Below are 111,748 nucleotides of genomic sequence, written 5' to 3' on the forward strand. Positions count from 1 at the left end.
GATCCGCACAGCCAGATGGCGGTTCCCGTTCTTGCCTGCCAGCGCCTCCTGGGCGTGCTGTATGTGGAAAGCGGCGAGGACCTGCGCTTTGGCTATGACGACGAAGACGTGCTGGCCTCGCTGGCAAGCCACCTGGGCGCAATGATCTTCCTGCTGCAGGGCGCGGCAGAGGAAGCGGCGGATACGCCGCTGCCCGCGCCGCCCGACGAACTGCCGCGCCAGGGCATGCCCCTGGTGGTGCGGCATTTCGCCAGCAACGACAGCATTTTTCTGGACGAGGACTACCTGATCAAGGGTGTTGCCGGCGCCATTCTCTGGAACATACTGCGCGACTACGCGGCCAGCCGCCGGGTTGCCTTCACCAATCGCGAACTGCGCCTGGACAGCCGTATCCGCCTGCCGGATCTGGCCGATAACCTGGAGGCGCGGCTGCTGCTGCTGTCGCGCCGCCTGCTGGAGCGCCAGGCGGCTGTCCAATTGCAGAAAACCGGTCGTGGCAAGTTCCAGCTGTGCGTGTCGCGGCCGGTCCAGCTTCTGGAGCAGGCCTGAACAAGCTCAGGCTGCCATCGGCTCCGGGGCCAGTGCCGCCGCCAGCCGGTTCCAGTCGTCCGCTGCCAGGCTGTCCCGGGCGAGGCCGAGCATCGCTTCGAATGCGGCAGGCGGCGCCTCGGCGCGCATGCCCGCCATCAGCTGCTCGCGTTCGCCCGGACTGGAACCGATCAGGATCCAGCGGGTAGACGTCGCCATTTCCAGCGGCGTCAGGGCTGCCAGGATGTCGTGGTGCAGCGCCACCAGTTCCTGGTCGCTGTAGCAGGCCTGCAGCACGGCATTATTGGCGTTTTCCTCGGTATCCATATGCAGCAGGTTCTCGCCGACGAAGACGGCCAGTTCCCGCTGCAGCCTGCTCCAGGCTGCCGGCCTGCCCTGCGGCGCGCCCTGTTCCAGCGCCTCGCCAGCCGCCCTGATCGAAGCCACCGCGCGGGCATGGTGGAGATGGTCTTCTGCCGTGCCAGCAGAAGAGCCGGGCTGACGCCGTTCCATGGCCGCATGCACGAAGCGGTCTTCGTGCACAATATGGTCGCTGCAGAATTCGAGCATATCCCGCAGCTGCTTCATGGCATCGGCGATTGCCTGCCTGTCTTCGATATCCAGCGTGGCGACGCGGGCAAGGGTATGACACAGGAAAGCGCGCACCGCTTTATGGATGCCCGCATAGATGTTGAATCGTTGCGCGGCTGCATTGCTTTCAATACTGGAATATTCGGTTGGCATTTCAGTCTCCATGGGTCCGGATGGTTGTCAAACCGTGTCATGCACGGATGAAGCCCATGGTAGGCGTCGAGCGAACGATCGTTTGCTAAAACTTCCTTCAGCAAATCTTAAAAAAATCCTAAAGCAAACCCCAGCATGCAATGACGTGGAATTTACCTTACTAATGGTTAAAAAAGCATGTGTCAGGAAAATGTCTGGCTCCCAATCGGTGTTAAATAAAAGCAACAATTCCATTCAAAAACCTTGGTTAAATGCACATATTTGGTGCTAAAAAACGGCAATTTCGTTGAATATCTTCAATATACATATGGAAACTGTTTTTTAAGGGAAACAGATAAACACATGTGTATACATAAGAAGCTTCTTTGATTAAATGAGATAAGCTATTGATTTTTATATTCTTTTTATTTTAAGCAGTTCTTGAGCGAAATCCGCTAAGTCCTTGACTTAATTGGAGAAAATGCACTGCCGTCGTCGGATATTCCTTGACCGCAAATAGAGCATCCTCTAAAGTGGGCGGCAGTGTGAAAAAGTGTATTTTTGTGGGTTATTTTTGATGTGCAGGGCCCGGGCATGAAGCATTGCGGCGCAAGCCAAAAACGAAAAAACAAAGGAATCCAGGGTGTTTCAAGGCGCGTCTGCACTAACTCTCGATGCGAAGGGCAGGATGACTATTCCTTCCAAGCATCGTGACGCGCTTGCAGTGCAATGCGAAGGCCGGGTCACGCTGACCAAGCATCCGCACGGCTGCCTGCTGTTCTTTCCGCGCCCGGTATGGGAAATCCACCGTGAGCAGATTGCAGCATGGCCAATGTCCGCACGAGCCTGGCAACGAATTTTTTTGGGCAACGCGTCGGATGTCGAAATGGATACCGCCGGACGCATATTGATTGCGCCGGAACTGCGCAGCGCGGTGGGGCTGTCGCGGGAGGTGATGATGCTCGGCATGGGCAGTCATTTCGAGATCTGGGATGCGGCCAAACTCGCCGAAAGCGAGGCGCAGGCGGTGGCGGACGGCATGCCCGATGTGTTGAACAATTTTTCCTTCTAGCCCGTGATGACTGAGAACACGGTGCCAGAGTTGCAGCACCGTACGGTGCTGCTGGAAGAGGCGGTCGATGCACTGGCGATCGAAGGCGCGCGCGCGGATGGCATCTTTGTGGACGGCACATTTGGCCGTGGCGGGCATAGCCGCCGGATACTTGAACGACTGGGCGCGAAGGGCCGCCTGATTGCATTCGACAAGGATCCGCAGGCGATTGCCGTGGCCCACGCGCTGATGCGGTCCGACAGCCGATTTGAGGTAGTGCATGACAGCTTTGCCACGATCAGCGAGGCGCTGCGGGAACGCGGCGTCGACCAGGTCGACGGCATCTTGCTGGACTTGGGAATTTCCTCGCCGCAGGTCGACGATGCGGCGCGGGGATTCAGTTTTCGGATGGACGGTCCGCTAGACATGCGCATGGACACGACCCGCGGCATCTCGGCGGCGCAGTGGCTGGCAACGGCGGAACAGCAATTGATTGAAAAGGTGATACGGGATTATGGGGAAGAACGGTTTGCTTTTCAGATTGCAAAGGCGATTGTTGCTGGCCGGTCAGTCGCGCCAATTTCAAGCACACGACAGCTTGCCGAGATCGTGGCACGCGCCGTCAAGACCCGCGAGAAAGGCAAGGACCCGGCAACTCGCACCTTTCAGGCTATCCGGATTTTCATCAATCGGGAGCTTGAAGAACTCGAAATAGGCTTGCTCGGCGCATTTGACCGGCTGGCTCCGAACGGAAGGATGGCTGTGATCAGCTTTCATTCGCTGGAAGACCGCATGGTCAAGCAATTCCTTGCCGCCCGTGCCAATGCGCCGCAACCCGACCGTCGCCTGCCTATCCGAGCCGTGGACCTGCCGCAGCCGGAAATGAAGCTGCTTGCCAAGATGAAGCCGTCCGCCACCGAAATCGCCGACAATCCACGCGCCCGTTCCGCAGTGATGCGCGTCGCCCTGCGTCTCGCCCAGCAATCCGCCGGGAGCCGCCAGTGAGCGCCCGGCTGTGCATCGTGCTGACCGCGCTGCTGGCTGGCAGCGCGCTGTCATTGGTCAACGCGCAATACCAGGCGCGCCGCCTGTTCATCGAGATCGAGCGGGCGCAGACCGTCGCCCGTCAGCTCGAAGTGGAATGGTCGCAGCTACAACTTGACCAGTCCACGCTGGGCAAGCATGCCCGCATTGAAGCCAACGCACGGCGCGATCTCAATATGGTGCCGCTGACTCCCGCACGCACGCAATACATTACCGGAGAGGCCAGATAATGCGCGCCGCTTCCCGCCCCAACTCGCGCCGCGCCACTGCACGCGGCGTTCCCTTTTCTGCCAGTCCTCTGCTTGCGGTGAAACTGCCGCCGTGGCGTTCGCGCCTGGTGCTGTTCATGATGTTCGCGGCATTCCTGGCGCTGGCCGGCCGCGCGCTGTGGCTGCAGGGACTGTCCACCGAATTCCTGCAAAAGCAGGGCGAGGCGCGTTACGCCCGCACGCTGGAACTGCCGGCAACGCGCGGCAGGATCACCGACCGCAATGGCGAAGTGCTCGCCTCCTCGGTGCCGGTCAAGGCGGTATGGGCCATACCCGATGACGTGCTGGAAGCGCCGGCAGACAAGCTGCATGCGCTGGCCGGCCTGCTGGAGATGCCCGAATCCGAACTGCGCAAGAAGCTCGACTCGGACCGCAACTTCGTCTATCTGAAGCGCCAGGTCGAGCAGGAAACCGTGGACAAGGTGCTCAAGTTGGGCATTGCCGGCATCGAGACCCGCAAGGAATACAAGCGCTTCTATCCGCAGGGCGAGGTCATGGCCCATGTGGTGGGCTTCACCAATGTGGAAGATGCCGGCCAGGACGGCATGGAGCTGGGCATGCAGAAAACCCTGGCCGGCGTCACCGGCAGCCGCCGCGTGATCAAGGACCGCCTGGGCCGCATCGTCGAGGACATTGCCGCCGTGCGCGAGCCGCATGACGGCCGCGACCTGGTGCTGTCGCTCGACAGCAAGCTGCAGTACATCGCCTTCACCCACCTGAAGGAGGCGGTCGAGAAGTTCAAGGCCAAGGCAGGCGGCGTGGTGGTGGTGGACGTCAAGACCGGCGAGGTGCTGGCGCTGGCCAACCTGCCGACCTATAACCCGAACAACCGCTCGATCCTGACCGGCGCCATGCTGCGCAACCGCGTCATCACCGACACCTATGAGCCAGGCTCGACGCTGAAGCCGTTCACCATCGCGCTGGCGCTCGACACCAAGCGGGTCACCCCGAACACCACCGTGCAGACCGCGCCCGGCAAGCTGACCATCGGCACGGCCACTATCGGCGACGCCCATGCGCATGGCCTGCTGACGGTGTCGCAGGTGATCCAGAAGTCGTCCAACGTCGGCACCGCGAAGATCGCGCTGCAGATGCAGCCGCAGGAAATGTGGGAAATGTTCACCACGGTGGGCTTCGGCCAGCAGCCCAAGCTGGGCTTCCCGGGCGCGGTGGCAGGAAGGGTGCGTCCCTACAAGGCCTGGCGGCCGATCGAGCAGGCCACCATGAGCTATGGCCACGGCATTTCGGTGTCGCTGCTGCAGATCGCCCATGCCTATACCATCTTTGCCCGTGACGGCGATTTGATTCCGCTGTCGTTCCAGAAGCTTAACGCGCCGCCGGTAGGCCAGCGCGTGATCACGGAGAAGACGGCGCGCGACATGCGCGCGATGCTGGAAATGGCCGCCGGTCCGGAAGGCACCGCGCCCAAGGCGCAGGTCCCTGGCTACCGGGTGGCCGGCAAGACCGGCACTGCCCACAAGCTGGTGGGCGGCCGCTATGCCAACAAGTATGTATCGTCCTTCGTCGGCTTTGCGCCCGCGTCCGATCCGCGCGTGATCATCGCCGTGATGATCGACGAGCCGACCGGCTCGCACTATGGCGGTGAAGTCGCCGCGCCGGTGTTTTCCAATATCGTCGGCAGCACGCTGCGGGCGATGAATGTCGGCCCCGACTCCACCGTCACCAGCATCATCGTGCCGGCCAACGCGCCCCAGGAGAGCATGTAATGGCGGACGGCACGGTCCGCATCGACGACATCGTTGCCTGGCTGCGATCGGCGGCGCCATCGGCGCAGCTGACGTCGGACTCGCGCCTGCTCAATGCAGGCGATGTGTTTTTCGCCTATCCCGGCGACAGCGCCGACGGCCGCAACTATATAACCGCGGCCCTGCAACGCGGCGCCGCCGCGGTGCTGTATGACGATGGCGACGCGTATGCATGGCCTGGCGCGGCCGATGTGCCGCATCGCGCCGTCACTGGCCTGAAGCAGCTGGCCGGCGAGATCGCCGGCGCATGGTACGGCCGTCCGGACAGCCAGATGCATGTGGTGGCGGTTACCGGCACGAATGGCAAGACTTCCTGCAGCCAGTGGCTCGGTCGCGTGCTGTCGAAGCAGGGCGAGCCGACGCTGGTGGTCGGCACGCTGGGGACCGGCGTCTACCGCAATGGCATGGCCGGCAGCTTCAGCAGCACCGGCTACACCACGCCCGACGCGGTGCTGCTGCAGCGCCGCCTGGCGCAGGCCCGCGCCAGCGGCGCCCGCGCGCTGGCGATCGAGGCTTCGTCCATCGGCCTGGACCAGGGCCGGCTCAATGGCCTGCACATCGACATCGCGCTGTTTACCAATTTCACCCGCGACCATCTGGACTATCACGGCGACATGCCGGCCTATGAAGCGGCCAAGCGTGGCCTGTTCGACTGGCCCGGCCTGCGCCACGCGGTGATCAACCTCGATGACGAGATGGGGCAGCGCCTGGTTGCGCATCTGCGCAGCCGCCCCGAAGTCAGCGTCATCGGCTATAGCCTGACCGGCGCCGAAGCAGGCGCCGCGCCGGTCCTGCGCGCCAGCGAGATTCGCTCCAGCCAGGGCGGCACCGTGTTTCAGATGAGCACGCCGCAAGGCGCAACCCAGGTTCGCACGCAACTTGTTGGCCAGTTCAATGTCAGTAACGTGCTTGGCATCGCTGGCGTGCTGATGGCCCGCGGCCTGGCGCTGCGCGCCGTGGTCGAGTTGCTGGAAGGATTGCAGCCGGTGCCGGGCCGCATGCAGCAGCTCGGCGGCGCCGAGGCGCCGCTGGTGGTCATCGACTATGCGCATACGCCCGATGCGCTGACAAAAACCCTCGCCACACTGCGCGAGGTCGCCCGGCAACGGCATGGCCGCCTGTGGTGTGTATTCGGTTGCGGCGGCGACCGTGATCCCGGCAAGCGGCCCCAGATGGGTGTGGCCGCCACGGCGGCGGATCACGTGATCGTCACCAGCGACAATCCGCGCGGCGAAAATCCTGCGGACATCATTGAACAGATTATTGAGGGCATGAAGATTTCCAATGCAATGCACAGCGCGCCGCACGTGATTGAAGACCGTGCGGCCGCCATCCTTTACGCAGTCAAGCATGCGTCGCGGGCCGACGTGGTGCTGCTGGCCGGCAAGGGCCATGAAACCTACCAGGAGATCAAGGGACGCAAGCTGCCGTTCCAGGATGCCGACCATGCCGCGCTGTCGCTGGCGGCGCGGGTCACCATGAAGGGCATGCTGTGATCCGGTCTTCCCTGACGCAACTGCAGTCGCGCCTGACGTCTGCGCGCCTGACGGCGGCCGCCGCCTTCCAGGGCATTTCCACCAACAGCCGGGAAATCAGGCCGGGCAGCCTGTTCGTCGCGCTGCGCGGCGAGCGTTTCGACGCGCATGACTTCCTCGCCGAGGTGGCGGCCAGCGGCGCGGCCGCGGTGCTGGCGGAGAAGGTGCCGCAAGACTATCCGCTGCCAGCGCTGCTGGTGCCCGATAGCCGCGTTGCCCTGGGCGAAGTGGCTGCCTACTGGCGCCGCCAGTTCGCCATTCCCGTGATCGGCGTCACCGGCAGCAATGGCAAGACCACGGTCAAGGAAATGATCGCGTCCATCCTCGCCGCCGAGTTTGGTTCCGACAACTACCTTGCCACCCGCGGCAACCTGAACAACGACATCGGCGTGCCGCTGACCCTGTTCCGCATGGATGACGAGCAGAAGGCCGCGGTGGTTGAGCTGGGCATGAACCATCCGGGCGAGATCGCGCAGCTGGCCGCCATTGCGCAGCCGACGGTGGCGCTGGTCAACAATGCCCAGCGCGAACACCAGGAATTCATGGCCAGCGTGGAAGCGGTGGCGCAGGAAAACGGCTCAGTGATCAGCGCGCTGCCAGCCGACGGGATCGCGGTGTTTCCGGCCGACGATCCGTACAGCCCGCTGTGGCGCAGCCTGGCCAAGGCCAGCGGCAAGCGCAAGATCCTCACCTTCGGCCTGTCGCTCGACGCCAATGTCAGCTGCACCTATGTGCCGCAGGCTTTCGGCAGCGCGATGACGGTGCGGGTCGGGCAGCGCGAGTTCTCGCTGCGCCTGGCCGCGGCCGGCGCCCACAATGTGCGCAATGCGCTGGCGGCCATCGCCTGCGCGCTTGCCATTGGCATCCACAGGCGCGCCATCGTGCAGGGGCTGGAAAGCTTCGTGCCGGTGAATGGCCGGCTGCAGCACAAGCGCGCACGCAACGGCGCCACCGTGGTCGACGACACCTACAATGCCAATCCCGATTCGGTGAAGGCCGCCATTGATGTGCTGGCGCTGGCGCCGGCGCCGCGTGTGCTGGTGCTGGGCGACATGGGCGAAGTCGGCAGCGAGGGCCGCAAGTTTCATGAGGAAATCGGCGCCTATGCCAGCGGCCGCGGCATCGATCACCTGCTGACCCTGGGCGAACTGGCGGCCAGCGCCGCCAACGCGTTCGGCGCACGCGCCCGCCACCACGACAGCGTGGACAAGCTCAACGAGGCGGTCTCTGCATTGGCGACGCCGCACACGACCGTGCTGGTCAAGGGCTCGCGCTTCATGCGCATGGAGCGCGTGGTGCAGCACCTGGCGGGTGAACCGGTGCGGGAGGCGCACTAGCATGCTGCTCTGGCTGGCGCAATTTTTCCAGGACGAATTCGGTCCGCTGCGGGTATTCAACTTCATCACGTTCCGCGCCGTGTTCGCCACGCTGACCGCGCTCGCCATCGGCCTGTTTTCCGGCCCGGCGGTGATCCGCATGCTGACCCGCATGAAGGTCGGGCAGGCGGTGCGCACCGATGGTCCACAGACCCATCTGATCAAGTCCGGCACGCCAACCATGGGCGGCGCGCTGATCCTGATTTCCATCGGCATCTCCACGCTGCTGTGGAGCGACTGGAGCAACCGCTTCATCTGGCCGGTGCTGGTGGTGACGCTCGGCTTCGGCGCGATCGGCTGGGTCGATGACTACCGCAAGGTGGTGTACAAGGACCCGAAGGGCATGGCATCGAAGGAGAAGTACTTCTGGCAGTCCCTGATCGGCCTGGGCGCGGCGCTGTACCTCGCCTTTTCGGTGTCGGGCATTTCCAACGCCAATGTGCTGCAGCTGTTCATGGACTGGGTGAAGTCGGGCTTCTCGATGGACCTGCCGCCCAAGGCCGACTTCATCGTGCCCTTCTTCAAGACCATCAGCTATCCGCTGGGCGTCTGGGGCTTCATCGCGCTGACCTATTTCGTCATCGTCGGCACCAGCAACGCGGTCAACCTGACCGACGGCCTGGACGGCCTGGCCATCATGCCGACCGTGATGGTCGGCACCGCGCTGGGGCTGTTCGCCTACCTGACCGGCAGCGCGACCTATTCCCGCTACCTGTTCATTCCGCACATTCCGGGCGCGGGCGAGCTGATCATCTTCTGCGGCGCCATGGCCGGCGCCGGCCTGGCCTTCCTCTGGTTCAACGCCCATCCGGCCCAGGTGTTCATGGGCGACGTCGGCGCACTGGCGCTGGGCGGCGCGCTGGGCACCATTGCCGTCATCGTGCGCCAGGAAATCGTGCTGTTCATCATGGGCGGCGTGTTCGTGGTGGAAACCCTGTCGGTGATGCTGCAGGTCGGCTATTTCAAGTACACCAAGGCCCGCTTCGGCACCGGCCGCCGGGTGCTGCTGATGGCGCCGCTGCATCATCACTATGAACAGAAGGGCTGGAAGGAAACCCAGGTCGTCGTGCGTTTCTGGATCATCACGATGATGCTGGTGCTGTTTGGTCTGTCGACATTGAAGCTGCGCTAATGAACTATCAAGGCAAACAGGTACTGGTGCTGGGGCTCGGTGAATCCGGGCTGGCGATGGCGCTCTGGCTAGGACGCTGCGGCGCCGCCGTGCGCGTGGCCGACACCCGCGAAGCGCCCGATCGCCTGCCGCAACTGCGGCAGGCCTTGCCTGCGGCCGGCTTCATCGGCGGCGCCTTCAGCGCCGATCTGCTGGACGGCATCGACATCGTCGCGGTCAGCCCGGGCCTGGCGCCGGGCCGCGAACTGGCACCGCTGATGACGCCGGCTGCCGAACGCGGCATCCCGGTCTGGGGCGAAATGGAATTGTTTGCGCAGGCGCTGGATGCGCTGCGCAAAGAGCAGGGCTATGCGCCCAAGATACTGGCCATCACCGGCACCAATGGCAAGACCACGGTCACCAGCCTGACCGGCCTCCTGGTGCAACGGGCCGGCCTGTCGGCGCAGGTGGCCGGCAATATCAGCCCGTCCGCGCTGGACATGCTGCGCGCACGGCTCGACGCTGGCGACCTGCCGCAGGTCTGGGTGCTCGAACTGTCGAGCTTCCAGCTGCACGGCTGCGCCAGCCTGCGGCCGGATGCGGCAACCGTGCTTAATATCACGCAGGATCACCTCGACTGGCATGGCGACATGGCGGCCTATGCCGCGGCCAAGGCAAGGATCTTCGGCGCCGGCACGGTGCGCGTGCTCAATCGCGACGATGCGCTCAGCATGAAGATGGCCGGCAAGGATGCGCCGCTGGTCACCTTTGGCGGCGACCAGCCCGATCAGCCGGACTGCCTTGGCCTGACCCAGGAAAACGGCATGCTGTGGCTGACCCTGGCGGTGGCGGCGGAGGAGGGCGAGCGCAAGCGCCGCAAGAAGGACGATGCCGCGCTGCCGGTGCTGCACAAGCAACTGATGCCGGCCGACGCGCTGCAGATCCGTGGCCGCCACAACGCGATGAACGCGCTGGCGGCGCTGGCGCTGTGCCGCGCCATCGGCCTGCCGCTGGCGCCGCTGCTGCATGGCCTGCGCGAATACCGCGGCGAGCCGCATCGCGTCGAACTGGTGGCCAACGTGGCCGGGGTGGATTATTACGACGACAGCAAGGGCACCAACGTGGGCGCGACCGTGGCTGCGCTCAACGGCCTCGGCGCCGGCCGCGCCGCACCGCACCTGCTGCTGATTGCCGGCGGCGACGGCAAGGGACAGGACTTCAGCCCGCTGGCCGGGCCGGTGGCGCGCCATGCCCGCACGGTGTTCCTGATCGGCCGCGATGCCGGCGCGATCCGGGCGGTGCTGGCCGACACCGGCGTTGAAATGATCGGCTGCGACACCCTGGAGCAGGCGGTGGAGCGTGCCGGCGCGCTGGCGCGGGCCGGCGAAGCCGTCCTGCTGTCGCCAGCCTGCGCCAGCATGGACATGTTCCGCAACTATGCGCACCGGGCCGAAGTCTTTGTCGATGCGGTGCGTGAACTGGCGCTGGCGCGGGGCGAGGTCATTGCATGAAATTCGCGCTGCCCTTCTTTTCCCGCGGCACACCCGCATCCGAGGCACTGGCCCAGCGCCAGCAGCTTGCCGCCTATGACCAGGTGCTGGTCTGGGTCACCGTGCTGCTGATGCTGTTCGGCATGGTCATGGTGTATTCCGCCTCGATCGCACTGCCCGATTCACCCAAGTACGCGTCCTACCAGAACACCCATTTCCTGGTGCGCCAGGCCAGTTTCATCACGGTTGCGCTGATATGCGGCGCACTTGCCTTCAGGGTGCCAATGAAGACCTGGCAGAAGCTGGCGCCGTATCTCTTCGTTTTTACCCTGGTGCTGCTGGTGCTGGTGCTGGTACCCGGCCTGGGCAAGGGCGTCAACGGCGCCAAGCGCTGGCTGTCGTTCAAGGTATTCAACCTTCAGCCTTCCGAACTGATGAAGCTGTTCATGGTGCTGTACGCGGCCGACTACACGGTGCGCAAGCAGCAGCACATGCACCGGTTCACCAAGGGTTTCATGCCAATGGCGATGGCGGTTGGCTGCGTCGGCCTGCTGCTGCTGCTGGAGCCCGACCTCGGCGCCTTCGGCGTAATCGTCTGCATCGCCATGGGCATCCTGTTCCTGGGCGGCATCAACGGCGTCTGGTTCGGGGGCATCGCTTCCATCCTGGTGGTGGTATTCGGCCTGGTGATCGGCTTGTCGCCCTGGCGGCGCGAGCGCATCTTTGCCTATCTCAATCCCTGGACCGAGGAAAATGCGCTGGGCAAGGCGTACCAGCTGTCGCATTCGCTGATTGCCTTCGGCCGCGGCGAGCTGTTCGGCGTCGGCCTGGGCGGCAGCGTGGAAAAACTGCATTACCTGCCGGAAGCCCATACCGACTTCCTGCTGGCCGTGATCGGCGAGGAGCTGGGCTTTGTCGGCGTGCTGGTGGTGGTGGTGATGTTCTACTGGATTATCAAGCGCGCCTTCGAGATCGGCCGCCAGGCTATCGCGATCGACCTGACCTTCGCCGGCCTGACGGCAAAGGGCATTGGCCTGTGGATCGGCGTGCAGACCTTCATCAACATGGGCGTGAACCTGGGCCTGTTGCCGACCAAGGGCCTGACGCTGCCGCTGATGAGCTATGGCGGCTCGGGCGTGCTGATCAACTGCGTCGGCCTGGCCATTCTCTTGCGCATCGATTACGAGAACCGCATCCGCATGCGCGGAGGCCGGCTATGAAGCGCATGAAGCTGATGGTGATGGCGGCGGGCACCGGCGGCCATATCTTCCCGGGCCTGGCGATCGCCGAGACCATGAAGGCGCGCGGCTGGGATGTGTCCTGGCTCGGCACCGCGCGCGGCATGGAGCAGGAACTGGTGCCCAAGCATGGCGTGGCGATGGACAGCATCGATTTCTCCGGCATGCGCGGCAAGGGCCTGATGCATACGCTCTCCGGCGCCTTTCGCTTAAGCGCCAGCTTCGTGTCCTGCCTGCGCATCCTGGCGCGGCGCAACCCCGACGTGGTGCTGGGCATGGGCGGCTATGTCACCGTGCCGGGCGGCCTGATGGCGCGCCTGCGCGGCGTGCCGCTGGTGCTGGTCAATGCCGACGCCGCGCTGCTGCTGTCGAACAAGACGCTGACGCCGGTGGCGCGGCGGGTGCTGTTCGGCTTCCCGGCCGATTTCGGTGCGGCCGCCGGCAAGGCTTCCGTGACCGGCAATCCGGTGCGCCGTGAAATCACTGATCTGCCGCCGCCGGCGCAACGCTATGCCGGCCGCAGCGGTCCGCTGCGCCTCCTGGTGGTGGGCGGCAGCCTGGGCGCGAAGGCGCTCAATGATGCGGTGCCCGCGGCGATGGCGCTGCTGCCGGAGGAAAAGCGGCCGGTGCTGGCGCACCAGTCCGGCAAGCAGCATATCGACGCGCTGCGCCGCGCCTATGCCGACGCCGGCATCGAGGCGGAAGTGGTGGCCTTCATCGACGACATGCCGGCACGCTATGCCGAAGCTGACCTGGTGCTGTGCCGCGCCGGCGCGATCACGGTGTCGGAACTGACCGCGGCCGGCGTGGCCAGCGTGCTGGTGCCCTTCGTCGCTTCCACCACCAGCCACCAGCGCGACAACGCGCAGTGGATGGACGGGCAGGGCGCGGCGCTCTATCTACCGCAGAATGAACTGACGCCGCAGCGGCTGGCCGCGCTGCTGGCGGAAATGCCGCGCGAGCGCTGCGCGGCAATGGCCGAGGCGGCATACCGCAACGGCAGGCGCGACGCCAATCAGGCGATTGCGGATATCTTGGAAAAACTGGCGGCAACGCCAACGACAGCATGAAACATAAAGTAAAGAACATCCATTTCGTCGGCATCGGCGGCAGCGGCATGAGCGGCATTGCCGAGGTGCTGCTCAACCTGGGCTATACCGTGTCCGGTTCCGACATCGGCAGCAATGCCGCCACCGAGCGCCTGGTCCAGCTGGGCGCCAAGGTCAGCCGCGGCCATGAAGCCGCCCATATCGAGGGCGCCGACGCGGTGGTGACATCGACCGCGGTGAAAGCCGACAACCCGGAAGTGCTGGCCGCCCGCGCACGCCGCATCCCCATCGTGCCGCGCGCAATGATGCTGGCCGAACTGATGCGCCTGAAGAATGGCATCGCCATTGCCGGCACCCACGGCAAGACCACCACCACCAGCCTGGTGGCCAGCGTGCTGGCCCAGGGCGGGCTGGACCCGACCTTCGTGATCGGCGGCCGCCTGACCAGCGCCGGCGCCAATGCCAAGCTCGGTTCGGGCGACTTCATCGTGGCCGAGGCCGACGAATCGGACGCGTCCTTCCTGAACCTGTCTCCAGTGATCGAGGTCATCACCAACATCGATGCCGACCACATGGAGACCTATGACCACAGCTTCGCCAAGCTGAAGCAGGCCTTCATCGAATTCACCAACCGGCTGCCGTTCTACGGCGTGGCCATCCTGTGCCTGGATGACGCCAACGTGCGCGAAATCATGCCCTTCATTTCCAAGCCGGTGCTGACCTATGGCTTCCACCCGGAAGCGCAGGTGCGCGCAGTCGATGCCCGCGCCAGCGATGGCCTGATGCAGTTCACCGTGATCCAGGAAGGCTATGCGCCGATGGACATCAGCCTGAACCAGCCGGGCATGCACAACGTCCAAAATGCCTGCGCCGCCATTGCGATCGCGCGCGAACTGGGCGTGGCAGACAGCGCCACGCAGAAGGCGCTGACCGAATTCAATGGCGTGGGCCGCCGTTTCACCCGCTATGGCGACATCACGCTGCCCAACGGCACCAGCTTCACCCTGGTGGATGACTATGGCCACCATCCGGTGGAAACCGCGGCCACGCTGGCGGCGGCGCGCGGCGCCTATCCGGGCCGGCGCCTGGTGCTGGCCTTCCAGCCGCATCGCTATACCCGCACCCGCGACCTGTTCGAGGACTTCGTGAAGGTGCTGTCTTCCACCGACGCGCTGGTGCTGGCCGAAGTGTATGCGGCCGGCGAGCAGCCCATCGTCGCCGCCGACGGCCGTTCGCTGGCGCATGCCTTGCGCGTGCTGGGCAAGGTCGAGCCGGTGTTCGTCGAGGACATCGCCGACATGCCCGCCACCATTGCCGATGTCGTGAAGGATGGCGATGTGGTCATCACCATGGGCGCCGGTTCCATTTCCGGCGTGCCGGCCCAGCTGGCGCAGCGTGCAAGGGAGGCGGCATGACAAGCTCCAACCTGGCGCAGGAACTGGGCAAGGTCGGCGTGCTGTATGGCGGCCGCTCGGCCGAACGCGAAGTCTCGCTGATGTCAGGCGCCGGCGTGCTGGCAGCGCTGCGCGCCAGGGGCGTCGATGCGCATGGCTTCGATCCGGCCGAACAGGACCTGGCGCAGCTGGCCGCGCAACGGTTCGACCGCGTCTTCATCGCGCTGCATGGCCGCTACGGCGAGGACGGCACGCTGCAGGGCGCGCTGGAACAGCTCGGCATTCCCTATACCGGCTCGGGCGTGATGGCATGCGCGATCTCGATGGACAAGATCATGACCAAGCGCATCTGGCTGTCGCATGGCCTGCCGACGCCGCGCTTCATGACGCTGGACAAGCATGCCAGCAGCGAACAGTTGCAGGGCGTGGCCAAGGAACTCGGACTGCCGCTGATGCTCAAAGCGCCGCATGAAGGTTCCACCATCGGTATTTCCAAGATCGAATCGCCGCAGGCCATGCAGGCCGGCTTCGACGACTGCGCCCGCTACGACGACACGGTGCTGGCCGAGGCATTCATCCGCGGCCGCGAACTGACCGTGCCGGTGATGGGCGCCGGCCGCGATGCCCGTGCGCTGCCCGTGGTGGAAATCCGCGCGCCGCAGGGCAACTATGACTACGAGCACAAGTATTTCAGCGACGACACCGAATATCTGTGTCCGGCGCCGCTGGACGACGCGCTGACGACGCGCATCCAGGCGCTGGCGGTACAGGCCTATAACGCGCTGGGCTGCACCGGCTGGGCGCGCGTGGATTTCATGCTGCGCGCCCCGGACGATGAGCCCTTCCTGCTGGAGATCAATGCATCGCCCGGCATGACCGGCCATTCGCTGGTGCCGATGTCGGCCCGCGCCAGCGGCGTCAGCTATGAAGACCTGTGTCTGGAGATCGTCAGATCGGCCAGCCTGGACCTGCAACCCGCGGCCGGCTGGACGCCGTCCATGACAACCAAGAGCGAGTGACGGCAGATATGTGGCAAGACATCCGACTGCTCAATGCGACGGCCAATGCGCTGCTTGGCCTGCTTGCGCTTGCGCTGCTCGGATCGGCGCTGTGGTGGCTGGTGCATCGTCCGCTGTTTACGCTGCGCGAGGTGAAGCTGGAAGGACCGGACCACGGCGCGCTGCAGCATGTGAGCCCTTCGACCGTGCGCGGCACCGCGCTGCCGCGCATCAAGGGCAACTTCTTCACCGCCAACCTGGAAGAAGTGCGGGTGGCGTTTGAATCGGTGCCCTGGGTGCGGCGCGCGGCGGTGCGGCGCGAATGGCCCAACAAGCTGGTGGTCGTGATCGACGAGCACAAGCCGCTCGGCACCTGGGGCGAGGACGGCAAGCTGATCTCGGTGGAAGGCGACATCTTCACCGCCAACCTGGCCGAAGCGGAGGAAGAGGGCGACCTGCCAGAGTTCAACGGGCCGGCCGGCTCAGAGCGCGAGGTGGTTGCCCGATACCGCGACCTGATGCAGTGGCTGGCGCCGGTCGAACTCAAGCCGGAGGCGGTGGAACTGTCGGGTCGCTATGCATGGACCGTGAAGCTGAGCAATGGCGTCACGGTGGAGCTGGGCAGGGAACAAAACAGGGAGACCCTGAAAAACAGGGTAGAGCGGCTGGTGCGGATCTATCCGCAACTGGTGGCACGGTTGCAGGACCGGATCGAAAGCGTGGACATGCGTTACCCGACCGGGCTGGCGCTGAAAGCGTCGGGTCTGACTCTTGCACCCGAAACAAAAAAGAAATAAGCGAAAGAACATGACTAAAGACGCGAAAAACCTGATCGTCGGCCTCGACATCGGCACCTCCAAGGTGGTGGCGGTGGTGGCCGAGGTCATGTCGAATGGACGGCATGAAGTGATCGGACTCGGGCAGCATGAATCGCGTGGCCTGAAGAAGGGTGTGGTCGTCAACATCGAGGCGACGGTCGAATCCATCCAGCGCGCGCTGGAGGAAGCCGAGCTGATGGCCGACTGCAAGATCCGCAATGTCTATACCGGCATCGCCGGCAGCCACATCCGCAGCTTCAATTCCAGCGGCATGGTTGCCATCAAGGACAAGGAAGTCACCGCGACCGACGTGGCGCGCGTGATCGAAACCGCGAAGGCGGTCAACATCGCCACCGACCAGCAGCTGCTGCACACGGTGCCGCAGGAATTCATCGTCGACAACCAGGAAGACGTGCGCGAGCCGATAGGCATGAGCGGCATCCGCCTGGAAGTGAAGGTGCATATCGTGACCGGCGCGGTGTCGGCGGTGCAGAACATCGTCAAGTGCGTGCGCCGCTGCGGCCTGGAAGTGTCGGACCTGATCCTGCAGCCGATGGCCTCGGCCGACGCCGTGCTCACGCCCGATGAAAAGGAACTGGGCGTGGTGCTGATCGACATCGGCGGCGGCACCACCGACGTGGCGATCTTCACCGAAGGCGCGATCCGGCACACCGCCGTGATCCCGATCGCCGGCGACCAGATCACCAACGACATCGCGATGGCGTTGCGCACGCCGACTGCGGAAGCCGAAGAGATCAAGCTGCGCTACGGCGTGGCAAAGCAGGTGCTGGCCGATCCTGGCCAGCAGCTGGAAGTGCCTGGGCTGGGTGACCGCGATCCGCGCACCCTGTCGCGCCAGGCGCTGGCCGCGGTGATCGAGCCGCGCGTGGAAGAATTGTTCGCACTGGTGCACCAGGTGGTGCGCGAGTCGGGCTACGAGGAAGTCCTGTCGTCAGGCCTGGTCCTGACCGGAGGCACCTCGATGATGCCGGGCATGGTCGAATTGGCTGAGGACATCTTCCTCAAGCCGGCCCGCCTGGGCATGCCGGAGTACACCGGCCAGCTGGCCGACGTGGTGCGCAGTCCGCGCTACGCCACCGTGCTGGGCCTGCTGCTCGAGGCAAAGAAGCAATATCTGCGAGGCCATATCGTGACCCGCCAGGAAGGTTCGGTGAAGGCGGTATGGCAGCGCATGAAGGAATGGTTTTTGGGGAATTTTTAATCGGGTTTGCTTTCAACATCAACGGCAGTAGGCAGTCGTTAGTCGTCACGGGCCGTGAGGCCTACTGACTGCACGCTGCAACATCTTAACGAGGAGTCATCATGGAAATCGATATTCTGGACAATACGTCTGACGGTACCGTCATCAAGGTTGTCGGCGTCGGTGGCGCCGGCGGCAATGCAGTGCAGCACATGATCAACAAGGGCGTGTCGGGCGTGGAATTCATCTGCGCTAATACCGACGCCCAGGCGCTGAAGGTATCGAAGGCGCATAACGTGATTCAGATCGGCGACACCGGCCTGGGCGCCGGCATGAAGCCCGCCATCGGCCGCCAGCTGGCCGAGGAATCCCGCGGCCGCATCGAGGATGCGCTGCGCGGCGCGCACATGGTCTTCATCGCCGCCGGCATGGGCGGCGGCACCGGCACGGGCGCCGCGCCCGTGGTGGCGCAGATCGCCAAGGAGCAGGGCGCGCTGACGGTGGCCGTGGTCTCCAAGCCGTTCTCGTACGAGGGCCAGAAGTGCATGGACATTGCCAACGAAGGTCTGGAGGCGCTGTCGCAGCATGTCGATTCGCTGATCATCATCCTGAATGAAAAGCTGGAAGAGATCTATGAAGATGACAGCATGATCGAGTGGCTGCAGCATGCCGACGACGTGCTCAACAACGCCGTGGCCGGCATTGCCGAGATCATCAACGTGCCGGGCCATATCAACGTCGACTTCAACGACGTCAAGACCATCATGGGCGAGCAGGGCAAGGCCATGATGGGTACCGCAGTGGCTTCCGGCGTAGACCGTGCCCGCCTTGCAGCCGAGCAGGCAGTTGCCTCGCCGCTCTTGGACGGCATCGACCTGTCCGGCGCGCGCGGCGTGCTGGTCAACGTCACGGCCAGCCGCAGCCTGAAGGGCAAGGAAATCAAGGAAGTCATGGCCACCGTGCGCGCATTCGCCGCGCCGGACGCCTCGATCGCGCAGGGCATCGCCTACGACGAGTCGATGGGCGACGACATCCGCGTGACCGTGGTCGCCACCGGCCTGGGCCGCACCCGCAAGACGGTGCAGCTGGTCCAGACCCAGGCGCTGCGCACCGGCACCCATGACGAAGTGATGATGGGCGGCATGGGTCATGCCCATGGCGGCAGCCACGGCGGCGCCGCGATGGATAGCCTGAAGGCGCCGGCGGTATGGCGCAACAAGACGGCATCGGAAACCGTGCGCGCCCTGGAAAAGAACGGCATGGAAACCTACGACATCCCGGCCTTCCTGCGCAAGCAGGCGGACTAAACGTATCGGATTTGCCCGTTCTGCAAGAAATTGCGGAACGAGGCATACTCCGTGCTGCGCGCCGAGCCCGATATCGGGCTCGGTTTTTTTTCGCACTTTTTCAGCACACCGAAAGGATCATCATGACCATCAAAGTTGGCGACCGCCTGCCTGACGCGACCCTCTCCGAGTTCATCGACGTTGAAACCGAAGGCTGCACCCTCGGCCCGAACACCTTCAAGGTCAGCGACCTGACCCGCGGCAAGAAGATCGCCATCTTCGGCCTGCCAGGCGCGTACACCCCGACCTGCTCGGCCAAGCATGTGCCTGGCTACATCGCCAACGCCGAAGCGCTGAAGGCCAAGGGCGTCGACGAGATCTGGTGCGTGTCGGTCAACGATGCCTTCGTGATGGGCGCCTGGGGCCGCGAGCAGAAGGCCACCGGCATCGTGCGCATGATGGGCGACGGCAGCGCCGAATTCACCAAGGCGATCGGCATGGAATTCGACCTGACTGCGCGCGGCATGGGCGTGCGCTCGCAGCGGTATTCGATGCTGGTCGAAGACGGCGTGGTCAAGCAGCTGAACCTGGAAGCGCCGGGTAAGTTCGAGGTGTCGAACGCGGAAACCCTGCTGGGCCAGCTGGGCTGATGAAACAGGCGCAATGCCTGTGCGCATTGCGCCACAGGGTCCGTGGTATTTGCCCCATCGCGACGTGAGGCCCGGACCCGATTGTTATAATCGCGCGATGTTAAAACAACGCACTATCAAGCAGTTAGTCAAGACCACCGGCGTGGGCCTGCACTCCGGCACCAAGGTCGAACTCACCCTGCGTCCGGCCGCCATCGATGCCGGCATCCTGTTTCGCCGCGTCGACTTCGACCCTCCGGTGCTATTGCCTGCCTCGGCGCTTGGCGTGGGCGACACCCGCATGGCGTCCACGCTGCAGCAGGACGGCGCCAAGGTCTCGACCGTCGAGCACCTGATGTCGGCCTGCGCGGGCCTGGGCATCGACAATCTCTGCATCGACCTCACCGCCGAAGAGATACCCATCATGGATGGCTCGGCCTCTTCCTTCGTCTTCCTGCTGCAGCAGGCCGGCCTGCAGGAGCAGGATGCGCCGAAGAAATTCATCCGGGTCAAGAAGCCTGTGGAAGTGCGCGAGGGCAGCGGCGCCCAGGAAAAATGGGCCAGGCTCGATCCCTACAATGGTTTCCGGCTGAAATTCTTCATCGAGTTCAATCATCCGGCGGTGGACCGCACAGGCCAGATTGCCGAGGTCGACTTCAATGTGGAATCCTATGTGCGCGAAGTGGCCCGTGCCCGCACCTTCGGCTTCATGCAGGATGTCGAGACCCTGCGCGGCCTGGGCCTGGCGCGCGGCGGCTCGCTGGAAAACGCCATCGTGATGGATGAATACCGCATCCTCAACCCTGATGGCTTGCGCTACGAGAATGAATTCGTGCGCCACAAGATACTGGATGCGATCGGCGACCTGTACCTGGTCGGCCATCCGCTGCTGGCCAGCTATACCGCCCACAAGTCGGGCCATGGCCTGAACAACCAGCTGCTGCGCGCGCTGCTGGCGCAACCCGATTCCTATGAGCTCGTCAGCTTTCCGAAGCTGGCCGACGCGCCGCCGGCCTATGCCGGGCAGGTCGGCGCGGAGTGGGCGCTGAACTAGGCTGACTTGCGATGGCGGCCGACCATGGCCGCGATCGCCGCCCGCAGCGCTTCGTTGCGCGGCGAATTTTCCAGGGTGTCATTGAGTTCCGCCAGGGCTGACACCGCCTGCTGCGGCAGGCGCAGCTGCTTGACCGGCACCGGCCTGGGCGGATTGCTGGGCCGTACCTGGACCTTCAGGCGTATCGCGCCGATCTGCCATCCCTGCGCCGCCAGGCTTTCCTGCAGTTTCGGCAACCTGTTCTTCAGCTTCGCGGCGACCGAGGCATTCGGCACGCCCAGAACCATCTGCTCGGCGCTGCACTGGAGCACTTCGCAATAGCCGAACATATCGGGCAGGATGGCTGCGCAGGCCTGCTGCAGCTTGGCCATGCGCCTGACGGCGGGCAACAGCAGCGCCATCTTTTCATTTGCGCCAAGGTAAGAAGCCGCGTCGTGCGCGGCAGGTGTTTTGATGCCGCGCACCAAGTTGCGCGGAAATCCTTGTGAACTAATCATCGGCTTAGCGTATCACATCGCACGGTTGAGTTTGATTGAGGAACAAGATGCAGATCATTCTGTTGCATCCAAGAATGACGCAGGCAAAGTCGCTGACGCTCAAGCCGCGTCATGTTGCGCTGTTTGCCGTGGCCTTTGCCTTGTGCGTGCTGACGGTGGCCGCCATGCTGTATTACCTCGCCGTCGCGACCGGACTGGCCGACAAACTGCCGTTCGCGCGGACGGTGCATGGCGCCGGCGCCGCGCCGCAGGCGCAGGCCCCGGACCCGCAAGTGAAAAAAAGCCTGGCGCAGATGGCCACGCGGGTGGGTGAACTGCAGGCGCAGCTGGTGCGCCTGGACGCGCTGGGCGAGCGGGTGCAAGGCCTGGCCGGGGTACGGCCCGAGGAATTCAATTTCCGCGAAAAGCCCGGTCGCGGCGGGGCCGAGCCGTCCAGCCATCCGCCCAGGGAACTGGGCGTGCAGGAATTCCAGCAGATGCTGGACAGCCTTGCGCAAGACGTCGAGCATCGCGCCGACTATTTCAATGTGGTGGAGAGCGCGCTGATGCGGGAACGGGTCCAGGCCAAGCTGTTGCCGACCAGCCAGCCGGTGGCGGTTGGCTATAACGCCTCCAGCTTTGGCTGGCGCTTTGATCCGTTCAATGGCCGCAGCACCTTTCATGAAGGCATCGACTTCGCCGCGCCGACCGGCACGCCGATCGCGGCCGCGGCCGGCGGCGTGGTGGTGACCTCGGAATACCATCACCAGTTCGGCAACATGCTGGAAGTCGACCACGGCAACGGCATCGTCACCCGTTATGCCCATGCGTCGCGGTTGCTGGTGCGGGTAGGCGACATCGTGCGTCGCGGCCAGCATGTGGCCGATGTCGGTTCCACCGGCCGCTCCACCGGCGCGCATCTGCATTTCGAAGTGCTGGTGATGGGCGTGCAGCAGGACCCGTCGAAATTCCTGGCGGCCGGCGCCGACCAGGTATTCAGGACGGCGCAGAAGGGCAAGTGACCGCAGTCGGGCGGGAAACGGGTAAAGTTTGACCAGACATTGTTTCCGGTAGGGTAGGCCCAATCTGTCCGGAGGTGCATGCTAAAATCCCCCGATTTGGCAACAATCCCTATTCTGCTCGACGCGATCATGGTGGTTTGCGCGAGGTTTTTTCCACGCCGCCCTTATTAGACTCCAAGCATGTCATTACTGACCCAGATTTTTGGCAGCCGCAACCAGCGACTGCTCAAGCAGTACCAGAAGACCGTACGCGAGATCAATGCGCTCGAGGCTGTCGTCGAGAAACTCTCCGACGCCGAACTGCAAGCCAAGACCCCTGCCTTCAAGGAGCGCATCGCCAAGGGCGAGTCGCTCGACGCACTGCTTCCGGAAGCCTTCGCGGTGTGCCGCGAGGCCAGCAAGCGGGTGCTGAAGATGCGCCATTTCGACGTGCAGCTGATCGGCGGCATGGTTCTGCACAACGGAAAGATCGCCGAGATGGGCACCGGCGAGGGCAAGACGCTGATGGCGACATTGCCGGCCTACCTGAACGCGCTGGCCGGCAAGGGCGTGCATATCGTCACCGTCAATGATTACCTGGCCCAGCGCGACGCCGAATGGATGGGCAAGCTCTACGGCTGGCTGGGCCTGACCACCGGCATCAACCTGTCGCAGATGGAGCACAGCGCCAAGCAGGCTGCCTACGCAGCCGACATCACCTACGGCACCAACAACGAGTTCGGCTTCGACTACCTGCGCGACAACATGGTGTACGACGCCGGCGACCGGGTGCAGCGCGCGCTGCATTACGGCATCGTCGACGAAGTGGACTCGATCCTGATCGACGAGGCGCGCACGCCGCTGATCATCTCCGGCCAGGCCGAAGACCATACCGACCTGTACCTGAAGATGAATGCGCTGCCGCCGCTCCTGACGCTGCAGATCGGCGAGGAAAAGCCGGACGGCAAGTCCACCGTGGAAGTGCCGGGCGACTACACCAAGGACGAAAAGGCGCACCAGGTATTGCTGACCGAGGCCGGCCATGAAAAGGCCGAGCAGATCCTGACCAGCATGGGCCTGCTGCCGGAAGGCGCATCGCTCTACGACGCCGCCAACATCACCCTGATCCACCACCTGTATGCGGCGCTGCGCGCCCATGTGCTGTATCACAAGGACCAGCACTACGTGGTGCAGAACGGCGAAGTGGTGATCGTCGATGAATTCACCGGACGCATGATGACCGGCCGCCGCTGGTCCGACGGTCTGCATCAGGCGGTCGAAGCCAAGGAAGGCGCGCGCATCCAGAACGAGAACCAGACGCTGGCCTCGATCACCTTCCAGAACTACTTCCGCATGTACAGCAAGCTGGCCGGCATGACCGGCACGGCCGACACCGAAGCCTACGAGTTCCAGGAGATCTACGGACTGGAAACCGTGGTGGTGCCGCAGAACCGGCCGAACCAGCGCAAGGATCGCCAGGACCAGGTCTACAAGAGCGCTGAGGAAAAATACAATGCAATGCTGAAGGACATTCAGGATTGCTACGAGCGCGGCCAGCCGGTGCTGGTGGGCACGACCTCGATCGAGAATTCCGAGCTGCTGTCGTCCATCCTGACCAAGGCCAAGCTCGAGCACAATGTGCTCAATGCCAAGCAGCATGCGCGCGAAGCGGAAATCGTTGCGCAGGCCGGCCGTCCGCGCATGATCACGATCGCCACCAACATGGCCGGCCGCGGCACCGACATCGTCCTGGGCGGCAATGTCGAGAAACAGGTGCAGCTGATCGAAGCCGATCCGTCGCTGTCGGACGCCGAGAAGGCCGAGCGGTCGCAGAAGCTGCGCGATGAATGGCAGTCGCTGCATGACCATGTGGTCAAGGCCGGCGGCCTGCACATCATCGGCACCGAGCGCCACGAGTCGCGCCGCGTCGACAACCAGCTGCGCGGCCGCGCGGCGCGCCAGGGCGACCCCGGCTCCTCGCGCTTCTACCTGTCGCTGGACGACCCCTTGCTGCGCATCTTCGCCGGCGACCGGGTGCGCGCCATCATGGAACGGCTGAAGATGCCGGAAGGCGAGCCGATCGAGGCCGGCATCGTGTCGCGCTCGATCGAGTCGGCGCAGCGCAAGGTCGAGGCCCGCAACTTCGACATCAGGAAGCAGCTGCTCGAATACGACGACGTCGCCAACGACCAGCGCAAGGTGATCTACCAGCAGCGCAACGAGCTGCTGGAAGCGCATGACGTGTCCGAGATGATCGGCTCGCTGCGCCAGGGCGTGTTCACCGACCTGTTCCGCGCCCGCGTGCCGGAAGAGTCGCTGGAAGAGCAGTGGGACCTGGCCGGCCTGGAACAGGAACTGGCCAATGAATGGCAGCTGCCGGTGCCGCTGACGGCCATGATGGCGGCCGAGCCCAACCTGACCGATGAAGACCTGCTGGAGCGCCTGCTGAAGGCGGCCGACGATGCCTATGACGCCAAGGTGACGGTGGTGGGCAAGGAAGCCTTCGCCGGCTTCGAGCGCAGCGTGATGCTGCAGAGCGTCGACAGCCACTGGCGCGAGCACCTGGCCGCGCTCGACCATCTGCGCCAGGGCATCCATCTGCGCGGCTATGCGCAGAAGAACCCGAAGCAGGAATACAAGCGCGAAGCCTTCGAGCTGTTCGGCCAGATGCTGGACCTGATCCGCAACGAAGTGGTGCGCATTGTGATGACGGTGCGCATCGAGTCGCGCGAGGAAATCGACGCGGCCGAGGAGCAGCTGGCGCACCAGCCGGTGGGCAACGTGCATTACCAGCATGCCGACTTCAACCCGGCGCTGGCGCCGGAAGAGCTGATGTCGCCCGACAGTTCGGCCGAGGGCGGCGCGATGCCGGACGTGACCGAGGTGCCCAAGGTCGGCCGCAACGATCCGTGCCCGTGCGGCAGCGGCAAGAAATACAAGCAGTGCCACGGACGCCTGTCCTGATCGCTGGTCATTACCGTTATCTGAAAGAAAAGAGCAAGCAGCCATGGCCGTCAATCTTCCCCTTCCCGTCGCCGCCAACTTAAAGCCGGTGCCCGGCATCGAACTCGGCCATGCCGAGGCCGGCGTGCGCAAGGCCAACCGCAAGGATGTGCTGGTGATGCGGCTGGCGCCCGGCGCCACTGTCGCCGGCGTATTCACCACCAACCGTTTCTGCGCGGCGCCGGTGCAGGTATGCCAGTCGCATCTTGCTGCCGGCAAGGGCATACGGGCGCTGGTGGTCAATACCGGCAATGCCAATGCCGGCACCGGTGAAACGGGCCTGGCGCATGCGAACCAGACCTGCGAGGCGCTGGCAAACCTGCTGGGCTGCGATGCGCAGCAGGTGCTGCCGTTCTCCACCGGCGTGATCCTGGAGCCGCTGCCGGTGGACCGCATCAAGGCCGGCCTGCCGCAGGCGATTTCAAACCTGAACGCCGACAACTGGTACAACGCCGCCGAAACCATCATGACCACCGACACCCAGCCCAAGGCGGCGTCGCGCACGGTGGAGATCGGCGGCAAGACCATCACGCTGACCGGCATCAGCAAGGGCGCCGGCATGATCAAACCCAACATGGCGACCATGCTGGGCTATGTCGCCACCGATGCCAAGGTGGCGCAGCCGGTGCTGAATGAACTGGTGAAGACGGCCGTCAACCAGTCCTTCAACTGCATCACCATCGACGGCGATACCTCGACCAACGATTCCTTCATGCTGATCGCCACCGGCGCCTCGGGCGTGGACGTGGGCGCGCCGGGCTCGGCCGACTATGCGCTGTTCGAGGAAGCCGTGGTGGCGCTGTCGCAGGAACTGGCGCAGATGATCATCCGCGACGGCGAGGGCGCGACCAAGTTCATCACGGTGACGGTGGAAGAGGGCGCAAGCATCGAGGAGTGCCGCAAGGTTGCCTATTCGATCGCGCATTCGCCGCTGGTCAAGACCGCCTTCTTCGCCTCCGACCCCAACCTCGGCCGCATCCTGGCCGCCATCGGCTATGCCGGCGTGGACGACCTCGATGTCAGCAAGCTCAACCTGTACCTGGACGATGTCTGGGTCGCCAAGAATGGCGGCCGCAATCCGGACTATCAGGAAGCCGATGGACAGCGCGTGATGAAGCAGAGCGAGATCACGGTGCGGGTAAAACTGGCGCGCGGCGCTTCCCAGGCCACGGTCTGGACCTGCGACCTGTCGCATGACTATGTCAGCATCAACGCCGACTACCGTTCCTGATCCATACAACCGATTCCGACCTCACGGCGGCGCCTGCGGGCGCCGCATTGCCATCATGACCCAACTCGATACCTTCCTGTCCCGTGCCGAAGCGCTGCTGGCGCGCATTGAAACCCTGTTGCCGCAGGCCGCGAATTCAGCGCCCGACTGGGACGCTGGCCATGCCTTCCGCTGGCGCAAGAGCAATGGCCACGGCAGGCTGCAGCCGGTGCGCCACATGGCGCCGATCGCGCTGGACGACCTGCAGCACATCGGCCCGCAAAAGGAGCAGATCGCGCAGAACACGCTGCAGTTCGTGGCTGGCCGGCCCGCCAACAACGTGCTGCTGACCGGCGCCCGCGGCACCGGCAAGTCCTCGCTGATCAAGGCCTGCCTGAATGAATATTCGGCGCAGGGCCTGCGCCTGATCGAGGTCGACAAGGATGACCTGGTGGACCTGCCCGACATCGTTGAGCTTGTGGCCGCCCGCCCCGAGCGCTTCGTCATTTTTTGCGACGACCTGTCCTTCGAGGAAGGCGAAAGCGGCTACAAGGCGCTGAAGACGGCGCTGGACGGCAGCATCGCCGCGCAGTCGGACAACGTGCTGATCTATGCCACGTCCAACCGCCGCCACCTGATGCCCGAGCGCATGTCCGACAATGCGACCTATACCCATGACGAGGACGGCGACCTGCATCCTGGCGAAACTGTGGAGGAAAAGATCTCGCTGTCCGAGCGCTTCGGCCTTTGGGTGACTTTCTACGCCTTCAAGCAGGGCGACTATCTCGATATCGTCGGCCACTGGCTGCGTCATTTCGGCTGCAATGACCAGCAGGTGGAAGCCGCCCGCGGCGATGCGCTGCGCTGGGCGCTGCAGCGCGGCTCGCGTTCCGGCCGTGTCGCCTGGCAATTTGCCCGCGACTATGCCGGGCGCGGCACGGTTTGATGACGACGCCGATCAATGTCGCGGTCGGCATCCTGATGCGCGACAACGGCGACGTGCTGCTGGGCCAGCGGCCGGAAGGCAAGCCGTACGCGGGCTACTGGGAATTCCCGGGCGGTAAGGTCGAAGAGTATGAGTCCATCGCAGATGCCTTGCGTCGCGAGTTCGTCGAGGAACTGGGCATCACGGTGGTGTCGGCCGAGCCGTGGTGTTGCGTCGAGCATGTGTATCCGCATGCCCATGTGCGGCTGCATTTCTACATCAGCCGGGAATGGCAGGGCGAGCCGCAAAGCCTGGAAGGGCAAGCCTTTTCCTGGCAGGGCAGCGTGGGTGTCGAGCCCTTGCTGCCGGCCACGATTCCTCTGATCGAATGGCTGGACCGGGTACGTTACCCGGGGCAGGCTGCCTGAAGCCCTTCTTCCGGAGGGCGTTCAGCCCGATTCTTTTGGCGCTGGAAGGCAAGCGCTTTCATGGCGAGGACGCAAATAGATTCATCCAGCATTCGTGGAATATCCCGAAGGGGAATTTCATCGGTCGTTAAGGATTGAAGGTAAGGGATATGCAGTCAGAGCTGGCTTCTGCTTCTGCTTCTGCTTCCGCTTCCGCTTCCGCTTCTGCTTCTGCAGTTGCCTTTGACATGGCCGTTGCCGTTGCCGTTGCCGTTGCCGTTGCAGTTGCAGTTAGGGTCCCCGTCTGTGTACCGCCGTGACGGCGATGCCCGGAGCGGGAAAAGGTGCGGCGTCTGTTTGAGCGCCGCGCAGCGGAGCGAGTTTAGCCGCGCCCCGCTCCGGGCATCGACGGCACGGGAACCCCGCGCAGCGGGGCGGCACAGTCGGGGTCGCCTTTTCTTGCCTACTTCTTTTGGCGAAGCAAAAGAAGTAGGTCGCCCGCCGGGGCGAACACCCGGCCTGGTCATGACGACAGTGCAGTCAGCTTGTTTCACCAGGCGTAAGGACGTCACTGCGAAGCAGCTTTGCTTTTGACGTTAAGCCATCTTCAACGAACACGTCAAAGACAACATCGACAGTGCTGCCCGTGCCTTGCCGGGTGACGCAACACGGTTGCACTGCCGTGGAGACAAGCCGGGAATCCGTCCCGGCGGCCGGGTCACTTTTTTTGCTTCGCCAAAAAAAGTAACCAAAAAAAGGCGACCCGGTGATCGCGCCCCGCTGTGCGGGGTGCCCGTGTCAGCGGTACCCGGAGCGTGGCGCGGCTAAACTCGCCAAGCTGCGCTTGGCTCAGACAGACGCCGCACCTTTTCCCGCTCCGGGCACCGCTGACACGGCGCGCTCAACGGGATTTCACGGCAACGGCCACTGCCACTGCAACGGCCACTGCCACTGCAACGGCCACTGCAACGGCAACGGCCACTGCAACGGCAACGGCAACGGCAACGGCAACGGCAACGGCAACGGCAACGGCAACGGCAACGGCAACGGCAACGGCCACTGCAACGGCAACGGCCACTGCAACGGCAACGGCCACTGCAACGGCAACGGCCACTGCAACGGCAACGGCAACTGTCGCTGCGCGTACTGCAACTGCAACCGCAACTGTCGCTGCGCGTACTGCAACTGCAACCGCAACTGTCGCTACGCGTACGTCAAAAGCAACCGCGCCATCCCATCATTCGCTGCCCGCGACGCGCCTTGCGTTCCGCTGCCTCGGCGCAATGCCCTCTCGGGATATTCTCCGAATCCAGGACGGCTTGTCGGTATTCCTATGTCGAGCGCGATGCGCTTCGGTCTCGCCGACGCAGCCCGCCCCTAGCGCCTCCCAGCGGAGTCGTCGTCCTCCGGATCGACCGGCGGTTCGGCCGATGGGATCACGTATTTCTCTTCAGCCCAGGCGCCCAGGTCGATCTGCTTGCAGCGGTCGGAACAGAAGGGACGGTACTTGTTGGCCTCGGTCCATTCCACCTTCTTGCCGCAGGTCGGGCAATTGACGATTGCTACCATTGCTCTTCCATTTTAAAAATTGCACAACGCCAGGTCGAACGGCACATCGTGGTCGTAGGGCCTGGGTTTCATGTCGCCGTCCTGGGTCGTGAAGCGTACCCAGAGCATGTATTTGTTGGCCGAGATCTCGGGAATTGCGCCCAGCCGCTCGTCCAGCGTCAGCCGCAGCATTTGATATACCTTGCCCTGCAGCATCTGCTGAAAGCTGCCGGCCTGGGCGATGATCTTGGTGGGGCGGCCGGTCTCGCGCAAGAGGCGCAGCACGAAGTTCAACGCGGAAAACAGCGGCGCCATCGGCGCGAACCAGGTGGAAATGTCTTCCATGCGCTGCTGCGCCGGCCGGTGTTGCCAGGCGTAATACGACGGCAGGTCGAATTCGCAGGCGCCGCCCGGAATGATGGTGCGGCCGCGGATGCTCATCAGCCATTCATTGTCGCGGATGTTCTGCCCGGTCTTGCCGCCCGAGGCGATCAGCGCCGCGCTGATGGTGTCGACTTCATCCAGCACCGCGTCCAACGCCTCGGCCTGCACGTTCGGGTTGGCCTTGAAGCCGAGCAATGTCTGTTTCTGACGCTCCAGCTCCTGCAGCAGATCGGATTTCAAGTCGGCGCGGCCGGCCACTTCCAGCATTTCGAAGATCGTGGACAGCGCCACGTGATGTTGCAGCGGATGCCCCTGCCGAACGAAGAACAGGAATTTCTCGTAGAGGTCTTCCAGCCGCAACAACGTGCGAATACGCTCGTTGAAAGGGTATTCGTAGACGATCAAAGTGACATCCCTTTACAGTGGGTTCCGCTCTATGCCGGAAGATTTGACGAACCAGCATGATATTACAAACTTGGCAAAGTTTTATTGCGTTTGCCCGGCGTGGGCCAGCGGTTCTCCGCGCGCGATACGGCTGTAGAGCGCATGCAGGCGCTCGACCTGCGGCGTCAGCGCGGCAATGTCGGCGTCGTTGACGATCACATCGTCGGCCGCCGCCAGCCTTTGCTCCCGCGTCGCCTGCGCCGCCATGATGGCGCGCACCTGGGCCTCTGGCAGGCTGTTGCGGGCCATCACCCGCGCCAGTTGCAGGCTTTCCGGGCAGTCCACCACCAGCACCCGCGATACCCGCTCCTTCCATTTGCCGGATTCGACCAGCAAAGGCACTACAAAGATCCGGTAAATTCCCCTTGCCTCGCTGGCGGCGCGTTCTGTCTCGGTGCGGATCAGGGGATGCAGGATGGCTTCCAGCTGTTTCTTGGCGAGCGGATCGGAAAAGACTTCGGCCCGCATGCGCGCTCGGTCCATCGCGCCGTTTTCGGCGATGAATTCGGCGCCGAACTGTTCAAGAATGGCCGGCATCGCCAGGCCGCCGGGCGCGGTCAGCTGGTGCGCGATCTGGTCGGTGTCGATCAGGGAAGCGCCGAGCGCGGCGAACATGTCGGCCACCAGGCTCTTGCCGCTGCCTATGCCGCCCGTCAGGCCGATCGAAAACGGGGAATCGATGATAAAGCTCCTTGTCGCTGGCCTCTACAGCGGAAAGCCGAGATAGCTCTGGACCAGCATTTTGCCCCAGATCAGCGCGATCAGCCCAGCGGCGGCCAGGTAGGGGCCGAACGGAATCGGGTTGTCGCGGCCGCGCTTGGTAAAGGCGATCAGGCAGATGCCCACCACCGCGCCCACGATGGACGAGAGCAGGATGATCAGCGGCAGCATGGTCCAGCCCATCCAGGCGCCCAGCGCCGCCAGCAGCTTGAAGTCGCCATAGCCCATGCCTTCCTTGCCGGTGACCAGCTTGAACAGCCAGTACACCGACCACAGCGACAGATAGCCGGCGGCGGCGCCGATCACGGCCTCCTGCAGCGGCACGAAGGCGCCGTTCAGGTTGACCAGCAGGCCCAGCCACAAGAGCGGCAGGGTCAGGTCGTCCGGAAGCAGCTTGGTGTCGGCATCGATGAAGGTCATGGCGATCAACAGCCACAGGAAGACCAGCGCGGCCATGCCGGCTGTGCCGCTGCCGAAATGCCAGACCATGAAGGCCGACAGCACGCCGGTCAGCGCTTCCACCAGCGGATAGCGGATGGAGATCGGCGCCTTGCACTGGCTGCACTTGCCGCCGAGCACCAGGTAGCTCAGCACCGGTATGTTTTCCAGCGCCGTGATCTGGTGGCCGCAATGCGGGCAGGCGGAGCGGGGCAGCACCAGGTCGTAGCGCTCCATGTGCGGCAGCGGCTGGCCGCTCTCCTGGGCGACATAGTTGTCCGACTCGCGCTGCATCATCTTCGGCATGCGGTGTATCACCACGTTGAGGAAGCTGCCGATCAGCAGGCCAAGGATGCCGGCCACGATGGCGGGAAGCAGGTTGCCGGGACCGGCAAATAACAGTGTGCCGTTGAGTGCGCCTAGGGTTGCCGCGTCGTTCATGAGGTGTCCGGAAGAGAAGGTCGGTGGTTACAGGAGCGGGTCAGCCGGAAAGCTGCCCAAAATCAACAGATTGTACTTGGGGTGACGGCGCGATTTTGCATTCCTGTAGGCTGGCGTGGCGCGAACTATACATTGCGCCATGCCCGGCATGGTTTGCAGCGGTCCGACATAATGCCTGTCTGCCAAGAACGCACTAACCCGCAGGCATGCCACCCTTACAAGAGGAAGACAACATCATGGAAAAACGCAAGCTTGGCCGCTCCGGCCTGGAAATCGCACCGCTGGTATTCGGCGGCAATGTATTCGGCTGGACCGCCGACGAGGCCACGTCGTTCGCCATGCTGGACCGCTTCACCGACGCCGGCCTCGACGCGATCGATACCGCCGACGCCTATTCGCGCTGGGTGCCGGGCCATGTCGGCGGCGAATCCGAAACCATCATCGGCAAGTGGCTGGCGGCGGATGCGTCGCGCCGCGGCAAGGTCACGCTGATCACCAAGGTCGGCGTCGATCTCGGGCCGGACAAGAAGGGCCTGTCGGCACGCCGCATCGTGGCCGCGGTGGAAGACTCGCTGCGGCGGCTGCAGACCGATTACATCGATCTCTACCTGAGCCACTATCCCGATACCGCCACGCCGATCGAGGAAACCCTGGGCGCCTACGACACGCTGCTGAAGCAGGGCAAGGTCCGCGCCATAGGCTGCTCCAATTACGACAACGCCCAGCTGCGCGCTGCGCTGGATGCGGCCGACGCCGGCAAGCTGCCGCGCTATACCGTGCTGCAGCCCGAGTACAACCTGCTCGACCGCGCCGGCTTCGAATCCACGCTGCGCGACCTGTGCATCGCCGAAGACCTGGGCGTGATTACCTATTACAGCCTGGCCTCGGGTTTCCTGTCCGGCAAATACCGTTCGGCCGACGACCTGGGCAAGAGCGCGCGCGGCGGCCGGGTCGAGAAATATCTCAACCCGCGCGGCATGCGGGTGCTGGCGGCGCTGGATACTGTTGCGGCCGAGACCGGCGCGAAGCCGGCCGAAGTCGCGCTGGCCTGGCTGATCGCCCAGCGCGGTGTGACAGCGCCGATCGCCAGCGCCACCAGCGTGGAGCAGGTCGACAGCCTGGTGCGCTCTGTCAGCCTTGCGCTGTCGGCGCAGCAGCTGGCTCTGCTGGATCAGGCCAGCCAGGCTTGATTGCACGCATGGAAGCTCGCGGTCGGCATGAACTTCGCGGCGGCAGGCCATGTCCTAATGGCATTTTTGGGAGAAGAAAATGCACAAGATCATCGCCATACTCGCCGCCGCAATGCTGTCCACCGCTGTCCATGCGCAGGACACCAAGGCCGAGGTGAAGGCGCAGGGCGACGTCGAGCGCGCCGCCATCAAGGCCAATGAAAAGGCCAACCGCGCGCTGAACAAGGAAGCCGAGGCCAATGTGAAGGCCGATGCCGACGCCGACCGCAAGAAGCTCAAGGCCAACCGCAAGGCGCAGAAGGAAGTCAGCGAGGCCGCGGAAGATCTGTCCAAGGCACAGACCAAGGCGCAGGCCCGCGTGGTCGATCAGAAGTAACGACCGTCATCGAACGAGGCAGCCGCGGCTGGCATGCGCCAGGCCGCGGTTTTTTCATGCCTTTACAGACGGCGCAGCGCCTCGAATCCCTCGAAGTCCCACGACCGCATCGCCAGCAGCAGCGTATAGCCTTCCCGGTGCTGCGCCGGCAGTTTTTGGTCGGCCTGGTGCGCCTGCGCGAAATCCTGCGCCACCCGCTGCATGCGCTCGATGAAGGAGGGCGCCAGGCTCTTGCTGATGGAGCCATGCACCAGCATCAGCGACTCGTCCTCCCGGTCGAAGCCGCCTGAAAAATAATCCAGCAAGGCATGCTGGCGGAAGAACTGCATCACCGGGCCATGCGGCCGCCAGCGAAAAGTCTTGGCCAGCTTCAGCCGGTAGCGGTTCAGCGGACGCAGCTCGATGATGCCGAGGCGATCCAGCCGCACCAGCCGGGCGATGGTCTCGGCTTCGGTCATCCGGTAATAGGCGGTGATCTGCTCCAGCGTCCACTGGCTGAGCACGCAGATGGCCGTCAGCAGCAGCTTCTTGTCGGCCACCACGGCCTTCTCCTGCGCCAGCGTGAGTTCGGCCAGCAGCGGCCTTGCATCCGCCACGCTGCGCGCCAGGTCGGCGAAATCGATCTTCAATGCGGCGCAGATCGCATCCAGCCGCGACAGCGGCATTTCCCCCCTGGCCAGCATGCGCTTGACGCTGGACTCGGCCATGCCGAGCTTGCCAGCCAGGGTGGCGTAGGTCATGCCGGCCGCTTTCAGTTCCTGCTTCAGCGCGTCGATCAGCGTAGCGGTGGTGGTCATGGCGCTGCTCCAAAAAAGTATTGAAATATGATACCCGATGGGTAATTTTGATCTACTGGGATCGTATTTCGAGACTTTGGGATAAGGGTGGCCAATACTGCGCCTACCCCAACCACTGAAGGAGAAGACGATGAAAACCATCATGATTCGCGATTCCGGCGCATGGCAGATGCAGGTGTGGACGTCGTTTGCGATCGCGGTCTTCCTGTGCGGCGTCGGCCTGGCCTACCTGCCCGGCGCCGACCTCGACCGGGTGTTCATGATCATGGGTTACCTGTTCTGCCTGTCGAATGTGTTCGTGCTGTCGAAGATGGTGCGCGACAACCAGAAGGCGCGGCAGGGCGGCAGCGCCGACACGCCGATGTTCCGCTATGTGGTCTGGTCCGGCTTCCTGCTGGCGATGGCGCTGACCGCGTGGGGCCTGCTGCGCATGGACATCAACGGCACCTACAAGGCCTTCCTCGGTGTGGCCTGGCTATACCTGGTGACCAGCGCATTCACGCTGGCCAAGATGCTGCGCGACCGCCATGAAGCCGATCTGCTTGAGCGCAGCGGCGAAGACAGCGTGGCCTGAACCAGTACCGATAACGAACCTGACACTGACCCAAGGAAAGACATCATGAAGCGCACTCTGTTGAAGTGGTTTGCCGCAACCATGCTGGTCATTGCGGCCGCCAGCCCGGCCCATGCGCATGGCGAGGGCTCCGCGCTGAGCGCACTGTCGGCCCTGCCGATGGCATCGGTGATCGGCGGCAGCGCCATCGCCGGTTCGGTGGCCGCGATACCGCTGGCCTTGTCGGTGAGCGGCGCGGTGCTGGTGGTCACCGCGGTGGAGACCAGCGCCCGCGGCGTGGTGCTGGTGCTGGAACGGGCTTCGGACGGCGCCCGCGCCAGCGTCGAGATCGCTGGGCGTGGCATTGCCGGCGCGTCGCTTGCGGTGGGCAGCGTGGTCGGCTGCAGCGTGATCGGCTCTGGCGTGGTGCTGTCGGCGGCGGGCCAGGCAATTGCCTTCATTCCGAATGCGACCGGACGCGCGCTGCTGCATGACGAGCAACTATCCTACTAGGAGGCCGCAATGAAATCGATCCTGTCCCTTGCCCGCCTGATGCTGCTTGCCTGCTGCGCCTTCAGCGCCGCTGCCCATGCGGGCCGCAACTGCGAGGAAAAGCCGCCCACCGTGCAGGCAGTCATGCGCGGCATGGAACTGGCGGAGCGCACCCGCGAGGCGCTCGACGCCAGCGGCCACGACCTGGTGCTGCTGGCACGCGTCGGCCAGGACCTACGCAAGTATGGCGTGCATTATTCCCACCTGGGCCTTGCCTATCGCGAGCCGGATGGCAATGGCGGCCATGTCTGGCGCGTGCTGCACAAGCTCAATGAATGCGGCAGTGACCATGCCGCCATCTACCGGCAGGGCCTGGGCCAGTTCTTCCTCTCCGACCCGTTCCGCTATGAAGCCGCGTTTGCCGCGCCGAACCAGGCATGGCAGCAGAAGCTGCTGCCATCCATGCGCGACAAGCAGCGCGCGCTGCAGATGCATCACCGGCCCTACAGCATGGTCGCCTATGCCTGGGCCACCCGCTACCAGCAGTCGAACCAGTATGTGATCGAGACCATGGCCGCGGCCATGCTGCCGGCCGGGGCCAGCCGCATGAAGGCGCAGGCCTGGCTGATGGCGCAGGACTATGAGCCGGCTACCCTCAGGCTGGATGCGCTGACACGGCTGGGCGGGCGCATCTCATCGGCCAATATCGCCTTCGACGATCATCCCAACGAGAAGCGCTATGCCGACCGCATCGAGACGGTCACCGCCGACTCGGTGTTCCGCTGGCTGGAACGTAGCGGACTGGGTGGCAGGGCGCAGGTGGTGGCGCTGCAGGGCCCGGGACGGTAAAGCATCAACAGTACTTGCCGAAGCGACACATCGAGGTGGGATTCCCGCATAGAATGGCTGCGCTTTGCCGTCTCTCACCTCAACCCGGACCCGGCCATTCCATGAACATGCTTTACGCAGCGCCCGTATTGCTTCTTTCGTCCATCGCTCTGGCCGCAGCGGCCGAACCCAGCGAAAAAACCTTGGCGCCGGTGGTGGTGGAATCGAGCCTCGTCAATCCGATCGGCGCGGCCGATTCGGCCACCGAGGGCACGGTGACCGGGAAGCAGCTGGAGAACCGGCCGCTGCAGCGCACCGGCGCCCTGCTCGAAGCCGTGCCGGGCGTGATCGTCACCCAGCATTCCGGCGACGGCAAGGCCAACCAGTATTTCGCGCGCGGCTTCAACCTTGACCATGGCACCGACTTCCGGACCACGGTGCTGGGCATGCCGGTCAACATGCCCAGCCATGCCCATGGCCAGGGTTATTCGGACCTGAACTTCATCATTCCCGAACTGGTCGGCACGATCCAGTACAAGAAGGGGCCGTACTATGCCGAGGAAGGCGATTTCGCTTCCGCCGGCGCCGCCGCGTTCGACTATCTGCGTGCGCTTCCTCGCGGCCTTTTGAGCGTGGAAGCCGGCGAGCACCGTTACCGGCGCGCGCTGGTGGCCAATTCATCGGCGATGGGGCCGGGCACGCTGCTGTATGCCATCGAAGGCGCGGGCCAGAACGGTCCCTGGGACCGGCCTGAACAGTACAAGCGCTTCAACGGCGTGCTGTCCTATAGCCTGAAAAACGGCGCGGATGAAACCCGCGTCACCGCGATGGCGCTGAAGTCATCGTGGAATGCCACCGACCAGGTGCCGCAGCGCGCGTTGGCGGCCGGCCTGGTCGGCCGCTATGGCGCGATCGACCCGACCGATGGCGGCAGCACCGCGCGCTACAGCCTGTCGGCCGACTGGCTGGGCCGCTATGCCGACGGCAGCGCCCGCATCAATGCCTACCTGATCCGGTCGAGGCTGGACCTGTACAGCAACTTCACCTATGCGCTGGACGACCCGATCAACGGCGACCAGTTCAACCAGTCCGAGCGCCGCACCGTGGGCGGTGTGAATGCGCAGCGCAGCTGGCAGCATGTCACGGCCGGGCTGGACATGGAAACCACGTTGGGCATGCAGCTGCGCGCCGACCGGCTTTCGCCGGTGGCGCTGTATGCGACCGCGGCGCAGCAGCGGCTGTCCACCGTCCGCCGCGACGAGGTGACCGAACGCTCGGCCGGCATCTTCGCTTCCAACACCACGCGCTGGCTGCCGTGGTTCCGCACCGTCGCCGGCGTGCGCGCCGACCACTACGGCTTCGACGTGACGAGCAACCTGCCGGCCAACTCGGGCAAGGCTAACGCAACCATCGTCAGCCCGAAGCTTGCCGCCATCTTCAGCCCCGCCGCCAACAGCGAGCTGTACCTGAACTGGGGCCGCGGCTTTCACAGCAACGATGCGCGCGGCGTGACCGGCACGGTGGATCCGCGCACCGGCACCGACCGCAACGCCGATGGCGACCCGGTGGTGCGCGCCACGCCGCTGGTGCGCACCACCGGCTATGAAACCGGCCTGCGCTACAGCGGGTTGCTGCCCGGCCTGCAGACCACGCTGTCGGTCTGGCGCCTGGCGCTGGATTCGGAACTGGTCTTCGTCGGCGACGCCGGCACCACCGAAGCCAGCCGGCCGAGCCGGCGCAGCGGCATCGAACTGGCCAACTACTACGTGCCGGCGCCGGGCTGGGTCGTCGACCTCGACCTGGCATGGTCGCGCGCGCATTTCAGCGACGACGACCCGGCCGGCTCGGCCATTCCCGGCGCGGTCAGGCGCACCGCCGCGTTTGGCGTTACCGGCGAACAGGGACGCTGGTCAGGCGGCGTGCGGCTGCGTTACTTTGGCGGCCGGCCGCTGGTGGAAGACAACACGATACGCTCGCCATCGTCGACGCTGGTCAACGCCAGGCTGGCCTACGCGCTCACGCCGGATGTCAAGGTCAGCCTGCAGATCCTGAACCTGCTGGACCGCCGTGTCAGCGACATCGACTATTACTACACCTCTCGCCTGGCCACCGAGCCAACGGCTGTCGCCGATATTCATACCCATCCTGCGGAGCCCCGTACCCTGCGGGTCGGCGTGGCGATGAAATTCTGATGGACCCCGGCAGACCTGACGGAATGCGGCTGCAGAGACTGTTCCCATTCATTTGATAACGCTCTCAAAAGGTATCAGCTGCCAGCCGGCATGCCTTTGGATGCTTTCCAAAAACCGTCAGGGTAATTGCACCAGATAAACCATTCTGCGTAATGGGCCTGCGGTCGCATGCAAACAGTCATGCAGGCAACCGGGCAAGACAGACAGACGCCCGGACTTTCAATACGGCATTGCCAGCAGGGGCGATTTCGATGCTGCGCCGATGGAAAAGCGGGCCGCTACGAATAAGTCATCGCTGTTTGGATGCATGTCGACGGTGCTCTGCCGCCTCTGTTTGGTGCGCCGCACCAAATAAAGTCCTTTACTAATCGATGGGAAGGATTATTATTCGGTCCTGTTAGCGTTATCATCGCAGCGAGCAAGAATTGAAAAATCAAGAGACAACGGCGCCCACCGGCGCCAGCGGCCGCTACGTCGTCATGGGCGTCAGCGGCTGCGGCAAGAGCGAGATCGGGCAGCGGCTGGCGCAGCGCCTCGGCACCGCCTACGTCGAGGGCGACGCCTTCCACCCGGCCGCCAACGTGGCCAAGATGAGCGCCGGCACGCCGCTCGACGACGGCGACCGCGCCGGCTGGCTTGCGGTGCTGCGCGACAAGATCGCCGAAGCTCGCAGCCAGGGTGTGGGCCTGGTGCTGTCCTGCTCATCCCTGAAGCGCCATTACCGCGACCTGCTGCGCAGCGGCGACCCCGACCTTACCTTCATCCACCTGCATGGCGAACGCGCGCTGATTTCCGCGCGCATGCAGGCGCGGCCCGGCCACTTCATGCCGCCGGCCCTGCTCGACAGCCAGCTGCTCGACCTCGAGCCGTTGCAGGCTGACGAGCGCGGCTTCCAGGTCGACATCCGACTGGCGCCGGAAGAACTGATTTCGCAGATCGCGCAGCAATGCGGCGCGGCTGCGCAGGCAAACCCGGAAAACCAAAAGGAGACGAAATGAAAACCCTGGCGCCACGGCTTGAACGCCTCGTGGAATGGCTGATGGCGCTCGCGCTTGCCATCATGGTGGTACTCGTATTCGGCAACGTGGTCCTGCGCTACGCGTTCGGCTCGGGCCTGGCATGGGCCGAGGAGGTCGCGCGCCTGATGTTCGTCTGGCTGATCTTCCTGGGCGCGATCCTGGCGCTGCGCCACCATGCCCATATCGGCGTGGAAATGCTGCAGCAGCGGCTGTCGCCCAAGGTACGGCGCGCCTGCGCGGTGGTGAGCCACCTGTTCATGCTGTACGCGCTGTGGCTGTTCCTCTACGGCAGCTGGAACCAGACCGTGATCGGCCTGGACACCTATTCCACCGTGCTGCGCTTTCCGAATGCCTTCATGGCCTCGGCCGGCCTGCTGTGCGCGGCGTCGATGACGCTGCTCGTGGCGGTCAACCTGGTGCGCATTCTCACCGGCAGCGACAAGGCCGTGGTGCCCGGCGACATTCCCGCTGATCAGGCAGCCGTGGGGGTGATCGAATGACGCTCGCCATCTTCCTCGGCGCCCTGATCTTCTTCATGATCCTGGGCATGCCGATCGCCTTCGCGCTGGTGCTGACCGGCGTGGCGCTGATGTACCACCTCGATTTCTTCGATGCGCAGATCGTGGCGCAGAACCTGCTGGCCGGCGCCGACAACTTTCCGCTGATGGCGGTGCCGTTCTTCATCCTGGCCGGCGAACTGATGAATGCCGGCGGCATTTCCAAGCGCATCATCAACCTGGCCGTCAGCATGGTCGGCCACCTGCGCGGCGGCCTGGGCTATGTCGCCATCGCCGCGTCGGTGCTGCTGGCCAGCCTGTCGGGCTCGGCGATTGCCGACACCGCGGCATTGGCCACCCTGCTGATCCCGATGATGCGCGACCACGGCTATCCGGTGCCGCAGAGCGCCGGCCTGATCTCGTCCGGCGGCATCATCGCGCCCATCATTCCGCCGTCGATGCCCTTCATCATCTATGGCGTGACTACCAACACCTCGATCAGCAGCCTGTTCCTGGCCGGCGTGGTGCCGGGCCTCTTGATGGGCATCGTGCTGATCACGGTCTGGGCCAGGCTGGTGCCGAAGATGAATGTGAAGGCGCAGCCGAAAGCCAGCTGGGCCGAGCGACGTCATGCGCTGATCGATGGCGTCTGGGCGCTGATGCTGCCGGTGCTGATCCTGGGCGGCCTGCGCGGCGGCCTGTTCACGCCAACCGAGGCGGCAGTGGTGGCGGCCGTGTATTCACTGCTGGTGGCTGTCTTCGTCTACCGCGAAGTCAAGGCCAGGGACGTGGTGCGCCTGCTGGTGGAGGCGGCCAACACCACCGCCATCGTGATGTTCCTGTGCGCCGCCGCCGTGGTGTCTTCGTACATGGTGACGCTGGCCGACCTGCCGGCGCTGGCCATCGAGATGCTGCAGCCGCTGATGGGTAACCCTTATGTGCTGATGATTGCCATCATGCTGCTGCTGCTGGCAGTGGGCATCGTGATGGATCTCACGCCCACCATCCTGGTGATGGGTCCGGTGTTGCTGCCGGTGGCGGTCAAGGCTGGCATCGACCCGATCTACTTTGGCGTCATGTTCATCCTGGTCGGTACTATCGGCCTGATCACGCCGCCGATCTGCACCGTGCTCAACGTGGTGTGCGGCGTGGCAAAGATTTCGATGGAGAGCGCAACCCGCGGGGTGTGGCCATTCCTGATGGCCTATACCGCGCTGCTGGCGCTGTTCATCGCCTTCCCCGGCATCATCACCGCTCCCATGGTGTGGTTCCGCTAATTGTTCTTCGTATCCGCAAGTACTGCTTAATCAACTTAAAAAACCGGAGGAGTCATGAAGTTTCTCGTTAAATCCATCGTCCTGGCACTGGCCATGACCGGCGCCGCCAGCGCCGCCCAGGCGGCCGACTACAAGCCGCGCATCATCCGTTTCGGCTATGGCCTGGCGGAAGACAGCAACCAGGGCCGCGCGGTGAAGTTCTTCGCCGACGACCTGGCCAAGCGCACCGGCAACAAGCTGAAAGCGCGCCCCTTTGGCAATGCCAGCCTCGGCAGCGACACCCAGATGCAGAACGCGCTGATTGGCGGCGCCCAGGAAATGATGGTCGGCTCGACCGCCACCCTGGTGGGCATCGTCAAGGACTTCGGCGTCTATGACCTGCCGTTCCTGTTCAACAACGAGAAGGAAGCCGACGCGGTGCTGGACGGCCCGTTCGGCCAGAAGCTGGCCGCCAAGCTGCAGGAAAAAGGGCTGGTCGGCCTGGTGTACTGGGAAAACGGTTTCCGCAACCTGACCAACACCAAGCGCCCGGTCGCGAAGATGGAAGACATGCAGGGCATCAAGCTGCGCGTGATGCAGAACCCGGTCTACATCGACATGTTCAACAGCTTCGGCGCCAATGCCGTGCCGCTGCCGTTCTCGGAACTGTTCACCGCGCTGGAGACCAAGACCGTCGACGGCCAGGAAAACCCGGTCAACACCATCCAGTCGAGCAAGTTCTACGAAGTGCAGAAGTACCTGTCCATCACCAAGCACGTCTACAGCCCATGGATCGTCCTGGCCAGCAAGAAGTGGTGGGATGGCCTGTCGGCTGACGAGCACAAGGCGATCCAGGAAGCGGCGGTGGCATCGCGCGACTTCGAGCGCAAGGACAGCCGCGAAGCGTCGGTCAAGGCCATCGACTTCCTGAAGGAGAAGGGCATGCAGGTCAGCGTGGTGAGCGACACCGAACTGGCGCGCATGCGCGAGAAGGCCAAGCCGGCGTTCGACAAGTTCGCAGCCGAAGGCGGCGCCGACGTGATCAAGGAACTGCAGGCTGAAATTGCCAAGGTCCGCAAGTAAGCCAGCGGCGCTGGTTTCCGGCGCGTCGTCAGCCCAGGCCGATGCCGCGCCGGAGAGCGCCGGCCGGCCGCTTGCGGCGGCAAAGCGGGCGTCCCGCAGCCGCTCCAGCGGCCGCGTGACGCTGGCCGACGTGGCCCGGCATGCCGGCGTGGCGCTGATGACCGCCTCGCGCGCCATCTCCAACCCCGCCCTGGTGTCGGAAGCGCTGCGGCTGCGGGTCAACGAGGCGGTGGCCGCGCTGGGCTATGTGCCGAACCGGGCTGCGCGCAGCCTGGCTTCGTCGCGTTCGAACGTGATCTCGGTGCTGGTGCCGTCGCTGTCGAATGCAGTCTTTACCGACACCCTGGCCGGCATCCAGGATGCGCTGGATGCCGACGGCTTCCAGATGTTGATCGGCAATACCCGTTATTCCAATGCGGAGGAAGCCAAGTTCCTGCGCATTCATCTGCAGTCCAATCCCGACGGCGTGCTGCTGACCGGCGTGGCCCAGAGCGCCGAGGTGCGCCAGATGCTGGAAGCCTCCAGCGTGCCGGTGGTATCGATGATGGACATTCCCGACGACCCGAGCCGGCTCGCGGTGGGCTTTTCGCAGCATCAGGCCGGCTACGCAATGACCAGCCACCTGGTGAAGAAAGGCAGGCGCCGCATCGGCTTCATTGGCGCCCAGCTCGACGACCGTACCCTAAAGCGCGCCGAAGGCTATCGCGCCGCGCTGCGCCAGGCGGGCCTGTACGACCCGAAGCGGGAGCTGCTGGTGCCCGACCCATCGACGGTAGCGTTAGGCGCCGAGCTGCTGGGCCGCATGCTGGCAATGGCGCCCGACTGCGACGCGGTCTTCTGCTGCAACGACGACCTTGCCTATGGCGCGATCTACCAGTGCCAGCGGCGCGGCATCGCGGTGCCGGAAGAATTGGCCATCTGCGGCTTCAACGACCTGCCGCTGTCTGCCTGGATGAATCCATCGGTTACTACCATCGCGACGCCGCGTTACCGCATCGGGTTCGAGGCGGCGCGCATGTTGCGCAGCGTGATCGAGGGGGAGGAGCCGGTGGCCCGGCAGATCGATCTGGGGTTTACGCTGATGGCGCGGGAGAGCGCATAGAGGAGCAAGGGCAGTTGCAGTTGCAGTTGCAGTTGTTTTTGACGTTGCTTCTGTTTTTGAAGTTGCCGTTGCATTTCGCAGTTGCCGTTGCTTTTAGTCCCGTTGAGCGCGCCGTGACGTCGATGCGTGGAGCGGGAAAAGGTGCGGCGTCTGTCTGAGTCAAGCGCAGCTTGGCGAGTTTAGCCGCGCCCCGCTCCATGCATCGACGGCACGGGGACCCTCGCGCAGCGAGGGCGCGATCACCGGGTCGCCTTTTCTTGCCTACTTCTTTTGGCGAAGCAAAAGAAGTAGGTCGCCTGCCGGGGCGAACTCCCGGCCTGGTCATGACGACAGTGCAAGCGTTTTGCTTCACCAGGGGTAAGGCGTGACTGCGAAGCAGCAGTTGCTTTTGACGTTAAGCCATGTTCAACGAACGCGTTAAACGTCAACTACGACAGTGCTGCCCGGGCGTTGCCGGGTGACGCAATACGATTGCACTACCGTGGAGACAAGCCGGGAATCCGTCCCGGCGGCCGGGTCACTTTTTTTGCTTCGCCAAAAACTGGACTTTGTCCATTTTTCCACAGCGGGTAAGCCCGAAGAGTTCTACCATGAAGCACCGACTCCGCAACGAGAGGTGCATCATGCCATCGTTCCCCGAGCTTACCGATTGCAGTTTAGTATTCCGTCCCCTGTTTTCCAAGCGGGTATGGCACTCCGTTCAGATCCTGATCAAGGGGGCCATCCTTGCTGTGGGTTCGCGCACCGTGACGGCCATCCTGCGCGTCATGGGCCTGTCTGAAGACCAACAGTTCCAACGCTTCCATCGGGTGCTCAATCGCAACACATGGTCGACCCTGCAGGCAAGCCGGCGTTTGCTCATGGCACTCATCGACGCCTTCGCTCCCTTGGGCCCTCTGGTCATGGCGCTGGACGATACCATCGAGCGCCGGCGCGGCGCCAGGATTGCCGCTCGTGGCATCTACCGCGACCCGGTCTGGTCCAGCCACAGCAATGTCGTCAAGACCAGCGGCCTGCGATGGCTTTGCCTGATGCTGGTGGTGCCCATTCCCTGGGCACAGCGTCATTGGGCCTTGCCCTTCTGTTGCGCTCTGACGCCCTCGGCGCGCTACTACGCCAACCGCCGTCGCCAGCCGGTCACGCTGACGGACCGAGCCCGTCAGATGCTGCGCCAGGTGCATCGCTGGCTGCCCGATCGGCGCATCGTGGTTGTGGCCGACAACAGCTTCTCGGTGCTTCATCTGCTTGCCGCGGTGCGGCGCGACGTGACCATGGTCACGCGCCTGCGACTCGATGCAGCCTTGTACGAACCGGCGCCTGCGCGGGTGCCCGGCACGCGCGGGCGGCCACGGCTCGTCGGCCATGCACTGCCGAAGTTGCAGCAGGTGCTGGATGCCGCAGATACGCAATGGAAAGCCATCACGCTGGCTTATTGGTACGGGCACACGCACAAGCGGCTTGACGTGGCCACCGGCACCGCCCTGTGGTACCACGGTGGCGCGCCGGCAGTGCCCCTGCGCTGGGTGCTGGTACGCGACCCTATGAAGCAACTCAAGACCCAGGCCTTTCTCTGCACCGACCAGAAGGCCAGTGCGCCGCAGATCCTGAACTGGTTCGTCAAGCGCTGGCAGATCGAAGTGACCTTCGAAGAAGCACGTGCCCATCTGGGCGTGCAAACCCAGCGGCAATGGTCTGACCGCGCCATTGCCCGGGCTACGCCCGCCATCCTGGGCCTGTACTCGGTGGTGACGTTGCTGGCAAGTCAACTGCTGACATCACAAGTCATCACGGTTCGTCAGGCAGCCTGGTATCGCAAGGAGTGCGCCACCTTCTCCGACACCATTGCCATGGTACGGCGATGGCTGTGGCAAGCCGATCATTTAGCGATCTCTGAAAAACCACCAGACATGATAAAAATCCCGACGGATTTGTTTCTGCGCCTGACTGATACGCTCAGTTACGCCGCTTGAATGGACAAAGTCCAGCAAAAAAAGTAACCAAAAAAAGGCGACCCGGTGATCGCGCCCCGCTGCGCGGGGTGCCCGTGCCAGCGGTACCCGGAGCGGGGCGCGGCTAAACTCGCCAAGCTGCGCTTGGCTCAGACAGACGCCGCACCTTTTCCCGCTCCGGGCACCGCTGACACGGCGCGCTCAACGGGACTTCACTACAACGGCCACTTCAAAAACAACCGCAACGGCAACTGCCACTTCAACTTCAACTTCAACTTCAACGTCAAAAGCAACCGCAACTTTCGCTGCGCGTACTGCAACGGCAACGGCAACGGCAACGGCAACGGCAACGGCAACGGCAACGGCAACGGCAACGGCAACGGCAACGGCAATGGTGATGGCGTCTTCACCATCACCATCACCAGCCGTTAGGCAAACTTACCTATCTTCGCCTCCACCGCCGCCCGCACCGACCCACTCGCCACAAACGAATGCGCCACCTCGATATCGTGATGGAACCAGCGGTCGCCTTCCAGGCAGGCCGGGATCTGGCGTCGTACCTCGTCGTAGGCAGCCTGGGTGCCGGTGCCCAGCACGAAGCCCGGCAACAGCGCTTCGGTCATGGTCAGCGCCTGCGCGGCCAGCAGCATTTCCACACCGACGATGTAGCGGGTATTGCCCACCACGGTCGCGGCCTTGCGGGCGCACCAGGTGGAGTTTGAGATGTGGTCTTCGCTGTTGCCCTTGGACGGGATGCTGTCGACGCTGCCGGGCATGCACAGGGTGCGGTTCTCCATCACCAGCGAGCTCATCGAGCATTGCACCACCGGATAGCCGGTGTTGACGCCGCGGATGCCGGTCATCAGGTTGCGCGGCAGGCCCCAGGACAGGGTCGGGTCGATCAGGCGCGCGATGCGGCGCTCGCAGATGCTGCCGAGGTCGGTTACGGCCATCGCCAGCAGGTCCATGGCCTGCGCCAGGTACTGGCCGTGGAAGTTGCCGCCGGAGATGATCTCGAAGCCGCCGCCATCCTTGCCGAAGATCAGCGGATTATCCGTGGCGGCATTGATCTCGTTGCCGACGATGGTGTCGATGTAGTCCAGCGCATCGAACACCGGGCCATATACCTGCGGCGCGCAGCGTAGGGAATACACGTCCTGGATGCGCGGCGTGTAGGCGATGTCGGTGCGGCGCAGTTCATCCGGTAACTGCACGGCGCGCGCCTCGTGGCTGGCGCGGGTGGAGCCGGCCAGCAGCTTCCTGACGATGGCGGCGGTCTTGATCTGGCCCGGATGCGGGCGCGCCTTGTGGATGCGCTCGTCGAAGCCCGCCATCTCGGCGCGCATCGCCTCCAGCGTCAGGCCCAGCGACAGGCAGGCGTCGGACAGCAGGTTGCGCGCATCGTCGGCGGCCAGCACGGCCACGGCCAGCGACACGGTGCAGCCATTGATCAGCGCCGACGCATCCTTGGCCTTCAGGTCGAACTTCACCGGCGACAGTCCGGCTTCGGCAATGGCCTGCGGCGCGCGCATGCGCTGGCCGCGGTACATCACTTCGGCTTCGTCGAAGCCGGCGATCGCGGCGGCCAGGTAGGCCAGCGGCGCCAGGTCGCCGGATGCGCCGACCGAGCCCTTCTGCGGCATCACTGGATGGATGCCGGCGTTGACGAAGTCCAGCAGGCGGTCCACCACTTCTACCCGCGGCGCGGAATAGTTGCTGGCGAAGGCGTTGGCGCGCAGCAGCATGGTGGCGCGGCTGACTTCCTCGGAAAACGGCTCGCCCATGCCGGCCGCATGGGCGCGGATCATCTGGGTCTGGAACAGCTCGATATGGTCGACGCTGATGCGGGTGTCCTTCAGCAGGCCGACGCCGGTGTTGAAGCTGTACATCATCGGCGCTTCGTCATGCATCCAGTTGGCTTCGATGTAGTCGCGGCTTTCCTTCAATGCCGCGCGCGACGAGTCCGCCAGGCCCACCTTGATGGAGGTGTCGCGCGCCACGGCCAGCACCTGTTGCGCGGAAAGGGTGAAGCCATCGATCAGTAATTCAGTCATGCCAGTCTTTCTGTAAGAGGTAACGGATCAGGCCGCGGCCTGCTGCGGAACAAAGCTTTCAACGAAGCGGGTGAATACATCGGCTGCCGCCTGCGCGTCGGCGGCGGTCATGGTCTCGTCGGGATGGTGGCTGATGCCGCCATTGCCGCACCGTACGAACAGCATCGCCACGTCGGTCAGCGCGGCCACCGCCATGGCGTCATGGCCAGCGCCGGAAGGCAGGTGGCGCAGCGGCAGGCCAAGGCCGGCGATCGCCCGTTCCAGCTGCGCCTGCAGCCAGGGTGCGCAGGGCACGCTGGCCGCGTCGTGGGTCTGGTTGATGTCGAGGCCGACGTTGCGACGCGCGGCGATGGCCTGCATCTCGCGCAGCACGTCGGCCACGGCGGCCTGCCGCACCGCGTCCTGTTCGGCGCGGATGTCGATGGTGAAGACGGCCCGGCCCGGCACCACATTGGCCGCGCCGTTGGGCACTTCCAGCACGCCCACGGTGCCCACCAGCCCTGGCGTGCCGGAGCAGCGCCGCTCGATATAAAGGCCGATCTCGGCGGCGGCCATCGCGGCGTCGCGGCGCAGGCCCATCGGCACCGTGCCGGCATGGCCGGCCAGGCCGGTGGCCTGCACCATGAAGCGGGAAGCCCCGGAAATCGCGGTGACCACGCCCACCGGCAAGCCCTCGTCCAGCAGCACCGGACCCTGCTCGATATGCACTTCGACGAAGGCCAGCACGTCCTGGCGGCGATAGGCCGCGGCGGGCAGGGCGGCGGCATCGAAGCCGGCCGCGGCGATGGCCTCGCGCATGCTCAAGCCGGTGTCGTCGCGCCGCTCCAGCACGCTGTGATCGAAGGTGCCGGCAATGGCGCGGCTGCCCAGCAGCGTGGCCTTGAAGCGCACGCCTTCCTCCTCGGCGAAGCCGATCACCTCGATGGCGAACGGAAAGCGCCGGCCCTGGCGGTGCCAGGCGGCGATGCAGGCGATCGGTAGGATGATGCCGAGATTGCCGTCATAGCTGCCGGCATTGCGCACGGTGTCGAAATGAGAGCCGGTCAGAAGCGCCGGCGCATCGGGCGTCATGCCTTCATAGCGGCCGATCACATTGCCGGCGGCGTCGCGCCGGACGGTCATGCCGGCCTCGGTCATCCATTGCGCCAGCAGCGCGCTGGCGGCATGGTGCGCCGGCGTCAGGTAGGTGCGGGTCAGCATGCCCGGCGTCTCGGTGTGCTGCGCCAGTTGGTCGGCGTGGCGCAACACAAGCGCGCCGGTGTTGGTGAATTCTGCTGCCGCAGTCATGATCGCTCCTTGGTCAAGTCGGTGGAAGTATAGTATCGGATGCAAAGATTGTATACAAAAAAAGTGTACATGATGGCTGCGCCGGGTCTGGCTGGCTGGTATAGTGACGGCCATTGCGGCATGCATGAAACAGGCCCGCCACACGCGTTCACCATGACCACCACCGACACCGAAGAAAAGCCAAGCACCCGCAGTTCGGCCGCGATCGCGGACGATATCGCCGCCGCGATCGCGGCGCGCAAGCTGCCGCCCGGCACCAAGCTGCGCGAAGAGGCGCTGTCGCGGGTGTATTCGGTCAGCCGCACCAAGATCCGGGCCGCGCTTTTGATCCTGTCCAAGGACAAGCTGATCAACATCGTGCCCGACAAGGGCGCTTTCGTCAGCCAGCCGACCGAGGCCGAGGCGCGCGACGTGTTCGCGGCGCGCCGCATCATCGAGGCGGCGCTGGTGGCGCAATTCGTGGAAAAGGCCAGGCCGGCGGATTATGTGCGCCTGGAAAAGCACATCAGGAACGAGCGCGCGGCGGTGGCCCGGCCCGATTCCAAGGCCCGCTCGCAGCTGCTGGGCGACTTCCATGTATTGCTGGCGCAGGTGGTGGGCAACCCGGTACTGACGGAAATCGTGCAGGAACTGGTGGCGCGAAGTTCGCTCATCACCATGCTCTACCAGTCGGTGCGCGACGCCGCCTGCTCATCCGACGAGCATGTGGCCTTTCTGCAAGCGGCCAGGGCCGGCGATGCGGCGCAGGCGGCGGCCTTGATGCTGGAACATCTCAATCATGTGGAAGCGGCGCTGCGCTTCGATGGCGCCGGGCCGGGGCCGGTCGACCTGGTGGCCGGCCTGCTGGCCTGAGGCAGTCGTCAATCGTGAATGGCCCATGGCGGCCATGGCGGCGCTCAGTGCAGTTGCGGCAGTTCCCAGCAGAGCAGCGCCAGCATGAGCATAAAGAAGAAGAGAATGCTGCCGCTCATGCCCGCCGCGCTGGCCAGCGCCATGGTGGTGCGGCGGCGCCGTCCCTGCCGCTTGTGCATCCATGCCGCCAGCGGCAACGGCCGCGGTTCGTCATAGGCGGGCCCGGCGCCCTGTTGTGTCGCGGTCCATACCGGTTCCATTCTTGCGCCAGGCGCGGCCGCCGCCGGCTCGTCCGCCGTCCTTGCGTCATCCGCATCGAATGACAAGTCCGGCGCCGCCTGTTCCAGCAGCGAGGGAAAGGGGCGGCGCCGGCGTGGCGCTTGCGGGCTGGCAGGCGCATCGGTCGTGGCGGGTGCGCTGTCTTCCTCCTGGTCCGACGCCGGCTCAGGCCAGAAGGGTGCGGCGGCGAAAGGCGTGAAGGTCGGCTCCTGGCGTTGCAGCCAGTCCGGCGTGGACGGCGCCGATGCGGGCGGCATGTCCGGCATTGGTTCGTCTTGCAGCGGTGTTGCCGGCGCTGCAAACGGCGTGGCAGGCACGGCCTGCTCCGGTTCAGCCATCGGCGCGCTGCCGCGCAGAGCAGACGGCGCGGCCGGTTCCGGCAGACGCAGATAATCCTCTCCCAGGGCGGGAAGTTCGGCGCGCAGGCGCTCCAGCAGCGGCGCGGCGGCCTCGTCCATCATCAGCAGCAGGCTGAGGTCCAGCGCCGGATCGCGCACCAGGCGCAGCAGCTCCGCCTCGAATGCGGCGTCGGGCTGGGCGAGCGCCACATCGAATCGATAGAAGACCAGCAGGAAGCGCAGGTCCAGCGCCTGCTGCCAGGCCAGCAGCGCTTCCACCGGCCCGGCCATCGGCGGCGCCAGCGGCGCCTGCGGCCGGGCTTCCAGCACCGCTTCCTCGATGGCGCTGAGCAAGTCCGGCAACGGCATGTCGCTGCCGGCGTCGAACAGCACGGCAATGTCGCCGCTGCCGGCACGGGCCAGCGCGGCAGCCTGTTCACGAGCGCCGTCGCTGCCGACCGGACCGTGGTAGAGCAGGGTCAGGCGTGACAGACGGGCCAGGCCGACGAGGCTGGACAGAGCGGCATCGCTGGCCACGCCTGCGCTGCCCTGCGGGGCTTTGTCGGTATCCAGGGTGATCATTGCCGGGTCATGCAATCGTTGTGGTTTCCATTTTCTGGTGGCTGCATCGGGACGCCTTTGAAGGGGGGCGCGACATTGCTCGACTGACGGCAATGTTGCGCTGCGTATCCAGTGTTGACCATATTGCACGGTTTGGGTTCAATTGCCGTGCGGGCAGACTGGCTGGAAACAGGCGTTTAAAAATATTTCCTCCAATAATTCATGCCTTTATGCATGCCTATTTTTGATTGAAATCGGCGAATTGCGCCAATAGTCGGCTAGAATTCGGTTTGCTGCATAGCAGCAATCGTAATCATTACGATGTTCTTTTCATGAGGAATCCATGTATCCACTACAGGAACAGTTCAAGAACGATGCGCTTGCGCAGCTGAACTCCCAAATGCTTCAGGCGGGTCGGATCGCCGGCAACCTGCTTGAGATCGGCCGTCAGATCGGCGTGCTCAATGTACGCACCGGCAAGGCGTCCGCCGAGGCCCTGACTGGCGCAGTGCAGAAACTGCTCGCGGCGAGTAATCCCGTCGAATTCCTTCAGTTGGCCGCCACCGCGATGCGCCCGGTGCCGCAGGTCTGGACCGATTATGCGCAACAACTGCGCGGCATCGCCGGCAAGATGGTCGCACCGGTAACCCGTAACCTGGCGGAAGCCGCCACCGACACGCCGGCTGCGCCTTCCGCCGCGCCGGATCTGCAGGGCGTGGTGCCGCCGGCAGCGATGGACGCAGCCGTAGCGGAACCCGCGTTGCCTGTCGAAGCGCTCGTTCCGGCCGAAGCCGGGGCGGAAGCTGAAGCCAAGGCCGAACCCGTTGCCGCAGCCTCGCCGGAAGCGAAAGCCGCACCGGAAGTGCCGCAGGCAGTGCAGGAAGTGACCGAAGCCATCAACAATGTGGCCAAGGCCGCGCCGGTGATCTCCGCTGCCGCCGCCCCGGACGCAAAAACGCTGGCCAAGTCCGCCTTGGTGCCCAAGGCGGCCGTCAAGGCCAGCCGCGTGCAGGCAATGCAAAAGGGTGCGCCTTCGGGCAAGCAGGCCAGCCGCGCAAAAAAATCCTGACAGGAATTACATTTCTTTTTTGAAATTAGGCGGAAATAGTTAATCGCGCACATTCCGGTTCGATCAACGAATTTTATGCCTGAAACCGCTGATTTTCGCGTAAAATCCATTATGTTGCACTGCAATATAAGCAGTGCATGCATCCCAACCCATCAATCGCAATCCTGAATCATTTCGGAGAACCGCATGTTTCCCAATGTCGAGCAGTACCTCAATTCGAGCAAGGCGCTGATGCAATCGCAGGCAAGCGCATTTCAGACCCTGGCTGGCAGCGCGCTGGAAAGCGCCGAGAAAGTGGCGACGCTGAACTTGGCGGCAATGAAGGCATCCGCCCAGGACTTCGGCAATGTGCTGACCCAGGCAAGCGCAGCGCGCGATCCGCAGGCATTCCTCGCACTGGTGACGGCGCAGTTCCAGCCCAATACCGAGAAGGCTGCGTCCTACGCCCGTTACATGGGCGAGATCTTCAGCGAAACGCAGCAGATTTTTTCCAAGACCGCGGAAGCCCAGGTCGCCGAAGTCAGCCGCGCAGCCACTGCCATCGTCGACCAGTTCGCAGCAGCCTCGCCCGCCGGTTCGTCCGATGCCATGGCGCTGGTCAAGTCCATGATGGGCACGGCCAATGCGGTGTATGAGCAGGTCAACAAGGTTGCCAAGCAGACCGGCGAAGCCATGCAGGCACAGGCAGCCAATCTGTCGGGCCAGTTCGTCAAGCCGGTCCAGGCAGCGACCAATCAGACCGTCTCCGCCGTCACCGATAGCGCAGCAGCCTGAATCCGGCATCGCTGAACAAATCGCCCGCCTTGCGGGCGATTTTTTTTGGGGCGTGCTGATGGCGGGGCCGGGAAGCCGTCCTTGCCTTTCGCGTCGCCCGCTCAGGAATGCAGTTCATTGACGCCCACCAGCGCCACAGAGATATTGTCAGCGCCACCGGCCGCATTGGCCGCATCGATCAGCGCCGCGCCGGCGTCGGCCAGCGTGCCGGCGGCCCGCAACAGCACTTGCGCAATCTCTTCATCGTCCAGCATGTCGTTCAGGCCGTCCGAGCAAAACAGATAGACGTCGCCGCGCTCCACCGCATGCTCATGCACTTCCACCGCGAGTTCGGCCTCGACGCCCAGTGCTCGCGTGACCAGGTTGCGTATCGACGAACCGCGCGCCTCCTGCACCGTCAGCAGCCCGCTGTCGATGCGTTCCTGCAGCACCGAATGGTCGCGCGTGATCAGGCTCAGCAGGCCATCGCGCAGCCGGTAAGCCCGCGAGTCGCCCGCATGCGCCACGACCAGCCTGTCCTGATGAAACAGGCCGGCAACCAGCGTGGCGCCCATGCCGCGGTAAGCCGGCTCGTCGAGCGCCGCGGCAATGATGGCGGTATTGGCCTCCAGCACCGCGTCGACCAGCACTTGCCACAGATCGTCGGGAACGATGGGCCGGTGCCGGAAGTGCTGCTCGACCACATCCTTGATCACCGACACGGCGATATCGCTAGCCACTTCCCCCGCCGCGTAGCCACCCATGCCATCGGCCAGCACCACCAGTCCGCAAGCCGGCAGCACCGTAACCGCATCTTCATTGTGATCGCGCACCCGGCCGGCGTCGGTCAAGGCGGCGTAGTCGAATCCGGCATGGGTGGACATGAGGGCGCGGGGGTTGTCAGGATTCAAACAATATAGCGCAGTGCATTGGAGAGCGGCAATGGCGGCATGCCGGGAGCCGGCGCGTGCCGCGCGCAGCCGCCGCATTTGTGAAGGTAATGGAGCAGGCGCCTGCGTTGTTGCCGTTGCCGTTCAAGCCTCGCTGAGAGCGTTTGCTTGTTGCATCCAGCCCGGCGCCGCGTTCCGTGGCGGTCTGCGCAAGGCGGCTTGCGGTCGCCCGAACTTTTTGCTGCCTGCTGACTCCCTCCGAGTGATCATCCATTTCAGCAGAAGGAGAAGCACATGGACCCGGCACTCAACGGACTGCACATCGCCATCCTCGTTACCGATGGCTTCGAGCAGGTGGAGCTGACGCAACCCAGGGACGCGCTGGAAAGCGAGGGCGCGATCACCAAGATCATTTCCGACAAGCGCGGCATGGTGCAGGGCATGAATCATGACCAGCCGGCCGACCAGTTCCCGGTGGACCTGACCTTCGACGAAGCCTATTCGCAAGACTTCGATGCCGTGCTGCTGCCCGGCGGCGAGGTCAATTCGGCGCGGATACGCAGCAACGAGCTCGCGCAGAAGATCGTGAAAGGCATCGCGGCGCAGGACAAGCCGATTGCAGTCATCTGCCACGGCGCATGGCTGCTGGCCGCGGCCGGGCTGGTGCAGGGCAAGACCATGACCAGCCACCAGGACCTGGAACAGGACCTGAAAAAGGCCGGCGTCAACTGGGTGGATCAGGAAGTGGTGGTGGACGGCAACTGGGTCAGCAGCCGCAAGCCGGAGGACATACCGGCATTCAATGCGCGCATGGTCGAGGTCTTCGGGCAACGCATGCGCGACAGCGTGGCGGGGACGCCGGACGAGGGCGCCGTCGGCATCGCGTCGAGCTGATGCCGGGACCGCATGTCGCCGCGATGCGGGCTGGCGGCATGCAGGCAGGCGTCAGGACTTCGGCTTGGCTTCCTCGCGCCGGTTGAAGCCGGCGACCATGTCGAAGCGGAACAGCCGGCATTCGATTGCGCCGTTGAAGAACGGCGTCTTGCGCGCTTCCTTCAGGCGCAGCAGCCTGGGCAGGCCGAGGTCGGCGGTGAACAGGAACACCTTCCAGCCGGCGAAGCGCTGCTTGAGCGTGGTGCCGAATGCGCTGAAGAAGGCAATCGCCATGTCGTCTTCCGGCATGGTGCTGTCGCCGCGCACGCCGATCCGCTCGCCGTAGGGCGGATTGGTGACGATGAAACCCGGCGCCTCGCTGGGCGGCTTGACTTCCTGCGCCTCGATCTGCTTCAGCGGCACCTCGAACGGAATGCCGGCGCGCTGCAGGTTGGCGCGCGCCATGGCCACCATGTCGCCGGAAATGTCGCTGCCGAAAATGGTCGGCTCGGCCGGCAGGGGCCGCGGCTTGACGCTGCCCTTGACCTGCCGCCATTCATCGGCGCTGAAGGGATTGAACTTCTCGAATGCAAAGGCGCGGCGGGCGCCGGGCGGGATGCCGGCCAGCATCTGCGCCGCCTCGGCGAGTATGGTGCCGGAGCCGCACATCGGATCGAACAGCACCTCGCCGGGTTTCCAGCCCGATACCCGCAGCAGGCCGGCCGCGAGGTTCTCGCGCAGCGGCGCGTCGCCGGTGTCGAGCCGCCAGCCGCGCTTGAACAGCGCCTCGCCCGAGGTGTCGAGATAGAGCGTGACGGTGCGCGCGTCGATGAAGGCAAACACCCGCATGTCGGGCGTGCGGGTGTTGACCGACGGCCGCTTGCCGCAGAGGTCGCGGAAACGGTCGCAGACGGCGTCCTTGATCTTCAGCGTGGTGAATTCCAGGCTCTTCAGCGGCGACTTGATGGCGGTGACGTCGATACGGATCGTATGGTCCACCTCGAACCAGTCTTCCCAGGGCTGGGCCAGCGCCAGGTCGTAGACATCGTTTTCATTGAGATAGCTGGCATGCGCCACCCGCATCAATACCCGGGACGCGATGCGTGAATGCAGGTTGACCCGCATCGCATCGGCCATCGTGCCCGAGCAATGCACGCCGCCCGGCACCTGGGTGTGGACCTTGAGCGTGGGCGAATAGCCTTGCGCGATCTCGTTGAGTTCTTCCGCCAGAGCGGCTTCCATGCCGCGCGGGCAGGGGCAAAAATAGGAATGGTTCATGGGGTACCCTTTGTCCGTGGTGGTGCTGTTGTGCTGCTATGTCCGTGATGCCGGTTGTAGCGGTTGCGGCGGTTGTAGCGGTTATGGCCGGGAATGACGTGAAGTCATTCCCTGAGGAAGGCGCGTTCGACGAAGTCGAGCCGGTCCTGGCCCCAGTACGGCTCGCCGTCGACGACATACCACGGCGCGCCAAATACATTGGCGGCGATGGCGTCGTCGGTGTAGCGCTGGTATTCGGCCTGCACGGCGGCGGTGGCGGCTGCTTTCATCAGGGCCGCGCCGTCTAGTCCGGCCTCGCCGGCAATCGCGGCCAGCGTGGCGTCATCGGCGATATTGCGCTGCTCGGCCCACACCGCGCTGCCGATGCGGCCGGTCAGGTCCATGGCGGCCTCGTTGCCGTGCGCCAGCTTGGCGGCGATGATCAGGAATGCCGCCGGGTCGCCCGCGACGGGGAAGAACTGCGGCTGCAGGTTCATCGGCTTGCCCAGATAACGGCTCCAGCGTTCCAGTTCCACCAGCCGGTAGGCCTGGCGCTGCGGCGCCCGCTTGGCCAGCGGCAAGCCGCCGGAAAGGCCGAACACCCGGCCGAGGTCGAATGGACGCACGTCTACTTGCACCTGGTATTGACGCGCCAGGTCGGCGAAGCGCTGGTGGCCCAAATAGACGTAAGGCGAGGGCGGGGCGAGATAGTAGGTGCAGGTTTGCGTCATGGATGGCTCGGTTTCTTAAAAGGGTTTGACCACGACCAGGATGGTCACGGCCAGCAGCCCGATCACGGGGACTTCATTGAACCAGCGGTACCAGGTATGGCTGCGCGCATTGCGGCCGCCTTCGAACTTGCGCAGCAGCGAGCCGCAGGCGTGGTGATAGCCAATCAGCAGCACCACCAGCGCCAGCTTGGCATGCAGCCAGCCATTGCCCGGCCCGCGGCCGATGCCATAGCCCAGCCACAGCCACAGGCCGAAGGCCAGCGCCGCCACCATCAGCATGCCGGAGAAGCGGTACAGCTTCCTCGCCATCAGCAGCAGGCGATCGGTCGTGGTTCTGTCTTCCGGCGCCACCATGGCCAGGTTGACGAAAATTCGCGGCAGGTAGAACAGGCCGGCGAACCAGGAGGCGACGAAGACGATGTGCAGCGATTTGACCCAGAGCATGCGGTATGTGTTCCTTCAGTTGATCGGTGCGCTTACTTGCGCACTTCGCCGTGGCCGAACACCACGTACTTCAGCGAGGTGAGGCCTTCCAGGCCGACCGGGCCGCGGGCATGCAGCTTGTCGTTGGAGATGCCGATCTCCGCGCCCAGGCCGTACTCGAAGCCGTCGGCGAAGCGGGTCGATGCGTTCACCATCACCGAGGCGGAATCGACCTCGCGCAGGAAGCGCATCGCCCGGCTGTAGTTCTCGGTGACGATGGCGTCGGTGTGCTTGGAGGAGTAGGTGTTGATGTGGTCGATGGCCTCGTCCATGTCGTCGACGATCTTCACTGCCAGGATGGGCGCCAGGTATTCGGTCTGCCAGTCGGCTTCGGTGGCGTGCGCCAGGTGCGGATAGCCGGCCAGCAGCGTGTGCGCGGTTTCATCGGCGCGCAATTCCACTTCGCGGGTGCGGTACAGCGCGGCCAGGCGCAGCAAGGCCTCGGGCGCGATCTCGCGCGCCACCAGCAGGGTTTCCATGGTGTTGCAGGTGCCGTAGCGGTGACATTTGGCATTGAAGGCGATCGCCAACGCCTTTTCGATGTCGGCCTGGTCGTCGATGTAGACATGGCAGATGCCATCCAGGTGCTTGATCATCGGCACCGTGGATTCCTGCATCAGCCGTTCGATCAGGCCCTTGCCGCCGCGCGGCACGATCACGTCCACATACTGCGGCATGGTGATCAGCGCGCCGACCGCGGCACGGTCGGTGGTCTCGACGATCTGCACGCCGTCGGCCGGCAGGCCGGCGCCGGCCATGCCTTCCTTCACCAGCTTGGCCAGCGCCTGGTTGCAATGGATCGCTTCCGAGCCGCCGCGCAGGATGGTGGCGTTGCCGCTCTTGATGCACAGGCCGGCGGCGTCCACCGTCACGTTGGGACGGGCTTCATAGATGATGCCGATCACGCCCAGCGGCACCCGCATCTGGCCGACCTGGATGCCGGTCGGGCGGAACTTCATGTTGGAGATTTCGCCGATCGGGTCGGGCAGGGCGACGATCTGCTCCAGGCCTTCGGCCATGGTGGCAATCGCCTGGTCCGACAGCGTCAGGCGGTCCAGCATGGCCGGCGCCAGGCCGGCGGCGCGGGCGGCTTCCAGGTCGCGCTGGTTGGCTGCCTTCAGCTGTTCGGCGTCGCGCCGGATCGCGGCGGCGATCAGCGACAGCGCCTGGTTCTTGACGGCGGTGTCGGCGCGGGCCATGCCGCGCGATGCGGCGCGGGCGCGCTGGCCGACTTCACTCATGTACTGTTGGATATCCATTTCTTTCCTCTTCAAATGCGTGCGGCCATGTCAATGGGCGCGGCCGCGGGCCAGCTTCAGTCCCAGTTGCAGGAGCGCGTCCCAGGGGTCGCCGGAAAACGCCTTGGCGCGCAGGCCCTTGACCATGCGGTCGATCTGCGCCGCATCCTGCAATGCTTCCCGCAGGAGCGGCAGCGGCAGGCGCCGCAATGCGCCTTCAGCCAGCCGTTCCCGCGGTCCCCAGATGCGATGCTGCTTCAGCAGCGCCGCCATGGGCTGTCCCTGCGACAGGCCGGTCTGCAGCTTGAGCAGGGTGCGGATTTCCTCGGCCACCGCCCACAGCACCAGCGGCAGCGCCTCTCCTTCGCCCTTCAAACCCTCCAGCATGCGCACCAGGCGCGCCGCGTCGCCGGCCAGCATGGCCTCGCTGAGCTTGAACACATCATAGCGCGCCACGTTCAGCACCGCGTCGTGGATGGCCTCGAAGCTGAGCTTGCCGGGCGGATGCAGCAGCGCCAGCTTCTGCAGTTCCTGGTGCGCCGCCAGCAGATTGCCTTCGACCCGTTCGACGATGAAGGCAATGCCGTCGCGGTCGGCGCTCTGCTGCTGCGCCGCCAGGCGCTGGCTTATCCAGTTGGGCAACTGGGCCCGGTCCACCAGCGGGATGTCGATGAACACGCCTGCCTGCTGCAGGCTGGTCACCCAGGCCGCTTTCTGGCTCGCCCAGTCCAGCTTGGGCAGGGTGATCAGCGTCACATTGTCCGGGTTGAGCGCGGCGGCATAGGCCTGCAGCGCCTGGCCGCCGTCCTTGCCCGGTTTGCCGGTGGGAATGCGCAGTTCGATCAGCTTGCGCTCGCCGAACAGGGACTGCGACTGGCTGGCGGCCAGCAGTTCGCCCCACTTGAAGCTGCGCTCCACGCTCAGCACCTCGCGCTCGGCATAGCCCTGGGCACGGGCGCATTTGCGTATCTTGTCGGCCGCCTCCAGCGCAAGCAGATGCTCGTCGCTGGCGATCACATACAGCGGCGACAGGCTCTTGGCCAGATGCGCGTCCAGCGCGTCGATGCGCAATTGCATGGTATCGGCCTACTTGGAAGCCGGGGCCGGCGCCGGGGCCGCTTCCGGGGCCGGCTCCAGCGGCTTGATTGCGGAAATGCGGCGCAGCACCTGCTGCACCAGGTCGGTCTGCATTTCCTGGTACATCTGGGCTTCCTCGACTTCCTTGGCCAGCGCCTGGGCCTCGTTATAGCTTTGCACGCGGCGGATCAGCACTTCGTTCGGCGCCAGCAGCTGCCGGCCCTCTTTGTCGATCACGCGGAAGTTGAGCCGGTAGAACAGGTTGTACTCCCGCACCCGGCCCTGGCTGTTCAGGGACAGGATCTGCTTTTCCCGGCCTTCACGCAGGACTTCCAGTATCGCGTCGGCTTCCTCGCGCGTCTTCACCACCCGCACATTGCCCATCGCGTTGAGGTTGCGCCGCAGTTGCACGCCCACCGGCGAGGTTTCGCCAAAGCCCAGGAAGATGGTGGAGAAGGGCAGCGGGTCCTGCGGCCCGCTGCCGCGCAGCGTGAAGCCGCAGGCGCTCAGCGCCAGCATCACTGCCAGCGCCAGCAGGGTCGTGCTCAACAATTTACGCATGGCGTTCCATTTCCTTGATCGCTCAGGCGACGATGTTGACCAGCTTGCCCGGCACCACGATCACCTTCTTCGGCGCGCCGGTCAGGAATTTCTGCACGCTCTCGGTCGCCAGCGCCGCCGCCTCGATGCTGGCCTTGTCGGCATCCTTGGGCACCCGCACGCTGCCGCGCAGCTTGCCGTTGACCTGGATCATCAGTTCGATGTCGGCCTGCTCCAGTGCCGCCGGATCGACCTGCGGCCAGGGCGCATCGAGGATATCGCCGAAGCTGGCGGCATAGCCCAGCTCCTGCCACAGCACATGGGTGACGTGCGGCGCGACCGGATAGAGCACCCGCAGGAAGATCGACAGGCATTCGAACATCACCGCGTTGCTGGCGCCGGAGTCGTCGAAGCGCGCGCCTTCCAGCGTATTGAGCAGTTTCATCGCCGCCGACACCACGGTGTTGTACTGGGTGCGGCGGTAGTCGTGGTCGGCCTGCTGCAGGATCTTGTGAACTTCGCGGCGCAGCGCCTTGTGGCTTTCCGGCAGCGCGGCCGGCTCGATCGCGGCGGTGGCCGCCAGGCGCGGGGCCTGCGCATGGGCGAAGGCCCAGACCCGCTTCAGGAAGCGGTTCGCGCCTTCCACGCCGGCTCCCGACCACTCCAGCGTCTGCTCCGGCGGCGAGGCGAACATGGTGAACAGGCGCGCGGTGTCGGCGCCGTACTGGTCGATCTGCGCCTGCGGGTCGATGCCGTTGTTCTTGGACTTGGACATCTTCTCGATGCCGCCGATCTGCACCGGCTGGCCGTCCGACTTCAGCGTGGCCGACACCGGCCGGCCGCGCTCGTCGGTGGTCAGCGCCACGTCCGCCGGGTTGAACCAGACCTTCTTGCCGGACTCGTCCTCGCGGTAATAGGTTTCGTTCAGCACCATGCCCTGCGTGAGCAGCTTGGTGAAGGGCTCGTCAAACTTCACCAGGCCGAAGTCGCGCATCACCTTGGTCCAGAAGCGGGCATACAGCAGGTGCAGCACCGCATGCTCGATGCCGCCGATGTACTGGTCCATCGGCATCCAGTAGTCGTTGCGCGCATCCACCATCGCGTTGTCGCTGCCCGGCGAGCAATAGCGCATGTAATACCAGGACGAATCGACGAAGGTGTCCATGGTGTCGGTCTCGCGCCGCGCCGGCTTGCCGCACTGCGGGCAGTCCACATGCAGGAAGCCTTCATGCTTGTTGAGCGGATTGCCGCTGCCATCCGGCACGCAGTCTTCCGGCAGCACGACAGGCAGGTCCTTTTCCGGCACCGGCACGTCGCCGCAGCTTGCGCAGTGGATGATGGGAATCGGCGTGCCCCAATAGCGCTGGCGCGAAATGCCCCAGTCGCGCAGACGGTAGGTCACCTTCTTCTCGCCCAGGCCGCGCTCGGCCAGGTCGGCGGCGATCGCGTCCACCGCTTCCTGGTAGGCCATGCCGTCATACCTGCCGGAATTCATGCAGCGGCCGTTTTCCTTGTCGGCATACCAGTCATGCCAGGTTTCGGTGGAGAAGGTCTTGCCCTCGATGGCGATCACCTGCTCGATCGGCAGCACGTATTTCTTGGCGAAGGCGAAGTCGCGCTCGTCATGCGCCGGCACGCCCATCACCGCGCCGTCGCCGTAGGTGACGAGCACATAGTTGCCGACCCAGACTTCGACCAGCTTGCCGGTCAATGGATGGGTGACGTACAGGCCGGTGGGCATGCCCTTCTTTTCCATCGTCGCCATGTCGGCTTCGATCACGCTGCCCTGCTTGCATTCGGCGATGAAGTCGGCCAGCTCGCGGTTCTCGCGGGCGGCGAAGGTCGCCATCGGATGCTCCGGCGCGATGGCGCAGAAGGTCACGCCCTTGATGGTGTCGGCGCGGGTGGTGAACACCCACAGCTTGCCCTGCAGCGGGAAGCCGCCGCTGTCCTGCGGCAGGGGATGGGTGCTGCTGCCGGGCTCGGTCAGGTCGTAGGGGAAGGCGAAGCGCACGCCGGTGGACTTGCCGATCCAGTTGGACTGCATGATGCGCACCCGCTCCGGCCAGCCGGGCAGGCCTGTTTCCACCTGCTGCAGCAGTTCCTCGGCATAGTCGGTGATGCGGGCGTAGTACATCGGGATTTCGCGCTTCTCGATCAGCGCGCCCGAGCGCCAGCCGCGGCCGTCGATCACCTGCTCGTTGGCCAGCACGGTCTGGTCGACCGGGTCCCAGTTCACGGTGCCGGTCTTCTTGTAGATGATGCCTTTCTCCAGCATCTTCAGGAACATCCACTGGTTCCACTTGTAGTAGTCGGGCTTGCAGGCCGTCATCTCGCGCGACCAGTCGATCGCCAGGCCCATCGCTTCCATCTGCTGCTTCATGTGGGCGATGTTGGAATAGGTCCATTGCGCCGGCGGCACCTTGTTGGCCATTGCCGCGTTTTCCGCCGGCATGCCGAACGCGTCCCAGCCCATGGGCATCAGGACGTTGTAGCCGTTCATGCGCAGGTAGCGGTACATCACGTCGTTGATGGTGTAGTTGCGCACATGGCCCATGTGCAGCTTGCCGGACGGGTAGGGCAGCATCGAGCAGGCGTAGAACTTCTTCTTTTCCTGGCCGTTGCGGTCGGTTGCGTTTTCAACGGCGCGGTAGGCATCGATGGCTTGCCAGTGGTCGCGTGCGGATTGTTCGACCTCGGCGTGACTGTATTTTTCTTGCATGGCGGCTGCGATTCGGTGGTGGGACTGGTTGAATTGAACCGAGCATTATACTGGCTGCCCACCGCAAGTGGCGTCGCCGCCGCTTGCGCCCGGGCGGGCGTCAGCGCAGCAGCAGCCGCAATGCCGGCGCCGCGCCGGCCTCGGCATGGCGCAGGTTGACTTCCTCCACCACGTCTTCCAGCGCGGCCAGCACCTCGGGCGCCTGCCGCCTCACCAGGTCGGCATCGGTGACGGTGATGTCGAGCAGCTCGCCCGGCGCCAGCGCGAAACGGCTCATGCCGTCGTCGTCGCGCACGCCGGAGAGGCAGTCGATCAGGGCGCTGAGATTGTTGCCGTAGAAGTCGGGCAGGCCGAATTCGCGCCGGCATTCGCGGTGCAGCGCCGGCATGCCGGTCAGCTGGCGGCCGTCCAGGCGGGCGCTGGCCGTCATGCTATTGACGCGCCGGCGCAGCGGCGGCAGCCGCGGGTTCGGTGACGAAGCCCAGCTTGCTCAGGCCATTGTTCTGCGCCGCCGCCATCACCTGGGCAATCACTTCATAGCGGGTCGACTTGTCGGCGCGCAGCTGCAGTTCCGGTTGCGGCTGTTTCTGCGCCGCTTCGGCCATGCGCGCCGGCAGGTCGGCCTGGGCGACCGGCGCGTCGTTCCAGAATACCTCGCCGGCCGCATTGATCGACAGCGTCACGGTTTCCGGCTTTTCCGGCGCCGGCGCCGACTGCGCGCTCGGCAGGTCGAGCTTGACCGCGTGGGTAAACAGCGGCGCGGTGATGATGAAGATCACCAGCAGCACCAGCATCACGTCCACCATCGGTGTGACGTTGATGTCGGCCATCGGCGCGCCCTGCCGGTTATTGTCGAATCCGCCAAATGCCATGATGTTCCTCCTGCTTATTTGCCGACGCGGCTGCCGGTGGTCAGGTACGCATGCAGATCGTGCGCAAACGCATCGAGTTCCGCCAGCGTGACCCGGTTGACGCGGGTGAAGGCGTTATAGGCCAGCACCGCGGGAATGGCCACCACCAGCCCCAGCGCGGTCATGATCAGCGCCTCGCCGACCGGCCCGGCCACCTTGTCGATCTGCACCGTGCCCGATGCCGAGACCGCTATCAGCGCATGATAGATGCCCCATACCGTGCCGAACAGGCCGACGAAGGGGGCGGTTGATCCGACCGATGCCAGGAGCGTCAGGCCGTTTTCCAGCCGGGAGGAAACCCGGTTGATTTCCTGGCGCAGCGTGCGGGTGATCAGCTCGCCCGGATCGACCGCCGCATTCAGCGAGTTGTCCTGGGCACGCAGGTTGGCCGCTTCCATGCTCTGCGCCGCCAGCGGCGTGTAGACCCGCTCGCTGTCGGCGCTTTTCATCACCGCGACGGCGTCGGCCAGGGTCGGCGCCTTCCAGAAGCCTTCCAGCGCGCCGGCGCTGCGCCGGATGCGCCAGGAACTCCAGGCCTTGGCCAGGATGTAGTACCAGCTGACGATGGACATGGCCAGCAGCACATAGGCGACCGCGTGCGATACCGCGTCGCCTTGCGCCCAGTAGTGGGCCAGTCCCATGCTTTGATTTGCGATTGTCGGGTTCATCTGCGTTTGTTCTAGTTGGAAAGTTTGAAAACGATGGGCACCAGGTACCACTCGGCCACCGGCTTGCCGTTGCTGGTGGCGGGATTGAAACGCCAGGACTGGACCGCGCTGCGCGCCGCCTCGTCCAGCATCGGAAAGCCGCTGGAGGTGCGTACCTGGACTTCGCCGGCAGTGCCGTCGGCCTGCACCAGCACCCTCAGCATCACCCGTCCCTCCTCGCCGTTGCGCAGCGAGCGCGCCGGCTGTACCGGCGGCCGGTTGGCGGCGGCGTAGCTGGCGGGAATGGAGACGCCGGTGCGCACCGGTTCGGCCGGCGGCGCTGGCGGGGCAGGGGGCGCGGGAGGCGTGGCCGGCGCCGGGGCTGGCGCGGTTGTCGGGGGTGTCGCTTCCGCGACAGGCGGCGCTGCCGGCGCGGGTTCTGTTCGCGCTGGCGCGACGCGGCGCGGCGCCGGCTTCGCCACCGGCGCAGGCCGTGGCGGCGGTGCCGGTTTCGGCGGCGGGGACGGTTTGGCGGGAGGCGGCGGCGGCGGCGGTGGCGGCGGTTCGGGCTGCGGTTGCGGCGCTGGCGCCGCGACGGGCGCTGGCACTGGCTGCGGCGGGGGCAACAGCGCCACCGTGATCGGCTTGGGTTCCGGCGATGGATGCACGTGGGTTTTCACGCCGGAAAGCACGGCGACGAGCGCGCCGGCATGCATGGCCACCGAAATGGCAATCGCTGCCAGCGAACGGCGGGCCGGCGCGCTCATGGCGTCCTCACACGGCGTATTGTGCGTCAGCGCAGGCCAAGCACGTCCTGCATGTCGTAGAGTCCGGTGTCGCGGCCGGCCAGGAAGCGGGCGGCGCGCAGGCTGCCGTGGGCATAGGTGACCCGGCTCGACGACTTGTGGCTGATCTCGATGCGCTCGCCGATGCCGGCAAACAGAACGGTGTGGTCGCCGACGATGTCGCCGCCGCGTATGGTGGCAAAGCCGATCGAGGAAGGATCGCGCTCGCCGGTCACGCCTTCGCGCGCGAACACGCCGACTTCCTTCAAATCGCGGCCGAGGGCGCGCGCCACCACTTCGCCCATCTGCAGCGCGGTGCCGGACGGCGCGTCGACCTTGTGGCGGTGATGCGCCTCGATGATCTCGATGTCATAGCCTTCGGCAAAGCTCTTTGCCGCAAGCTCCAGCAGCTTCATCGTCACGTTCACGCCCACGCTCATGTTGGGCGCGAACACGATGGCGGTCTTTTCGGCGGCGGCGGCGATTGCGGCCTTGCCGGCATCGTCGAAGCCGGTGGTGCCGACGATCATCTTGATGCCATGCGCGGCACAGTATTCCATGTGCTTCAACGTGCCTTCCGGCCGGGTGAAGTCGATCAGGTAGTCGGCGTTGGCCAGCCCCTGTCCCAGCTTGTCGGTGATCAGGACGCCGGAATCCTGGCCGAGGAAGGCGGAGGCGTCGGCGCCGAGGCCGGGAGCGCCGGCAACGTCGAGCGCGCCGGCGAGTTCTGCGTCGGAAGCATTGCGGATGGCTTCAATCAGCATGCGGCCCATGCGGCCGGATGCGCCGGCAACGGCAATTTTCATTTGAGTCATGGCTTGGTGGCGGGAGTTTGCGGGTCGGCGGCGGAGGAAGGCACCGGCTGCGGGCCTGGGGTCATGGTGTTGGCCTTGCGGACCTTTTCGCCAGCGATGCGCGACAGGTAATCGGCTTCGGTCGGCAGGTCGCCGCCCTCGATGCGCGCCAGGCGGTTGTCGACGAAAGTCAGCGTCACGCGGCTGGTGGTGATTTCGCCATTGCCCTTCTTCATGCGGAATGGATAATCCCAGCGGCTGTTGTGGAACACGTCGGTCAGGAGCGGCGTGCCGAGCACGAAGCGGACCTGGTCCTGGGTCATGCCTTCCTTCAGTTGCGCCACCATTTCGCGGGAGACGAAGTTGCCCTGCTGAATGTCGGGCCGGTAAGGACGCAGAAAGCCGAGAAACGGCTTTTCGCGCGTGACCTGCACGTCGCTGCCGCCCTGCTCGCTGGCCTGTTGCGCCTGCACTGCCGGCTCGCTGCGGCGTACGCTCGCAGGCTCGTCAATCAGCGGGTTCTTCGACGCGCAGCCGGCGAGGGCGGCGGCGAACAGCACGCACAGCGCACCGGAATGGGAAAACAGCATACGCATAAGGGGAGATCTCAGTCGATTGAGCTAGGTGGTCAAACGCTATATGATAAAGCAGATCATCTCCATCCGACGAAATCCATGCCTAACAACCCCACCGACCTGAAGGCCAGCGGCCTCAAGGCCACGCTGCCGCGGCTCAAGATCCTCGAAATTTTCCAGGGCAGCAGCGTGCGTCACCTGAGCGCCGAAGATGTCTACAAGATACTGCTGGCCGATAACATGGATGTCGGCCTGGCCACCGTCTATCGCGTGCTGACCCAGTTCGAGCAGGCCGGCCTGCTGAGCCGGAATCACTTCGAGTCGGGCAAGGCCGTGTTCGAGCTCAACGAAGGCTCGCACCACGACCATCTGGTATGCCTGGACTGCAGCCGCGTGGAAGAGTTTTTCGACGAGGAAATCGAGCGCCGCCAGCAGGTCATCGCGCAGCAGCGCGGCTTCGCGATCGCCGAGCATGCGCTGGCGCTGTATGCGCATTGCACCAAGCAGGATTGCCCGCATCGCGGCCGCTAGGCCGCAGTCCCGGATGCTTGACGCTTATTCGTAGGCCTGGAACGCCTCCGCGAGGATTCCGGCCATTTCTTCCGGCGCGCTGATGGAGACGCCCAGGTCGCGCAGCAGGCCGTCCTGGATGCCGTAGATCAGGCTGTGGATGGTCAGTTCCTGGCCGCGCTCCCAGGCATCCCGCACGATGGTGGTCTGGCACAGATTGGTCACCTGCTCCATCACGTTGAGTTCGCACAGGCGGTCCAGCCGCTGCTTGTCGGGCAGGACCTCGCCCAGATAGCGCTCATGCTTCATGTGCACGTCCTGCACATGGCGCAGCCAGTTATCCGCCAGGCCGACGCGCCGGCCCACCAGCGCCGCATGCACGCCGGAACAGCCGTAGTGGCCGCAGACGATCACATGCTTGACCTTCAGCACGTCGACGGCGAACTGCAATACCGACAGGCAGTTCAGGTCGGTGTGCACGACCACGTTGGCAATATTCCTGTGGACGAACAGCTCGCCCGGCAGCAGCCCCAGCAGCTCGTTGGCGGGCACCCGGCTGTCGGAGCAGCCGATCCACAGGTATTCGGGGGTCTGCTGGGCGGCCAGCTTCTTGAAGAAGTCGGCATCCTCGGCGGAAATGGCGGCCGCCCACTGGCGGTTGTTCTCAAACAGCTGCTGGTAAGTGATGTCGCGTGCTTGCTTGCGTTGCATGTTGTTTATTCCTATTAACTATTGATCTGATTAGGTACATCCCAATCCGAAAAACGCTGCATGAATTTGCGGTCGATCGCATCCTTCCAGCGCCATACCCAGCCGCCTTCCCAGCTCAGGCCCTGCCATACCGCCACCGCATGGCGCGGGCCGGTGCCGAGCAGCGACAGGTGGCCGCGCTGCGCCAGGTAGGCCGCCAGCGGCTGGCCGGCGACCGTGCGCAGCAGGTTGTCGGCCAGCACCGGCCCTTGCCGCACTGCATAGACGCCTGCCTTGTCGCGCGGTTGCAGCGGATCGGTGGCAATGTCGCCGGCGGCGAACACATGGCCATGGCTGACCGAGCGCAGATGGCTGTCGACATGGACGAAGCCGTCCAGGCAGGCCAGGCCCGACTGCGCCACCCAGGGCTGCGCGCCGGCGCCTGTGGCCCATAGCAGCGCATCGTAAGCCGCCGTGCTGCCATCGGCAAAATGCAGCATGTCCGGTTCCACCCGCAGAACGTCGGTCCCGGTGAGCACCGCAATGCCCTGCCTTGCCAGGTGGCGCGCCATGCGCCGCGCCGCGCCGCGCGGATAGCCGGCCAGCAGTTCGCCGCGCGTCACCAGAGACCACTTGACGCGGTCGCGCCGGCCCGCCATCCGGTGCGCCATCGCCAGCACCAGTTCGACGCCGCCGGCGCCGCCGCCCACCACCACCATGTGCACCGGCCGCGCCAGGCTGTCGGCCTGGGCCTGGAAGGCGCGCCATTGCTGCAGGAAGACGTCGACCGGCTTGACCGGCAGCGCATGGTCCTGGGCACCCGGCACCCGGGCCAGCGGCGGCGCCGAGCCGATGTCGAGGGAGGCGAGATCGAAATTCCATTGCCGGCCGCAGTCGTCCAGCGCCACGCGCGCCGCCGGGTCGAAGGAGACGATGCTGGCCTGCGCTAGTTCCACCTGCGCCGCCGCGGCCAGCGGCGCCAGGTGCACATGGGCTTCATTGTGCCGGTAGTGGCCGGCGATCAGGCCCGGCAGCATGCCGGAATAGGGCGTGTGCAGGTCGCGGCTGACCATGGCCACCTGCAGCCGGTCGCGCCATTCGGGCAGGCGCTTGCGCAGCGCCTCCAGCACGAACAGGTGGGCATGGCCGCCGCCAACGAGGAGCAGGCGCTGTGTCGTCACGGCGGCTACTCGCTGGAAAAGGTGATGTCGCCGTACCAGGCGCGAGCCTGGCGGGCGCCGTTGTCGCCGTCGGTCATCACGGCGACCGCGTCGATCTCGGCAAAGTCCTCGCCAAACGCGGCGCGCAGGTCGTCGCGCACATTGCGCTGGTGGCTGACCCAGGTGCCGGCCCTGGCGTCGCCGCTGTCGACCGCCAGCATCATCGCCTGGCTGGTGAAGGGATTCGGCCAGCGCGCGCCGACCGGCTTGCCCGATGCCCATACATAGTTCAGCGCGCGGCTGCGCAGACCGAGCGGACCGCGTTCCACCACCACATAGATGCGCACCGGGAAGTCGTCGCCGGCCTTGGCCTCTTCATCGTTGCCGCGATACGGCGCATCGATCTTCCAGCGCCAGCGCAGCACCGGTGTTCTGGCCAGGTCGACCCGGATCTTGCGGAAGCGGCCCGAGGCCATGCCGTCGGTGCTGGCCTGCAGCACGGTCACGCTGCCATCCCGCACCAGTTCGTAGCGGGTCTCGCCCTTGAAGGACTTGACGTCCCAGCCGGCCAGGTCGCCGCTGGAAAAGCTGCCGACCCGCAGGGTTTCCGCCGCGGCGGGACCGGCGGAAAACAGCACAAGCGCAGTGAGAAAGGGGAAGGCGGCTCGCATGCGGACTTTCGGAAACGGTGCGGACAAGAAAAAGCCGCTGGGCATTGCTGCCAGCGGCCATTGCGGGGTGATGCTGCTTACTCGAAGAACTCCTTGACCTTGTCTTTCCAGGACTTGCTCTGCGGGCTGTGCTTGGCGCCGCCCTCGGTCATGGAGCGCTCGAACTCGCGCAGCATGTCCTTCTGGCGCTCGGTCAGGCGCACCGGTGTTTCCACCACGACGTGGCAGAACAGGTCGCCGGACAGGCCGGAGCGCACGCCCTTGACGCCCTTGCCGCGCAGCCGGAACACCTTGCCGCTCTGGGTGCCTTCCGGCACCGAAAACGATACCTTGCCGCCCAGGGTCGGCACTTCGATGTCGCCGCCCAGCGCCGCGGTGGCGTAGGAAATCGGCATCTCGCAGTGCAGGTCGTCGCCTTCGCGCTGGAACACCGGATGCGGCTTGATGTGGATTTCCACATACAGGTCGCCCGGCGGTCCGCCGTTCATGCCCGGCTCGCCGTTGCCGGAAGAGCGGATGCGCATGCCGTCGTCGATGCCGGCCGGGATCTTCACTTCCAGCGTCTTGTTGCGCTTGATGCGGCCGGCACCGGCGCAGGTGGGGCAGGGTTCCGGAATGATCTTGCCGGTGCCGTGGCACTTCGGGCAGGTCTGCTGGATGCTGAAGAAGCCCTGCTGCATGCGCACCTGGCCGTGGCCGGCGCAGGTGGGGCAGGTGGTGGGCGACGTGCCCGGCTTGGCGCCGCTGCCGTGGCAGGTGTCGCAGCTGTCCCAGGACGGCACGCGGATCGTGGTGTCGAAGCCGTTGGCCGCCTGTTCCAGCGTGATTTCCAGGTTGTAGCGCAGGTCGGCGCCGCGATAGACCTGCGGGCCGCCGCCACGGCCGCCGCGGCCGCCGGCCGCGTTGCCGAAGATGTCGCCGAAGATGTCGCCAAACGCATCGGCGAAGCCGCCCGCGTTGCCGCCGAAGCCGCCGCCGCCCATGTTGGGATCGACGCCGGCATGGCCGTAGCGGTCATAGGCATCCCGCTTCTGCGGGTCCGACAGCATCTCGTAGGCCTCCTTGGCCTCCTTGAATTTCTCTTCCGCGCCCTTGCTGTCCGGATTGCGGTCCGGATGGTATTTCATTGCGAGCTTGCGATACGCCTTCTTGATGTCATCATCGGAAGCGTTTTTCGCTACGCCCAGTATTTCGTAAAAATCGCGCTTTGCCGCCATGTTATAGGCACCTCTCTGGTAAGCAAAAAGCCGAGCCGCAGTCAGGCGACCACTGGCTCGGCGAACTTTGCGGCCTTGGCCGCAAAATTGTTATTACTTGTCTTTGACTTCCTTGAAGTCGGCGTCCACAACGTCGTCGTCCTTGGCACGCGACTCCGCACCCGCCTGACCTGCGCCTGCACCCGCACCAGCCTCGGCGCCGCCGGCCGCAGCCTGCTGCGCCTGCATGTCGGCATACATCTTCTCGCCCAGCTTCTGCGCTGCGGTGGTCAGCGCGGTCATTTTGGCGTCGATGTCGGCCTTGTCGCTGCCCTTCAGGGAAGTTTCGAGGTCGCGGATCGCGGCTTCGATCTTTTCCTTCTCGCCGGCGTCGAGCTTGTCGCCATATTCCGTCAGCGACTTGCGGGTCGAATGCACCAGCGCGTCGCCCTGGTTGTGGGCTTCGGCCAGTTCCTTCAGGCGCTTGTCCTCTTCGGCGTTGGCTTCGGCATCGCGCACCATCTTCTGGATTTCCTCCTCGGTCAGACCCGAGTTGGCCTTGATGGTGATCTTGTTTTCCTTGCCGCTGGCCTTGTCCTTGGCGCCGACGTGCAGGATGCCGTTGGCGTCGATGTCGAAGGTGACTTCAATCTGCGGAGTGCCGCGCGATGCCGGCGGAATGCCTTCCAGGTTGAATTCGCCCAGCGCCTTGTTGCCCACTGCCATTTCACGCTCGCCCTGGTAGACCTTGATGGTCACGGCAGGCTGGTTGTCTTCCGCGGTGGAGAACACCTGGCTGAACTTGGTCGGGATCGTGGTGTTCTTCTGGATCATCTTGGTCATCACGCCGCCCAGGGTCTCGATGCCCAGCGACAGCGGCGTCACGTCCAGCAGCAGCAGGTCCTTGCGGTCGCCCGACAGCACCGAACCCTGGATGGCTGCGCCCACTGCCACTGCCTCGTCCGGGTTGACGTCCTTGCGCGGATCCTTGCCGAAGAATTCCTTGACCTTTTCCTGCACCTTGGGCATGCGGGTCATGCCGCCGACCAGGATCACGTCATTGATGTCGCTGATCTTCACGCCGGCATCCTTGATGGCGATGCGGCATGGCTCGATGGTCCGGGCGATCAGTTCCTCGACCAGCGATTCCAGCTTGGCGCGGGTGATCTTCAGGTTCAGGTGGACCGGCGCGCCATTGGCCATGGCGATGTACGGCTCGTTGATCTCGGTCTGCTGCGACGACGACAGCTCGATCTTGGCGCGCTCGGCCGATGCCTTGATACGCTGCAGCGCGATGGCGTCCTTGGACAGGTCCAGGCCGTTGATCTTGCGGAATTCGTCGATGATGTAGTCGATGATGCGCTGGTCGAAGTCTTCGCCGCCGAGGAAGGTGTCGCCATTGGTCGACAGCACTTCGAACTGCATTTCGCCTTCGACGTCGGCGATCTCGATGATGGAGATGTCGAAGGTGCCGCCGCCCAGGTCATAGACGGCGATCTTGCGGTCGCCCTTGCCGGACTTGTCCAGGCCAAACGCCAGCGCGGCCGCGGTAGGCTCGTTGATGATGCGCTTGACATCCAGGCCCGCGATGCGGCCGGCGTCCTTGGTCGCCTGGCGCTGCGAGTCGTTGAAGTAGGCCGGCACGGTGATCACGGCTTCGGTGACTTCCTCGCCCAGGTAGTCTTCGGCGGTTTTCTTCATCTTGCGCAGCACTTCGGCCGACACCTGCTGTGCCGCCAGCTTCTTGTCGCGCACCTGCACCCAGGCGTCGCCGTTGTCGGCCTTGACGATCTGGTAAGGCATCAGGCTGATGTCCTTCTGCACTTCCTTCTCGTCGAAGCGGCGGCCGATCAGGCGCTTGACTGCGTAGAGGGTGTTCTTCGGGTTGGTGACCGCCTGGCGCTTGGCCGGCGCGCCAACCAGGATTTCGCCGTCTTCCTGATAAGCGACGATGGAAGGCGTGGTACGCGCGCCTTCGGAGTTTTCGATGACCTTCGGCTGACCGCCTTCCATGACGGCGACGCAGGAGTTGGTCGTGCCCAGGTCAATACCAATGATTTTGCCCATGATTGTTTATCCCTTAAAAATACGGTGAGACAGAATTTCGCTTGCTGCCTATATGTGGAGAAAGGTGGACCTTTCAAGAACCCTGATGCGTCGTATCGCTTATTTTTGTTGCGAGACGGTAACCAGGGCGGGGCGCAGCAGGCGGTCGGCGATGGTGTAGCCCTTCTGCAGCACGCTGACGATGGTGTTGGCTTCCTGGTCGGACGGCACCATCGAGATGGCCTGATGCTTCATCGGATCCAGCTTTTCGCCGGCTTGCGGATTGACTTCCAGCAGGCGGTTCTTCTCGAAGGCGGAGACCAGCTGCTTCAGGGTCATGTCAACGCCTTCCTTCAGGGATTCGACCGACGGCGTCTCCACCTTCAGCGCCATTTCCAGGCTGTCCTTCACCGGCACCAGCGCCTCGGCGAAGCTCTCGATCGCAAATTTATGGGCCTTGGCAATGTCTTCCTGCGCCCGGCGCCGCATGTTCTCCGCCTCGGCCTTGGCGCGCAGGAAGGAATCCTGCAGTTCGGACAGGCGGGCTTCCGCCTCGGCCAGCTTCTGCTCGGCGTTGGATGCGGCCGGCTGGGCCGTTTCGGGCGCGGCGTCAGCGGCCGGGGCGCCCTGCGTCGCTTCCTGGGAATTCTTGTTTTCTTCGTCGTGCATCGTCAGACTCCAGCAATATCAAGGACTTATGCGAACTGGCGCCGAGGAGTCGGCGCCAGCGCATTGCTATTGAATTAACCACTCGCCGCAAATGGGGATAGCGGCAGGCATTTCAAGGGCGGGTTTTGGGCAGGACGGAAAATCCGGCCGGTGTCAGTCGGCGGCTCCCAGGGCCAGCGCCCGTTCGCGGCCAGTCGCTGCATCCTGCCGGCGTGCCGCCTGCAGCGCGCCGTCGCGCGCCGTGGGCCAGCCCTGCATGTGGCGCTCGGCGAGGGTGGCCATGGCGGCCACCCAGGCCAGCGCTTCGTTCAGGCAGGGGATGTAGTGATAGGCGCTGCCGCCGGCGGTGAGGAAGTCGGTGCGCACTTCCATGTCGATTTCCTCCAGCGTCTCCAGGCAGTCGCTGGTGAAGCCGGGACAGATCACATCGACGCGCTTGACGCCTTCCCTGGCCAGCTTCTGCATGGTTGGCGCGGTATAAGGCTGCAGCCATTCGGCCTTGCCGAAGCGCGACTGGAAGGTCACCAAGTACTGCTCCTGCGTCAGGCCCAGCGCGGCGGCCAAGAGGCGCGCGGTCTTGTGGCATTCGCAGTGGTACGGGTCGCCCAGCAGCAGGGTGCGCTTGGGCACGCCGTGGAAGCTCATCACCAGCTTGTCCGGCCGGCCATGGCTTTCCCAGTGCTTCTGCACCGACTGCCGCAGCGCCTCGATATAGCCGGGGTCGTCATGGTAGTTGCGCACCAGGCGCAGCTCCGGGATGTTGCGCGCCTTCCTGTAATAACTGAAGACGGCGTCGTAGATCGAGGCCGTGGTGGTGCCGGAATACTGCGGATAGGCCGGCAGCACCAGCACCCGCTGGCAACCATCGGCCTTGAGCTTTTCCAGCACCGATGGCAGCGACGGATTCCCGTAGCGCATCGCGGCGACCACCTCGACATCATGGCCGCGCTCGCCGAGCGCGCCGCGCAGCAGCATGGCCTGCTTGACCGTATGCGTGAGCAGGGGTGAGCCTTCCTTGGTCCAGATCGCCGCGTACTTGTGCGCCGACTGCTTGGAGCGGAACGGCAGGATGATGCCGTTCAGGATGAACCACCAGACCGCCTTCGGGATTTCCACCACCCGCGGGTCGGACAGGAATTCCTTCAGGTAGGGCCGTACCGCGGCGGCGGTCGGCGCGTCCGGCGTGCCGAGGTTGACCAGTACGATGGCGCTGCGGCTGATGCTGCCGTGGTGATGGGATGGTTCCGGCTGGAAGCGCATGGGCGGGTAACTCTTTCTTTGTCTTTTATGGAAACCGGAGATGAAAACCGATGCTTACAGCGCCAGCAGTTCGCGCGCGTGCTTTCTGGTGGTGGCGGTGATCTCGATGCCGCCCAGCATGCGCGCCACTTCCTCCACCCGCGCCTTGGCGTCCAGCGGCTCGATGCGCGAAACCGTCTTGCCGTCCGGCGCGCCGGCCTTGCTGACCTGGAAATGCTGGTTGGCCTGGCTCGCCACCTGCGGCAGGTGGGTCACGCACAATACTTGGTGGTCCTGCCCCAGGCGCTTGAGCAGGCGCCCGACCACCTCGGCCACGCCGCCGCCGATGCCGGTGTCGACCTCGTCGAAGATCAGCGTCGGGGTGGCGGTGGCGCTGGAAGTGATCACGGCGATCGCCAGCGAAATCCGCGCCAGTTCGCCGCCGGAAGCCACCTTGGCCAGCGGACGCGGCACGGTGCCGGCGTGTCCCGCCACCAGGAATTCCACCTGTTCCAGGCCATAGGCGGCCGGCTCGCAGGCATTCAGGCCGACCGCGAAGCGCCCGCCCGCCATGCTCAGTTCCTGCATGGCGGCAGTGACCGACTGGCCGAGCTGCGCGGCGGCGGCGGCGCGGGCGCGCGACAGCTTCTGCGCCAGCGCCAGGTAGGCGGCCTTGAGCTTTTCTTCCTGGGCCCGCAGCGCATCGACGTCGGACGCATCGGCCAGCTGCTTCAACTGGGCCGACAGGGTTTCCAGTTCGCGCGGCAGTTCATCCGGGGCGACATGGAACTTGCGGGAAGTGGAATGGATCGCTTCCAGCCTGTCTTCCACCACGCGCAGCCGGGCCGGATCGAGTTCGACCCGGCTCAGGTAGTCGTTCAGGGCATAGACCGCTTCCTGCAGCTGGATCTGCGCCGGCTCCAGCGCTTCCATCACCGGTTTCAGGCCATCGTCGATGTCGACCAGCTTGCCGATCTTCGTGTTGAGCGACGACAGCAGCGACAGGATGGGATTCTCGTCGGACTCGGAAATCGCCGTCAGCGCTTCCTGGGCGCCCTCGATCAGGCTGGCCGCATGCGACAGCCGGCTGTGCTCGTTGCTGATCTCGTCCCATTCGCCGGGCTTGACCGCCAGCTTTTCCAGCTCGGCCACCTGCCATTCCAGGCGCTCGCGCTCCAGCAGCACGTTGCGGGCATTGGTTTCGAATTCCTCGCGCTGGCGCGCCGTCGTGCGCCAGGCGCGGTAGGCCGCGCCAACCGCCTTGGCGTCTTCCGCCAGGCCGCCCTGGCTGTCGAGCAGCGCGCGCTGGGCGTCGGCCTTGAGCAGCGACTGGTGCGCATGCTGGCCGTGGATGTCGACCAGCAGTTCGCCCAGGTCGCGCAACTGGGTGGCGGTGGCGGCGACGCCATTGATATAGGCCTTGGAGCGGCCGGCATTGTCGATCACGCGACGCAGCAGCACGCAGCCGTCTTCCGGCTCGAATTCATTGACCGCCAGCCAGGCGTCGGCTTCGCTGCCGGTGGCGAACTGGGCGCTGATGTCGGCCTTGGCGGCGCCTTCGCGCACCACGCTGGCGTCGCCGCGGCCGCCCAGGGCCAGCGCCAGCGCATCGATCAGGATGGATTTGCCGGCGCCGGTTTCGCCGGTGAAAACAGTGAAGCCGGAGCCCAGCTCAAGTTCGATCGCATCAACAATGACAAAGTCGTGTATGGAGAGTGTGCGCAGCATCTGGAGAGGGAGATTTCGGATGTTGCCCGCAGGCAGGCGAATGTTCGGATTTGCGGAATTCCGCGCCGCGGCGTCGCGGCGGGGAAATTATTTTAACTGACCTTCGACGGAAGGATATTCATTCCAGTGCAACTTCTCGCGCAGCGTGTCGTAGTAGCTCCAGCCGCGCGGATGCAGGAAGGTGGCCGAATGCGCCGAGCGCCGCACCAGGATGCAGTCGTGATAGGCCAGGCTCGCCAGCGACTGCATGTCGAAATTGATGCTGCAGTCGCGCCCGGCAATGACTTCGATGCGGATCTCGCAGGAGTCGGGCAGCACGATCGGACGGTTCGACAGCGCATGCGGCGCGATCGGCACCAGAACGATGCCGCCCAGGGTAGGGTGCAGCAGCGGTCCGCCGGCCGACAGCGCATAGGCGGTCGAGCCGGTGGGGGTGGAGGCGATCAGGCCGTCCGAGCGCTGGTTGTACATGAAGTGGCCGTCGACTGTCACCCGCAGCTCGACCATGCCGGAGCCGGCGCCGCGCGCCACCACCACATCGTTGAAGGCCAGGCCACGGAAGATGATCTGGCCGTCGCGCAGCACCGCGCCTTCCAGCAGGCTGCGCTGTTCCGATTCCATCTCGCCGGCCAGCATGTCCGACAAAATCGGCAGCATGCCTTCGGCCGGGATGTCGGTCATGAAGCCCAGCCGGCCCTGGTTGATGCCGATCAGCGGCACATTGTAGGGCGCCAGCTGGCGGGCGATGCCCAGCATGGTGCCGTCGCCGCCGACCACGATGGCGGCGTCCGCCTGTTCGCCGATCTGCTGCGCGTTCAGGCCGATGCCCTGGTGGTTGATGTTCTGCGCCGTCTCGGCCTCGAACAGCACCTCGATGCCGGCATCCTGCAGGAAGGCGGCGAGCTGCGTCAGCGACTCGGCGATACCCGTGGCGCCCGGCTTGCCGATAATCGCAATTTTCTGAAAAGTCATCTGTGTGGGAGGCGTGAACGACGGCATGCGGCAGATTAGACCATAATTCCCGTGCAAACCAGTTTATGCGCCGACAAACTGTTAAAACTCTGGAAACTTCAGTCTTATGCCCGCCATCAAAGCCGTACTGTTCGACCTAGACGATACCCTGTGGCCCATCGTGCCCGTCATCCTGCGCGCCGAGCGCCTGCTGTTCGACTGGATCAGGGAACACGCGCCCACTGTCGCGGCCGGCTACAGCATCGAGGAAATGCGGGCGAGGCGGGTGGCGCTGATGAAGTCCGAACCGCTCTACGCGATCAACCTGGCGGCGCTGCGCCACGCGGTGCTGACCGAGGTGTTCGTTGCCTGCGGGGAAAGCGCGGCGTCGGTGGATACGGCGATGGCCATCTTCAACGCCGCCCGCAACCAGGTCGAGCCGTATCCGGATGTGCATCCGGTGCTGGACGCCCTGCGGCGCAAGGTGGCGCTGGGCTCGGTCTCCAACGGCGTGGCCGACCTGGGCGCAATAGGCATGGATCATTATTTCGACGTGTCCATCGCCGCCCACCAGTTCGGCAGCGCCAAGCCGGACCCGGCGATCTTCCGCCATGCCTGCGAGGCGCTGCAGGTCGAGCCGGCCGAGGCGGTCTATGTCGGCGACGATCCGCTGCTCGACGTGGAAGGCGCGCAGAAGGCCGGCCTGCGCGGCGTCTGGCTGCGGCGGCAGGACTTGCCGCTGCGCACCATGCCTGACCATGTGGCGCCGGATGCCGTCTGTGCGTCGCTGCACGACCTGGAAGTCTGGCTGGAAACACGGATAAATCATGGCGCCTGATGCGCCACGACATTAGACTACGGACATGCAACTCGATCATCGCGCACAAACCCTGCTCAAAGCCCTGGTGGAACGGTATATCGCCGACGGCCAGCCGGTCGGTTCCCGCGCACTGTCCAAGATCTCCGGACTCGACCTGTCGCCCGCCACCATCCGCAACATCATGGCCGACCTGGAGGAAATGGGGCTGGTCAGCAGCCCGCACACCTCGGCCGGCCGCGTTCCCACGCCACGCGGCTACCGAATGTTCGTCGACACCCTGCTGACGGTGCAGCCGCTGGACGAGAAGGCGGTGGAATTCCGGCTGCAGCCAAAGAACCAGATCGGCTCGCCGCAGCGCATCATTTCCAGCGCCGCCCAGGTGCTGTCCTCGCTGTCGCAATTCGCCGGCGTGGTGCTGACGCCGCGCCGCGAATCGGTCTTCCAGCAGGTGGAATTCCTGCGCTTGTCGGAAAAACGCATCCTGCTGGTGATCGTCGCGCCCAATGGCGAAGTCCAGAACCGGCTGCTGCTGACCGATGTCGACTACACCCGCTCACAACTGGTGGAAGCGGCCAACTACATCAACCTGCACTATGGCGGCCTGAGTTTCGACGATGTGCGCAACCGGCTGCAGGCCGAACTGCGCCAGCTGCGCGACGACATGACGCGGCTGATGCAGGCGGCGGTCGAGGCGGGCAGCGACGCGATGACGGAAAACAATGACGAGGTCGTCATTTCCGGCGAGCGCAACCTGCTGTCGGTGAGCGATCTGTCTTCCAACATGACCTCGCTGCGCAAGCTGTTCGACATGTTCGAGCAGAAGACCAGCCTGATGCAGCTGCTGGACGTGTCGAGCAAGGCCACCGGCGTGCAGATCTTCATCGGCGGCGAGTCGCAGCTGATGCCGGTCGATGAAATGAGCGTGGTCACCGCGCCCTATGGCGTCAATGGCAAGGTGGTCGGCACGCTCGGTGTGATCGGCCCGACCCGCATGGCCTATGAGCGGGTGATTCCGATCGTCGACATCACGGCCAAGCTGCTGTCGAACGCGCTGAGCCACGGCAGCTGAGCGGGCGGCGATGCGCATCGGGCTAATCTCCGACACCCACGGTCTGCTGCGGCAGGAAGCCCTGGCCGCGCTGGCTGGCGTGGACCGCATCATCCATGCCGGCGACATCGGCAATGCGCAGATCCTGGAAGCGCTGGCGGCGATCGCGCCGGTCGATGCGGTGCGCGGCAACAACGACACGGGGCCGTGGGCAAAGGCGGTGCCGCACAGCCTGACGCTGAGCTTCGATGGCGTCGCGATTCACCTGCTGCATGATGTGAAGGAATTGAAGAATGCGCTGCCGCCGGTGCAGGTGGTCATCGCCGGTCACTCCCACAAGCCCATGGTGCGCGAGGAGGGCGGCGTGCTGCTGGTCAACCCGGGCAGCGCCGGACCGCGCCGTTTCAAGCTGCCGGTCACGGTCGGCTTTCTGTCGATCGACGCCGGCGTGGCCATGGCGTCGATCACGCAGCTGACGGTCTGACGCCGCGCCGCACCGCCACGAGCTGGCCGCACGGCGCGGCGGGTCGGCAGCTCAGAAGCAGTGTTCGGCCGCCGGGAAGCTGCCGTCCTTCACCGCCGCCACATAGGCCTTGACCGCCGCGTCTATGCTGGTCTGGCCATCCATGAAGTTCTTCACGAAGCGCGCCTTGTGGCCGGGGAAGACGCCCAGCATGTCATGCATCACCAGCACCTGGCCCGAGCAGTCGGGGCCGGCGCCGATGCCGATGGTGGGGATCGCCAGCGCCTCCGTCACCTCGCGGCCGAGCGCCGCGGGGATCGCTTCCAGCACCACCACCGACGCGCCCGCCGCCTGCAGCGCCAGCGCGTCATCCTTCATCTGCTCGGCGCCGGCAACCGACTTGCCCTGCACCTTGAAGCCGCCCAGCACATGCACCGATTGCGGCGTCAGGCCAACATGGGCGCAGACCGGGATCGCGCGCTCGGTCAGGAAGCGCACGGTCGACGCCAGCCAGGCGCCGCCTTCGAGCTTGATCATGTGGGCGCCGGCGCGCATCAGTTCGGCGGCATTGCTGAAGGCAGCCTCGGGCGTGGCATAGGTGCCGAACGGCATGTCGGCCACCAAGAGCGCGGTGCGATTGCCACGCGCCACGCTGGCGGTGTGATACGCCATGTCGGCCAGCGTGACCGGCAGGGTGGACTGGTGTCCCTGCGACACCATGCCCAGCGAGTCGCCCACCAGCAGCATCTCGACGCCGCAGCGGTCCATCAGCGCGGCGAAGCTGGCGTCGTAGCAGGTGAGCATGGTGATCTTTTCGCCTGCCGCGCGCATTGCCATCAGCGCCGGCGCGGTGACTGCCTTGCTGCGTCCCGCAGCCTGGTTTTCCTGCAGATAGCCTGCCATTTCTTGTCCTCCGGTTGCAGTGTCTGGGATGGCGCGCACGGCGCCTGTTCTTGTTCTGGTGCGGCTGGTCAGCGGCCGCTATACATGTCGGCCGGCGCCTTCCGGACTGGCTTCAGTCCCTGATCGCCGAAATCGCCTGGCCGGCGACATCGGGCACGAAGCCATGCGCCGGCCCCTTGCCGGGAATCTCGATCAGGGGCGCGATCTGCAGCAGCGGAATCAGCACGAAGGCGCGCTGCGTCATGCGCGGATGCGGCACCGTCAGCGCCGTCGTGGCGATCCGTTCGCTGCCATACAGCAGCAGGTCCAGGTCCAGCGTGCGCGGTGCATTGTAGCCCGGCCGTGTACGGCCATGCGCCTGTTCGATTTCCAGCAGCCGCTCCAGCAACTGCTGCGCCGGCAGCCGGGTTTCGATCCGGGCCACGGCGTTGACGTAATCGTCGCCGCCGGCATCGACCGGCGCGGTCCTGAACAGGCTGGACTGGGCCAGCAGCCTGGTCTCGGGCAGTTCGTCCAGGGCCTGCAGCGCCGCCTGCACGGCGCCGCGGGCGTCGCCCAGGTTGGCGCCCAGGCCGATGTAGGCTGCCACTGGCTTCATTCGCCGTGCTCGCCGGCCATGGTCGGGTTGTCGCCAGCCGCGCCGGTGGCCGACTCCTTCTTCGGACGGCGGCGCCGGGCGCGTTTCTTCGGCGCGGCGGCTTCGCCATCGGCCTTGGGCTTCCTGGCCAGCAGTTCCTCGCGGCCGGGGCCGTCGGCTTCCATGAAGGCGGTCCACCATTCGCCGGCCTCGGCGTCGAGTTCGCCTGATTCGCAGCGCAGCAGCAGGAAGTCATAGCCGGCGCGCAGGCGCGGATGCTCCAGCAGCTTGTACGGCGACTTGCCGCTGCGGCGCTCGAAGCGCGGCTGCATCGCCCAGATGTCGCGCATGTCGGTGGCGATGCGGCGCTGCAAGGCCAGCTTCTCGGTCTGCCCGTTGAGCACATCGTCGGCCGCCTGGTGCAGGGCCGGGATCGGAAATTCGCCGGCGGCCTGGTAGGCGCGCCATTTCTCCAGCACCTGGTGCCACAGCAGCGAAGCGAACAGGAAGCCCGGCGACACCGGCTTGCCCTGCCGGATGCGCAGGTCGGTATTGTCCAGCGCCAGGCGCACGAAGCGCTCGCCCAGGGGCTGCTCCATCACCACGTCCAAGAGCGGCAGCAGGCCATGGTGCAGGCCTTCGCTGCGCAGCCGCTCCAGGCAGGCCATCGCCTGGCCGCTCATCAGGAGCTTCAGCATTTCATCGAATACCCGCGCCGCCGGCACGTTGTTGATCAGCGGCGCCATCACCGGGATCGGCGCCTGGGCCGACGGGTCGATCTCGAAGCCGAGCTTGGCGGCAAAGCGCACCACCCGCAGCATGCGCACCGGGTCTTCGCGGTAGCGCTCCTCGGGCACGCCTATCATGCGCAGCGTGCGGTTGCGGATGTCGGCCATGCCGCCGTGGTAGTCCAGCACCTCCTGGGTGGCCGGGTCGTAGTACATCGCATTGATGGTGAAGTCGCGCCGCAGGGCGTCTTCATGCTGCTCGCCGAAGGTGTTGTCGCGCAGCACCCGGCCATGCTCGTCCTTGGGCGCGGCTTCCTTGGCCGCGCCGCGGAAGGTAGTGACTTCCAGCAGGTCCTGGCCGAACATCACGTGCACGATCTGAAAGCGCCGGCCGATGATGAAGGCGCGCCGGAACAGCGCCTTGACCTGCTCGGGCGTGGCATTGGTGGCGATGTCGAAGTCCTTGGGCTTGACGCCCAATAGCAGATCGCGCACCGCGCCGCCGACCAGGAAAGCCTTGAAGCCGGCCTGCTGCAGCGTCTGCGTCACGCGGATCGCATTGTTCGATACCAGTTCGGGATTGATGCCATGTTCCTGCGGTCCGAGGACCACGGGCTGGGTCGGGTCGGCTGCCTGCTGCGGCTTGCCGAGAATGCGCCGTATGAGCTTTTTAATCATTGAACAGATTCAGGATGGGCCAGCCGCGCTCTTTTGCATGCGCGCCCAGCAGGGCATTGGGATTGGTCGCAACCGGATGGGTGACGGCTTCCAGTAGCGGTATGTCGTTCTGTGAATCGCTGTAAAACGTGCTGCGGGCGAAGCCTTCCAGCGATTGGCCGCGCGCGTCCAGCCATTTGCGGATGTTGACCACCTTGCCGGCGCCGTAGGGCGGCGTGCCGACGAAGGCGCCGGTGATGTCGCCGTTGGCATCGACTTCCGGCTCGGCGGCGATCAGGTGCTCGACGCCGAATTCGCGGGCGATCGGCGCGGTCACGAAGCGGTTGGTGGCGGTGATGATGGCCACCAGGTCGCCCGCGTCCAGGTGTTTCTGCACCAGCGCCAGCGCGCCGGGCTTGACGGCCGGGCGGATCACTTCGTCCATGAACTGGCGGTGCCAGGCATCGAGCTGGGAGCGCGGAAACCGCGCCAGCGTGCCGAAGGCGAATTCGAGGTAGGCCACCGGGTCCAGCGTGCCGGCCTGGTACTGGGCATAGAACTCGCCATTGCGGCGCGCGAATTCCACCGGGTCCACCGCGCCGATGCGCGACATGAACTGGCCCCATTCATAGTCGGAATCGAGCGGCAGCAGCGTGTGGTCAAGGTCAAACAGGGTCAGGTTGTTCATGGCTTCGTTTCATCTTCCAGTTGCAGCAGGTCGCGCAGCAGGGGCAGGGTAATCGGACGCTGGGTTTCCAGCGAATAGCGGTCCAGCGCGTCGAGCATCGCGGACAGGGACCGCATGTCGCGCTCGAAGTGGGTGATCAGGTAGGGCAGCACGCCGGGCGAGACCGCCAGCCCGCGGGTCGCCGCGGCCTGGCTCAGCGCGGCGATTTTTTCCTCGTCGCTCAGTTCATGCACCTGGTAGATCAGGCCCCAGCCCATGCGGGTGCGCAGGTCTTCCCGCACCGGCAGCACCGCCGGCGGCACCGCGCCGCCGGTAATCATCAGCGCGCCGTGCTCGCGCACTTCATTGAACAGGTTGAAGGCCGCGATCTGCGCCTCTGGCGACAACTGCTCGCAGTCGTCGAGCAGATAGATGCGGATGGCGGGATCGTAGCGGCAGGCCTGTGCCGCGCTGGCGGCGTCGATATAGCGGGCATCCGGCAACACCGCCAGCGCGCGCAGCAGATGCGTCTTGCCGGCGCCGGCGCGGCCCCACAGATACACGAAGCGTTCGCGGCTGTCCTCCGGATGCGCGGCCAGCCGGCACAGCAGCTGATAAAGCTCGGCATTTTTCCCGGCCTCGAAATTGGCCAGGGTTTGCGGCTTTTCCGCGATCAAATCCAGCAGCAGCTGTCTCATGCGTGAAGTGGTGGGGCTGTTCGGTGGCGCTGCGCGCGCCCAATGTCGTGTAAAAACGGAAATGTTGTCAGGGAGTAGCCTGCATCATCGCCGAGCACGACCTCGCAGGCAAGTCCCGGGCAAGTGCCTCCGATGCGCCGCCGGCATCGTTCCGTGATCAAAGAAAATGGCATGAATTCGGCGGCTGGATTGTCCGGTTTGATAAAATACGCGTTTTTCCGGAAGCAAGTTCCGGCGCCAACCGTCTATTTTACCGCCTCTGCCGCCAATCACATCATGAGTTCCCAATCCAACGTTTCCCTTTCCTACCGCGACGCCGGTGTTGATATTGATGCGGGCGATGCCCTGGTGGAAGCGATCAAGCCCTTCGCCAAGCGCACCATGCGCGAAGGCGTGCTGGGCGGCATCGGCGGTTTTGGCGCGCTGTTCGAGATCAGCAAGAAGTACAAGGAGCCGGTGCTGGTGTCCGGCACCGACGGCGTCGGCACTAAGCTCAAGCTTGCCTTCCACCTGAACCGGCATGACACGGTCGGCATCGACCTGGTGGCGATGAGCGTCAACGACATCCTGGTGCAGGGCGCCGAGCCGCTGTTCTTCCTCGACTACTTTGCCTGTGGCAAGCTCGACGTGCCGACCGCCACCGACGTGGTCAAGGGCATTGCCCGCGGCTGCGAACTGGCCGGCTGCGCACTGATCGGCGGCGAAACCGCGGAAATGCCCAGCATGTACCCGGACGGCGAATACGACCTGGCGGGCTTTGCCGTCGGCGCGGTGGAAAAGTCGTCCATCATCGATGGCACGAAAATCACGCCGGGCGACGTGGTGCTGGGTCTGGCTTCTTCCGGCGCCCATTCCAACGGCTATTCGCTGGTGCGCAAGATTATCTCAGTGGCCCAGCCCGACCTGAACGCCGACTTCCACGGCCGCCCCCTGGCCGACGCGCTGCTGGAGCCAACCCGCATCTATGTGAAGCCGCTCTTGGCGCTGATGCAGAGCATGGAAGTGCGCGGCATGGTGCACATCACCGGCGGCGGCCTCGTTGAAAACATCCCGCGCGTGCTGCAGCCCAATCTCACCGCAGTGCTGCAGCGCGACAGCTGGACCATGCCGCCGCTGTTCTCCTGGCTGCAGCAGCATGGCGGCGTGGCCGACGCCGAGATGCACCGGGTGTTCAACTGCGGCATCGGCATGGCGGTCATCGTGTCGGCGGCGAATGCCGACGCGGCGATGGCGCAGCTGAAGGCGGCGGGCGAGACGGTGTTCCGCATTGGCGAGATCCGCGAGCGCCAGGGTGAGGAAGCGCAGACTATCGTGCTGTAAACAGCATGCATATAGACCGCCTCGATCACCTGGTGCTGACCGTCGCCAATGTCGACGTCACCTGCGCCTTCTACCAGCGCGTGTTGGGCATGGGGGTGGTCACCTTCGGCGAGAGCCGAAAGGCGCTGACCTTCGGCGCCCAGAAAATCAACCTGCATCAGCATGGGCGCGAGTTTGAGCCCAAGGCAGATATGCCGACACCTGGTTCAGCCGATCTTTGCCTGATTGCCGGCGTGCCGCTGGCCGAAGCGCAGGCGCATGTCCGCGCTTGTGGAATAGATATCATCGAAGGCCCGGTGCAACGCACCGGCGCGAAGGGTTCTATCCTGTCGATCTATTTCCGTGACCCGGATGCCAATCTGATCGAGGTGTCGAACTACCTAGGCTAAGGGAAGCGACGGGCCGGATACCCTCGTCAATGCTGCCCGCCACCATTCTCCTGCGCCACGCTCTGCAGCGGGGCATCCTCCCGCCCCGCCACCCGCAATTCCTCTGGCGGCTGTATCCGCACCGGATAGCTCCGGTCGCCCGCCAGTGACAGCGCCACCGGCTGCGCCGGGTCGGGCGCATTCCAGACCGGGTCCTCGATGCCTTCGAAGATGTGCTTCAGCTGCTCGCCCCAGATGCCGCGGATCATCTGGAAGTACTTGTTCTTCTCGGTGATCTTGACGAAGCGCCGGATCGCCAGCGAGCCGGATTCATAGACCAGCAGGTCCAGCGGCAGGCCGACCGACACGTTCGAGCGCAGCGTGGAATCCATCGAGATCAGTGCGCACTTGGCGGCTTCGTCCAGGCTGCTGGCCGGCGTGATCACGCGGTCGATGATGGGCTTGCCGTATTTCGACTCGCCGATCTGGAAGTAGGGGTTTTCATCGTGGGATTCGATGAAGTTGCCGGCGGAATAGACCTGGAACAGCCGGCAGTTCTCATTGCCGATCTGGCCACCGAAGATCATGCGCACGTTGAAGTCGATACCGAACTGCTCCAGCGCCTTGGCGTCGCGGGCATAGACGATGCGGATGGCCTCGCCGACGATTTGGGCTGCCTCGTACATATTGCCTACGGTCCAGATGGTCTTGCCGTCGGGCGTGACATGGTCGCTGATCACCTGGCGTATCGCCTGTGACAGCGACAGGTTGCCCGAGGTCATCAGGACCATCACCCGGTCGCCCGGGTTCTCGAAGGCGTACATCTTGCGGAAGGTGCCGACATTGTCGATGCCGGCATTGGTGCGCGAGTCGGACAGAAAAACCAGTCCTTCGTGGAGACGCATGGCGACGCAGTAAGTCATGATCGCAGTAAGAAATCCAAAAAAAAGATTGTACCGCAGCAACCTTTGAACCCGTCCGGCTTGTGCCTAGCGCCGCACCACACTGACGCGTACCTCCAACGATTCCATGCCGCCGCCCTGTCTGACGCCCCGCACCGGCGCCGCCGAATCATAGTCGCGGCCGATGGCGAGCCGGCAGTAGTGGGTGTTCTGGTAGCAGGCATGCGTCACGTCGAAGCTGGCCCATCCCTGGAAGCTGCCGTCATCCACCCACATGTCGACCCATGCATGGCTTTCCGCATGGTCGCTGGTGCCGGGGTCAATATACCCTGATACGTAACGCGCCGGGATGCCTTGCACATGGCAGCAGGCCAGAAAAAGATGCGCGTGGTCCTGGCACACGCCCTTGCCCAGTTTCAGTGCGTCGGCGGCGGTGGTGGTGACCTCGGTTGCACCGCTGCGGTACGCCACTGCACCATTGATGGCCTCGGCCAGTTCCAGCGCGGCGCGGCTGTCCTTGCCCTGCAGGTGGCGGCGGGCGAAGTCGGCCACGTCGTCCGGCGCCTCTGTGAGCCGGGTGGTCACGGTATAGACCAGCGGCGACAGCCTGTCCTGGTCGTCCAGCCGGCCGCGGTCGAGTTCCCCGACTTCCAGCGTGCCGCCGGCGACGATGCGGATTTCATCGTGCATGCCGGTGACGGTCAGGATATGCGCCCGGTTGCCGTAGGCGTCGAGGTAGTCATGACAGCTGCCCGGCGCGTTGACCCGCCAGTCGCGCACCTTCTGGTGCGGCTCGGAACGCGGCGTCAGGCGCAGCTGCTGGATGGTGTAGGACATCGGCGCCGTGTACCGGTAGATGGTTTCGTGCTTGATGGAGAGGATCATGGCGTCACGCACTTATCGGAAGGAGGAAGTCGCGGCTGACCCGGTTGCCCAGTTCGTTGATGTCGGCCAGGAAGCGTTCGAGGTAGTCATGCAGGCCCTGCTCGAGAATGTCGTCGATGCTGGCGAACTTGAGCTGCGCATGCAGGCGCCCGGCGAAGCGCTCGGTCCGGGCCGAGTTGTCGTTGGCGACATTCCTCAGGTTGGCAACCACTTCCTCCAGGCAGCCCAGCAGCGAGCGCGGCATGTCTGGGCGCAGCATCAGCAATTCGGCCACACGCGCCGGCGTGATCACGTCGCGGTAGACCTTGCGGTAGATCTCGAAGGCCGACACCGAGCGCAGGATCGCCGCCCAGTAATAGAAATCGCGCTGCGTATCCTGGATGGTGGGTTCGCCCAGGTCGCCGGACGGGCTGTCCTGCTTGGCGCCGTGGAACTTCACGTCGAGTATCCGGGCCGTGTTGTCGGCGCGCTCCAGGTGGGTGCCGAGCCGGATGAAGTAGAAGGCCTCGTCCTTCAGCATGGTGCCGATGGTGACGCCGCGCGACAGGTGCGAGCGGTACTTCACCCATTCGAAGAAGGGGCTGGGGTCGTCGCGCAGGCTGCGATTCCTGAGCTGGTTCTGCACTTCCAGCCAGGTGGTGTTGTGGGTTTCCCAGACTTCGGTGGTGAGCGTGCCGCGCACGGCGCGCGCATTCTCGCGGGCGCTGGCCAGGCAGGACACGATGGAGGAAGGATTGGCCGGGTCGCGCGTCATGAAGTCGATCACGTCGCGCGCGCTGATCCTGGGGTACTTGGCGTGGAAGGCTTCTTCCAGCTCGGAGATGCCCAGCATGGCGCGCCAGCCGCGCTCGGTGGCGTCGGCCGACTGCGGCAGCAGGGCAGTCTGGACATTCACGTCCAGCATGCGGGCGGTGTTCTCGGCGCGTTCGGTATAGCGCGCCATCCAGAACAGATGGTCTGCGGTGCGGCTCAGCATGTCATTCCTCCAGTATCCAGGTGTCCTTGGTGCCGCCGCCCTGCGACGAATTCACCACCAGCGAGCCTTCCTTCAATGCCACCCGCGTGAGGCCCCCCGGCACCATGGATACGGTCTTGCCGGACAGCACGAAGGGGCGCAGGTCGATATGGCGCGGCGCGATGCCGGCGTCGACGAAGGTGGGGCAGGCCGACAGCGCCAGCGTCGGTTGCGCGATGTAGCCTTCGGGCCGGGCGATGATGCGCTGGCGGAATGCCTCGATCTCCGCCTTGGTGGAGGCTGGCCCGACCAGCATGCCGTAGCCGCCGGCGCCGTGCACTTCCTTGACCACCAGTTCCGGCAGGTTCGCCAGCGTATAGGCGAGATCGTCCTTCTTGCGGCATTGCCAGGTCGGCACGTTGTTCAGTATCGGTTCTTCCGACAGGTAGAAGCGGATCATGTCGGGCACGTACGGATAGATCGACTTGTCGTCGGCCACGCCGGTGCCGATGGCGTTGGCCAGCGTGACCCGGCCAGCGCGGTACACCGACAGCAGGCCCGGCACGCCCAGCGTGGAGTCGGCCTTGAAGGACAGCGGGTCGAGGTAGTCGTCGTCGATGCGGCGATAGATCACGTCCACCCGGCGCGGGCCGCGCGTGGTGCGCATGTACACCGCGTTATCGTTGACGAACAGGTCCTTGCCCTCCACCAGCTCCACGCCCATCTGCTGCGCCAGGAAGGCATGCTCGAAGTAGGCCGAGTTGTACATGCCGGGCGTCATCACCACCACGGTCGGGTCGGTCACGCCCAGCGGCGCCACCGAGCGCAGGTTGTCCAGCAGCAGGTCGGGATAATGCTCGACCGGCGCCACCTTGTAGCGGGCGAACAGCTCGGGAAACAGCCGCATCATCATCTTGCGGTCTTCCAGCATGTACGACACGCCGGACGGCACCCGCAGGTTATCTTCCAGCACATAGAACTCGCCTTCGCCGGCGCGCACCAGGTCGATGCCGGCGATATGGGCGTAGATGTCGGAAGCGACCGAAATGCCCTGCACCTCGGGCCGGTACTGGGCATTGCGGAACACCTGTTCGGCCGGCATGATGCCGGCGCGCACGATGTTCTGGTCGTGATAGATGTCGTGGATGAACATATTCAGCGCGGTCACGCGCTGCACCAGGCCCGCTTCCATGCCTTTCCATTCCTGCGCGGTGATGATGCGCGAAATGATGTCGAACGGGATCAGCCGCTCGGTGCCGGCGTCGTCGCCATAGACCGCGAAGGTGATGCCGACCCGGCGAAAGATCAGGTCGGCCTCGGCCCGCTTGCGGGCCAGGGTCTCGGGCGACTGCTCGGATAGCCAGGCGGCGAATTCGCGATAGTGCGCCCGCACATCGCCTGAGCCGCCGGCATACATCTCATCAAAAAACGTTGGCATGATTGCTCCGCTGTGTTTGCCATCTGGCTTTGTGTACGACCTAACAAGAAACATGCCAGCAGGAAGTGTAAGGCGCCTGGCTAGGGCATTCTCAATTGGTCAATGAAAGCTTGAGTGCGTTGATCCGGCGGATCGGTCAAAAGACTTACCAGCACCAGCGCGAGACAGCCCGCCGGCACGCCGAACACGCCCGCCGAGATCGGCGCGATATGAAACCATTGCGCGGCTGACGTGCCGCCCAATGAAGTATTGGTATGGAGCATGTAAAAAACACACACGCCAAAGCCGGTCAGCATGCCGGCGATGGCGCCCGGCTGATTGGCGCGGCGCCAGAAAACGCCCGCCACCAGCGCCGGGAACAGCGTCGAGGCCGCCAGCGAAAACGCGGCGCCCACCAGCGACAGGATGTCGCCCGGCTTCAGCGATGCCGCATAGGCGGCGATCAGCGCCACCACCAGCAGCAGCAGCTTGGAGATGGTGACGCGCTTCTGGGTCGAGGCCTTCGGGTCCAGCGTCTTGAAATACACATCGTGCGACAGCGCATTGGAGATGGTCAGCAGCAGGCCGTCGGCGGTGGACAGCGCGGCGGCCAGGCCGCCGGCGGCGATCAGGCCCGAGATCACATAGGGCAGGCCGGCGATCTCGGGCGTTGCCAGCACCACCATGTCGCCGTCGAGCGCAATCTCGGCCAGTTGCACGATGCCGTCGCCGTTGATGTCGGCAATCTGTACCAGCGGCCGCAGCTTGTCGATGCTGGCCCAGTACGACACCCAGGCCGGCAGTCTGGAGAACTCGGAACCGACCAGCGAGCTGTAGATGTCGTACTTCACCAGCACCGCCAGTGCCGGCACCGCGGTGTAGATCAGCATGATGAACAGCAGTGTCCAGAACACGGAATGGCGGGTGGACGACACCGATGGCGTCGTGTAATAGCGCACCAGCACATGGGGCAGGGCGGCGGTGCCCATCATCAGGCACAGCACCAGCGCCAGGAAGTTGTTGCGCCGGATGTCGGAGCTTTCGCGATCCGGGCCGGGGAAGGGCTGCACATGCGAGGTCACCGGCGCGGCCCGCGCCAGATCGGCGGCCCGTTCCTCGGTCCAGACGCGTCGCGCTTCCGTGCTGTCCTTCGGATAGCTGGCCAGCGCGCGCGAGGCGGCGCGGATTTCCAGCAGCGAGGCATTGCCGGTCTTGAGCTGCTCCACCCGGCGCTGCGCCTGCAGCCTGCCGTCTTCCCAGGAATGCGGCAGGCCGGCCAGCCGCACCGCGTAGTCGTCGGCGCGCTTCCTGAACACGGCCCGCACTTCCTCCTCGGTCGGGTCGGCGGCCAGCAGCGCTTCGCGTTCGGACAGCTTGGCCAGCGCCGAGCCATAGGCGATCTGCGGCACCGGCACCGCGGTGTGCTTGGCCGACAGCCACACCACCGGGATCATGTAGGCCACCAGGATGATGATGTACTGCGCGATCTGGGTCCAGGTGATGGCGCGCATGCCGCCCAGGAAGGAGCAGACCAGGATGCTGGCCAGGCCGAGGAAGATGCCGATCGAGAAATCGATGCCGGTGAAGCGCGAGGTGATCAGGCCCACGCCATAGATCTGCGCCACCACGTAGGTGAAGGAAATCAGGATGGTGGCCAGCACCGCGAGCACGCGGATCAGGTTGCCGTTGTAGCGGCCCGGATAGCGCGCCGCCAGGAAGTCGGGAATGGTGTACTGGCCGAAGCGGCGCAGGTAGGGCGCGATCAGCAGCGCCACCAGCACGTAGCCGCCGGTCCAGCCCATGATGTAGGCCAGGCCGTCGAAACCCTGCAGGTAGAGGCCGCCTGCCAGGCTGATGAAGCTGGCCGCCGAGATCCAGTCGGCGGCGGTGGCCATGCCGTTGAAGACGGCCGGCACGCGGCGTCCGGCGACATAGTATTCCGAGACGTTGGAGGTGCGGCTCATCACGCCGATGCCGGCATACAGCACGATGGTGGAGAAGATGAAGAGGTAGCCGATCCAGGTGCGCGGGAAGCCTTCCTTCTCCAGGATGGACAGGGCCACCAGGAACAGGATGAAGCCGGCGGTATAGAGCAGGTAGTAGCGGCTGAGCTGGCGGGCATAGCTGCGTGGCTTATCCGCCATGGCTGTCCTCGCCGAAGCGCGCATCGAGCCGGCGCATGCGCAGCGCATAGAAGCCGACGATGGCCAGGTAGATCAGGATGGCGCCCTGGGCAGCCAGGTAGAAGGACACCGACCAGCCGAACAGGGTCAGGCCGGCCAGCTCGCGGGCAAAGAAGATCACGGCAAAGGTCACGCCCAGCCATAGCGCCAGCAGCAGGCCGGTCAGGCGACGGACATGGCGCCAGTAGGCGGCGCGGCGGTTGGCATCTCTATGCGCCATCTGAAACGGACTCCTCGGCCGCGGCCGGCTTTTCCTGCAGCGCCAGCGATACCCGGAACAGCGAACCGGGATGCGCCTTGTCATTGCTGTGCGGGTTGTTATAGATCTCGACCTCGGCGCCATGCTGCTGCGCGATCTCGCGCACGATGGCCAGGCCCAGGCCGCTGCCCTGGGTATGGCTGCCCAGTATCCGGTAGAAGCGCTCGAACACATGGCCCCGTTCAGCCGGCGCAATGCCCGGGCCGGTATCCTCCACTTCCATGATCGCCAGGCTTCGTTCGCGGTCGGCGCGCACCCGCACGGTGACGGCGCCGCCGGCCGGCGTGTAATGCAGCGCATTGTCGATCAGGTTGCCCAGCAGTTCGCGCAGCATGGTCGGATTGCCGCTGACCATGATCGGATGGCCGGGCTGCTCGAAGCCCAGGTCGATGCGGCGCGAAAAGGACAGCTGCACCCAGTCATGCACCACGTTGCGCGCCAGTTCGGACAGTTCGATCGGCATGAAGGGGTAAGCCTGCGGCGACTGGTTCTCGGCGCGGGCCAGCGCCAGCAGCTGGTTGACCAGGCGGGTGGCCGACTCCGAACTCTTGGCCAGCTGCTCCAGCGAGCGGTGTATCTCGTCGGCGCTGGTCTGGCGCAGCGCCAGTTCGGACTGCATGCGCATGCCGGCCAGCGGCGTCTTCATCTGGTGCGCGGCATCGGCGATGAAGCGCTTCTGCATCTGCAGGCTTTGCGACAGCTGCTCCAGCATGTAGTTGAGCGAGCCGACCAGCGGCGTGATCTCTTCCGGCACATGGCTTGAATCGATGGGAGAGAGATCGTCGGTGCGGCGGGCGCGGATGTGCTGCTGCAGCTCGGCCAGCGGTTTCAGGCCACGCGACAGCGCGAACCACACCAGCGCCAGCGCAATCGGCAGGATGATGAATTCCGGCAGGATCACGCCCTTGATGATCTGGTTGGCCAGTTCGGCGCGCTTGTCCAGGGTTTCGCCGACCTGTACCAGCGCCAGCCGGCGCTCGGCATCGGGCGCGCTCGGCGGCAGAGTCACATAGACATAGGCAATGCGGATGTCGGTGTTGCGCACGGTGGCATGGCGCAATTGCACCGACCACGGCGACACCTCTTCCTCTTCCTTGGGTGCCGGCAGCTCGAAGTCGCCGTCGATCACCGCGCCGTCTGGCGAGCGCACCTGGTAATAGACATTGTCGACATCATCGGCGCGCAGCAGGTCGCGCGCCGCCGCGGGCAGCGGCACCGTCAGCCGGCCATTGATTTCCTTGACCTGCTGCGCCAGCACCGTCACCCGGTCGTCCAGCGCGCGGTCGAACGGCTGGTTGGCGATGTTCTTGGCCACCACATAGGTGATGCCGATACTGATGGGCCACAGCAGCAGCAGCGGCACCAGCATCCAGTCCAGGATCTCGCCAAACAGCGAGCGCTGCATGGTCTCTTCCGCCTCGTCGAACCCGGTCGTGGCGGAGGCGGGCGGTGGCGCCTGTTTCATCGCTGTCAACTGGCGGAGGCGGGCGGATGGGCGGCTTCGCTGTACTTTTCCAGGCAATAGCCCAGTCCGCGCACGGTGGCGATGCGCACGCCGCCGGTCTCGATCTTCTTCCTCAGCCGGTGCACATAGACCTCGATCGCATTGTTGCTGACTTCCTCGCCCCATTCGCACATGTGGTCCACCAGCTGCTCCTTGGACACCAGGCGCCCGGTGCGCTGCAGCAGCACTTCCAGCAGACCCAGCTCGCGCGCCGACAGGTCCAGCATCTGGTCATTGATGTAGGCAATGCGGCCGACCTGGTCGTAGCACAGCGGCCCATGCCGGATCACGGTCGGCCCGCCGCCGACGCCGCGCCGCACCAGCGCCCGCACCCGGGCTTCCAGCTCGGACAGCGCAAACGGCTTGGCCATGAAGTCGTCGGCGCCCAGGTCCAGGCCCTTGACCCGCTGGTCGACGGAGTCGTTGGCGGTCAGGATCAGCACCGGCAGCCGCGAGTTGCGCGAACGCAGCCGGCGCAGCACTTCCAGGCCGCTCATCTTGGGCAGGCCGAGGTCGAGGATCAGCAGGTCGAAATCCTGGGTGGAGAGCGCGGAATCGGCTTCCTGGCCGGTCTTGACGCAGTCGGTCGCGTAGCCCGACTGGCGCAGGGAACGGGTCAGGCCATCGGCCAGCACGCCGTCATCTTCAGCTAACAGAATACGCATGGTAAAACGGTGTCCCCTCTAGTTGGCGCCAGTCTATTGTCTTTTTGTCTACCCGGCAATAAATCTGTCGAACACCGAACAACTATCAATGATTCGGCAGATTTTCAGCGAACATTTAGTGTACTGTCTCGGTCCATAAAAAACCCAGGTTTAGCTTGCATAAAGTACTGGATTTTTGTACAGTACTGGCTGTGAAATAAATTCGTTGAATCAGACTATCCATCGTTGATCTCACGCTGAAAGAAATTTATGGACGACAAGAAAGCAGCAATCTCCGGCTCGGACAAATCCAAGGCACTTGCTGCCGCGCTGGCCCAGATCGAAAAGCAGTTTGGCAAGGGCTCCGTCATGCGCATGGCTGACGGAGCGGTGGTCGAGGAAGTGCAGACCGTTTCCACCGGTTCGCTGGGCCTGGACATTGCGCTGGGCGTTGGCGGCCTGCCGCGCGGCCGGGTAGTGGAAATCTACGGTCCGGAATCCTCGGGCAAAACCACGCTGACGCTGCAGACCATTGCGCAGATGCAGAAAATGGGCGGCACCTGCGCCTTCATCGACGCCGAGCATGCGCTGGACGTGGTGTATGCGCAAAAGCTGGGCATCAACCTGCAGGACCTGCTGATTTCCCAGCCGGATACCGGCGAGCAGGCACTGGAAATCTGCGACGCGCTGGTACGTTCCGGCGGCGTCGACCTGATCGTGGTCGACTCGGTGGCGGCACTGACGCCACGCGCCGAAATCGAAGGCGACATGGGCGATTCCCTGCCTGGCCTGCAAGCGCGCCTGATGTCGCAAGCGCTGCGCAAGCTGACCGGCTCGATCAACCGCACCAACACCCTGGTGATCTTCATCAACCAGATCCGCATGAAGATCGGCGTGATGTTCGGCAACCCGGAAACCACCACCGGCGGCAATGCGTTGAAGTTCTACGCGTCGGTGCGCCTGGACATTCGCCGTACCGGCTCGATCAAGTCGGGCGATGAGGTGATCGGCAATGAAACCAAGGTCAAGGTCGTGAAGAACAAGATCGCGCCGCCGTTCAAGGAAGCGCACTTCGACATCCTGTACGGAGAAGGCACCTCGCGCGAAGGCGAGATCCTTGACCTGGGCGCGGATGCGAAGATCGTTGAAAAGTCGGGCGCCTGGTACAGCTACAACGGCGAACGCATCGGCCAGGGTAAGGACAATGCGCGTAATTTCCTGAAAGAGCGTCCGGAACTGGCGCTGGAAATCGAAAACAAGGTACGGGCTTCGCTGGGCGTGCCGCTGCTGCCGGTGCCTAAGGGTACGGAAGCAGGGAAGGCTGCGCGTGAAGTGAAGGAAGCCGGCGCCGCCGAGTAAGGTGGGGGAGGGTGGCGATCTCTGATCGCTGCATTTCTTTACAAGCCCGTTGTTCGGGATAGAGAAGCCTGCTGGAGACAGCGGGCTTCTTTCATTTCTGGATGGTTTCGGGAAATGGCGATCGACGAAGGCGGCAGTTGGGACCGCAATTTAAGTTCGGTTGCTTTTGAAGTCCACGCAGCGACAGTTGCGGTTGCGGTTGCGGTTGCGGTTGCGGTTGCAGTGGCCGTTGCCGTTGCCGTTGCCGTTGTCGTTGCAGTTGCAGTTGCAGTTGCAGTGAAGTCCCGTTGAGCGCGCCGTGTCAGCGGTGCCCGGAGCGGGAAAAGGTGCGGCGTCTGTCTGAGCCAAGCTTTAGCTTGGCGAGTTTAGCCGCGCCCCGCTACGCGGGGTACCGCTGGCACGGGCACCCCGCGTAGCGGGGCGCGATCATCGGGTCGCCTTTTTTGGTTACTTTTTTGGCGAAGCAAAAAAGTAACCCGGCCGCCGGGACGGACTCCCGGCTTGTCTCCACGGCAGTGCAGCCGCATTGCGTCACCCGGCAACGCACGGGCAGCACTGTCGGTGTTGTTGTTGACGTTGACGTTCGTATTGAAACTTCAAACTTCAAACTTTAAAAGCAACTGCTGCTTCGCAGTAACGTCTTTACGCCGGGTGAAACAACACCATCTCACTATCGTCATGACCAGGCCGGGAATTCGCCCCGGCAGGCGACCTACTTTTTTTGCTTCGCTGTATAGACCGGGGACATAGGTTACACATGTGCCGGGACATGGGTAACAGATTTAATCGTGCTTTTCGGCATTGCGCAAGTCGATTTGGCCAAATCGCTGATGCGCAAAGTACAGGTCATAAATGCCGTCCTGGCCTGACAGGGCGCGGGCCGCAATACGATGCCTGTGCAAGGCGCTGGAGACGCGAAAGCTGCGCTTGTGGAACTTCACATGCCCGTTCCACCCGACGGTCTCCACCAGGTCTTCCTGCGGATAAACAATCTCTGGCAATCGCTCGGGATAGGCCAGACGGCTTTGCCGGAACCGGGTTACCGGCGTGGCCATGCCGATGGCTTCATGCGGCCGCTCGTTGTTGTAGATCATTCGCCAGCGGTCGAATGCGTTCTGGACCTCCTCAAGGTCAACGAAGTGACGCCCGTGCAGCACATCTGCCTTGAGCGTGCGATGGAAACGTTCGTCCTTGCCATTGGTCTGTGGATGAGCCGGACGACTGTGACTGATGCGAATGCCCAGCTGAATCAACCAGATGGTGAGCTTGGTGATGCCATGCTCGTGCTGCGACGGACTGCCCCATGGAGAACCGTTGTCAGCGTTGATCCGTACTGGCATGCCGTGATGGCGAAAGGCAGTTTCCAGAGCTGCCTGCACAGTGGCAGTGTCCGGGTTCAGGCAAGCCTGCAGGACGATGTTGTAGCGTGAATGATCATCCAGCACGGTCAGTGGATGACACGTGGCCTGGCCGGTCTGGAAATGGCCCTTGAAGTCGATCTGCCAGAGATCATTGGGCTGGGCATGCTCGAAGCGCTGCCAGGCGGTGCTGTTTGCGCTTGCCTTTTCTGAGATCAAGCCATGTCGATGCAGAATCCGGGTAATGGTGCTGGGGGTTGGCACCTGGATGTGACCCTGATTGAGCAGGCTGCGATGAATCTTGCGGCCGCCCCAGGTGGGGTGTTTCAGACGCACCTTCACTACCAGCTCTTCGTTTGCCTGGCTGGTACGCAGTGGCGTATTGCAGGGTCTGCGCGAGCAGTCCTGCAGGCCAGCAGGGCCCTGCGTCATGCTGCGTTCACGCCATTTGTATCCTGTCTTGCGACTGATTCCAAAACGCGTGCATAGGGCACTGAAGTTCACGCCATCCTGCTGCGCTAGCGCCGTAAATTCTTGTCGAAGGGTCATCATGTCAACGTCTTTCCAGGGCATGGTTAGAGAATCCTTTGGCTTGATATGGAATACGCCAAAGTGTTACCCATGTCCCGGCACAGTTGTTACCCATGTCCCCGGTCTATACACTTCGCCAAAAAAAGTAGGCAAAAAAAGGCGACCCGGTGATTGCGCCCTCGCTGCGCGAGGGTCCCCGTGACGTCGGTGCATGGAGCGGGGCGCGGCTAAACTCGCCAAGCTGCGCTTGGCTCAGACAGACGCCGCACCTTTTCCCGCTCCACGCACCGACGTCACGGCGCGCTCAACGGGACCCAACTGCAACTGCCACTTCAAAAGCAACGGCAACGGCAACGGCAACGGCAACGGCAACGGCAACGGCAACGGCAACGGCAACGGCAACGGCAACGGCAACGGCAACGGCAACGGCAGAAGCAATTGCGCCGGCACCCGCGCCCGCACCCCATCACCCACCCATTCCCCTCCAAACCCCTGTTACCCCACCCATTTGCCGAAGCAACAAACAGCTGTGCTACACTCTCGGGGTTTTTTTGCAGCGCCGCAGGAGCGGCTGTTGCCGTAGAAACTGCGGCAGCGACACGCAAATGCGGCTTTTTTGTTGCCGCTCCAACCGGCATTCCTCCATGCCCCTGTCATCACCTACATCCCGCCGTGTGCTCAGGCACCGCCGCGCCATCCAGATCGACGCCTATGCGCGGGAGGATGGCCTGTGGGATCTCGACGCCCATATCACCGATATCAAGACCCGCGACATCAGCACCGCTTCCGGCATCCGTCCGGCCGGCGTGCCGGTGCATGACCTCTGGCTGCGCGTCACGATAGATCGTGCAATGAACATCGTCGATGTCGAGGCGGTGTCGGACAATGTGCCGTATCCGGGCTTCTGCAATACCATCGGTCCGGCCTATCGCGCCATGATAGGCCTGAACCTGATGAAGGGCCTGCGCCACGAGCTCAAGCAACGCCTCGGCGGCATCGCCGGCTGCACCCACCTGACCGAACTGGCGCAGATCCTGCCAACGGCCGCGGTGCAGGCCTATGCCGGCGAAGTCATACCAGTGCAGGGCGATGCTGACGTCAAGCCGTTCCAGCTCGACCATTGCCATGCGCTGCGCACCGATGGCGGCGCGGTCGCCAAGTTCTACCCGCGCTGGGCAGTCGCCCATGCGGATGATTCCACCACTTAATCCAGTCATTATTCAATCAGCGTCTGAAGGGAAGCTCGCATGAAAATCCATGAGTACCAGGGTAAAGAAATCCTCCGTAAGTTCGGAGTGACCGTTCCACGCGGCATCCCGTGCATGAGCGTCGAGGAAGCCGTCAAGGCAGCCGAAGAGCTCGGCGGCCCGGTCTGGGTCGTGAAGGCCCAGATCCATGCCGGCGGCCGCGGCAAGGGCGGCGGCGTCAAGGTTGCCAAGTCGATCGACCAGGTACGTGAATACGCCAATGCCATCATGGGCATGCAGCTGGTCACGCACCAGACCGGCCCGGAAGGCCAGAAAGTGCGCCGCCTGCTGATCGAGGAAGGCGCCGACATCAAGAAGGAACTGTACGTGTCGATGGTCACCGACCGCGTCTCGCAGCGCGTCGTGCTGATGGCTTCCAGCGAAGGCGGCATGGACATCGAGGAAGTGGCTGAGAGCCATCCCGAGAAGATCCATAAGGTGGCGATCGATCCGTCGGTTGGCCTGACCGACAAGGATGCCGACGACATCGCCGCCAAGATCGGCGTGCCGGCGGAGTCCATCGCCGATGCGCGCGCCCAGCTGCAGGGCCTGTACAAGGCTTACTGGGAAACCGACGCGTCGCTGGCTGAAATCAACCCGCTGATCCTGACCGGCTCCGGCAAGGTCATCGCGCTCGACGCCAAGTTCAACTTCGACTCCAACGCCCTGTTCCGTCATCCGGAAATCGTCGCCTACCGCGACCTGGACGAAGAAGATCCGGCCGAAGTCGAAGCTTCCAAGTTTGACCTCGCCTACATCTCGCTGGACGGCAACATCGGCTGCCTGGTCAACGGCGCCGGCCTGGCCATGGCCACCATGGACACCATCAAGCTGTTCGGCGGCGAGCCGGCCAACTTCCTGGACGTGGGCGGCGGCGCAACGGCGGAGAAGGTCACCGAAGCCTTCAAGATCATGCTGAAGAACCCCGGCCTGAAAGCCATCCTGGTCAACATCTTCGGCGGCATCATGCGCTGCGACGTGATCGCCGAAGGCGTGATCACCGCTTCCAAGGCCGTGTCGCTGTCGGTGCCGCTGGTGGTGCGCATGAAGGGCACCAACGAAGACCTGGGCAAGAAGATGCTGGCCGACTCCGGTCTGCCCATCATCGCCGCAGACACCATGGAAGAAGCCGCGCAGAAGGTTGTCGCCGCGGCCAACGGTCAATAACGAATACGCGCAGAAGGAAACACAATGTCCATCCTCATCAATAAAGACACCAAGGTCATCACCCAGGGCATCACCGGCAAGACCGGTCAGTTCCACACCCGGATGTGCCGCGAATATGCCAATGGCAAGAACTGCTTCGTTGCCGGCGTGAACCCGAAGAAAGCCGGCGAAGACTTCGAAGGCATTCCCATCTTCGCCAACGTGAAGGACGCCAAGGCGCAGACCGGCGCCACCGTGTCGGTGATCTATGTGCCGCCGGCCGGCGCTGCCGCCGCGATCTGGGAAGCGGTCGAAGCCGACCTCGACCTGGCGATCTGCATCACCGAAGGCATCCCCGTGCGCGACATGATGGAAATCAAGGACCGCATGGCCAAGTCCGGCAGCAAGACCCTGCTGCTCGGACCGAACTGCCCGGGCCTGATCACGCCGGACGAAATCAAGATCGGCATCATGCCGGGCCATATCCACAAGAAGGGCCGCATCGGCGTGGTCTCGCGCTCCGGCACGCTGACCTATGAAGCAGTCGGCCAGCTGACCGCGCTGGGCCTGGGCCAGTCCTCGGCCGTGGGCATCGGCGGCGACCCGATCAATGGCCTGAAGCACATCGACGTGATGAAGATGTTCAACGACGATCCGGACACCGACGCCGTCATCATGATCGGCGAGATCGGCGGACCCGACGAAGCCAATGCGGCCGAGTGGGTACGCGACAACATGAAGAAGCCGGTGGTTGGCTTCATCGCCGGCGTGACCGCGCCTCCGGGCAAGCGCATGGGCCATGCCGGCGCGCTGATCTCGGGCGGCGCCGACACTGCCGAAGCCAAGCTGGCCATCATGGAAGCCTGCGGCATCAAGGTCACCCGCAACCCGTCGGAAATGGCGCGTCTGCTGAAGTCCATCATGTAAGCAGGTAGCTTGAGCGGCCCGCTTGCGGGCCGCAGCAAAAAAGGCAGCGATGACGCTGCCTTTTTTTATTGCCTGAAGCGATTGGGATGCCGTGGTCGGTAGTCAGTAGGGTGCAATACCCGAAGGGCATTGCAGCAGGGGTCGCAGACCGTGAAGATATTCTCGGCCGACTTCCTTGGGTGGCCATCGGTGCAATGCCCCTTCGGGGTATTGCACCTTACGAACGCCGCACGTTTCACGCTTTGGCAATTGCGGCGCTGCTGCGATCGCAGCCTTTTCCCTAGGTCCCTTCCGTTACCGTATCCGCCAACCGGAATCCCCCGATTCTGATGATCTGCTCGATGCACTCCGCCGCCTCGACATCCTGCGCATTCTCCAGCCGCTGTGCGAAGTTCTTCAGGATGCTGTGGCGGTCATGCCCCTTCACCGCGATCACGAAAGGAAATCCGAATTTCTCGTTGTAGCGCCGGTTCAGGTCCTGCATGCGCTCGAACTCTTCCGGGCTGCACTGGTCCAGGCCAGCGCCTTTCTGTTCGCGGGTGGATTCGTCGGTCAGCTCGCCGCGCACCGCCGCCTTGCCGGCCAGCTCGGGGTGGGCGCGGATCAGACGCAGGCGTTCCTCCTCGGTGGCGCCGCGCACCGCATCGGCCATGGCGCGATGCAGCGCGTCGACGCTGGCAAACGGCCGCTTTGCCGCGGCGCGCTCGGCGACCCAGGGCGAGTGCTCGAAGATAGCGCCCAGGCGGGCCGTGAAGTCGGCTGCCGACATCGCGTTCAATGCGTTCAGGCTGATGGTGCTGCTCATGCTTTTACCTCGTAGGGGTGGGTCTCTATCCAGTGCCGGGCGATGTCGATGCGGCGGCAGATCCATACCTGCTCGTGCGACTGCACATAGTCAAGGAAGCGCTGCAGCGCGCGGAAACGGCCGGGGCGGCCGAGCAGGCGGCAGTGCATGCCGACCGACAGCATCTTGGGACGGTCCTGTCCTTCCGGGTCGCCTTCGGCATACAGCACGTCGAAGCTGTCCTTCAGGTACTGGAAGAACTGCTCGCCGGTGTTGAAGCCCTGCGGCGTGGCGAAGCGCATGTCGTTGCTGTCCAGCGTGTACGGCACCACCAGATGAGGCTTGCTGGCGCCGCCGGCGATGTGGACATCGGTCCAGAACGGCAGGTCGTCGCCGTAGTAGTCGGAGTCGTAGACAAAGCCGCCATGCTCGACCACCAGCCTGCGGGTGTTGGGCGAGTCGCGGCCGGTGTACCAGCCCTGCGGCGCAAAGCCGGTCATCTCGCGGAAGACCGCCACCGCCTCGCGCATGTGGCGCCGCTCGGTGTCCTCGTCCATGCCCTGGTAGTGTATCCAGCGCAGGCCGTGGCAGGCGATCTCGTGGCCCAGTTCCTCGAAGGCGCTGGTCAGCTCCGGGTGGCGCTGCATCGCCATCGCCACGCCGAACACGGTCAGCGGCAGCTTGCGCTCTTCGAACTCGCGCAGGATGCGCCAGACGCCTGCGCGCGAGCCGTATTCGTAGATCGATTCCATCGACATGTGGCGCGCCGGATAGGCGGCGGCGCCGACGATCTCCGACAGGAACTGCTCGGAGGCCGGGTCGCCGTGCAGCACATTGTTCTCGCCGCCTTCTTCGTAATTGAGCACGAACTGGACGGCGATGCGCGCGCCGCCGGGCCAGCGGGCGTGGGGAACGTCGCGGCCATAACCGATCAGGTCGCGCGGATAAGCTTCATGTCTGGACATAGAGTGATGGATAGTCAGGTTATTCGGCGCCGTGCGTGTTGTCGCGCGCAGCCTGTTGCGCTTGCTCGCTCGACGCCAGTCCGTTAAAGAACAGGTTCAGCAGCACCGCCGAGATCGCTGCCAGCAGGATGCCGCTGTGCAGCAGCGAGGACAGCGACTTGGGCATATGCTGCGCATAGTTTTCCGCTACCAGCGGCAGCATGCCGAAGCCGATCGATACCGCAACGATGAACTGGTTGTGGCGGTTGGTCTTGTAGTCCACGCCGGAGAGGATGCGGATGCCGGTGGCGGCCACCATGCCGAACATCACCAGGCCGGCGCCGCCGAGCACGAACTGCGGCACCGCTTCGGCCGCCTGGGCAATCTTGGGCAGCACGCCCATCACGATCAGGATCACGCCCGCGGCGACGCACACCCAGCGGCTCTTGACGCCGGTCACGCCGACCAGGCCGACGTTCTGCGAGAACGAAGTGTAGGGAAAGGTGTTGAAGACGCCGCCGATGATGGTGCCCAGGCCGTCCACGCGCAGGCCGCGGCTGATGTCGTCCTCGCGGATCGGCTTGCCCACCAGGTCGCCCAGCGCCAGAAACATGCCGGTGGACTCGATCATCACCACCAGCATCACCATGGTCATGGTCAGGATAGCGACCGGATCGAAGGTCGGCATGCCAAACTGGAACGGCGTTACCAGCGCAAAGCCCTTGGCCGCGGCCACCTTCTCGAAGCTGACCTTGCCCATGCCCCATGCCAGCACGGTGCCGGCCAGGATGCCGGTCAGCACCGCGATATTGGCCAGGAAGCCCTTGCCGTACTTGGCCATGGCCAGGATCACCAGCAGCACGAACAGCGCGATGCCCAGGTTGTCCAGCGCCGCATAGGCGGGGTTGGGAATCATCGGCGCCGGTCCGGCCGGCACGGCGGTGCCGGCTGCCCTGGCCGCTTCCACCAGGCCGGCAAAGGCCGGGTCGGGAATCTTGGCCAGGTTGGGCGGGCCGCCGACGGCCCAGTTGACGCCCACACGCATCAGCGTGATGCCGATCACGGCGATCACGGTGCCAGTGACCACCGGCGGAAACAGCTTGAGCACGCGGCTCACGAACGGCGCGATCAGCAGCGCGATCACGCCGGCGCCGATCACCGAGCCGAAGATGCCGGTCACCCCCAGCGTGGGATTGTTGGCCATGGCCAGCATCGGGCTGACCGAGGCGAAGGTCACGCCCATCATCACGGGCATCCTGATGCCGAACAGCTTGCCGAAGCCGAGCGACTGGATCACGGTAACCAGGCCGCAGCAGAACAGGTCGGCGCTGATCAGCGCCGCCACCTGCTCCGGCGGCAGCTTGAGCGCGCGGCCGATGATCAGCGGCACCGCGATCGCGCCGGCATACATCACCAGCACATGCTGCAGGCCGAGCGTGAGCAGCTTGCCGGCCGGCAGGCGTTCGTCGACGGCGGAGGGCAGGCTGGCGTCGGCAGGCGTTGCGACGGCGTCCGGCGAGGCCGGTATGGTGGCGGGCCGGTCCGGGCGCGCTGGGAAAGGTGTATGGGCTAAGGACATGCTTGTCTCCGGTTTCCAGGAAGGTGGATGGGTATTTTTATTATTGGGTTGGGGTGGTCGGGGCGGGGTGGCGTTGCCGGTTCGTCAGTGAAGAGGCATGCCGGCGCTCAGGCCTGCTCGGCCTTGCCCAGCGCGGCACGCAGGTCGAAGCGCCGCTCCGGGCGGTTCAGCATGCGGCAGGCGCATTGATCGAGATGGCGCGCCATTTCCTGCTGGGCGCGGGCGCAGTCCTTGCGTTCCAGGGCGTCGACCACGGCCAGGTGCTCGTCGAATGAGCACGGCTGCTGGCCGGCCAGCGCGTCGGCGGTGGAAATGAGCAGCGTGGTGCGCGACACCAGCCGCCGCAGGATGTCCACCACCAGCGCATTGCCCGACAGCCGCGCCAGCGCGATATGGAAATCGGCGGACAGCCTTACCCACAGCGGGCGATTGCCCTGCATGTAGGCATCGCGCTCGTCGGCGATCATCTGGCGCAGCCGGGCGAAGTCTTCCGGCCCGGCCTGCTGCGCCAGCTTCTGCACCACGCTCTGTTCCAGCGTCTGGCGCAGGTCGAACATGTCATGCGCTTCCTGCGCGTCCGGGCTGGCGATGAAGGCGCCGCGGTTGGGTTCGAGGTCGACCAGGCCGTCCGCGGCCAGCCGCCCCAGCACCTTGCGCACATGATGCCGCGCCAGGCCATAGATCTCGCCCAGCGTCTGCTCGGCCATCTTGGTGCCGGCCGGCAGCCGGTGCTCCATGATGGCGTCGTAGATTTCCAGGTACATGCGCTCTTCGGCCGATACATTGAGATCCGACGGCGCGGACTCGGACGGCGGCGAATTGGCGGCAACCAGTCTTGGGCGTGTGCTCATGTCAGGAAGGGGAGAAGGATAGCGATTTCACTGGTTGACGAGGATGCCAACCGAGGCTAGGATTGTCAACAATTTATTTCCGATTTTGTCCAACCCCTCCGGGTGAATGCAGTCTCCAGCAGAGATACGTCCCGCCCAACCGTGATACCGCCCAGGTATCAGTCCAAACCCCCAATGATGGAGCATCAATGAGCCGCTTGACGACGCACGTCCTGGATACCGCCCATGGCAGGCCGGGACAAAACATTCAACTTTCGCTGTACCGGATTGTCAACAATCAAAGGCAGCATCTGTTATCAACAAAAACCAACGACGATGGCCGCTGCGATGCGCCTCTGCTGGAAGGCGACGCTTTCCAGGCCGGCATCTATGAACTCGACTTTGCCCTCGGCGCCTATTTCGCCGGCCTCGGCATCGACCTGCCGCAGCCGCCCTTCCTGGACATGGTGACGCTGCGCTTCGGCGTGGCCGACGCCAGCCGCCATTACCACGTGCCGCTGGTGGCCAGCCCGTGGAGCTATTCAACCTATCGCGGCAGCTAAGGCCGGCGGCACAAGGAGACAAGAGCATGGAAGGTTATCTGCTGGACTGGGCCAATCTGCTGCTGCGCTGGCTGCATGTGATCGTGGCGATTGCATGGATCGGTTCGTCGTTCTATTTCGTCTGGCTCGACAACAGCCTGCGCGCGCCGATCGACGCGGCGCTGAAGGAAAAGGGCGTGGGCGGCGAACTGTGGGCCGTGCATGGCGGCGGCTTCTACAACCCGCAAAAATACCTGGGCGCGCCGCCCTCGCTGCCGCAGGACCTGCACTGGTTCTACTGGGAGTCGTACAGCACCTGGCTGTCGGGCTTCGGACTGTTCTCGGTGCTCTACCTGTTCAACCCCAGGGTTTTCCTGATCGACCCGAACGTGGCCAACATCAGCCCGACGGTCGCGGTGGTCGCCGCCCTGGCTTTCCTGGTGCTGGGCTGGCTGGTCTATGACATCGCCTGCAGGGCATTGCAGAAGCAGGAAAAGCTGCTGGCGGTGCTGGTGGTGCTGTACGTGGTGGCCGCTGCCTGGGCCGCCTGCCATCTGTTCTCGGGCCGTGCCGCCTTCCTGATCATCGGCGCCATGATCGCCACCATCATGAGCGCCAATGTGTTCTTCGTGATCATCCCCGGCCAGCGCAAGGTGATCGCCTCGATGAAGGCCGGCGAGCCGGTCAACCCGATCCACGGCCAGCGCGGCAAGCAGCGCAGCGTGCACAACACCTACTTCACGCTGCCGGTGCTGTTTGCGATGCTGTCGAATCACTACAGCATGACCTACAGCCACAAGCACAACTGGCTGGTGCTGGTGCTGATCATGCTGGCCGGCGTGCTGATCCGCCAGTTCTTCATCCTGCGCCACAAGGGCAAGCTCAACCTGGCGTACCCGTCGGTGGCGGTGGCGGTGCTGGCCGGCGTGGTGGCCTGGCTGTCGCCGTCGGCGCTCCCGTCCGCGCCGGTGCAGGCTGGCGCCGGCGGCGCGGCCACCGACGTGGTGGAACTGGCCCAGGTGCAGAAGATCATGCAGGAGCGCTGCGTGCAGTGCCATGCCGCGCAGCCGAGCATGATGCCGACGCCGGCCAAGGGCATCATGCTCGACACCCCGGAATCGGTGCGCAGCCATGCCCAGCAGATCTATCAGCAGGTGGTGGTGCAGAAGGCCATGCCGCTGGGGAACGCGACCAACATCACCGACCAGGAGCGGGCCACCATCGCCAAGTGGTTCGAGACGGGTGCAAAGTAGGTTTATGTCTTGATGCCGGACCGCTCGAAGCGGCCGGCGGTGAGAGGTGAGGGACGGCATCGCGCAGGCGGTGCCGTTTTATCTAGTGCGCCCGGCATGGGTGCTGTGCTGCCGTTAAGGATGCCGCACGGCGATTCGTCGCAGCGAGGCTAAGGCGAATGGCCGCAACGACGTGCCGGAACCAATCCGTCCGGCATCGGCACGCCGGACGGGTCGAACGGCCTTTCTAGCTGATCTCCGACACCAGCGTGGTTACGCCGCCATTGGCGAAATTCGGCAGATCCCCCACCGCGACCTTGGCCTCGGCGGAACTCATGACCTGCTGCATATGGTCCATGTCGTCGAAATAGAGTTCGGCAATCCGGTAGTAGGCCGGCTTGCTGCCGTCAGCGGTTCCCCTGACCAGCGAGAACTCGGCGCGCCGCAAGCCTTGTATCTTGGCCGCCAGCGGCAGGTGGGTGTTGGCGTAATAGGATTCGAACGCCACCGAATCGGCCGGGTGGCCGTACAGCAAAGTCAACTTCACCATCGCAGTCTCCTTTTATGTTGCCTTCTTCAATGCATGGCGATGGCCAGGACGACGTGCCTTGCCTATTCCATGCTTTCCGGGTGGAACAGATTGCGTTTTACATGCGTTAGGTGTTCGATGATCGCTTTTCGGGCCAAGGACGCATCTCGCTCGCGCAGCGCATCGACCAGCACGCGATGTTCCTGCTGATAGGCGAGCCGCCGCTCCGGCGTCAGGCTCTTGCGCTTCAACTGGCCCCATTCGGCGCGCTCCCGCACTTCATGCATCAGCCGGAACACGGTCAGCACGAAACTGTTATGGGTCGCCTCCGCGATCGCCGCGTGCAGCGCGCCATCCCAGTGTTCGAACTCCTCGAAGCTGGTCGCATCCTCGGCCTTGTTGAGGCACTGCTCCATGATGGAGAAATCGGTGCTGTTGGCATTGCGGATCGTCATCTCCACCAGCGCCGGCTCGAAGGCAATGCGCGCGTCCATCAGTTCGGCCGGGCTGGTGCCCAGGGTGGGAAGCATTGCATCGGCTGCCGGCGCGGTCTGCGCCAGGCGCTCCAGCGCGTCGGGCGCCAGGTAGGTGCCGCTGCCCACGCTCTGGGTAATCAGGCCCATTTCCTTCATCTGGGTCAGCACACGGCGCACCGTCGAGCGTCCGACCTGGAAGTCTTCCATCATCTGGCGCTCGGCCGGCAGCCTTTCGCCCGGCTGCCAGCGTCCGCGGCGCAGGTCGGCAAGCAGCATTTCCTTCAGGCGAAAAGCGGTATCGGTAGACAAGGGCGGCCAGGGTCGGGGAGGGAATGCAGATGATAATGGATGTCGGCCAGACTGACCACAGACGGAATTGTTGATTGACAATCGCACGAACCGGCTGCTAAATTGGTTCAATATTCAAACCTCATAAAACCAATTAAAACCAATCAAGCGACGCCAGCATCCAGCCGCCCTGGACCGGCGCATCAACATCATACGAAGGCGGAGGAGACACCACCATGCGCAACAACTACGCTGTACCTTTCCGGCGGGCGGCGACAGCCATGCTCGCTTCCGTGCTGCTGGCAGGCGCCGGCCACGCGCTGGCGCAGGAATACCCGAGCCGGCCGGTCAAGCTGATCGTGCCGTTCGCCGCCGGCGGACCGGCCGATGTCTACGGCCGGGCGGTGGCGCAGCGGCTGCAGGATGTGCTGAAGCAATCCTTCGTCGTGGAGAACCGGCCCGGCGCCGGTTCGCTGATCGGCACCGAGGCTGTGGCCAAGAGCGCGCCGGACGGCTACACCCTGCTGCTGATGTCCAACACCCACACCGTCAACGAGTCGCTGTTCGCCAGCAAGCCGTATGAACTGATGCGCGACTTCGCGCCGGTGGCGCCGATCAATTATTCCGACCTGGTGCTGGTGACCCGGCCGACGCTGGAAGCCGGCACCACGGCCGACCTGCTGAATATGGCCAAGGCCAAGCCGGGCGACCTGTCCTATGCGTCCTCCGGCCCCGGCACGCCGTACCACATGGCGGGCGAACTGTTCAAGGCCATGGCCGGCATCAACATTCTGCACATTCCGTACAAGGGCAGTTCCGGCGCCCGCACCGATGTGTTGAGCGGCCAGGTCGACATGATGTTCGACGCAGTGCCGACCATGGTCGTATTCGTCAGGAGCGGCCGGGTCAAGGCGCTGGCCACCACCGGCAAGACCCGGTCCCAGGTGCTGCCCAACGTGCCGACCATGGCCGAGTCCGGCGTGCCCGACTACGAGGCGGTGATCTGGCTGGGCCTGCTGGCGCCCAAGGGCACGCCGGCGGCCATCGTCAATCGCCTCAACGAGGAAGTGGGCAAGATGGCGTCCGACCCGCAGGTGGTGCAGGCCTGGGCCAAGCAGGGCGCCACGCCGATGAAGATGAGCCCGGACGCCTTCTCGAAATACATGCAGGACGACATTGCCAAATGGGCCCGCATCGTGAAAATTTCCGGAGCGAAGGCAGACCGGTGAGCCAGCCCGGCACCGTCACGCTGCTGGTCAATCGCCGCCAGTGCGAGATCGAGGCAGACCCCGACCTGTCGCTGCTGGAAGCGCTGCGCGACGTGCTGGACCTGAAGGGCAGCCGCTATGGCTGCGGCGCCGGCCAGTGCGGCGCCTGTTTCGTGCTGGTCGGCGGCCATCCGGTGCCGGCCTGCGATACGCCGCTGTGGGCCGTGGCCGGCAAGGCCGTCACCACGGTGGAAGGGCTGGGCAGCCCGGACGCGCCGCATCCGCTGCAGCAGGCCTTCATCGCCGAGCAGGCGGCCCAATGCGGCTACTGCACCTCCGGCATGCTCATGTCGGCCGCCGCGCTGCTGCGCCGCCATCCTGCTCCCAGCGAGCAGCAGGTGCGCGAGGCGCTGGAGCGCAACCTGTGCCGCTGCGGCGCCCATAACCGCATCGTGCGCGCGGTGCTGCGCGCCGCCGCCGCAATCGGTGGCCAGCCATGAACATGGCCTATGTCAGCGCCACCGAGGGCCAGAGCCTGGGACCGCCGCTGCCGGGCAGCATGCAGCGCAACCGCCGGCTGTGCCAGTGGCTGCGCTTTTCCGCGCAGGGATACGTTGACGTCCTGTCCGGCAAGGTGGAACTGGGGCAGGGCATCCTGACCGCGCTGGCGCAGATCGTTGCCGAAGAGCTGGACCTGCGGCTGGACCAGGTGCGCATGATCCCCGCCAGTACCGCCACTAGCCCGGACGAGGCGGTGACGTCGGGCAGCCTGTCGGTGCAGGAATCGGGCGCGGCGCTGCGCTGCGCCGGCGCCGAAGCCCGCCATCTGTTCATCGAAGCCGCGGCCGCGCTGTTCGCTTGCGCGCCGGCGGACCTGCGCACGGTCGACGGCGACATCATCCATGCCGACGGCCGCCGCAGCAGCTACTGGGCGCTGGCGGAAACGGTCGACCTGGACCGCGAGGCCAGCGGGCTGGTTGTGCCCAGGGACGCCAGCGCCTACCGCCTGGTCGGCCAGGCCGCCGCCCGGCTGGACCTGCCGGCCAAGGTGTTCGGCCTGCCGCACTTCATCCATGACATCGCGCTGCCCGGCATGCGGCATGGGCGCATGCTGCGTCCGCCCGGCCCCGCCGCGCGCCTGGTCTCCGGCGACGCTGCCGCCGCCGCGCTCGAGAGCAGGGAAGCGCAACTGGTGTGCGACGGCTCGCTGGTGGCGGTGGTCGCCGCCAGCCAGCACCTGGCCGAGCGCGCCGCCGCGCTGGCGGCGCCGCTGCTGGCCTGGCAACTGTCGCCCGCGGCGGCGCCGCTGCCCGACCGGCACGACCTGGCCGGCTGGATACGGCGGCAGCCCGCGCAGTCGGCGCCGATTGCCGCCAGCGAAGGCGGCCCGGCCGCCGCGCCGGCAGCGGCCACCCTGTCGGCCAGCTACGGCAAGCCCTATATTGCCCATGCCTCGATCGCTCCTTCCTGCGCGCTGGCGCTATGGGATGGCGCCCGCCTGACGGTCTGGACCCACAGCCAGGGCATCTACAACCTGAGGAAAGACCTGGCGCTGGCCTTTGCGCTGCGGCCGGACGACATCACGGTGCAGCATGCGCAGGGCGCCGGCTGCTACGGCCATAACGGCGCCGACGATGTCGCCTACGACGCCGCCTGGCTGGCGCGCGCCATGCCCGGCGTGCCGGTGCGGGTGCAGTGGTCGCGCGCCGACGAACTGGCCTGGTCGCCGTTCGGCCCGGCCATGCTGGTCGACCTGGAAGCCGATGTCGACGCCAGCGGCGCCGTGCTGGACTGGCGCCACAGCGTGCGCGGCAATGGCCACAGCAATCGCCCCGGCCGCGCCGCCACGCCGGCACTCCTGGGAAGCTTTCATGCGGCCGAGGCGTTCCCGCCGCTCTTGGCCGTGAATGCGCCGCTGGCGGCCGGCGGCGGCGCCGAGCGCAATGCCCAGCCCTGCTATGACTTCCCGTCCTGGCGCGCCACCGGCCACCGCCTGCTGACCATGCCGCTGCGCACCTCGGCGCTGCGGGCGCTGGGCGCGCTGGCCAATGTGTTTGCCATCGAGTCCTTCATGGATGAACTGGCGCTGGCGGCCGGCCGCGATGCGCTGGAATACCGCCTCGCCCATTGCGGCGATCCGCGCGCCCGCGCGGTGCTGCAGGACGCCGCGCGCCGTGCCGGCTGGCCGGGCACGCAGCTGCCGCCGGAGCGCGGGCTGGGCATCGGCTTTGCCCGCTACAAGAACACCGGCGCCTGGTGCGCGGTGGTGGCCGAGATCGAGGCGGGCCAGGAGATCCGGGCGGTCAGGCTGACCATCTCGGTCGATGTCGGCACCGTGATCAATCCGGACGGCGTGATCAACCAGATCGAGGGCGGCGCGATCCAGGCATGCAGCTGGGCGCTGAAGGAAGAGGTCGCCTTCGACGACGAGCGGGTCACCAGCGACAGCTGGGAGACTTACCCCATCCTGCGCTTTTCGGAGGTGCCGGCGGTGGACGTGGCGATCATGCCGTCAAACGCGCCGTCGCTTGGCGCCGGCGAGGCCGCGCTCGGGCCGACTGCCGCGGCCCTGGCCAACGCGGTGGCGCGCGCGCTGGGCGTACGGGTGCGGGAGCTGCCGCTGACGGCGCAGCGCATTACCCGGTTGCTGCTGTGAATGCCGGCAGCGGGAACAGACAATCAAAGGAGAAAAGATGGATGTGCATATTCTGAGCGGCGGCGCCGCGCAAGGCGTGGTCAAGGCATTGCAGGAAGCGTTTCGCAGCGAGACCGGGGCCGGCATCGCCGGCACCTTCGGCGCGGTCGGCGCGATGAAGGAAAAGCTGCTGACCGGCGCGCCCTGCGACGTGCTGATCCTGACCCAGGCGCTGATCGCCGAACTGGAAGCCTCGGGCCGGGTCATGCCCGGCAGCGCCGCGCCGCTGGGCCGCGTGAAGACCGGCGTCGCGGTCAAGCGCGGCCAGCCGCGTCCGGATGTTTCCAGCGCCGACGGCCTGCGCGCCGCGCTGCTGGCGGCGAAGGGTATTTATTTCCCCGACCCGCAGAAGGCCACTGCCGGCATCCACTTCATCAATGTGGTGAAACAGCTGGGCATCCTGGCCGATGTGGAAAAGGCGCTGCGGCCATTCCCGAACGGCGCTACCGCCATGGCCCAGATGGCCGCCTGCGACGAGCCGGGCCTTCTGGGATGCACCCAGGTGACGGAAATTCTCTACACCGACGGCGTGCAGCTGGTGGCCGCGCTGCCGACGGAGTTCGAGCTGGCAACGGTGTACACGGCAGCGGTATGCAGCCGGGCGGAAG

112 protein-coding genes (2 of these 112 cut by a window edge) are annotated in these 111,748 nt (G+C 64.8%); 59 read left to right on the forward strand and 53 right to left on the reverse strand.

From position 1 onward, the window contains the following. Positions 1-549: the end of a GAF domain-containing protein gene (locus ABC383_RS18075; protein WP_413015676.1), read on the forward strand. Its footprint begins 792 nt before the window's first position; 549 of the gene's 1,341 nt are visible here — the last part of the coding sequence; the start codon falls outside the window, past its left edge; its stop codon occupies positions 547-549. 6 nt (positions 550-555) lie between these two features. Here the strand turns inward: ABC383_RS18075 and ABC383_RS18080 are convergent, their stop codons facing one another. Next, a complete protein-coding gene (locus tag ABC383_RS18080; RefSeq protein WP_413015678.1) occupies positions 556-1,272 on the reverse strand; it encodes a hemerythrin domain-containing protein in 717 nt (238 codons plus the stop codon). Positions 1,273-1,894: 622 nt separating this feature from the next. Here ABC383_RS18080 and mraZ point away from each other — a divergent pair. The 17 genes from mraZ to lpxC all read left to right on the forward strand — a co-directional run bounded on the left by mraZ (position 1,895) and on the right by lpxC (position 20,560). After that, entirely contained in the window at positions 1,895-2,323 is a 429-nt protein-coding gene (gene mraZ, locus ABC383_RS18085) for a division/cell wall cluster transcriptional repressor MraZ (protein WP_194714101.1), read from the forward strand. 6 nt (positions 2,324-2,329) lie between these two features. Then, on the forward strand, positions 2,330-3,307 hold the full coding sequence (gene rsmH, locus ABC383_RS18090) for a 16S rRNA (cytosine(1402)-N(4))-methyltransferase RsmH (protein WP_413015680.1): 978 nt from the start codon (positions 2,330-2,332) through the stop codon (positions 3,305-3,307). After that, positions 3,304-3,576: a cell division protein FtsL gene (ftsL, locus tag ABC383_RS18095; RefSeq protein ID WP_194714099.1), complete on the forward strand. Its 273-nt coding sequence runs from the start codon at positions 3,304-3,306 to the stop codon at positions 3,574-3,576. The genes rsmH and ftsL overlap by 4 nt, the downstream gene beginning before the upstream one ends. After that, on the forward strand, positions 3,573-5,342 hold the full coding sequence (locus tag ABC383_RS18100; RefSeq protein WP_413016418.1) for a peptidoglycan D,D-transpeptidase FtsI family protein: 1,770 nt from the start codon (positions 3,573-3,575) through the stop codon (positions 5,340-5,342). The genes ftsL and ABC383_RS18100 overlap by 4 nt, the downstream gene beginning before the upstream one ends. After that, complete coding sequence (locus tag ABC383_RS18105; protein WP_413015682.1) at positions 5,342-6,877, forward strand: UDP-N-acetylmuramoyl-L-alanyl-D-glutamate--2,6-diaminopimelate ligase; 1,536 nt, start codon at positions 5,342-5,344, stop codon at positions 6,875-6,877. Before ABC383_RS18100 ends, ABC383_RS18105 begins: the two co-directional genes overlap by 1 nt. After that, positions 6,877-8,253 (forward strand): UDP-N-acetylmuramoyl-tripeptide--D-alanyl-D-alanine ligase, encoded by a 1,377-nt coding sequence (locus ABC383_RS18110; RefSeq protein WP_413016420.1) that lies wholly within the window; start codon positions 6,877-6,879, stop codon positions 8,251-8,253. Before ABC383_RS18105 ends, ABC383_RS18110 begins: the two co-directional genes overlap by 1 nt. 1 nt (position 8,254) lies before the next feature. Beyond that, a complete protein-coding gene (gene mraY / locus ABC383_RS18115; protein WP_194714096.1) occupies positions 8,255-9,424 on the forward strand; it encodes a phospho-N-acetylmuramoyl-pentapeptide-transferase in 1,170 nt (389 codons plus the stop codon). Further along, positions 9,424-10,914 carry a UDP-N-acetylmuramoyl-L-alanine--D-glutamate ligase gene (murD, locus tag ABC383_RS18120; protein WP_413015684.1) on the forward strand — a complete coding sequence of 497 codons (1,491 nt, stop codon included), beginning with the start codon at positions 9,424-9,426 and terminating at the stop codon, positions 10,912-10,914. Before mraY ends, murD begins: the two co-directional genes overlap by 1 nt. After that, complete coding sequence (ftsW, locus tag ABC383_RS18125; protein ID WP_413015686.1) at positions 10,911-12,113, forward strand: putative lipid II flippase FtsW; 1,203 nt, start codon at positions 10,911-10,913, stop codon at positions 12,111-12,113. The genes murD and ftsW overlap by 4 nt, the downstream gene beginning before the upstream one ends. Then, on the forward strand, positions 12,110-13,201 hold the full coding sequence (murG, locus tag ABC383_RS18130; RefSeq protein WP_413015688.1) for an undecaprenyldiphospho-muramoylpentapeptide beta-N-acetylglucosaminyltransferase: 1,092 nt from the start codon (positions 12,110-12,112) through the stop codon (positions 13,199-13,201). The genes ftsW and murG overlap by 4 nt, the downstream gene beginning before the upstream one ends. Next, complete coding sequence (gene murC / locus ABC383_RS18135; protein ID WP_413015690.1) at positions 13,198-14,595, forward strand: UDP-N-acetylmuramate--L-alanine ligase; 1,398 nt, start codon at positions 13,198-13,200, stop codon at positions 14,593-14,595. The genes murG and murC overlap by 4 nt, the downstream gene beginning before the upstream one ends. Next, the gene (locus ABC383_RS18140) at positions 14,592-15,593 is read left to right on the forward strand and encodes a D-alanine--D-alanine ligase (RefSeq protein WP_413015691.1); all 1,002 of its coding nucleotides are present in this window, start codon (positions 14,592-14,594) and stop codon (positions 15,591-15,593) included. The genes murC and ABC383_RS18140 overlap by 4 nt, the downstream gene beginning before the upstream one ends. An 8-nt stretch (positions 15,594-15,601) precedes the next feature. Beyond that, the gene (locus tag ABC383_RS18145; RefSeq protein ID WP_413015693.1) at positions 15,602-16,369 is read left to right on the forward strand and encodes a cell division protein FtsQ/DivIB; all 768 of its coding nucleotides are present in this window, start codon (positions 15,602-15,604) and stop codon (positions 16,367-16,369) included. A 10-nt stretch (positions 16,370-16,379) separates the two neighbouring features. Next, positions 16,380-17,612, forward strand: coding sequence for a cell division protein FtsA (ftsA, locus tag ABC383_RS18150; protein ID WP_413015695.1), 1,233 nt, complete (start codon positions 16,380-16,382; stop codon positions 17,610-17,612). Positions 17,613-17,713: 101 nt separating this feature from the next. Next, positions 17,714-18,898, forward strand: a complete 1,185-nt coding sequence (ftsZ, locus tag ABC383_RS18155) for a cell division protein FtsZ (protein WP_413015697.1) — start codon at positions 17,714-17,716, stop codon at positions 18,896-18,898. Positions 18,899-19,020: 122 nt separating this feature from the next. Beyond that, positions 19,021-19,527 (forward strand): peroxiredoxin, encoded by a 507-nt coding sequence (locus ABC383_RS18160; RefSeq protein ID WP_413015698.1) that lies wholly within the window; start codon positions 19,021-19,023, stop codon positions 19,525-19,527. Between the two features lie 97 nt (positions 19,528-19,624). Next, a complete protein-coding gene (gene lpxC, locus ABC383_RS18165; RefSeq protein ID WP_413015699.1) occupies positions 19,625-20,560 on the forward strand; it encodes a UDP-3-O-acyl-N-acetylglucosamine deacetylase in 936 nt (311 codons plus the stop codon). On the opposite strand, the gene ABC383_RS18170 is transcribed toward lpxC, so the two are convergent. Then, complete coding sequence (locus ABC383_RS18170) at positions 20,557-20,961, reverse strand: hypothetical protein (RefSeq protein ID WP_413015701.1); 405 nt, start codon at positions 20,959-20,961, stop codon at positions 20,557-20,559. The two genes, lpxC and ABC383_RS18170, sit on opposite strands and share 4 nt — an antisense overlap. Before the next feature lie 143 nt (positions 20,962-21,104). Between ABC383_RS18170 and ABC383_RS18175 the strand changes: the two genes are divergently transcribed. The 6 genes from ABC383_RS18175 (at position 21,105) to ABC383_RS18200 (ending at position 28,963) form a co-directional block, all read left to right on the forward strand. Next, the gene (locus ABC383_RS18175) at positions 21,105-22,058 is read left to right on the forward strand and encodes a M23 family metallopeptidase (RefSeq protein ID WP_413015703.1); all 954 of its coding nucleotides are present in this window, start codon (positions 21,105-21,107) and stop codon (positions 22,056-22,058) included. 180 nt (positions 22,059-22,238) lie between these two features. Further along, a complete protein-coding gene (secA, locus tag ABC383_RS18180) occupies positions 22,239-25,001 on the forward strand; it encodes a preprotein translocase subunit SecA (RefSeq protein WP_413015705.1) in 2,763 nt (920 codons plus the stop codon). A gap of 43 nt (positions 25,002-25,044) precedes the next feature. Continuing rightward, positions 25,045-26,271, forward strand: a complete 1,227-nt coding sequence (gene argJ / locus ABC383_RS18185) for a bifunctional glutamate N-acetyltransferase/amino-acid acetyltransferase ArgJ (protein ID WP_413015707.1) — start codon at positions 25,045-25,047, stop codon at positions 26,269-26,271. A 55-nt stretch (positions 26,272-26,326) separates the two neighbouring features. Beyond that, a complete protein-coding gene (locus tag ABC383_RS18190) occupies positions 26,327-27,196 on the forward strand; it encodes an ATP-binding protein (RefSeq protein ID WP_413015709.1) in 870 nt (289 codons plus the stop codon). Next, a complete protein-coding gene (locus ABC383_RS18195; RefSeq protein ID WP_413015711.1) occupies positions 27,196-27,603 on the forward strand; it encodes an NUDIX domain-containing protein in 408 nt (135 codons plus the stop codon). The genes ABC383_RS18190 and ABC383_RS18195 overlap by 1 nt, the downstream gene beginning before the upstream one ends. 823 nt (positions 27,604-28,426) lie before the next feature. After that, on the forward strand, positions 28,427-28,963 hold the full coding sequence (locus tag ABC383_RS18200; RefSeq protein WP_413015713.1) for a hypothetical protein: 537 nt from the start codon (positions 28,427-28,429) through the stop codon (positions 28,961-28,963). Here ABC383_RS18200 and yacG read toward each other — a convergent pair. From yacG to ABC383_RS18220, 4 genes are all read right to left on the reverse strand, one after another. Continuing rightward, a complete protein-coding gene (yacG, locus tag ABC383_RS18205; protein ID WP_413015715.1) occupies positions 28,960-29,151 on the reverse strand; it encodes a DNA gyrase inhibitor YacG in 192 nt (63 codons plus the stop codon). The two genes, ABC383_RS18200 and yacG, sit on opposite strands and share 4 nt — an antisense overlap. A 12-nt stretch (positions 29,152-29,163) precedes the next feature. Beyond that, positions 29,164-29,919 carry a cell division protein ZapD gene (gene zapD / locus ABC383_RS18210; RefSeq protein WP_413015716.1) on the reverse strand — a complete coding sequence of 252 codons (756 nt, stop codon included), beginning with the start codon at positions 29,917-29,919 and terminating at the stop codon, positions 29,164-29,166. Between the two features lie 81 nt (positions 29,920-30,000). Next, entirely contained in the window at positions 30,001-30,642 is a 642-nt protein-coding gene (gene coaE, locus ABC383_RS18215) for a dephospho-CoA kinase (RefSeq protein ID WP_413016422.1), read from the reverse strand. Positions 30,643-30,663: 21 nt separating this feature from the next. After that, on the reverse strand, positions 30,664-31,557 hold the full coding sequence (locus tag ABC383_RS18220; RefSeq protein WP_413015718.1) for a prepilin peptidase: 894 nt from the start codon (positions 31,555-31,557) through the stop codon (positions 30,664-30,666). Positions 31,558-31,793: 236 nt separating this feature from the next. Between ABC383_RS18220 and ABC383_RS18225 the strand changes: the two genes are divergently transcribed. After that, positions 31,794-32,747: an aldo/keto reductase gene (locus ABC383_RS18225; RefSeq protein ID WP_413015720.1), complete on the forward strand. Its 954-nt coding sequence runs from the start codon at positions 31,794-31,796 to the stop codon at positions 32,745-32,747. Positions 32,748-32,826: 79 nt separating this feature from the next. Further along, entirely contained in the window at positions 32,827-33,123 is a 297-nt protein-coding gene (locus tag ABC383_RS18230) for a hypothetical protein (RefSeq protein ID WP_413015721.1), read from the forward strand. A gap of 62 nt (positions 33,124-33,185) precedes the next feature. Here ABC383_RS18230 and ABC383_RS18235 read toward each other — a convergent pair whose 3' ends face one another. After that, positions 33,186-33,920, reverse strand: a complete 735-nt coding sequence (locus ABC383_RS18235) for a helix-turn-helix domain-containing protein (RefSeq protein WP_194714074.1) — start codon at positions 33,918-33,920, stop codon at positions 33,186-33,188. A 130-nt stretch (positions 33,921-34,050) separates the two neighbouring features. Here ABC383_RS18235 and ABC383_RS18240 point away from each other — a divergent pair, with 130 nt between their 5' ends. The 11 genes from ABC383_RS18240 (at position 34,051) to ABC383_RS18290 (ending at position 45,323) form a co-directional block, all read left to right on the forward strand. Continuing rightward, positions 34,051-34,494 (forward strand): YiaA/YiaB family inner membrane protein, encoded by a 444-nt coding sequence (locus ABC383_RS18240; RefSeq protein WP_413015724.1) that lies wholly within the window; start codon positions 34,051-34,053, stop codon positions 34,492-34,494. A 45-nt stretch (positions 34,495-34,539) separates the two neighbouring features. Then, a complete protein-coding gene (locus ABC383_RS18245) occupies positions 34,540-34,986 on the forward strand; it encodes a hypothetical protein (protein ID WP_413015726.1) in 447 nt (148 codons plus the stop codon). 9 nt (positions 34,987-34,995) lie between these two features. Further along, complete coding sequence (locus ABC383_RS18250) at positions 34,996-35,814, forward strand: DUF2145 domain-containing protein (RefSeq protein WP_413015728.1); 819 nt, start codon at positions 34,996-34,998, stop codon at positions 35,812-35,814. Between the two features lie 101 nt (positions 35,815-35,915). Next, positions 35,916-37,985: a TonB-dependent receptor gene (locus ABC383_RS18255; RefSeq protein ID WP_413015729.1), complete on the forward strand. Its 2,070-nt coding sequence runs from the start codon at positions 35,916-35,918 to the stop codon at positions 37,983-37,985. Positions 37,986-38,464: 479 nt separating this feature from the next. Continuing rightward, entirely contained in the window at positions 38,465-38,983 is a 519-nt protein-coding gene (locus tag ABC383_RS18260; protein ID WP_413016423.1) for a gluconokinase, read from the forward strand. Next, the gene (locus ABC383_RS18265) at positions 38,980-39,504 is read left to right on the forward strand and encodes a TRAP transporter small permease (RefSeq protein ID WP_413015731.1); all 525 of its coding nucleotides are present in this window, start codon (positions 38,980-38,982) and stop codon (positions 39,502-39,504) included. Before ABC383_RS18260 ends, ABC383_RS18265 begins: the two co-directional genes overlap by 4 nt. After that, positions 39,501-40,778: a TRAP transporter large permease gene (locus ABC383_RS18270; protein ID WP_413015733.1), complete on the forward strand. Its 1,278-nt coding sequence runs from the start codon at positions 39,501-39,503 to the stop codon at positions 40,776-40,778. Before ABC383_RS18265 ends, ABC383_RS18270 begins: the two co-directional genes overlap by 4 nt. A gap of 54 nt (positions 40,779-40,832) precedes the next feature. Next, positions 40,833-41,840: a TRAP transporter substrate-binding protein gene (locus ABC383_RS18275; protein ID WP_413015735.1), complete on the forward strand. Its 1,008-nt coding sequence runs from the start codon at positions 40,833-40,835 to the stop codon at positions 41,838-41,840. Next, complete coding sequence (gene gntR / locus ABC383_RS18280; RefSeq protein WP_459564716.1) at positions 41,821-42,942, forward strand: HTH-type transcriptional regulator GntR; 1,122 nt, start codon at positions 41,821-41,823, stop codon at positions 42,940-42,942. Before ABC383_RS18275 ends, gntR begins: the two co-directional genes overlap by 20 nt. A gap of 590 nt (positions 42,943-43,532) precedes the next feature. Then, positions 43,533-44,912 carry an IS701 family transposase gene (locus tag ABC383_RS18285; RefSeq protein WP_413012379.1) on the forward strand — a complete coding sequence of 460 codons (1,380 nt, stop codon included), beginning with the start codon at positions 43,533-43,535 and terminating at the stop codon, positions 44,910-44,912. 45 nt (positions 44,913-44,957) lie between these two features. Next, on the forward strand, positions 44,958-45,323 hold the full coding sequence (locus ABC383_RS18290) for a hypothetical protein (RefSeq protein WP_413015737.1): 366 nt from the start codon (positions 44,958-44,960) through the stop codon (positions 45,321-45,323). Here the strand turns inward: ABC383_RS18290 and ABC383_RS18295 are convergent. Both ABC383_RS18295 and ABC383_RS18300 read right to left on the reverse strand, forming a co-directional pair. Beyond that, entirely contained in the window at positions 45,320-46,945 is a 1,626-nt protein-coding gene (locus ABC383_RS18295) for an HAL/PAL/TAL family ammonia-lyase (RefSeq protein WP_413015739.1), read from the reverse strand. The genes ABC383_RS18290 and ABC383_RS18295 overlap by 4 nt on opposite strands. Positions 46,946-46,972: 27 nt before the next feature. Further along, positions 46,973-48,232, reverse strand: coding sequence for an allantoate amidohydrolase (locus ABC383_RS18300; RefSeq protein ID WP_413015740.1), 1,260 nt, complete (start codon positions 48,230-48,232; stop codon positions 46,973-46,975). Positions 48,233-48,385: 153 nt separating this feature from the next. Here ABC383_RS18300 and ABC383_RS18305 point away from each other — a divergent pair, with 153 nt between their 5' ends. Beyond that, the gene (locus ABC383_RS18305) at positions 48,386-49,084 is read left to right on the forward strand and encodes a GntR family transcriptional regulator (RefSeq protein ID WP_413015742.1); all 699 of its coding nucleotides are present in this window, start codon (positions 48,386-48,388) and stop codon (positions 49,082-49,084) included. 44 nt (positions 49,085-49,128) lie between these two features. Here the strand turns inward: ABC383_RS18305 and ABC383_RS18310 are convergent, their stop codons facing one another. Further along, the gene (locus tag ABC383_RS18310; RefSeq protein WP_413015744.1) at positions 49,129-50,283 is read right to left on the reverse strand and encodes a hypothetical protein; all 1,155 of its coding nucleotides are present in this window, start codon (positions 50,281-50,283) and stop codon (positions 49,129-49,131) included. Between the two features lie 322 nt (positions 50,284-50,605). On the opposite strand from ABC383_RS18310, the gene ABC383_RS18315 reads away from it, so the two are divergent. Both ABC383_RS18315 and phaP read left to right on the forward strand, forming a co-directional pair. Next, the gene (locus ABC383_RS18315; protein WP_413015746.1) at positions 50,606-51,331 is read left to right on the forward strand and encodes a phasin family protein; all 726 of its coding nucleotides are present in this window, start codon (positions 50,606-50,608) and stop codon (positions 51,329-51,331) included. 186 nt (positions 51,332-51,517) lie between these two features. Next, complete coding sequence (phaP, locus tag ABC383_RS18320; protein ID WP_413015748.1) at positions 51,518-52,105, forward strand: TIGR01841 family phasin; 588 nt, start codon at positions 51,518-51,520, stop codon at positions 52,103-52,105. Positions 52,106-52,206: 101 nt separating this feature from the next. Here the strand turns inward: phaP and ABC383_RS18325 are convergent, their stop codons facing one another. Further along, the gene (locus tag ABC383_RS18325; protein WP_413015750.1) at positions 52,207-52,968 is read right to left on the reverse strand and encodes a PP2C family protein-serine/threonine phosphatase; all 762 of its coding nucleotides are present in this window, start codon (positions 52,966-52,968) and stop codon (positions 52,207-52,209) included. A 300-nt stretch (positions 52,969-53,268) separates the two neighbouring features. Here ABC383_RS18325 and ABC383_RS18330 point away from each other — a divergent pair, with 300 nt between their 5' ends. After that, positions 53,269-53,868: a type 1 glutamine amidotransferase domain-containing protein gene (locus tag ABC383_RS18330; protein ID WP_413015752.1), complete on the forward strand. Its 600-nt coding sequence runs from the start codon at positions 53,269-53,271 to the stop codon at positions 53,866-53,868. A 51-nt stretch (positions 53,869-53,919) separates the two neighbouring features. On the opposite strand, the gene ABC383_RS18335 is transcribed toward ABC383_RS18330, so the two are convergent. The 13 genes from ABC383_RS18335 to ABC383_RS18395 form a co-directional block, all read right to left on the reverse strand. After that, complete coding sequence (locus tag ABC383_RS18335) at positions 53,920-55,125, reverse strand: THUMP domain-containing class I SAM-dependent RNA methyltransferase (protein ID WP_413015754.1); 1,206 nt, start codon at positions 55,123-55,125, stop codon at positions 53,920-53,922. Positions 55,126-55,229: 104 nt separating this feature from the next. Next, entirely contained in the window at positions 55,230-55,835 is a 606-nt protein-coding gene (locus ABC383_RS18340) for a 2-hydroxychromene-2-carboxylate isomerase (RefSeq protein WP_413015756.1), read from the reverse strand. Between the two features lie 15 nt (positions 55,836-55,850). Continuing rightward, on the reverse strand, positions 55,851-56,279 hold the full coding sequence (locus ABC383_RS18345) for a CopD family protein (RefSeq protein ID WP_413015758.1): 429 nt from the start codon (positions 56,277-56,279) through the stop codon (positions 55,851-55,853). Between the two features lie 32 nt (positions 56,280-56,311). Further along, the gene (locus ABC383_RS18350; protein ID WP_413015760.1) at positions 56,312-57,577 is read right to left on the reverse strand and encodes a glutamate-5-semialdehyde dehydrogenase; all 1,266 of its coding nucleotides are present in this window, start codon (positions 57,575-57,577) and stop codon (positions 56,312-56,314) included. 30 nt (positions 57,578-57,607) lie between these two features. Next, entirely contained in the window at positions 57,608-58,633 is a 1,026-nt protein-coding gene (gene holA, locus ABC383_RS18355; protein ID WP_413015762.1) for a DNA polymerase III subunit delta, read from the reverse strand. A 9-nt stretch (positions 58,634-58,642) separates the two neighbouring features. After that, positions 58,643-59,194 (reverse strand): LPS-assembly lipoprotein LptE, encoded by a 552-nt coding sequence (locus ABC383_RS18360; RefSeq protein WP_413015763.1) that lies wholly within the window; start codon positions 59,192-59,194, stop codon positions 58,643-58,645. Between the two features lie 22 nt (positions 59,195-59,216). Beyond that, the gene (leuS, locus tag ABC383_RS18365) at positions 59,217-61,895 is read right to left on the reverse strand and encodes a leucine--tRNA ligase (protein ID WP_413015765.1); all 2,679 of its coding nucleotides are present in this window, start codon (positions 61,893-61,895) and stop codon (positions 59,217-59,219) included. A 100-nt stretch (positions 61,896-61,995) separates the two neighbouring features. Next, positions 61,996-62,325, reverse strand: coding sequence for a barstar family protein (locus ABC383_RS18370; protein ID WP_413015767.1), 330 nt, complete (start codon positions 62,323-62,325; stop codon positions 61,996-61,998). 1 nt (position 62,326) lies between these two features. After that, complete coding sequence (locus ABC383_RS18375) at positions 62,327-62,767, reverse strand: ExbD/TolR family protein (RefSeq protein ID WP_413015769.1); 441 nt, start codon at positions 62,765-62,767, stop codon at positions 62,327-62,329. A 14-nt stretch (positions 62,768-62,781) separates the two neighbouring features. After that, positions 62,782-63,474 carry a MotA/TolQ/ExbB proton channel family protein gene (locus tag ABC383_RS18380; RefSeq protein ID WP_413015771.1) on the reverse strand — a complete coding sequence of 231 codons (693 nt, stop codon included), beginning with the start codon at positions 63,472-63,474 and terminating at the stop codon, positions 62,782-62,784. Positions 63,475-63,485: 11 nt separating this feature from the next. Next, on the reverse strand, positions 63,486-64,220 hold the full coding sequence (locus ABC383_RS18385; RefSeq protein ID WP_413015773.1) for an energy transducer TonB: 735 nt from the start codon (positions 64,218-64,220) through the stop codon (positions 63,486-63,488). A 26-nt stretch (positions 64,221-64,246) separates the two neighbouring features. Next, entirely contained in the window at positions 64,247-65,053 is an 807-nt protein-coding gene (gene dapB, locus ABC383_RS18390) for a 4-hydroxy-tetrahydrodipicolinate reductase (protein ID WP_413015775.1), read from the reverse strand. Next, positions 65,050-65,628, reverse strand: a complete 579-nt coding sequence (locus tag ABC383_RS18395) for an outer membrane protein assembly factor BamE (RefSeq protein WP_413015777.1) — start codon at positions 65,626-65,628, stop codon at positions 65,050-65,052. Before ABC383_RS18395 ends, dapB begins: the two co-directional genes overlap by 4 nt. Positions 65,629-65,706: 78 nt before the next feature. On the opposite strand from ABC383_RS18395, the gene fur reads away from it, so the two are divergent. Next, positions 65,707-66,138: a ferric iron uptake transcriptional regulator gene (gene fur / locus ABC383_RS18400; RefSeq protein WP_413015779.1), complete on the forward strand. Its 432-nt coding sequence runs from the start codon at positions 65,707-65,709 to the stop codon at positions 66,136-66,138. A 24-nt stretch (positions 66,139-66,162) separates the two neighbouring features. Here fur and can read toward each other — a convergent pair whose 3' ends face one another. The 9 genes from can to ABC383_RS18445 all read right to left on the reverse strand — a co-directional run bounded on the left by can (position 66,163) and on the right by ABC383_RS18445 (position 76,488). Further along, the gene (gene can / locus ABC383_RS18405) at positions 66,163-66,828 is read right to left on the reverse strand and encodes a carbonate dehydratase (protein WP_413015781.1); all 666 of its coding nucleotides are present in this window, start codon (positions 66,826-66,828) and stop codon (positions 66,163-66,165) included. 14 nt (positions 66,829-66,842) lie between these two features. After that, positions 66,843-67,988 (reverse strand): FAD-dependent oxidoreductase, encoded by a 1,146-nt coding sequence (locus ABC383_RS18410; protein ID WP_413015782.1) that lies wholly within the window; start codon positions 67,986-67,988, stop codon positions 66,843-66,845. A 5-nt stretch (positions 67,989-67,993) separates the two neighbouring features. Further along, positions 67,994-68,638 (reverse strand): DUF3047 domain-containing protein, encoded by a 645-nt coding sequence (locus ABC383_RS18415; RefSeq protein WP_413015783.1) that lies wholly within the window; start codon positions 68,636-68,638, stop codon positions 67,994-67,996. A 77-nt stretch (positions 68,639-68,715) separates the two neighbouring features. Continuing rightward, positions 68,716-69,855, reverse strand: coding sequence for a molecular chaperone DnaJ (gene dnaJ, locus ABC383_RS18420; protein ID WP_413015785.1), 1,140 nt, complete (start codon positions 69,853-69,855; stop codon positions 68,716-68,718). 93 nt (positions 69,856-69,948) lie between these two features. Further along, positions 69,949-71,901, reverse strand: a complete 1,953-nt coding sequence (gene dnaK, locus ABC383_RS18425) for a molecular chaperone DnaK (RefSeq protein ID WP_413015787.1) — start codon at positions 71,899-71,901, stop codon at positions 69,949-69,951. Between the two features lie 99 nt (positions 71,902-72,000). Continuing rightward, entirely contained in the window at positions 72,001-72,549 is a 549-nt protein-coding gene (gene grpE / locus ABC383_RS18430) for a nucleotide exchange factor GrpE (RefSeq protein WP_413015789.1), read from the reverse strand. 153 nt (positions 72,550-72,702) lie between these two features. Next, positions 72,703-73,809, reverse strand: a complete 1,107-nt coding sequence (hemH, locus tag ABC383_RS18435; RefSeq protein ID WP_413015791.1) for a ferrochelatase — start codon at positions 73,807-73,809, stop codon at positions 72,703-72,705. Positions 73,810-73,863: 54 nt separating this feature from the next. Further along, positions 73,864-75,516: a DNA repair protein RecN gene (gene recN, locus ABC383_RS18440; protein ID WP_413015792.1), complete on the reverse strand. Its 1,653-nt coding sequence runs from the start codon at positions 75,514-75,516 to the stop codon at positions 73,864-73,866. An 87-nt stretch (positions 75,517-75,603) separates the two neighbouring features. Then, positions 75,604-76,488 (reverse strand): NAD kinase, encoded by an 885-nt coding sequence (locus ABC383_RS18445; protein WP_413015794.1) that lies wholly within the window; start codon positions 76,486-76,488, stop codon positions 75,604-75,606. A gap of 106 nt (positions 76,489-76,594) precedes the next feature. On the opposite strand from ABC383_RS18445, the gene ABC383_RS18450 reads away from it, so the two are divergent. Genes ABC383_RS18450 through ABC383_RS18460 form a run of 3 tightly spaced genes read left to right on the forward strand, consistent with a single transcriptional unit; the run spans position 76,595 to position 78,819 of the window. Next, entirely contained in the window at positions 76,595-77,305 is a 711-nt protein-coding gene (locus ABC383_RS18450; protein ID WP_413015796.1) for an HAD family hydrolase, read from the forward strand. 25 nt (positions 77,306-77,330) lie between these two features. Continuing rightward, the gene (hrcA, locus tag ABC383_RS18455) at positions 77,331-78,356 is read left to right on the forward strand and encodes a heat-inducible transcriptional repressor HrcA (RefSeq protein ID WP_413015798.1); all 1,026 of its coding nucleotides are present in this window, start codon (positions 77,331-77,333) and stop codon (positions 78,354-78,356) included. A 10-nt stretch (positions 78,357-78,366) separates the two neighbouring features. After that, complete coding sequence (locus ABC383_RS18460; protein WP_413015800.1) at positions 78,367-78,819, forward strand: metallophosphoesterase family protein; 453 nt, start codon at positions 78,367-78,369, stop codon at positions 78,817-78,819. Between the two features lie 51 nt (positions 78,820-78,870). Here ABC383_RS18460 and panB read toward each other — a convergent pair whose 3' ends face one another. From panB to hda, 5 genes are all read right to left on the reverse strand, one after another. Then, positions 78,871-79,701: a 3-methyl-2-oxobutanoate hydroxymethyltransferase gene (gene panB / locus ABC383_RS18465; protein WP_413015802.1), complete on the reverse strand. Its 831-nt coding sequence runs from the start codon at positions 79,699-79,701 to the stop codon at positions 78,871-78,873. 112 nt (positions 79,702-79,813) lie between these two features. Then, on the reverse strand, positions 79,814-80,299 hold the full coding sequence (gene folK, locus ABC383_RS18470) for a 2-amino-4-hydroxy-6-hydroxymethyldihydropteridine diphosphokinase (protein ID WP_413015804.1): 486 nt from the start codon (positions 80,297-80,299) through the stop codon (positions 79,814-79,816). Then, on the reverse strand, positions 80,296-81,684 hold the full coding sequence (pcnB, locus tag ABC383_RS18475; protein ID WP_413015806.1) for a polynucleotide adenylyltransferase PcnB: 1,389 nt from the start codon (positions 81,682-81,684) through the stop codon (positions 80,296-80,298). Before pcnB ends, folK begins: the two co-directional genes overlap by 4 nt. Beyond that, positions 81,677-82,351 (reverse strand): histidinol-phosphatase, encoded by a 675-nt coding sequence (locus ABC383_RS18480; RefSeq protein WP_413015808.1) that lies wholly within the window; start codon positions 82,349-82,351, stop codon positions 81,677-81,679. Before ABC383_RS18480 ends, pcnB begins: the two co-directional genes overlap by 8 nt. After that, positions 82,348-83,028, reverse strand: a complete 681-nt coding sequence (gene hda / locus ABC383_RS18485; protein WP_413015810.1) for a DnaA regulatory inactivator Hda — start codon at positions 83,026-83,028, stop codon at positions 82,348-82,350. Before hda ends, ABC383_RS18480 begins: the two co-directional genes overlap by 4 nt. A gap of 276 nt (positions 83,029-83,304) precedes the next feature. Between hda and purM the strand changes: the two genes are divergently transcribed. Both purM and ABC383_RS18495 read left to right on the forward strand, forming a co-directional pair. Further along, the gene (purM, locus tag ABC383_RS18490) at positions 83,305-84,348 is read left to right on the forward strand and encodes a phosphoribosylformylglycinamidine cyclo-ligase (RefSeq protein ID WP_413015812.1); all 1,044 of its coding nucleotides are present in this window, start codon (positions 83,305-83,307) and stop codon (positions 84,346-84,348) included. Between the two features lie 5 nt (positions 84,349-84,353). Next, positions 84,354-84,737: a VOC family protein gene (locus tag ABC383_RS18495; RefSeq protein WP_413015814.1), complete on the forward strand. Its 384-nt coding sequence runs from the start codon at positions 84,354-84,356 to the stop codon at positions 84,735-84,737. Positions 84,738-84,763: 26 nt separating this feature from the next. Here the strand turns inward: ABC383_RS18495 and ABC383_RS18500 are convergent, their stop codons facing one another. From ABC383_RS18500 to ABC383_RS18535, 8 genes are all read right to left on the reverse strand, one after another. Then, positions 84,764-85,639, reverse strand: coding sequence for a proteasome-type protease (locus ABC383_RS18500; RefSeq protein WP_413015816.1), 876 nt, complete (start codon positions 85,637-85,639; stop codon positions 84,764-84,766). A gap of 66 nt (positions 85,640-85,705) precedes the next feature. Beyond that, positions 85,706-86,503, reverse strand: coding sequence for a transglutaminase family protein (locus tag ABC383_RS18505; RefSeq protein ID WP_413015817.1), 798 nt, complete (start codon positions 86,501-86,503; stop codon positions 85,706-85,708). Positions 86,504-86,507: 4 nt separating this feature from the next. Further along, positions 86,508-87,479, reverse strand: a complete 972-nt coding sequence (locus tag ABC383_RS18510; protein WP_413015819.1) for an alpha-E domain-containing protein — start codon at positions 87,477-87,479, stop codon at positions 86,508-86,510. Between the two features lies 1 nt (position 87,480). Beyond that, complete coding sequence (locus ABC383_RS18515) at positions 87,481-88,896, reverse strand: circularly permuted type 2 ATP-grasp protein (protein ID WP_413015821.1); 1,416 nt, start codon at positions 88,894-88,896, stop codon at positions 87,481-87,483. A gap of 80 nt (positions 88,897-88,976) precedes the next feature. Next, positions 88,977-91,019: a sodium:solute symporter family protein gene (locus ABC383_RS18520; RefSeq protein WP_413015823.1), complete on the reverse strand. Its 2,043-nt coding sequence runs from the start codon at positions 91,017-91,019 to the stop codon at positions 88,977-88,979. After that, positions 91,009-91,278 (reverse strand): DUF4212 domain-containing protein, encoded by a 270-nt coding sequence (locus tag ABC383_RS18525; protein WP_413015825.1) that lies wholly within the window; start codon positions 91,276-91,278, stop codon positions 91,009-91,011. Before ABC383_RS18525 ends, ABC383_RS18520 begins: the two co-directional genes overlap by 11 nt. Then, positions 91,268-92,782 (reverse strand): sensor histidine kinase, encoded by a 1,515-nt coding sequence (locus ABC383_RS18530; protein ID WP_413015827.1) that lies wholly within the window; start codon positions 92,780-92,782, stop codon positions 91,268-91,270. Before ABC383_RS18530 ends, ABC383_RS18525 begins: the two co-directional genes overlap by 11 nt. Positions 92,783-92,787: 5 nt before the next feature. Next, entirely contained in the window at positions 92,788-93,486 is a 699-nt protein-coding gene (locus tag ABC383_RS18535) for a response regulator (protein ID WP_413015829.1), read from the reverse strand. Between the two features lie 249 nt (positions 93,487-93,735). Between ABC383_RS18535 and recA the strand changes: the two genes are divergently transcribed. Both recA and ABC383_RS18545 read left to right on the forward strand, forming a co-directional pair. Further along, positions 93,736-94,824: a recombinase RecA gene (gene recA / locus ABC383_RS18540; protein WP_413015831.1), complete on the forward strand. Its 1,089-nt coding sequence runs from the start codon at positions 93,736-93,738 to the stop codon at positions 94,822-94,824. A 114-nt stretch (positions 94,825-94,938) separates the two neighbouring features. Then, positions 94,939-95,115: a hypothetical protein gene (locus ABC383_RS18545; RefSeq protein WP_413015833.1), complete on the forward strand. Its 177-nt coding sequence runs from the start codon at positions 94,939-94,941 to the stop codon at positions 95,113-95,115. Positions 95,116-95,606: 491 nt separating this feature from the next. Here the strand turns inward: ABC383_RS18545 and ABC383_RS18550 are convergent, their stop codons facing one another. After that, positions 95,607-96,755: an IS481 family transposase gene (locus tag ABC383_RS18550; protein WP_413012297.1), complete on the reverse strand. Its 1,149-nt coding sequence runs from the start codon at positions 96,753-96,755 to the stop codon at positions 95,607-95,609. A 169-nt stretch (positions 96,756-96,924) separates the two neighbouring features. Here ABC383_RS18550 and ABC383_RS18555 point away from each other — a divergent pair, with 169 nt between their 5' ends. From ABC383_RS18555 to sucD, 4 genes are all read left to right on the forward strand, one after another. Continuing rightward, positions 96,925-97,296 carry a hypothetical protein gene (locus ABC383_RS18555; protein WP_413015835.1) on the forward strand — a complete coding sequence of 124 codons (372 nt, stop codon included), beginning with the start codon at positions 96,925-96,927 and terminating at the stop codon, positions 97,294-97,296. 61 nt (positions 97,297-97,357) lie between these two features. After that, entirely contained in the window at positions 97,358-97,921 is a 564-nt protein-coding gene (locus tag ABC383_RS18560; RefSeq protein WP_413015837.1) for a DUF2889 domain-containing protein, read from the forward strand. 39 nt (positions 97,922-97,960) lie between these two features. Beyond that, positions 97,961-99,127: an ADP-forming succinate--CoA ligase subunit beta gene (sucC, locus tag ABC383_RS18565; RefSeq protein ID WP_194713868.1), complete on the forward strand. Its 1,167-nt coding sequence runs from the start codon at positions 97,961-97,963 to the stop codon at positions 99,125-99,127. Between the two features lie 24 nt (positions 99,128-99,151). Next, positions 99,152-100,033, forward strand: coding sequence for a succinate--CoA ligase subunit alpha (gene sucD, locus ABC383_RS18570; RefSeq protein WP_413015838.1), 882 nt, complete (start codon positions 99,152-99,154; stop codon positions 100,031-100,033). Between the two features lie 280 nt (positions 100,034-100,313). Here the strand turns inward: sucD and uraD are convergent, their stop codons facing one another. From uraD to ABC383_RS18590, 4 genes are all read right to left on the reverse strand, one after another. Next, entirely contained in the window at positions 100,314-100,838 is a 525-nt protein-coding gene (gene uraD / locus ABC383_RS18575) for a 2-oxo-4-hydroxy-4-carboxy-5-ureidoimidazoline decarboxylase (RefSeq protein WP_413015840.1), read from the reverse strand. Then, positions 100,835-101,782, reverse strand: coding sequence for an allantoinase PuuE (puuE, locus tag ABC383_RS18580; RefSeq protein ID WP_413015842.1), 948 nt, complete (start codon positions 101,780-101,782; stop codon positions 100,835-100,837). The genes uraD and puuE overlap by 4 nt, the downstream gene beginning before the upstream one ends. 19 nt (positions 101,783-101,801) lie before the next feature. Then, on the reverse strand, positions 101,802-103,340 hold the full coding sequence (locus ABC383_RS18585; protein WP_413015844.1) for a nucleobase:cation symporter-2 family protein: 1,539 nt from the start codon (positions 103,338-103,340) through the stop codon (positions 101,802-101,804). A 107-nt stretch (positions 103,341-103,447) separates the two neighbouring features. After that, complete coding sequence (locus tag ABC383_RS18590; protein WP_413015846.1) at positions 103,448-104,191, reverse strand: GntR family transcriptional regulator; 744 nt, start codon at positions 104,189-104,191, stop codon at positions 103,448-103,450. 188 nt (positions 104,192-104,379) lie between these two features. Between ABC383_RS18590 and uraH the strand changes: the two genes are divergently transcribed. After that, on the forward strand, positions 104,380-104,733 hold the full coding sequence (gene uraH, locus ABC383_RS18595) for a hydroxyisourate hydrolase (protein WP_413015848.1): 354 nt from the start codon (positions 104,380-104,382) through the stop codon (positions 104,731-104,733). Positions 104,734-104,759: 26 nt separating this feature from the next. Beyond that, complete coding sequence (locus tag ABC383_RS18600; RefSeq protein ID WP_413015850.1) at positions 104,760-105,965, forward strand: urate hydroxylase PuuD; 1,206 nt, start codon at positions 104,760-104,762, stop codon at positions 105,963-105,965. A 226-nt stretch (positions 105,966-106,191) separates the two neighbouring features. Here ABC383_RS18600 and ABC383_RS18605 read toward each other — a convergent pair whose 3' ends face one another. After that, complete coding sequence (locus ABC383_RS18605; RefSeq protein WP_413015851.1) at positions 106,192-106,494, reverse strand: EthD family reductase; 303 nt, start codon at positions 106,492-106,494, stop codon at positions 106,192-106,194. A 62-nt stretch (positions 106,495-106,556) separates the two neighbouring features. Further along, positions 106,557-107,258 carry a FadR/GntR family transcriptional regulator gene (locus tag ABC383_RS18610; protein ID WP_413015853.1) on the reverse strand — a complete coding sequence of 234 codons (702 nt, stop codon included), beginning with the start codon at positions 107,256-107,258 and terminating at the stop codon, positions 106,557-106,559. Positions 107,259-107,473: 215 nt separating this feature from the next. Here ABC383_RS18610 and ABC383_RS18615 point away from each other — a divergent pair, with 215 nt between their 5' ends. The 4 genes in view from ABC383_RS18615 to ABC383_RS18630 are tightly spaced (at most 37 nt apart) and all read left to right on the forward strand, a layout consistent with a single transcriptional unit that may run on beyond the window. Further along, positions 107,474-108,466: a tripartite tricarboxylate transporter substrate binding protein gene (locus ABC383_RS18615; RefSeq protein ID WP_413015855.1), complete on the forward strand. Its 993-nt coding sequence runs from the start codon at positions 107,474-107,476 to the stop codon at positions 108,464-108,466. Next, a complete protein-coding gene (locus ABC383_RS18620) occupies positions 108,421-108,945 on the forward strand; it encodes a (2Fe-2S)-binding protein (RefSeq protein WP_413015857.1) in 525 nt (174 codons plus the stop codon). The genes ABC383_RS18615 and ABC383_RS18620 overlap by 46 nt, the downstream gene beginning before the upstream one ends. Continuing rightward, the gene (locus tag ABC383_RS18625; protein ID WP_413015859.1) at positions 108,942-111,101 is read left to right on the forward strand and encodes a xanthine dehydrogenase family protein molybdopterin-binding subunit; all 2,160 of its coding nucleotides are present in this window, start codon (positions 108,942-108,944) and stop codon (positions 111,099-111,101) included. The genes ABC383_RS18620 and ABC383_RS18625 overlap by 4 nt, the downstream gene beginning before the upstream one ends. Before the next feature lie 37 nt (positions 111,102-111,138). Then, positions 111,139-111,748: the 5' portion of a molybdate ABC transporter substrate-binding protein gene (locus tag ABC383_RS18630; protein WP_413015861.1), read on the forward strand. Its footprint extends 86 nt past the window's final position; 610 of the gene's 696 nt are visible here — the first part of the coding sequence; it begins with the start codon at positions 111,139-111,141; the stop codon falls past the right edge of the window.

Origin of the sequence: Noviherbaspirillum phoenicis, assembly GCF_047237965.1 — a bacterium.
In the GTDB taxonomy this organism is placed as follows: Bacteria; Pseudomonadota; Gammaproteobacteria; order Burkholderiales; family Burkholderiaceae_D; genus Noviherbaspirillum_A.

Excerpts from the sequence above, each read along its gene's own strand:
- ABC383_RS18375 (WP_413015769.1), bottom strand. The coding sequence starts at position 62,767 with ATGGCATTTGGCGGATTCGACAATAACCGGCAGGGCGCGCCGATGGCC.
- ABC383_RS18310 (WP_413015744.1), bottom strand. The coding sequence starts at position 50,283 with ATGATCACCCTGGATACCGACAAAGCCCCGCAGGGCAGCGCAGGCGTG.
- ABC383_RS18265 (WP_413015731.1), top strand. The coding sequence starts at position 38,980 with ATGAAAACCCTGGCGCCACGGCTTGAACGCCTCGTGGAATGGCTGATG.
- panB (WP_413015802.1), bottom strand. The coding sequence starts at position 79,701 with ATGGCAGGCTATCTGCAGGAAAACCAGGCTGCGGGACGCAGCAAGGCA.
- phaP (WP_413015748.1), top strand. The coding sequence starts at position 51,518 with ATGTTTCCCAATGTCGAGCAGTACCTCAATTCGAGCAAGGCGCTGATG.
- ABC383_RS18450 (WP_413015796.1), top strand. The coding sequence starts at position 76,595 with ATGCCCGCCATCAAAGCCGTACTGTTCGACCTAGACGATACCCTGTGG.
- ABC383_RS18255 (WP_413015729.1), top strand. The coding sequence starts at position 35,916 with ATGAACATGCTTTACGCAGCGCCCGTATTGCTTCTTTCGTCCATCGCT.
- can (WP_413015781.1), bottom strand. The coding sequence starts at position 66,828 with ATGCAACGCAAGCAAGCACGCGACATCACTTACCAGCAGCTGTTTGAG.
- recN (WP_413015792.1), bottom strand. The coding sequence starts at position 75,516 with ATGCTGCGCACACTCTCCATACACGACTTTGTCATTGTTGATGCGATC.
- ABC383_RS18305 (WP_413015742.1), top strand. The coding sequence starts at position 48,386 with ATGACCACCACCGACACCGAAGAAAAGCCAAGCACCCGCAGTTCGGCC.
- ABC383_RS18235 (WP_194714074.1), bottom strand. The coding sequence starts at position 33,920 with ATGACCACCACCGCTACGCTGATCGACGCGCTGAAGCAGGAACTGAAA.
- yacG (WP_413015715.1), bottom strand. The coding sequence starts at position 29,151 with ATGGTAGCAATCGTCAATTGCCCGACCTGCGGCAAGAAGGTGGAATGG.
- dapB (WP_413015775.1), bottom strand. The coding sequence starts at position 65,053 with ATGACTCAAATGAAAATTGCCGTTGCCGGCGCATCCGGCCGCATGGGC.
- ABC383_RS18585 (WP_413015844.1), bottom strand. The coding sequence starts at position 103,340 with ATGTCCTTAGCCCATACACCTTTCCCAGCGCGCCCGGACCGGCCCGCC.
- ABC383_RS18600 (WP_413015850.1), top strand. The coding sequence starts at position 104,760 with ATGGAAGGTTATCTGCTGGACTGGGCCAATCTGCTGCTGCGCTGGCTG.
- ABC383_RS18160 (WP_413015698.1), top strand. The coding sequence starts at position 19,021 with ATGACCATCAAAGTTGGCGACCGCCTGCCTGACGCGACCCTCTCCGAG.
- murG (WP_413015688.1), top strand. The coding sequence starts at position 12,110 with ATGAAGCGCATGAAGCTGATGGTGATGGCGGCGGGCACCGGCGGCCAT.
- sucC (WP_194713868.1), top strand. The coding sequence starts at position 97,961 with ATGAAAATCCATGAGTACCAGGGTAAAGAAATCCTCCGTAAGTTCGGA.
- ABC383_RS18515 (WP_413015821.1), bottom strand. The coding sequence starts at position 88,896 with ATGCCAACGTTTTTTGATGAGATGTATGCCGGCGGCTCAGGCGATGTG.
- ABC383_RS18230 (WP_413015721.1), top strand. The coding sequence starts at position 32,827 with ATGCACAAGATCATCGCCATACTCGCCGCCGCAATGCTGTCCACCGCT.
- ABC383_RS18245 (WP_413015726.1), top strand. The coding sequence starts at position 34,540 with ATGAAGCGCACTCTGTTGAAGTGGTTTGCCGCAACCATGCTGGTCATT.
- folK (WP_413015804.1), bottom strand. The coding sequence starts at position 80,299 with ATGAAGCCAGTGGCAGCCTACATCGGCCTGGGCGCCAACCTGGGCGAC.
- ftsW (WP_413015686.1), top strand. The coding sequence starts at position 10,911 with ATGAAATTCGCGCTGCCCTTCTTTTCCCGCGGCACACCCGCATCCGAG.
- murD (WP_413015684.1), top strand. The coding sequence starts at position 9,424 with ATGAACTATCAAGGCAAACAGGTACTGGTGCTGGGGCTCGGTGAATCC.
- hda (WP_413015810.1), bottom strand. The coding sequence starts at position 83,028 with ATGAGACAGCTGCTGCTGGATTTGATCGCGGAAAAGCCGCAAACCCTG.
- ABC383_RS18460 (WP_413015800.1), top strand. The coding sequence starts at position 78,367 with ATGCGCATCGGGCTAATCTCCGACACCCACGGTCTGCTGCGGCAGGAA.
- ABC383_RS18495 (WP_413015814.1), top strand. The coding sequence starts at position 84,354 with ATGCATATAGACCGCCTCGATCACCTGGTGCTGACCGTCGCCAATGTC.
- ABC383_RS18270 (WP_413015733.1), top strand. The coding sequence starts at position 39,501 with ATGACGCTCGCCATCTTCCTCGGCGCCCTGATCTTCTTCATGATCCTG.
- uraH (WP_413015848.1), top strand. The coding sequence starts at position 104,380 with ATGAGCCGCTTGACGACGCACGTCCTGGATACCGCCCATGGCAGGCCG.
- ABC383_RS18250 (WP_413015728.1), top strand. The coding sequence starts at position 34,996 with ATGAAATCGATCCTGTCCCTTGCCCGCCTGATGCTGCTTGCCTGCTGC.
- ABC383_RS18350 (WP_413015760.1), bottom strand. The coding sequence starts at position 57,577 with ATGGATATCCAACAGTACATGAGTGAAGTCGGCCAGCGCGCCCGCGCC.
- ABC383_RS18300 (WP_413015740.1), bottom strand. The coding sequence starts at position 48,232 with ATGACTGCGGCAGCAGAATTCACCAACACCGGCGCGCTTGTGTTGCGC.
- rsmH (WP_413015680.1), top strand. The coding sequence starts at position 2,330 with ATGACTGAGAACACGGTGCCAGAGTTGCAGCACCGTACGGTGCTGCTG.
- ABC383_RS18170 (WP_413015701.1), bottom strand. The coding sequence starts at position 20,961 with ATGGCGCTGCTGTTGCCCGCCGTCAGGCGCATGGCCAAGCTGCAGCAG.
- ABC383_RS18335 (WP_413015754.1), bottom strand. The coding sequence starts at position 55,125 with ATGAACCATTCCTATTTTTGCCCCTGCCCGCGCGGCATGGAAGCCGCT.
- ABC383_RS18535 (WP_413015829.1), bottom strand. The coding sequence starts at position 93,486 with ATGCGTATTCTGTTAGCTGAAGATGACGGCGTGCTGGCCGATGGCCTG.
- ABC383_RS18080 (WP_413015678.1), bottom strand. The coding sequence starts at position 1,272 with ATGCCAACCGAATATTCCAGTATTGAAAGCAATGCAGCCGCGCAACGA.
- hemH (WP_413015791.1), bottom strand. The coding sequence starts at position 73,809 with ATGCGCTTCCAGCCGGAACCATCCCATCACCACGGCAGCATCAGCCGC.
- ABC383_RS18380 (WP_413015771.1), bottom strand. The coding sequence starts at position 63,474 with ATGAACCCGACAATCGCAAATCAAAGCATGGGACTGGCCCACTACTGG.
- argJ (WP_413015707.1), top strand. The coding sequence starts at position 25,045 with ATGGCCGTCAATCTTCCCCTTCCCGTCGCCGCCAACTTAAAGCCGGTG.
- ABC383_RS18105 (WP_413015682.1), top strand. The coding sequence starts at position 5,342 with ATGGCGGACGGCACGGTCCGCATCGACGACATCGTTGCCTGGCTGCGA.
- secA (WP_413015705.1), top strand. The coding sequence starts at position 22,239 with ATGTCATTACTGACCCAGATTTTTGGCAGCCGCAACCAGCGACTGCTC.
- sucD (WP_413015838.1), top strand. The coding sequence starts at position 99,152 with ATGTCCATCCTCATCAATAAAGACACCAAGGTCATCACCCAGGGCATC.
- uraD (WP_413015840.1), bottom strand. The coding sequence starts at position 100,838 with ATGAGCAGCACCATCAGCCTGAACGCATTGAACGCGATGTCGGCAGCC.
- ABC383_RS18415 (WP_413015783.1), bottom strand. The coding sequence starts at position 68,638 with ATGCGAGCCGCCTTCCCCTTTCTCACTGCGCTTGTGCTGTTTTCCGCC.
- ABC383_RS18285 (WP_413012379.1), top strand. The coding sequence starts at position 43,533 with ATGAAGCACCGACTCCGCAACGAGAGGTGCATCATGCCATCGTTCCCC.
- ABC383_RS18330 (WP_413015752.1), top strand. The coding sequence starts at position 53,269 with ATGGACCCGGCACTCAACGGACTGCACATCGCCATCCTCGTTACCGAT.
- ABC383_RS18505 (WP_413015817.1), bottom strand. The coding sequence starts at position 86,503 with ATGATCCTCTCCATCAAGCACGAAACCATCTACCGGTACACGGCGCCG.
- ABC383_RS18240 (WP_413015724.1), top strand. The coding sequence starts at position 34,051 with ATGAAAACCATCATGATTCGCGATTCCGGCGCATGGCAGATGCAGGTG.
- ABC383_RS18295 (WP_413015739.1), bottom strand. The coding sequence starts at position 46,945 with ATGACTGAATTACTGATCGATGGCTTCACCCTTTCCGCGCAACAGGTG.
- ABC383_RS18260 (WP_413016423.1), top strand. The coding sequence starts at position 38,465 with ATGGGCGTCAGCGGCTGCGGCAAGAGCGAGATCGGGCAGCGGCTGGCG.
- ABC383_RS18360 (WP_413015763.1), bottom strand. The coding sequence starts at position 59,194 with ATGCGTAAATTGTTGAGCACGACCCTGCTGGCGCTGGCAGTGATGCTG.
- pcnB (WP_413015806.1), bottom strand. The coding sequence starts at position 81,684 with ATGATTAAAAAGCTCATACGGCGCATTCTCGGCAAGCCGCAGCAGGCA.
- ABC383_RS18530 (WP_413015827.1), bottom strand. The coding sequence starts at position 92,782 with ATGAAACAGGCGCCACCGCCCGCCTCCGCCACGACCGGGTTCGACGAG.
- ABC383_RS18145 (WP_413015693.1), top strand. The coding sequence starts at position 15,602 with ATGTGGCAAGACATCCGACTGCTCAATGCGACGGCCAATGCGCTGCTT.
- ftsZ (WP_413015697.1), top strand. The coding sequence starts at position 17,714 with ATGGAAATCGATATTCTGGACAATACGTCTGACGGTACCGTCATCAAG.
- ABC383_RS18140 (WP_413015691.1), top strand. The coding sequence starts at position 14,592 with ATGACAAGCTCCAACCTGGCGCAGGAACTGGGCAAGGTCGGCGTGCTG.
- ABC383_RS18550 (WP_413012297.1), bottom strand. The coding sequence starts at position 96,755 with ATGCCCTGGAAAGACGTTGACATGATGACCCTTCGACAAGAATTTACG.
- ABC383_RS18385 (WP_413015773.1), bottom strand. The coding sequence starts at position 64,220 with ATGAGCGCGCCGGCCCGCCGTTCGCTGGCAGCGATTGCCATTTCGGTG.
- dnaJ (WP_413015785.1), bottom strand. The coding sequence starts at position 69,855 with ATGGCGGCAAAGCGCGATTTTTACGAAATACTGGGCGTAGCGAAAAAC.
- purM (WP_413015812.1), top strand. The coding sequence starts at position 83,305 with ATGAGTTCCCAATCCAACGTTTCCCTTTCCTACCGCGACGCCGGTGTT.
- ABC383_RS18605 (WP_413015851.1), bottom strand. The coding sequence starts at position 106,494 with ATGGTGAAGTTGACTTTGCTGTACGGCCACCCGGCCGATTCGGTGGCG.
- murC (WP_413015690.1), top strand. The coding sequence starts at position 13,198 with ATGAAACATAAAGTAAAGAACATCCATTTCGTCGGCATCGGCGGCAGC.
- ABC383_RS18225 (WP_413015720.1), top strand. The coding sequence starts at position 31,794 with ATGGAAAAACGCAAGCTTGGCCGCTCCGGCCTGGAAATCGCACCGCTG.
- ABC383_RS18555 (WP_413015835.1), top strand. The coding sequence starts at position 96,925 with ATGGAGCGGGGCGCGGCTAAACTCGCCAAGCTGCGCTTGGCTCAGACA.
- ABC383_RS18190 (WP_413015709.1), top strand. The coding sequence starts at position 26,327 with ATGACCCAACTCGATACCTTCCTGTCCCGTGCCGAAGCGCTGCTGGCG.
- ABC383_RS18340 (WP_413015756.1), bottom strand. The coding sequence starts at position 55,835 with ATGACGCAAACCTGCACCTACTATCTCGCCCCGCCCTCGCCTTACGTC.
- ABC383_RS18510 (WP_413015819.1), bottom strand. The coding sequence starts at position 87,479 with ATGCTGAGCCGCACCGCAGACCATCTGTTCTGGATGGCGCGCTATACC.
- ABC383_RS18275 (WP_413015735.1), top strand. The coding sequence starts at position 40,833 with ATGAAGTTTCTCGTTAAATCCATCGTCCTGGCACTGGCCATGACCGGC.
- ABC383_RS18220 (WP_413015718.1), bottom strand. The coding sequence starts at position 31,557 with ATGAACGACGCGGCAACCCTAGGCGCACTCAACGGCACACTGTTATTT.
- ABC383_RS18445 (WP_413015794.1), bottom strand. The coding sequence starts at position 76,488 with ATGACTTTTCAGAAAATTGCGATTATCGGCAAGCCGGGCGCCACGGGT.
- ABC383_RS18175 (WP_413015703.1), top strand. The coding sequence starts at position 21,105 with ATGCAGATCATTCTGTTGCATCCAAGAATGACGCAGGCAAAGTCGCTG.
- ABC383_RS18625 (WP_413015859.1), top strand. The coding sequence starts at position 108,942 with ATGAACATGGCCTATGTCAGCGCCACCGAGGGCCAGAGCCTGGGACCG.
- ABC383_RS18500 (WP_413015816.1), bottom strand. The coding sequence starts at position 85,639 with ATGACTTACTGCGTCGCCATGCGTCTCCACGAAGGACTGGTTTTTCTG.
- ABC383_RS18545 (WP_413015833.1), top strand. The coding sequence starts at position 94,939 with ATGGCGATCGACGAAGGCGGCAGTTGGGACCGCAATTTAAGTTCGGTT.
- ftsA (WP_413015695.1), top strand. The coding sequence starts at position 16,380 with ATGACTAAAGACGCGAAAAACCTGATCGTCGGCCTCGACATCGGCACC.
- ABC383_RS18480 (WP_413015808.1), bottom strand. The coding sequence starts at position 82,351 with ATGAACAACCTGACCCTGTTTGACCTTGACCACACGCTGCTGCCGCTC.
- ABC383_RS18520 (WP_413015823.1), bottom strand. The coding sequence starts at position 91,019 with ATGGCGGATAAGCCACGCAGCTATGCCCGCCAGCTCAGCCGCTACTAC.
- fur (WP_413015779.1), top strand. The coding sequence starts at position 65,707 with ATGCCTAACAACCCCACCGACCTGAAGGCCAGCGGCCTCAAGGCCACG.
- hrcA (WP_413015798.1), top strand. The coding sequence starts at position 77,331 with ATGCAACTCGATCATCGCGCACAAACCCTGCTCAAAGCCCTGGTGGAA.
- recA (WP_413015831.1), top strand. The coding sequence starts at position 93,736 with ATGGACGACAAGAAAGCAGCAATCTCCGGCTCGGACAAATCCAAGGCA.
- lpxC (WP_413015699.1), top strand. The coding sequence starts at position 19,625 with ATGTTAAAACAACGCACTATCAAGCAGTTAGTCAAGACCACCGGCGTG.
- puuE (WP_413015842.1), bottom strand. The coding sequence starts at position 101,782 with ATGTCCAGACATGAAGCTTATCCGCGCGACCTGATCGGTTATGGCCGC.
- grpE (WP_413015789.1), bottom strand. The coding sequence starts at position 72,549 with ATGCACGACGAAGAAAACAAGAATTCCCAGGAAGCGACGCAGGGCGCC.
- mraY (WP_194714096.1), top strand. The coding sequence starts at position 8,255 with ATGCTGCTCTGGCTGGCGCAATTTTTCCAGGACGAATTCGGTCCGCTG.
- ABC383_RS18560 (WP_413015837.1), top strand. The coding sequence starts at position 97,358 with ATGCCCCTGTCATCACCTACATCCCGCCGTGTGCTCAGGCACCGCCGC.
- ABC383_RS18395 (WP_413015777.1), bottom strand. The coding sequence starts at position 65,628 with ATGCGTATGCTGTTTTCCCATTCCGGTGCGCTGTGCGTGCTGTTCGCC.
- ABC383_RS18315 (WP_413015746.1), top strand. The coding sequence starts at position 50,606 with ATGTATCCACTACAGGAACAGTTCAAGAACGATGCGCTTGCGCAGCTG.
- dnaK (WP_413015787.1), bottom strand. The coding sequence starts at position 71,901 with ATGGGCAAAATCATTGGTATTGACCTGGGCACGACCAACTCCTGCGTC.
- ABC383_RS18620 (WP_413015857.1), top strand. The coding sequence starts at position 108,421 with ATGGGCCCGCATCGTGAAAATTTCCGGAGCGAAGGCAGACCGGTGAGC.
- ABC383_RS18195 (WP_413015711.1), top strand. The coding sequence starts at position 27,196 with ATGACGACGCCGATCAATGTCGCGGTCGGCATCCTGATGCGCGACAAC.
- ABC383_RS18590 (WP_413015846.1), bottom strand. The coding sequence starts at position 104,191 with ATGAGCACACGCCCAAGACTGGTTGCCGCCAATTCGCCGCCGTCCGAG.
- ABC383_RS18345 (WP_413015758.1), bottom strand. The coding sequence starts at position 56,279 with ATGCTCTGGGTCAAATCGCTGCACATCGTCTTCGTCGCCTCCTGGTTC.
- ABC383_RS18525 (WP_413015825.1), bottom strand. The coding sequence starts at position 91,278 with ATGGCGCATAGAGATGCCAACCGCCGCGCCGCCTACTGGCGCCATGTC.
- holA (WP_413015762.1), bottom strand. The coding sequence starts at position 58,633 with ATGCAATTGCGCATCGACGCGCTGGACGCGCATCTGGCCAAGAGCCTG.
- ABC383_RS18615 (WP_413015855.1), top strand. The coding sequence starts at position 107,474 with ATGCGCAACAACTACGCTGTACCTTTCCGGCGGGCGGCGACAGCCATG.
- ABC383_RS18370 (WP_413015767.1), bottom strand. The coding sequence starts at position 62,325 with ATGACGGCCAGCGCCCGCCTGGACGGCCGCCAGCTGACCGGCATGCCG.
- leuS (WP_413015765.1), bottom strand. The coding sequence starts at position 61,895 with ATGCAAGAAAAATACAGTCACGCCGAGGTCGAACAATCCGCACGCGAC.
- ABC383_RS18325 (WP_413015750.1), bottom strand. The coding sequence starts at position 52,968 with ATGTCCACCCATGCCGGATTCGACTACGCCGCCTTGACCGACGCCGGC.